The sequence below is a fragment of the Microbacterium sp. Beta genome, assembly GCF_005502545.1.
Lineage (GTDB): Bacteria > Actinomycetota > Actinomycetes > Actinomycetales > Microbacteriaceae > Microbacterium > Microbacterium oxydans.
Genome location: NZ_SCOG01000005.1, coordinates 1 through 112,497, shown reverse-complemented (window position 1 = coordinate 112,497; position 112,497 = coordinate 1). Strand labels below are relative to the sequence as shown.

At 67.7% G+C, this 112,497-nt stretch carries 108 protein-coding genes, 2 tRNA genes and 1 pseudogene (1 of these 111 only partly in view); 55 read left to right on the top strand and 56 right to left on the bottom strand.

What is annotated here, in order from left to right; translation table 11 throughout:
* A protein-coding gene (locus FFS56_RS07360; protein ID WP_046747984.1) for a rhomboid family intramembrane serine protease crosses the window boundary here: on the bottom strand, positions 1 to 106 show its start. Its footprint begins 791 nt before the window's first position; the window shows 106 of its 897 coding nt (coding positions 1-106); it begins with the start codon at positions 104 to 106; its stop codon lies beyond the left edge, outside the window.
* Positions 107 to 127: 21 nt separating this feature from the next.
* Positions 128 to 685, bottom strand: a complete 558-nt coding sequence (locus tag FFS56_RS07355) for a peptidylprolyl isomerase (protein WP_046747983.1) — start codon at positions 683 to 685, stop codon at positions 128 to 130.
* Positions 686 to 832: 147 nt separating this feature from the next.
* Between FFS56_RS07355 and FFS56_RS07350 the strand changes: the two genes are divergently transcribed.
* Entirely contained in the window at positions 833 to 1,339 is a 507-nt protein-coding gene (locus FFS56_RS07350) for a hypothetical protein (protein ID WP_046747982.1), read from the top strand.
* A 56-nt stretch (positions 1,340 to 1,395) separates the two neighbouring features.
* Positions 1,396 to 1,851, top strand: coding sequence for a YbaK/EbsC family protein (locus FFS56_RS07345; RefSeq protein ID WP_171011004.1), 456 nt, complete (start codon positions 1,396 to 1,398; stop codon positions 1,849 to 1,851).
* A gap of 22 nt (positions 1,852 to 1,873) precedes the next feature.
* Here FFS56_RS07345 and FFS56_RS07340 read toward each other — a convergent pair whose 3' ends face one another.
* Positions 1,874 to 2,296, bottom strand: coding sequence for an NUDIX hydrolase (locus FFS56_RS07340; protein WP_046747981.1), 423 nt, complete (start codon positions 2,294 to 2,296; stop codon positions 1,874 to 1,876).
* Positions 2,297 to 2,453: 157 nt separating this feature from the next.
* Here FFS56_RS07340 and FFS56_RS07335 point away from each other — a divergent pair, with 157 nt between their 5' ends.
* The 4 genes from FFS56_RS07335 to FFS56_RS07320 all read left to right on the top strand — a co-directional run bounded on the left by FFS56_RS07335 (position 2,454) and on the right by FFS56_RS07320 (position 4,936).
* Positions 2,454 to 2,900, top strand: coding sequence for a DUF1801 domain-containing protein (locus FFS56_RS07335; RefSeq protein ID WP_046747980.1), 447 nt, complete (start codon positions 2,454 to 2,456; stop codon positions 2,898 to 2,900).
* A gap of 45 nt (positions 2,901 to 2,945) precedes the next feature.
* On the top strand, positions 2,946 to 4,070 hold the full coding sequence (locus FFS56_RS07330; protein WP_127011445.1) for a Xaa-Pro peptidase family protein: 1,125 nt from the start codon (positions 2,946 to 2,948) through the stop codon (positions 4,068 to 4,070).
* A 103-nt stretch (positions 4,071 to 4,173) separates the two neighbouring features.
* Entirely contained in the window at positions 4,174 to 4,458 is a 285-nt protein-coding gene (locus tag FFS56_RS07325; RefSeq protein ID WP_307723489.1) for an HNH endonuclease signature motif containing protein, read from the top strand.
* A gap of 31 nt (positions 4,459 to 4,489) precedes the next feature.
* Positions 4,490 to 4,936, top strand: coding sequence for a GNAT family N-acetyltransferase (locus FFS56_RS07320; protein ID WP_046747977.1), 447 nt, complete (start codon positions 4,490 to 4,492; stop codon positions 4,934 to 4,936).
* Positions 4,937 to 4,991: 55 nt separating this feature from the next.
* On the opposite strand, the gene FFS56_RS07315 is transcribed toward FFS56_RS07320, so the two are convergent.
* The 5 genes from FFS56_RS07315 to FFS56_RS07295 all read right to left on the bottom strand — a co-directional run bounded on the left by FFS56_RS07315 (position 4,992) and on the right by FFS56_RS07295 (position 8,107).
* Positions 4,992 to 5,064: transfer RNA gene (locus tag FFS56_RS07315), tRNA-Ala, on the bottom strand.
* A gap of 25 nt (positions 5,065 to 5,089) precedes the next feature.
* Positions 5,090 to 5,163 (bottom strand) — tRNA-Ile (locus tag FFS56_RS07310).
* Between the two features lie 84 nt (positions 5,164 to 5,247).
* A complete protein-coding gene (locus tag FFS56_RS07305; RefSeq protein ID WP_127011444.1) occupies positions 5,248 to 6,165 on the bottom strand; it encodes a hypothetical protein in 918 nt (305 codons plus the stop codon).
* Complete coding sequence (locus FFS56_RS07300; RefSeq protein ID WP_046747975.1) at positions 6,162 to 6,851, bottom strand: response regulator transcription factor; 690 nt, start codon at positions 6,849 to 6,851, stop codon at positions 6,162 to 6,164. Before FFS56_RS07300 ends, FFS56_RS07305 begins: the two co-directional genes overlap by 4 nt.
* On the bottom strand, positions 6,839 to 8,107 hold the full coding sequence (locus FFS56_RS07295; protein ID WP_046747974.1) for a histidine kinase: 1,269 nt from the start codon (positions 8,105 to 8,107) through the stop codon (positions 6,839 to 6,841). The genes FFS56_RS07300 and FFS56_RS07295 overlap by 13 nt, the downstream gene beginning before the upstream one ends.
* Before the next feature lie 126 nt (positions 8,108 to 8,233).
* Here FFS56_RS07295 and FFS56_RS07290 point away from each other — a divergent pair, with 126 nt between their 5' ends.
* The gene (locus FFS56_RS07290; RefSeq protein ID WP_046747973.1) at positions 8,234 to 8,944 is read left to right on the top strand and encodes a VIT family protein; all 711 of its coding nucleotides are present in this window, start codon (positions 8,234 to 8,236) and stop codon (positions 8,942 to 8,944) included.
* 70 nt (positions 8,945 to 9,014) lie between these two features.
* Here FFS56_RS07290 and FFS56_RS07285 read toward each other — a convergent pair whose 3' ends face one another.
* The 7 genes from FFS56_RS07285 to dnaA form a co-directional block, all read right to left on the bottom strand.
* Entirely contained in the window at positions 9,015 to 9,419 is a 405-nt protein-coding gene (locus FFS56_RS07285; RefSeq protein ID WP_017829919.1) for a DUF3566 domain-containing protein, read from the bottom strand.
* A complete protein-coding gene (gene gyrA, locus FFS56_RS07280; protein ID WP_046747972.1) occupies positions 9,416 to 11,971 on the bottom strand; it encodes a DNA gyrase subunit A in 2,556 nt (851 codons plus the stop codon). The genes FFS56_RS07285 and gyrA overlap by 4 nt, the downstream gene beginning before the upstream one ends.
* A gap of 43 nt (positions 11,972 to 12,014) precedes the next feature.
* Positions 12,015 to 14,105 (bottom strand): DNA topoisomerase (ATP-hydrolyzing) subunit B, encoded by a 2,091-nt coding sequence (gyrB, locus tag FFS56_RS07275; protein ID WP_082108635.1) that lies wholly within the window; start codon positions 14,103 to 14,105, stop codon positions 12,015 to 12,017.
* Positions 14,106 to 14,223: 118 nt separating this feature from the next.
* Positions 14,224 to 14,742, bottom strand: a complete 519-nt coding sequence (locus FFS56_RS07270; protein WP_127011443.1) for a DciA family protein — start codon at positions 14,740 to 14,742, stop codon at positions 14,224 to 14,226.
* On the bottom strand, positions 14,735 to 15,925 hold the full coding sequence (recF, locus tag FFS56_RS07265; RefSeq protein ID WP_127011442.1) for a DNA replication/repair protein RecF: 1,191 nt from the start codon (positions 15,923 to 15,925) through the stop codon (positions 14,735 to 14,737). Before recF ends, FFS56_RS07270 begins: the two co-directional genes overlap by 8 nt.
* A gap of 95 nt (positions 15,926 to 16,020) precedes the next feature.
* Positions 16,021 to 17,163: a DNA polymerase III subunit beta gene (gene dnaN, locus FFS56_RS07260; protein ID WP_046747969.1), complete on the bottom strand. Its 1,143-nt coding sequence runs from the start codon at positions 17,161 to 17,163 to the stop codon at positions 16,021 to 16,023.
* Positions 17,164 to 17,658: 495 nt separating this feature from the next.
* Entirely contained in the window at positions 17,659 to 19,053 is a 1,395-nt protein-coding gene (gene dnaA, locus FFS56_RS07255) for a chromosomal replication initiator protein DnaA (RefSeq protein ID WP_046747968.1), read from the bottom strand.
* Positions 19,054 to 19,369: 316 nt separating this feature from the next.
* Between dnaA and rpmH the strand changes: the two genes are divergently transcribed.
* From rpmH to FFS56_RS07200, 11 genes and pseudogenes are all read left to right on the top strand, one after another.
* The gene (rpmH, locus tag FFS56_RS07250) at positions 19,370 to 19,507 is read left to right on the top strand and encodes a 50S ribosomal protein L34 (protein ID WP_013584598.1); all 138 of its coding nucleotides are present in this window, start codon (positions 19,370 to 19,372) and stop codon (positions 19,505 to 19,507) included.
* 6 nt (positions 19,508 to 19,513) lie between these two features.
* Positions 19,514 to 19,870: a ribonuclease P protein component gene (gene rnpA / locus FFS56_RS07245; RefSeq protein WP_082108634.1), complete on the top strand. Its 357-nt coding sequence runs from the start codon at positions 19,514 to 19,516 to the stop codon at positions 19,868 to 19,870.
* Positions 19,867 to 20,217 carry a membrane protein insertion efficiency factor YidD gene (gene yidD, locus FFS56_RS07240; RefSeq protein WP_046747966.1) on the top strand — a complete coding sequence of 117 codons (351 nt, stop codon included), beginning with the start codon at positions 19,867 to 19,869 and terminating at the stop codon, positions 20,215 to 20,217. The genes rnpA and yidD overlap by 4 nt, the downstream gene beginning before the upstream one ends.
* A 3-nt stretch (positions 20,218 to 20,220) precedes the next feature.
* Positions 20,221 to 21,291: a membrane protein insertase YidC gene (yidC, locus tag FFS56_RS07235; protein ID WP_058630955.1), complete on the top strand. Its 1,071-nt coding sequence runs from the start codon at positions 20,221 to 20,223 to the stop codon at positions 21,289 to 21,291.
* On the top strand, positions 21,288 to 21,779 hold the full coding sequence (locus tag FFS56_RS07230) for a R3H domain-containing nucleic acid-binding protein (protein ID WP_046747964.1): 492 nt from the start codon (positions 21,288 to 21,290) through the stop codon (positions 21,777 to 21,779). The genes yidC and FFS56_RS07230 overlap by 4 nt, the downstream gene beginning before the upstream one ends.
* A pseudogene (gene rsmG / locus FFS56_RS07225) lies at positions 21,745 to 22,439 on the top strand (16S rRNA (guanine(527)-N(7))-methyltransferase RsmG). The gene FFS56_RS07230 and the pseudogene rsmG overlap by 35 nt, the downstream one beginning before the upstream one ends.
* Positions 22,440 to 24,267: 1,828 nt before the next feature.
* Complete coding sequence (locus FFS56_RS07220) at positions 24,268 to 25,143, top strand: ParA family protein (RefSeq protein WP_227751222.1); 876 nt, start codon at positions 24,268 to 24,270, stop codon at positions 25,141 to 25,143.
* Positions 25,143 to 26,114: a ParB/RepB/Spo0J family partition protein gene (locus FFS56_RS07215; protein ID WP_127012901.1), complete on the top strand. Its 972-nt coding sequence runs from the start codon at positions 25,143 to 25,145 to the stop codon at positions 26,112 to 26,114. Before FFS56_RS07220 ends, FFS56_RS07215 begins: the two co-directional genes overlap by 1 nt.
* A gap of 60 nt (positions 26,115 to 26,174) precedes the next feature.
* Entirely contained in the window at positions 26,175 to 27,623 is a 1,449-nt protein-coding gene (locus FFS56_RS07210) for a sugar porter family MFS transporter (protein ID WP_208644284.1), read from the top strand.
* Between the two features lie 9 nt (positions 27,624 to 27,632).
* Entirely contained in the window at positions 27,633 to 27,968 is a 336-nt protein-coding gene (locus FFS56_RS07205) for a hypothetical protein (protein ID WP_046747959.1), read from the top strand.
* A 1-nt stretch (position 27,969) separates the two neighbouring features.
* A complete protein-coding gene (locus FFS56_RS07200) occupies positions 27,970 to 28,500 on the top strand; it encodes a GrpB family protein (protein ID WP_164734136.1) in 531 nt (176 codons plus the stop codon).
* 85 nt (positions 28,501 to 28,585) lie between these two features.
* Here the strand turns inward: FFS56_RS07200 and trxA are convergent, their stop codons facing one another.
* From trxA to FFS56_RS07180, 4 genes are all read right to left on the bottom strand, one after another.
* Positions 28,586 to 28,909, bottom strand: a complete 324-nt coding sequence (trxA, locus tag FFS56_RS07195) for a thioredoxin (protein ID WP_021201395.1) — start codon at positions 28,907 to 28,909, stop codon at positions 28,586 to 28,588.
* Positions 28,910 to 28,974: 65 nt separating this feature from the next.
* Entirely contained in the window at positions 28,975 to 29,955 is a 981-nt protein-coding gene (trxB, locus tag FFS56_RS07190; protein ID WP_046747958.1) for a thioredoxin-disulfide reductase, read from the bottom strand.
* Positions 29,956 to 30,074: 119 nt separating this feature from the next.
* On the bottom strand, positions 30,075 to 31,691 hold the full coding sequence (gene murJ, locus FFS56_RS07185; RefSeq protein WP_127012899.1) for a murein biosynthesis integral membrane protein MurJ: 1,617 nt from the start codon (positions 31,689 to 31,691) through the stop codon (positions 30,075 to 30,077).
* Positions 31,684 to 33,906, bottom strand: a complete 2,223-nt coding sequence (locus FFS56_RS07180; RefSeq protein WP_233437353.1) for a DUF6049 family protein — start codon at positions 33,904 to 33,906, stop codon at positions 31,684 to 31,686. The genes murJ and FFS56_RS07180 overlap by 8 nt, the downstream gene beginning before the upstream one ends.
* 97 nt (positions 33,907 to 34,003) lie before the next feature.
* On the opposite strand from FFS56_RS07180, the gene FFS56_RS07175 reads away from it, so the two are divergent.
* From FFS56_RS07175 to FFS56_RS07160, 4 genes are all read left to right on the top strand, one after another.
* Entirely contained in the window at positions 34,004 to 35,515 is a 1,512-nt protein-coding gene (locus FFS56_RS07175) for a methyltransferase (protein ID WP_171011002.1), read from the top strand.
* A gap of 28 nt (positions 35,516 to 35,543) precedes the next feature.
* Positions 35,544 to 36,599, top strand: a complete 1,056-nt coding sequence (locus FFS56_RS07170) for an LLM class flavin-dependent oxidoreductase (RefSeq protein WP_127012897.1) — start codon at positions 35,544 to 35,546, stop codon at positions 36,597 to 36,599.
* Between the two features lie 111 nt (positions 36,600 to 36,710).
* The gene (locus FFS56_RS07165; protein WP_127012896.1) at positions 36,711 to 37,361 is read left to right on the top strand and encodes a dihydrofolate reductase family protein; all 651 of its coding nucleotides are present in this window, start codon (positions 36,711 to 36,713) and stop codon (positions 37,359 to 37,361) included.
* A gap of 35 nt (positions 37,362 to 37,396) precedes the next feature.
* Complete coding sequence (locus FFS56_RS07160; RefSeq protein WP_127012895.1) at positions 37,397 to 37,819, top strand: GNAT family acetyltransferase; 423 nt, start codon at positions 37,397 to 37,399, stop codon at positions 37,817 to 37,819.
* A gap of 41 nt (positions 37,820 to 37,860) precedes the next feature.
* Here FFS56_RS07160 and FFS56_RS07155 read toward each other — a convergent pair whose 3' ends face one another.
* The 10 genes from FFS56_RS07155 to FFS56_RS07110 all read right to left on the bottom strand — a co-directional run bounded on the left by FFS56_RS07155 (position 37,861) and on the right by FFS56_RS07110 (position 50,140).
* Positions 37,861 to 39,627, bottom strand: coding sequence for an alkaline phosphatase family protein (locus FFS56_RS07155; RefSeq protein ID WP_127012894.1), 1,767 nt, complete (start codon positions 39,625 to 39,627; stop codon positions 37,861 to 37,863).
* Positions 39,628 to 39,668: 41 nt separating this feature from the next.
* On the bottom strand, positions 39,669 to 40,712 hold the full coding sequence (locus FFS56_RS07150; RefSeq protein WP_046748491.1) for an ABC transporter ATP-binding protein: 1,044 nt from the start codon (positions 40,710 to 40,712) through the stop codon (positions 39,669 to 39,671).
* A complete protein-coding gene (locus FFS56_RS07145) occupies positions 40,712 to 41,512 on the bottom strand; it encodes an ABC transporter permease (protein WP_233437352.1) in 801 nt (266 codons plus the stop codon). The genes FFS56_RS07150 and FFS56_RS07145 overlap by 1 nt, the downstream gene beginning before the upstream one ends.
* A gap of 2 nt (positions 41,513 to 41,514) precedes the next feature.
* Complete coding sequence (locus FFS56_RS07140; RefSeq protein ID WP_046748493.1) at positions 41,515 to 42,342, bottom strand: ABC transporter permease; 828 nt, start codon at positions 42,340 to 42,342, stop codon at positions 41,515 to 41,517.
* Positions 42,339 to 43,421, bottom strand: a complete 1,083-nt coding sequence (locus FFS56_RS07135) for an ABC transporter substrate-binding protein (protein WP_046748494.1) — start codon at positions 43,419 to 43,421, stop codon at positions 42,339 to 42,341. Before FFS56_RS07135 ends, FFS56_RS07140 begins: the two co-directional genes overlap by 4 nt.
* A 41-nt stretch (positions 43,422 to 43,462) precedes the next feature.
* Positions 43,463 to 43,933: a DUF3830 family protein gene (locus FFS56_RS07130; RefSeq protein ID WP_017829890.1), complete on the bottom strand. Its 471-nt coding sequence runs from the start codon at positions 43,931 to 43,933 to the stop codon at positions 43,463 to 43,465.
* The gene (locus FFS56_RS07125) at positions 43,930 to 44,688 is read right to left on the bottom strand and encodes a gamma-glutamyl-gamma-aminobutyrate hydrolase family protein (RefSeq protein ID WP_058630969.1); all 759 of its coding nucleotides are present in this window, start codon (positions 44,686 to 44,688) and stop codon (positions 43,930 to 43,932) included. Before FFS56_RS07125 ends, FFS56_RS07130 begins: the two co-directional genes overlap by 4 nt.
* Complete coding sequence (locus tag FFS56_RS07120; protein ID WP_127012892.1) at positions 44,685 to 46,175, bottom strand: aldehyde dehydrogenase family protein; 1,491 nt, start codon at positions 46,173 to 46,175, stop codon at positions 44,685 to 44,687. Before FFS56_RS07120 ends, FFS56_RS07125 begins: the two co-directional genes overlap by 4 nt.
* A gap of 115 nt (positions 46,176 to 46,290) precedes the next feature.
* Positions 46,291 to 47,316 (bottom strand): Lrp/AsnC family transcriptional regulator, encoded by a 1,026-nt coding sequence (locus tag FFS56_RS07115; RefSeq protein WP_046748496.1) that lies wholly within the window; start codon positions 47,314 to 47,316, stop codon positions 46,291 to 46,293.
* Between the two features lie 241 nt (positions 47,317 to 47,557).
* The gene (locus FFS56_RS07110; protein WP_127012891.1) at positions 47,558 to 50,140 is read right to left on the bottom strand and encodes a fibronectin type III domain-containing protein; all 2,583 of its coding nucleotides are present in this window, start codon (positions 50,138 to 50,140) and stop codon (positions 47,558 to 47,560) included.
* A 260-nt stretch (positions 50,141 to 50,400) separates the two neighbouring features.
* Between FFS56_RS07110 and FFS56_RS07105 the strand changes: the two genes are divergently transcribed.
* On the top strand, positions 50,401 to 51,828 hold the full coding sequence (locus tag FFS56_RS07105; RefSeq protein ID WP_127012890.1) for a CCA tRNA nucleotidyltransferase: 1,428 nt from the start codon (positions 50,401 to 50,403) through the stop codon (positions 51,826 to 51,828).
* 81 nt (positions 51,829 to 51,909) lie between these two features.
* On the opposite strand, the gene treZ is transcribed toward FFS56_RS07105, so the two are convergent.
* The 5 genes from treZ to FFS56_RS07080 form a co-directional block, all read right to left on the bottom strand.
* Positions 51,910 to 53,661: a malto-oligosyltrehalose trehalohydrolase gene (treZ, locus tag FFS56_RS07100; protein WP_127013035.1), complete on the bottom strand. Its 1,752-nt coding sequence runs from the start codon at positions 53,659 to 53,661 to the stop codon at positions 51,910 to 51,912.
* A gap of 61 nt (positions 53,662 to 53,722) precedes the next feature.
* A complete protein-coding gene (gene treY, locus FFS56_RS07095; protein WP_127012889.1) occupies positions 53,723 to 56,071 on the bottom strand; it encodes a malto-oligosyltrehalose synthase in 2,349 nt (782 codons plus the stop codon).
* Positions 56,068 to 58,242, bottom strand: coding sequence for a glycogen debranching protein GlgX (glgX, locus tag FFS56_RS07090; protein WP_127012888.1), 2,175 nt, complete (start codon positions 58,240 to 58,242; stop codon positions 56,068 to 56,070). The genes treY and glgX overlap by 4 nt, the downstream gene beginning before the upstream one ends.
* Positions 58,239 to 58,541 (bottom strand): hypothetical protein, encoded by a 303-nt coding sequence (locus FFS56_RS07085; protein ID WP_046748502.1) that lies wholly within the window; start codon positions 58,539 to 58,541, stop codon positions 58,239 to 58,241. The genes glgX and FFS56_RS07085 overlap by 4 nt, the downstream gene beginning before the upstream one ends.
* A gap of 135 nt (positions 58,542 to 58,676) precedes the next feature.
* Positions 58,677 to 59,249: a dihydrofolate reductase family protein gene (locus FFS56_RS07080; RefSeq protein ID WP_046748503.1), complete on the bottom strand. Its 573-nt coding sequence runs from the start codon at positions 59,247 to 59,249 to the stop codon at positions 58,677 to 58,679.
* Positions 59,250 to 59,319: 70 nt separating this feature from the next.
* Here FFS56_RS07080 and FFS56_RS07075 point away from each other — a divergent pair, with 70 nt between their 5' ends.
* From FFS56_RS07075 to FFS56_RS07060, 4 genes are all read left to right on the top strand, one after another.
* Positions 59,320 to 59,886 (top strand): TetR/AcrR family transcriptional regulator, encoded by a 567-nt coding sequence (locus FFS56_RS07075; RefSeq protein WP_046748504.1) that lies wholly within the window; start codon positions 59,320 to 59,322, stop codon positions 59,884 to 59,886.
* A 76-nt stretch (positions 59,887 to 59,962) separates the two neighbouring features.
* Entirely contained in the window at positions 59,963 to 61,291 is a 1,329-nt protein-coding gene (locus FFS56_RS07070; RefSeq protein ID WP_127012887.1) for a transcriptional regulator, read from the top strand.
* Between the two features lie 110 nt (positions 61,292 to 61,401).
* Entirely contained in the window at positions 61,402 to 62,967 is a 1,566-nt protein-coding gene (locus tag FFS56_RS07065; RefSeq protein ID WP_127012886.1) for an aldehyde dehydrogenase family protein, read from the top strand.
* A 62-nt stretch (positions 62,968 to 63,029) separates the two neighbouring features.
* Positions 63,030 to 63,386, top strand: coding sequence for a DUF779 domain-containing protein (locus tag FFS56_RS07060; RefSeq protein ID WP_249352957.1), 357 nt, complete (start codon positions 63,030 to 63,032; stop codon positions 63,384 to 63,386).
* A gap of 68 nt (positions 63,387 to 63,454) precedes the next feature.
* Here FFS56_RS07060 and FFS56_RS07055 read toward each other — a convergent pair whose 3' ends face one another.
* From FFS56_RS07055 to FFS56_RS07030, 6 genes are read right to left on the bottom strand one after another with little or no spacing between them, the layout of a single operon-like run.
* Entirely contained in the window at positions 63,455 to 64,210 is a 756-nt protein-coding gene (locus FFS56_RS07055; protein WP_046748507.1) for an ABC transporter ATP-binding protein, read from the bottom strand.
* Positions 64,207 to 65,004, bottom strand: a complete 798-nt coding sequence (locus FFS56_RS07050) for an ABC transporter ATP-binding protein (protein ID WP_127012885.1) — start codon at positions 65,002 to 65,004, stop codon at positions 64,207 to 64,209. Before FFS56_RS07050 ends, FFS56_RS07055 begins: the two co-directional genes overlap by 4 nt.
* A complete protein-coding gene (locus FFS56_RS07045) occupies positions 65,001 to 65,861 on the bottom strand; it encodes an ABC transporter permease (RefSeq protein ID WP_127012884.1) in 861 nt (286 codons plus the stop codon). The genes FFS56_RS07050 and FFS56_RS07045 overlap by 4 nt, the downstream gene beginning before the upstream one ends.
* Positions 65,858 to 66,820 (bottom strand): ABC transporter permease, encoded by a 963-nt coding sequence (locus FFS56_RS07040; protein ID WP_046748510.1) that lies wholly within the window; start codon positions 66,818 to 66,820, stop codon positions 65,858 to 65,860. Before FFS56_RS07040 ends, FFS56_RS07045 begins: the two co-directional genes overlap by 4 nt.
* 53 nt (positions 66,821 to 66,873) lie before the next feature.
* On the bottom strand, positions 66,874 to 68,370 hold the full coding sequence (locus FFS56_RS07035) for an ABC transporter substrate-binding protein (RefSeq protein ID WP_127012883.1): 1,497 nt from the start codon (positions 68,368 to 68,370) through the stop codon (positions 66,874 to 66,876).
* A gap of 28 nt (positions 68,371 to 68,398) precedes the next feature.
* A complete protein-coding gene (locus FFS56_RS07030) occupies positions 68,399 to 69,094 on the bottom strand; it encodes a DUF1684 domain-containing protein (RefSeq protein WP_046748512.1) in 696 nt (231 codons plus the stop codon).
* Between the two features lie 119 nt (positions 69,095 to 69,213).
* Between FFS56_RS07030 and FFS56_RS07025 the strand changes: the two genes are divergently transcribed.
* Positions 69,214 to 69,498 carry a DUF1778 domain-containing protein gene (locus FFS56_RS07025; RefSeq protein WP_046748734.1) on the top strand — a complete coding sequence of 95 codons (285 nt, stop codon included), beginning with the start codon at positions 69,214 to 69,216 and terminating at the stop codon, positions 69,496 to 69,498.
* A complete protein-coding gene (locus FFS56_RS07020) occupies positions 69,491 to 69,994 on the top strand; it encodes a GNAT family N-acetyltransferase (protein ID WP_052748758.1) in 504 nt (167 codons plus the stop codon). Before FFS56_RS07025 ends, FFS56_RS07020 begins: the two co-directional genes overlap by 8 nt.
* 16 nt (positions 69,995 to 70,010) lie before the next feature.
* Here the strand turns inward: FFS56_RS07020 and FFS56_RS07015 are convergent, their stop codons facing one another.
* Together FFS56_RS07015 and FFS56_RS20480 are read right to left on the bottom strand one after the other, a co-directional pair.
* Positions 70,011 to 70,292, bottom strand: a complete 282-nt coding sequence (locus tag FFS56_RS07015) for a DUF1905 domain-containing protein (RefSeq protein ID WP_046748514.1) — start codon at positions 70,290 to 70,292, stop codon at positions 70,011 to 70,013.
* 17 nt (positions 70,293 to 70,309) lie between these two features.
* On the bottom strand, positions 70,310 to 70,543 hold the full coding sequence (locus FFS56_RS20480; RefSeq protein WP_164734135.1) for a hypothetical protein: 234 nt from the start codon (positions 70,541 to 70,543) through the stop codon (positions 70,310 to 70,312).
* Between FFS56_RS20480 and FFS56_RS07010 the strand changes: the two genes are divergently transcribed.
* On the top strand, positions 70,527 to 71,063 hold the full coding sequence (locus FFS56_RS07010) for a TetR/AcrR family transcriptional regulator C-terminal domain-containing protein (RefSeq protein ID WP_164734154.1): 537 nt from the start codon (positions 70,527 to 70,529) through the stop codon (positions 71,061 to 71,063). The genes FFS56_RS20480 and FFS56_RS07010 overlap by 17 nt on opposite strands.
* 243 nt (positions 71,064 to 71,306) lie before the next feature.
* Here FFS56_RS07010 and FFS56_RS07005 read toward each other — a convergent pair whose 3' ends face one another.
* Together FFS56_RS07005 and FFS56_RS07000 are read right to left on the bottom strand one after the other, a co-directional pair.
* Positions 71,307 to 72,386, bottom strand: coding sequence for a hypothetical protein (locus FFS56_RS07005; RefSeq protein WP_127012881.1), 1,080 nt, complete (start codon positions 72,384 to 72,386; stop codon positions 71,307 to 71,309).
* A gap of 10 nt (positions 72,387 to 72,396) precedes the next feature.
* Positions 72,397 to 73,365, bottom strand: coding sequence for a hypothetical protein (locus FFS56_RS07000; protein WP_127012880.1), 969 nt, complete (start codon positions 73,363 to 73,365; stop codon positions 72,397 to 72,399).
* Between the two features lie 82 nt (positions 73,366 to 73,447).
* On the opposite strand from FFS56_RS07000, the gene FFS56_RS06995 reads away from it, so the two are divergent.
* Genes FFS56_RS06995 through FFS56_RS06985 form a run of 3 tightly spaced genes read left to right on the top strand, consistent with a single transcriptional unit; the run spans position 73,448 to position 75,440 of the window.
* Positions 73,448 to 74,458, top strand: coding sequence for a hypothetical protein (locus FFS56_RS06995; protein WP_127012879.1), 1,011 nt, complete (start codon positions 73,448 to 73,450; stop codon positions 74,456 to 74,458).
* A complete protein-coding gene (locus FFS56_RS06990; RefSeq protein ID WP_127012878.1) occupies positions 74,455 to 75,060 on the top strand; it encodes a GNAT family N-acetyltransferase in 606 nt (201 codons plus the stop codon). The genes FFS56_RS06995 and FFS56_RS06990 overlap by 4 nt, the downstream gene beginning before the upstream one ends.
* 23 nt (positions 75,061 to 75,083) lie before the next feature.
* Entirely contained in the window at positions 75,084 to 75,440 is a 357-nt protein-coding gene (locus tag FFS56_RS06985) for a hypothetical protein (protein ID WP_225855694.1), read from the top strand.
* Between the two features lie 6 nt (positions 75,441 to 75,446).
* Here the strand turns inward: FFS56_RS06985 and FFS56_RS06980 are convergent, their stop codons facing one another.
* The gene (locus tag FFS56_RS06980) at positions 75,447 to 76,037 is read right to left on the bottom strand and encodes an Lrp/AsnC family transcriptional regulator (protein WP_267901532.1); all 591 of its coding nucleotides are present in this window, start codon (positions 76,035 to 76,037) and stop codon (positions 75,447 to 75,449) included.
* A gap of 150 nt (positions 76,038 to 76,187) precedes the next feature.
* Here FFS56_RS06980 and FFS56_RS06975 point away from each other — a divergent pair, with 150 nt between their 5' ends.
* Genes FFS56_RS06975 through FFS56_RS06955 form a run of 5 tightly spaced genes read left to right on the top strand, consistent with a single transcriptional unit; the run spans position 76,188 to position 81,402 of the window.
* Positions 76,188 to 77,771, top strand: a complete 1,584-nt coding sequence (locus FFS56_RS06975; RefSeq protein WP_046748521.1) for an ABC transporter substrate-binding protein — start codon at positions 76,188 to 76,190, stop codon at positions 77,769 to 77,771.
* An 11-nt stretch (positions 77,772 to 77,782) separates the two neighbouring features.
* Positions 77,783 to 78,844, top strand: a complete 1,062-nt coding sequence (locus tag FFS56_RS06970) for an ABC transporter permease (protein WP_127012877.1) — start codon at positions 77,783 to 77,785, stop codon at positions 78,842 to 78,844.
* Positions 78,841 to 79,752, top strand: a complete 912-nt coding sequence (locus FFS56_RS06965) for an ABC transporter permease (protein ID WP_017203805.1) — start codon at positions 78,841 to 78,843, stop codon at positions 79,750 to 79,752. Before FFS56_RS06970 ends, FFS56_RS06965 begins: the two co-directional genes overlap by 4 nt.
* Entirely contained in the window at positions 79,749 to 80,570 is an 822-nt protein-coding gene (locus FFS56_RS06960) for an ABC transporter ATP-binding protein (RefSeq protein WP_046748523.1), read from the top strand. Before FFS56_RS06965 ends, FFS56_RS06960 begins: the two co-directional genes overlap by 4 nt.
* Complete coding sequence (locus FFS56_RS06955; protein WP_127012876.1) at positions 80,563 to 81,402, top strand: ATP-binding cassette domain-containing protein; 840 nt, start codon at positions 80,563 to 80,565, stop codon at positions 81,400 to 81,402. Before FFS56_RS06960 ends, FFS56_RS06955 begins: the two co-directional genes overlap by 8 nt.
* A gap of 145 nt (positions 81,403 to 81,547) precedes the next feature.
* On the opposite strand, the gene FFS56_RS06950 is transcribed toward FFS56_RS06955, so the two are convergent.
* Positions 81,548 to 82,252 carry a hypothetical protein gene (locus tag FFS56_RS06950; protein ID WP_227751218.1) on the bottom strand — a complete coding sequence of 235 codons (705 nt, stop codon included), beginning with the start codon at positions 82,250 to 82,252 and terminating at the stop codon, positions 81,548 to 81,550.
* A 255-nt stretch (positions 82,253 to 82,507) separates the two neighbouring features.
* On the opposite strand from FFS56_RS06950, the gene rpsF reads away from it, so the two are divergent.
* From rpsF to rplI, 4 genes are all read left to right on the top strand, one after another.
* Entirely contained in the window at positions 82,508 to 82,876 is a 369-nt protein-coding gene (gene rpsF / locus FFS56_RS06945; RefSeq protein ID WP_021201450.1) for a 30S ribosomal protein S6, read from the top strand.
* 5 nt (positions 82,877 to 82,881) lie between these two features.
* Positions 82,882 to 83,394 (top strand): single-stranded DNA-binding protein, encoded by a 513-nt coding sequence (locus FFS56_RS06940; protein ID WP_045262453.1) that lies wholly within the window; start codon positions 82,882 to 82,884, stop codon positions 83,392 to 83,394.
* A gap of 77 nt (positions 83,395 to 83,471) precedes the next feature.
* Positions 83,472 to 83,726: a 30S ribosomal protein S18 gene (rpsR, locus tag FFS56_RS06935; RefSeq protein WP_017829850.1), complete on the top strand. Its 255-nt coding sequence runs from the start codon at positions 83,472 to 83,474 to the stop codon at positions 83,724 to 83,726.
* 11 nt (positions 83,727 to 83,737) lie between these two features.
* Positions 83,738 to 84,190 carry a 50S ribosomal protein L9 gene (gene rplI, locus FFS56_RS06930; protein WP_045262454.1) on the top strand — a complete coding sequence of 151 codons (453 nt, stop codon included), beginning with the start codon at positions 83,738 to 83,740 and terminating at the stop codon, positions 84,188 to 84,190.
* Positions 84,191 to 84,261: 71 nt separating this feature from the next.
* Here the strand turns inward: rplI and FFS56_RS06925 are convergent, their stop codons facing one another.
* Positions 84,262 to 84,960 carry a WYL domain-containing protein gene (locus tag FFS56_RS06925; protein ID WP_046748527.1) on the bottom strand — a complete coding sequence of 233 codons (699 nt, stop codon included), beginning with the start codon at positions 84,958 to 84,960 and terminating at the stop codon, positions 84,262 to 84,264.
* Between the two features lie 73 nt (positions 84,961 to 85,033).
* On the opposite strand from FFS56_RS06925, the gene FFS56_RS06920 reads away from it, so the two are divergent.
* The gene (locus FFS56_RS06920) at positions 85,034 to 85,774 is read left to right on the top strand and encodes an alpha/beta hydrolase (protein ID WP_127012875.1); all 741 of its coding nucleotides are present in this window, start codon (positions 85,034 to 85,036) and stop codon (positions 85,772 to 85,774) included.
* A 13-nt stretch (positions 85,775 to 85,787) separates the two neighbouring features.
* On the opposite strand, the gene FFS56_RS06915 is transcribed toward FFS56_RS06920, so the two are convergent.
* Positions 85,788 to 89,471: an efflux RND transporter permease subunit gene (locus FFS56_RS06915; RefSeq protein ID WP_127012874.1), complete on the bottom strand. Its 3,684-nt coding sequence runs from the start codon at positions 89,469 to 89,471 to the stop codon at positions 85,788 to 85,790.
* Positions 89,472 to 89,841: 370 nt separating this feature from the next.
* Here FFS56_RS06915 and FFS56_RS06910 point away from each other — a divergent pair, with 370 nt between their 5' ends.
* Positions 89,842 to 91,977, top strand: coding sequence for a CapA family protein (locus tag FFS56_RS06910; protein WP_127012873.1), 2,136 nt, complete (start codon positions 89,842 to 89,844; stop codon positions 91,975 to 91,977).
* Between the two features lie 177 nt (positions 91,978 to 92,154).
* Entirely contained in the window at positions 92,155 to 92,562 is a 408-nt protein-coding gene (locus FFS56_RS06905; RefSeq protein ID WP_046748530.1) for a hypothetical protein, read from the top strand.
* A gap of 213 nt (positions 92,563 to 92,775) precedes the next feature.
* Here the strand turns inward: FFS56_RS06905 and FFS56_RS06900 are convergent, their stop codons facing one another.
* The gene (locus tag FFS56_RS06900; protein WP_127012872.1) at positions 92,776 to 94,305 is read right to left on the bottom strand and encodes a chaplin family protein; all 1,530 of its coding nucleotides are present in this window, start codon (positions 94,303 to 94,305) and stop codon (positions 92,776 to 92,778) included.
* A 104-nt stretch (positions 94,306 to 94,409) separates the two neighbouring features.
* A complete protein-coding gene (locus tag FFS56_RS06895; protein WP_127012871.1) occupies positions 94,410 to 95,426 on the bottom strand; it encodes a hypothetical protein in 1,017 nt (338 codons plus the stop codon).
* Between the two features lie 587 nt (positions 95,427 to 96,013).
* Here FFS56_RS06895 and dnaB point away from each other — a divergent pair.
* From dnaB to FFS56_RS06870, 5 genes are all read left to right on the top strand, one after another.
* Complete coding sequence (dnaB, locus tag FFS56_RS06890) at positions 96,014 to 97,360, top strand: replicative DNA helicase (RefSeq protein WP_171011024.1); 1,347 nt, start codon at positions 96,014 to 96,016, stop codon at positions 97,358 to 97,360.
* Positions 97,361 to 97,582: 222 nt separating this feature from the next.
* On the top strand, positions 97,583 to 99,340 hold the full coding sequence (locus FFS56_RS06885; protein ID WP_198553654.1) for a P-loop NTPase fold protein: 1,758 nt from the start codon (positions 97,583 to 97,585) through the stop codon (positions 99,338 to 99,340).
* A 338-nt stretch (positions 99,341 to 99,678) separates the two neighbouring features.
* Positions 99,679 to 100,107, top strand: a complete 429-nt coding sequence (locus tag FFS56_RS06880) for a hypothetical protein (protein WP_101305222.1) — start codon at positions 99,679 to 99,681, stop codon at positions 100,105 to 100,107.
* Positions 100,104 to 101,393: a 7-cyano-7-deazaguanine synthase gene (locus FFS56_RS06875; RefSeq protein WP_101305223.1), complete on the top strand. Its 1,290-nt coding sequence runs from the start codon at positions 100,104 to 100,106 to the stop codon at positions 101,391 to 101,393. Before FFS56_RS06880 ends, FFS56_RS06875 begins: the two co-directional genes overlap by 4 nt.
* The gene (locus tag FFS56_RS06870) at positions 101,390 to 102,160 is read left to right on the top strand and encodes a TatD family hydrolase (RefSeq protein ID WP_101305224.1); all 771 of its coding nucleotides are present in this window, start codon (positions 101,390 to 101,392) and stop codon (positions 102,158 to 102,160) included. The genes FFS56_RS06875 and FFS56_RS06870 overlap by 4 nt, the downstream gene beginning before the upstream one ends.
* 59 nt (positions 102,161 to 102,219) lie before the next feature.
* Here FFS56_RS06870 and FFS56_RS06865 read toward each other — a convergent pair whose 3' ends face one another.
* Entirely contained in the window at positions 102,220 to 102,540 is a 321-nt protein-coding gene (locus FFS56_RS06865) for a hypothetical protein (RefSeq protein ID WP_113681778.1), read from the bottom strand.
* A 264-nt stretch (positions 102,541 to 102,804) separates the two neighbouring features.
* Between FFS56_RS06865 and FFS56_RS06860 the strand changes: the two genes are divergently transcribed.
* Both FFS56_RS06860 and FFS56_RS06855 read left to right on the top strand, forming a co-directional pair.
* Complete coding sequence (locus FFS56_RS06860) at positions 102,805 to 103,563, top strand: TnsA-like heteromeric transposase endonuclease subunit (RefSeq protein ID WP_198553656.1); 759 nt, start codon at positions 102,805 to 102,807, stop codon at positions 103,561 to 103,563.
* Between the two features lie 34 nt (positions 103,564 to 103,597).
* The gene (locus tag FFS56_RS06855; RefSeq protein WP_127012869.1) at positions 103,598 to 104,437 is read left to right on the top strand and encodes a helix-turn-helix domain-containing protein; all 840 of its coding nucleotides are present in this window, start codon (positions 103,598 to 103,600) and stop codon (positions 104,435 to 104,437) included.
* On the opposite strand, the gene FFS56_RS06850 is transcribed toward FFS56_RS06855, so the two are convergent.
* The 5 genes from FFS56_RS06850 to FFS56_RS06830 all read right to left on the bottom strand — a co-directional run bounded on the left by FFS56_RS06850 (position 104,394) and on the right by FFS56_RS06830 (position 109,514).
* Positions 104,394 to 106,307 (bottom strand): cation-translocating P-type ATPase, encoded by a 1,914-nt coding sequence (locus tag FFS56_RS06850; protein WP_198553658.1) that lies wholly within the window; start codon positions 106,305 to 106,307, stop codon positions 104,394 to 104,396. The genes FFS56_RS06855 and FFS56_RS06850 overlap by 44 nt on opposite strands.
* Positions 106,304 to 106,663, bottom strand: a complete 360-nt coding sequence (locus FFS56_RS06845; protein WP_060960787.1) for a metalloregulator ArsR/SmtB family transcription factor — start codon at positions 106,661 to 106,663, stop codon at positions 106,304 to 106,306. The genes FFS56_RS06850 and FFS56_RS06845 overlap by 4 nt, the downstream gene beginning before the upstream one ends.
* Positions 106,664 to 106,689: 26 nt before the next feature.
* The gene (locus FFS56_RS06840) at positions 106,690 to 107,196 is read right to left on the bottom strand and encodes a hypothetical protein (RefSeq protein WP_233437348.1); all 507 of its coding nucleotides are present in this window, start codon (positions 107,194 to 107,196) and stop codon (positions 106,690 to 106,692) included.
* Positions 107,197 to 107,271: 75 nt separating this feature from the next.
* Positions 107,272 to 108,927, bottom strand: coding sequence for an AarF/ABC1/UbiB kinase family protein (locus tag FFS56_RS06835; protein ID WP_036286080.1), 1,656 nt, complete (start codon positions 108,925 to 108,927; stop codon positions 107,272 to 107,274).
* The gene (locus FFS56_RS06830; RefSeq protein ID WP_127012868.1) at positions 108,927 to 109,514 is read right to left on the bottom strand and encodes an ATP-binding protein; all 588 of its coding nucleotides are present in this window, start codon (positions 109,512 to 109,514) and stop codon (positions 108,927 to 108,929) included. Before FFS56_RS06830 ends, FFS56_RS06835 begins: the two co-directional genes overlap by 1 nt.
* A 60-nt stretch (positions 109,515 to 109,574) precedes the next feature.
* Here FFS56_RS06830 and FFS56_RS06825 point away from each other — a divergent pair, with 60 nt between their 5' ends.
* The 3 genes from FFS56_RS06825 to FFS56_RS06815 form a co-directional block, all read left to right on the top strand.
* Complete coding sequence (locus FFS56_RS06825; protein WP_005049572.1) at positions 109,575 to 109,859, top strand: metal-sensitive transcriptional regulator; 285 nt, start codon at positions 109,575 to 109,577, stop codon at positions 109,857 to 109,859.
* Between the two features lie 46 nt (positions 109,860 to 109,905).
* Positions 109,906 to 110,265 (top strand): heavy-metal-associated domain-containing protein, encoded by a 360-nt coding sequence (locus FFS56_RS06820; RefSeq protein ID WP_051498747.1) that lies wholly within the window; start codon positions 109,906 to 109,908, stop codon positions 110,263 to 110,265.
* The coding region (locus tag FFS56_RS06815) for a heavy metal translocating P-type ATPase (protein ID WP_137772325.1) at positions 110,262 to 112,497 on the top strand (2,236 nt) is incomplete at its 3' end. The genes FFS56_RS06820 and FFS56_RS06815, both read left to right, overlap by 4 nt.

Below are 112,497 nucleotides of genomic sequence, written 5' to 3'. Positions count from 1 at the left end.
CGGGGCAGATGGTGCGCATGCACCGCTGGCAGAGCACGAAGCTCTGCCGATCCGGATGGCGGTAACAGAAGTTGTCGCGATTGCTCGTGAACTCTGGCGTGGTCATCCGGATCGGCCGCAGCTGTCGTCAGGCCGCGACGATGTCGATCGACTGCAGCACGACAGGCTCGACCGGACGGTCGCCCGGGCCGGTCTGCACGGCGCCGATCGCGTCGACGACTGCGCGGGAAGCGTCATCGGCGACCTCGCCGAAGATCGTGTGCTTGCCCTGCAGCCACGGGGTGGGGTCCGTCGTGATGAAGAACTGCGAACCGTTGGTGCCCTCGGGCTTGCCGGTGATGGCGTTGCGACGCAGGCCGGCGTTGGCCATCGCGAGGATGTACGGCTTGTTGAAGTCGAGCTCCATGTTGATCTCGTCGTCGAAGTTGTAGCCGGGGCCGCCGACGCCCTGTCCGAGCGGGTCGCCGCCCTGGATCATGAAGTTCGGGATGATGCGGTGGAAGATGACGTCCTTGTAGAGGGGTCCGTCGCCGGGCTTGCCGGTGGCGGGGTCGGTCCACTCCTGGGTGCCGTCGGCGAGGCCGACGAAGTTCTTGACCGTCTTCGGTGCGTGATCGCCGAAGAGGTTGATGACGATGTCACCGTGGTTGGTGTGCAGGGTTGCGACATGAGAAGCGTGAGCCATGCCTTCATTCTCGCAGAGCTTCCGGTGAGTTGGCCGAGGCCTGTACCCCTGATCAGGCGAAGAAGCAAGGGTCGGGCGATTCCCTCCCGGCTTCCAGACTGTCGTGGCAAGATGGGGAACCCGTACTCCAATGGACAGGAGAGCATCGTGAGCCTCAGCCGCAAGCGGAAGAAGGAACTGCGTCGTCTTCAGAAGGAAGCGAACCAGCTCTGGGAGAACCAGCAGGTGCTCGTCGGTCACGCCGCCGATGTCGCCCGGGAGGCCGGACGTCAGCTCGGCAGCCTCAATCGTGAGCAGGTCGTCCCGGTCATCCAGGACACGTACAACCGTCGCGTCGCCCCGGTCGTCGACCGTGGCGTAAAGATCGGCAAGCACGTCGTCGACGACAAGGTCGTTCCGATCGTGGGCGGAGTCGTCGGTTCCGCCCTCACCGCGTGGGATGTCGCCAACGCGAAGCGTCACGGTGTGGCCGTCCCGGCACCCCGCGGTGCTTTCGGGAAGAAGCAGAAGTCGGGCCCGGGTCTCGGCTCCGTCATCGCTATCGTCCTCGGCGCGGCCGCGGCCGTCGGCGTTCTCTACGCCGCCTGGCAGGCACTGCGCGCCGACGACGAGCTCTGGGTCGCGGACGACCCGCTCGCCGCACCCGACGCGTGACCCCGTCCGATATCGCCTCCGTCGCCCCGGGTGACGGAGGCGATCGGCATGCGCGGGTGCGTGAAGCGGCCGCAGCCCGCGGTCTCGAGATCGAGATCCGTGAGCGCCCGGCGGCAGGCAGCCTGTTCGAGGCAGCCGAGCTCCTCGGCATCCCGCCGTCGGGCATCGTCAAGACACTCGTCGTGAAGCGCTCCGACGACACTTTCCTGTTCGCGCTGATACCGGGCGGACGCTCGATCTCCTGGCCGAAGCTCCGCGCCCTGGTCGGAGTGAACAAGCTTCGGCTTCCGGAAGCGGAGTTGGCTCTCGCGGCGACAGGCTACGAGCGCGGCACCATCGTCCCGATCGGCAGCACCACCGACTGGCCGATCTACGCCGACGAGTCCATCGTCGGTCAGCGCATCGCCATGGGTGCGGGGGCCCACGGATACAGTCTGTTCGTCGACGCAGACGACCTGATCGCCGCCTACGGGGCGACCGTCGCAGACATCTCCGTTCCCGAAGAGCGCTGACCCCGGCCGGGACTCGGTCGGTTCAGAGGATCCCGGCCATCCGCATGGCGATGTCGACCAGCCGCACCCGCTGCAGCTCGGCCACCGCCTTCAGCGGAAACCACTCGGCCATGTCGGTCGAACCGCCGGTCTCGAAGCGCAGCTTGCCACCGGTGACCTCGGCTCGGTAGACGATGCGCAGCGTGTGCAGCGGTTCTGCTGCCTTCTGCACTCGACGACCCGCGGGAATCACACGGGAATGGATGCCGAGGAGCTCGCCGACCTTGACCGTGTAGCCGGTCTCCTCGCGGAGCTCTCGACGTACGGCGTCTTCCGGAGATTCACCCGGCTCGAGCCCACCCCCGGGCATCGTCCACGCGACGCGACGACCCTCCGTCCAGCGCGCCAACAGCAGCCGTCCGTCGTCATCGGTGACGACCGCGTACGCCGCGACACGCAGGTCCATGGACACACACTATCCGTCAGCGAAGGCGGTCGATGACCGTGCGTCACGCTCCGGAAACCGACGGTCCGCTCCGATCGATCAGGAATCGAGAAGCGCTCGGTCCTCCGTCCTCCGTAATGTGATCTCCACAACGGACAGCACCCGGAGAGGACCGATCATGGCCGAGAAAGAGAAGAACTTCAGCGCCGAGGAACGCGAGGCCATGCAGGCTGCCGCGAAGGAAGCGCGCACGCGCCGTTCCAGGGCGAAGAAGTCCCCGGAGGAGCTCCGCGCCGCGGGGGAGGCCGACATCAAGGAGGCGATCGAGAAGCTCACACCCGAAGACCAGGCCCTGGCGAAGAAGCTGCATGACCTGGTCTCCGAGGTCGCCCCCGACCTGGTCCCCCGCACCTACTACGGGATGCCGGCGTGGGGTCGCGACGGCAAGGTGCTCTGCTTCTTCCAGCCGGCCAGCAAGTTCAAGGTCCGCTACGGAACGTTCGGGTTCGAACCGATCTCGAACCTCGACGACGGAACCGTGTGGCCGACCGCCTATGCCGTGACCGACCTCACGAAGGCCGACCTCGACTTCCTGGCCGAACGCATCAGACAGGCGATCAGCTGACGACACCCTGGTGCCCCGAGTCCGCTCGGGCAGTACCGTTGAGCCGTGAGCACACTGCCCTTCCCCGCATCCGTGTACGCCGCCCGCCTCGCCGACGCCGCAACGCTCGCGGCTGAAGCGGGAATCGATGCCGTCATCGTGGGCCCTGGACCCGACCTGCAGTACCTGCTGGGCGTGGAGGGCGACACCATCGAGCGGCTCACCGCACTCGTCATCGGTCCCGGAGTCACGCCCACGGTGGTGGTGCCGCGGATGGAACTCGCCAAGCTGCGAACCACGGCCGCCGGTGAGCTCGGCATCCGCGTCGCGGACTGGGTGGACGGAGAGGATCCCTACGCGCTGGTCGGCGAGGCAGCGGGTGCGGTGGCACGCGTCGGTGTGTCCGACGCCCTCACCGCCCTGCACGTCATCCCGATCGGTAAGCGCCTGGGTGTGCGCCTCGAGCTCGCCACACCGGTGCTGCGCGAGAGCCGCATGATCAAGGATGCCGAGGAGATCAGAGAGCTGCGCCGTGCCGGAGACGCCATCGACGCGGTGCACCGGCGCGTGCCTGAGTGGCTTCGTGCCGGACGCACCGAACGCGAGGTGGCTGCCGACATCGCCGAGGCGATCGTCGCCGAAGGGCACCGCACGGTGGAGTTCGTGATCGTCGGATCGGGCCCGAATGGTGCGGACCCTCACCACGAGGTCTCGGACCGCGTGATCGAAGAAGGCGACGTGGTCGTGGTCGACATCGGTGGGGCTGTCCCGAGCGGCTACAACTCCGACAGCACCAGGACGTACGTGGTCGGAACCCCCGACCCCGCCGCAGCTGAGCGCATCGGAGTGCTGGTGCGCGCGCAGCAGGCTGCGGTCGATGCCGTGCGCCCCGGAGCCACCGCCTCCGAAGTGGATGCCGCAGCGCGAACCGTTCTCGACGAAGCAGGCCTCGGGGAGGCGTTCCTGCACCGCACCGGCCACGGAATCGGAGTCTCGGTGCACGAAGAGCCGTACATCGCCCCTGGCAACGATCTGGTGCTCCGCGAGGGCATGGCCTTCAGCATCGAACCTGGTATCTACTTCGCCGGCGAATGGGGTGCCCGCATCGAGGACATCGTCGTCGTGACGGCCGAGGGTGGCCAGCGACTGAACGTCGCACCGCACGGCCTGACTTCGGTCGGCTCCGACTGAGACGCACCCGGATATGCAGCGCCGTCGCAAGGTATCGTCCGCCAATGCGTCGCCGGCGACCCGCGCGCGCTACGCCCGACGTCGACAGAATCGCCTCGCGCGCGTGGACAACGACCTCACCGATGAGCAGTGGTACGCCCTGATGGACGCCTGGGGCGGGTGTGCGTATTGCGGGGGAGACGGCGCCGCTCTGCAGCGCGACTGCATCCAACCGGTGTCCCGCGGCGGCCGCTACACGCTCGAGAACGTGGTTCCGGCGTGCGCCTCCTGCAATGCGAGCAAGCACAATGACGAGGTGACGGGCTGGCTGCGCCGCAAGAAGCTCGACGAACGGACATTCCTCGTGCGGCACGCCACGATCCTCCGGGGGCTTCGACCCGCCGAATGAAGCCGGTGCGCGCACTCGCTACTCTCGACTCATGACGACGATCGCTGCGATCACTGCCGAGGACCGCCCCGAATGGGAGGTGCTCTGGAAGGGGTACCTGTCCTTCTATGAGACCGACCTCGATGACGCGACCACGTCGGCGACCTTCAGGAGACTCGTCGACCGCGGATCGGGGATCCGTGGTGCGATCGCCCGCGATGACAACGGCGTCGCGGTCGGCATCGTCCACTGGCTGACGCACGCCGGCACCTGGACGATCACGGACTACTGCTATCTGGAAGATCTCTTCGTCGCGCCAGACGTGCGCGGCGGTGGTGTCGGCAGGGCGCTGATCACTCACGTGCGCGCATGGGCGGAGCAGCACGGGTCGTCCAAGCTCTACTGGCTCACGGCGGAGTCGAACACCACGGCGCGGGGCCTCTACGATCGTGTCGCGTCGCGGTCGGGCATGATCCACTACGAGATCGATCTCGACTGAGACGGTGACCGAAGGAAAGAAGCCCCCGGCAGGTGCCAGGGGCTTCTTCATCCTGTGGAGCCTAGGAGATTCGAACTCCTGACATCCTGCTTGCAAAGCAGGCGCTCTACCAACTGAGCTAAGGCCCCGTGAGGGATTTCTTGAGTTAAGGAGTGGGGCTACCAGGACTTGAACCTGGGACCTCTTCATTATCAGTGAAGCGCTCTAACCGCCTGAGCTATAGCCCCGTCAACCTCCAAGACTTTACCGGAGAACGACGGAAAATCCGAATCGAGGGGGAGCACCCGGGAGTGTCTCCCCCTCGATCGTCTTCAGCGACCCGGTCGGATGGTCGCGGTGCCGGCCGAGAGGGAGACGTCGATCGTCCTCCGCGAGCTCGACGCCTCATCCACTTCGGCGTTCAGCGTGCCCGCGCTGATCTCCTGAGAGATCGCGTACTCGACGTCGGGAACGGTCAGATCGAGGGTGCCGGCACTGACGTCGATGGATGTCAGCGCGGGAGGCGTTCCCGTCAGCTCCACGGTGAGATCGCCCGCGGAGACACCGAGGTCGGCCTGGGCGATGCCGTCGAGCAGGATGTCGGCACGACCGGCGCTCATCTGCACGTCGAGCTCTTTCGCGGCTCCTTGGATGTCGAGAGCACCCGCGTTCACACTGACATCGAGGATCCCGAAGTCTCCGGCCACATCGAGGCTGCCCGCATTGAGGTTCAGGTCGGCATCGAGTCCCGCGTCGCGAAGGCTCTCCGGGAGCGTGAGCACAGCGATCTCCTCCTCACCGAACCAGCCGCCGATCCACCATCCGAAGACCCCCTGCGGGCTCCGCACGACCAGCTCATCGCCGTCACGTTCGAATCTCCACGGGGTACCGCGTCCGTTCGTGATGGCGAGTGTGGCCTCGTCGACGTCGCCGAACTCGACCCGCATGCTGCTGGCGTCGGCGGAGAGGTCGATGCTCTCCAGCCCAGCGACACCCACGCTCTGCACGGAGTCGGCACGGTTCGAAGTGGCGATGGTGCCGACGGCTGCCGCGGCTGCTGTTCCGCCGGCGCCGAGAAGTGCGAGCCCACCGACCACCGCCGTCACGACCATGACCGCGGTCGCACCGGACGAGCGGCCGGCGGGAGGAGGGGTCGGAGCCGCGTGCGGAGCGTCAGGATGCGGAACGGAGGCGGGTGGCGGGGTGAGCGGGGTGTGCCCGCCCTGGTCCCCGTTGTTGTCGGTGGTCATCGTGCCACTCCTGTCTGGCCGGTCGGCGGCGTCGTGCCACCGGTGTTCTCGATGTGGGCGAGGGCGGCGAGCACACGGCGGTTGCCCGACTCGTCCTGTTCGAAGCCCAGTTTCTGGAAGATGGAGGTGATGTGCTTCTCGACGCTGGCTTCGGAGAGGAACAGCAGTCCGGCGATCGCCTGATTCGACTTGCCCTCGGCGATCAGTGCGAGCACGGTGCGCTCGCGCTCGGTGAGCCGCAGCATCCGATCATCACGGTTGCGCCGTGTCAGCAGCTGGGCGACGACCTCGGGGTCGAGCACGGTGGCTCCCTCGGAGATCCGCTGCACGGAGGCGAGGAACTCCGAGACGTCGGCGACCCGATCCTTCAACAGGTAGCCGAGAGGGCCACCCTGCGCCGCGATCAGGTCGGAGGCGTAACGCTCCTCGACGTACTGGGAGAGCACGAGGATCGCGAGCGACGGGTGGGTCGACCGCAGACCGAGAGCGGCCCGGATCCCCTCGTCTGTGAAGGTCGGAGGGAGACGCACATCCAGGATGCACAGATCGGGTTCCTCCGTGACGACGGCCTGGTCGAGACCCTCGATGTCGGGAAGAGCGGCGACCACCTGGTGACCGGCGTCTTCGAGCAGACGGACCAGGCCCTCGCGCAGCAGGACCGAGTCCTCGCAGATCAGGATGCGCACGGGACGCTCACCTCCAGGCTGGTCGGACCGCCCTGAGGACTGTCGAGGCGGAAGGTTCCGCCGGCGGCGAGGATGCGGTTCGCGATGCCGTCGAGACCACCGCCCGGCTGCACCTGCGCTCCTCCGATGCCGTTGTCCTCGACCCGCGCCCACAGCGTGTTGCCGTCACGCAGCCGCACGACCACACGGGCCTCGCTGGCTCGGGAGTGCTTCGCCGCGTTGGTCAGGGACTCGGCGATCGAGAAGTACACGGCGGCCTCGGCCTCGCGACTGCACCGACCGTCCATCCGCACGTCGAGGTGCACGGGGATGTGGGAGCGTCCCGCGAGTGCCGACAGCGCGGCGTCGAGCCCCCGGTCGTCCAGCACAGAGGCATGTATGCCGCGTGCGAGCTGACGCAGCTCGGTGATGGCCGCCTTCGTCGAGGTGTGAGCCTCGTTGATGAGTTCCTTCGCCGCACCGGGATCGCTGTCGATCTTCTGCTGAGCGAGCCCGAGCGTCATCCCCACGGAGACGAGACGGGGCTGGACGCCGTCGTGCAGATCGCGCTCGATGCGGGTGCGCTCGACATCGGCGGCGCGCACGGCCCCCTCGCGCTGGGCCGTCGAGGTGCGGACACGCTCGGTGAGCTCCGTCTCCCTGCTGCGGATGACGATCGCGAGCGACAGGGTGCGATGCAGCAGTGCGAGGCCGATGATCCCGACGACGCAGGCTGCGATGCCCAGGATCCCGATGAGCGGGGCCCACTCGGCAGGAATGCCCCCGCCGCCGAACGGTCCCATCACGGAGTCGACTCCGGTGAGCGGTGCGAACGAGACGACGATCGACCAGATCAGGCCCCAGAACAGCCGAAGCACGACCCACCCGAGCACGGCGGAGATGGCGAAGTTGGCGACAGCGCGCCACATGCGTCCATCGATCGCCTGCCGGCCCAATGCGCGCAGCCATCCGACGAAGCCGGGGCGGTCGCGTGGCTGCAGCCGCAGGGGGCCGACCGGAGTCCGGTACAGAGACCCGACCCGAGCGATCTCGAACCAGCCGAGACCGTAGAGGGCATAGACCAAGCCGACGAGCAGGACCAGACCGATACCGGCGACGAAGAGGAGTCCGAGTCCGGTACCGAGGAGGCCTCCGAGCGTGCCGAAGATGGCGCCGCCCAGGACGCCGACGCCTGCCAGATGCAGGATCGTGAGGAAGATGCGCAACGGCGGCTTCACCGCTGTTGCGGAAGCCGGGGTCGCAGTCTGAGTGGTCATGGTTCCAAGGTACGGCGGTGGGGGAGGCCACGACAGCGAGCCAACCGGACACTCCGATTCGGGTTTTCCGTAAGAGTTCCCGTGGTCGTCCCGGTTCGACCACGACGGTTCTGCTTCACTGGGGGCATGAGTACGCATGAGGGGGAACCGCACGGCACCGGTCTCGGTCAGCGGCTGAACTGGCTGCGCGCAGGAGTGCTCGGCGCGAACGACGGCATCGTCTCGGTCGCCTCACTCGTCGTCGGGGTGGCCGGCGCCACGACCGACAACGCCGCACTTCTCACAGCGGGAATCGCCGGCCTCGTCGGAGGCGCGATCTCGATGGCCCTCGGCGAGTACGTGTCGGTGAGCAGTCAGCGTGACAGTGAGAGGGCACTGATCGCGAAGGAGCGCGAAGAGCTCCGTACGATGCCGGCCGTGGAGCTCGACGAACTCACCCAGCTCTATCGCGACCGCGGGCTCTCGCCGGAGACAGCGCGCCAGGTGGCCGAGGAACTCACCGCGCACGACGCCCTCTCCGCCCATCTGGAAGTGGAACTGGGCATCGATCAGGATGACCTCGTGAACCCGTGGCACGCGGCCCTCTCCTCCGCGGTGGCGTTCACTCTCGGAGCACTGCTGCCGTTGCTGGCCATCCTCCTTCCCCCTCCGGAATGGCGCGTGCCCGTGACGTTCGTCGCAGTGCTTCTCGCGCTCGCGGTGACGGGAACCCTGTCGGCGAAGATCGGCGGCTCCGCTCCGATGCGCGCATCCATACGGCTGGTCGTCGGCGGCGGACTCGCGCTGGCGGCGACCTGGCTCATCGGCACCCTGCTCGGTACGACCGGCGTGGTCTAGCGATCCCGCGCCGAGCAACGACGAAGGGCGGGTGCCGCAGCACCCGCCCTTCGTGGATCCGTACCGAGGATCAGTTCGACATGAAGCCGACGAGCAGTCCGCCGGTCACCTTCACCGCGAGGTTGTAGATTCCGGCGACCACGGCGCCGAGCACCGTGAAGACGATCAGGTTCAGGATCGCCACCACGGCGGCGAAGGCCATCACCTGCGGCAGTCCCACGACCTCGGACAGCACGAACGTGTTGTCCGTGATGCCGAGCAGGAAGCTCTCCGCCGTCGTCATGATCCCCGTCGCCTGGAACACGAGGAAGATGAGGAAGAACGAGACCATCGTGACGACCGCGAGGGCCACGGCTCCGAGGAACGAGAGCTTCACGGCCGACCAGAAGTCCACGTAGACCAGTCGGAGGCGTACCTGCTTTCCGCTGGTCTTGCGGGTCGACTTCTTCGCCAGCTTGTCGGCCACTGTGCTCATGCGTCTGTATCCTCAGGGGTCTGGGTCGTCTCGGGGGCCTGGGTCTCTGCGTCCTCCGCATCGGCCTCTTCTTCGGCGAGGCCGCGCTCACCGTTACGGGCGATGGCGAGGATGCGGTCGGCCTCCGTCGTACGGGCGAACACCACTCCCATGGTGTCTCGACCCTTGGCGGGGACCTCGGCCACGGCAGAGCGTACCACCTTGCCGCTGGACAGAACCACCAAGACCTCGTCGTCCTCGGAGACGATCAGACCACCCGCGAGAGTGCCCCGATCATCGTTGAGTTTGGCGACCTTGATGCCCGTTCCGCCGCGACCCTGAACCCGGTACTCCTCCACCGCGGTGCGCTTCGCATAGCCGCCGTCGGTGACCACGAAGACGAACTTCCCCGGCGCGGCGACGGATGCCGAGAGCAGGCAGTCCTCATCGATCTTGAACTTCATCCCGCGGACACCGGCCGTCGCCCGGCCCATCGGGCGCAGGGCTTCATCTGTCGCCTCGAAGCGCACCGACATGCCTCGACGGCTGATGAGGAGGATGTCGTCCTCGGCGTTCACGAGCAGCGCGCTGACGAGCTCGTCCTCCTCGTTCAGACGGATCGCGATGACACCGCCCTGACGGTTGGTGTCGTAGTTGTCGAGACGGGTCTTCTTGACCAGTCCGTCACGCGTCGCGAGCACCAGATAGTCCGCCACCTGGTAGTCGCGGATGTCGAGCACCTGGGCGATGTTCTCGTCGGGCTGCAGGGCGAGCAGGTTCGCCACGTGCATGCCCTTGGCGTCGCGACCGGCCTCCGGCACCTCGTACGTCTTCGCGCGATAGACGCGACCCTTGTCGGTGAAGAACAGCAGCCAGTGGTGCGTGGTCGTCACGAAGAAGTGCTCGACGATGTCGTTCGCCCGCAGCTGGGCACCCTTGACGCCCTTGCCGCCGCGGTGCTGCGAACGGTAGTTGTCGCTGCGCGTGCGCTTGATGTAGCCCTCGCGCGTGACGGTGACCACCATCTCCTCTTCGGCGATGAGGTCCTCCATCGAGACGTCGCCGTCGAAGCCGTGCAGGATGTGGGTGCGGCGCTCGTCGCCGAAACGCTCGACGATGCCGGTCAGCTCTTCCCGGATGATGGTCCGCTGACGGCCCTCGTCGGCCAGGATCGCCTTGTAGTCGGTGATCTGCGCCTCGAGCTCGTTCGCCTGATCGATGATCTTCTGACGCTCGAGGGCTGCGAGCCGGCGCAGCTGCATCTGCAGGATCGCATCGGCCTGGATCTCGTCGATGTCGAGAAGCTTCTGCAGGCCCTCGTTGGCGTCGGCTGTTGTCTGCGAACGACGGATCAGCGCGATGACCTCGTCGAGCGCATCGAGCGCCTTCAGGTACCCGCGCAGGATGTGCATGCGCTTCTCGGCCTCGCGAAGGCGGAACTCGGTCCGTCGCACGATCACGTCGATCTGGTGGGAGATCCAGTTCGAGATGAACCCGTCGATCGCGAGCGTCCGGGGGACGCCGTCGACGATCGCGAGCATGTTCGCGCCGAAGTTCTCCTGCAGCTGCGTGTGCTTGTACAGGTTGTTCAGCACGACCTTGGCGACCGCGTCGCGCTTGAGCACCACGACCAGGCGCTGACCCGTGCGGTCCGACGACTCGTCACGGATGTCGGCGATGCCGGTGATCTTGCCGTCACGGGCGAGGTCGCCGATCTTCACCGCCACGTTGTCCGGGTTGACCTGGTACGGCAGCTCGGTGATGACGAGGCAGGTACGACCCTGGATCTCCTCCACATTGACGACCGCGCGCATGGTGATCGAGCCGCGGCCGGTGCGGTACGCCTCGTGGATGCCCTTGGTGCCGAGGATCTGCGCGCCGGTGGGGAAGTCCGGGCCCGGGATGCGTTGGATCAGGCCTTCGAGCAGTTCCTCGCGGGAGATGCCGGGGTTGTCGAGTGCCCAGAGCGCCGCGTCGGACACCTCGCGCAGGTTGTGCGGCGGGATGTTGGTGGCCATTCCGACCGCGATGCCGACCGAGCCGTTGACGAGCAGGTTCGGGAAACGGGCGGGCAGGACCGTCGGCTCCTGCGTCTGGCCGTCGTAGTTGTCGGTGAAGTCGACGGTGTCTTCTTCGATGTCGCGCACCATCTCGAGCGCGAGCGGAGCCATCTTGGTCTCGGTGTATCGCGGAGCCGCGGCACCCATGTTGCCGGGGGAGCCGAAGTTGCCCTGCCCGAGGGCCAGCGGATACCGCAGAGACCACGGCTGCACCAGTCGCACGAGGGCGTCGTAGATCGCCGAGTCACCGTGCGGGTGGTACTGACCCATGACCTCGCCGACCACACGGGCGCACTTCGAGAACGACTTGTCAGGACGGAATCCACCGTCGTACATGCCGTAGATGACACGGCGGTGCACCGGCTTGAGGCCGTCGCGCACATCGGGGAGCGCACGCCCCACGATGACGGCCATGGCGTAGTCGAGGTAGCTGCGCTGCATCTCCGACTGCAGGTCGACCTGATCGATCTTGCCGTGGTCGTGTTCCGGCTCGGTGCGTTCTTCGTCAGTCATCAATCAATCTCTCTGTCACACATCTGGTCTGAGCCCGCGGGCATCAGATGTCGAGGAAGCGGACGTCCTTGGCGTTGCGCTGGATGAAGCTGCGTCGGGACTCGACGTCTTCGCCCATCAGCACACTGAAGATCTCGTCGGCCGCGGCCGCGTCTTCGATGGTGATCTGCTGCAGGGTGCGCGTGGTGTGATCCATCGTCGTCTCCCACAGCTCCTTCGGGTTCATCTCACCGAGACCCTTGTAGCGCTGGATGCCGGCATCCTTCGGGATGCGCTTGCCGTTCTCGATGCCGTGCTTCAGCAGGGCGTCGCGCTCGGCGTCGCTGAACACGTACTCGTGAGCCGAGTTCGACCACTTGAGCCGGTAGAGCGGCGGCATGGCGAGGTACACGAAACCGGCCTCGATGAGCCCGCGCATGTAGCGGAAGAGGAGCGTCAGCAGCAGGGTGGTGATGTGCTGACCGTCCACGTCGGCATCGGCCATCAGCACGATCTTGTGATAGCGCGCCTTCTCGATGTCGAACTCTTCGCCGATGCCGGTGCCGAAGGCCTGGATCATCGCCTGGACTTCCTTGTTGCCGAGCGCCTTGTCGAGACGCGCGCGCTCCACGTTGAGGATCTTTCCTCGGAGGGCCAGGATCGCCTGGGTGTGAGGGTCTCGACCCTGCACGGCGGAACCACCTGCCGAGTCACCCTCGACGAGGAAGATCTCACTGATCGACGGATCCTTGCTCGTGCAGTCCTTGAGCTTGTCCGGCATGGCCGCCGACTCGAAGACGCTCTTGCGACGCGCCGTCTCACGGGCCTTCCGCGCGGCGAGACGAGCCGTGGCCGCATCGATCGCCTTGCGGATGATGTTCTTCGCCTGGTTCGGGTTGCGCTCCAACCAGTCGCCGAGCTGATCGCCGACCACTTTCTGCACGAACGCCTTCGCCTCGGTGTTGCCGAGCTTCGTCTTGGTCTGCCCCTCGAACTGCGGCTCGCCGAGCTTGATCGAGATGACTGCCGTCAGTCCCTCGCGCACGTCGTCGCCGGAGAGGTTGTCGTCCTTCTCCTTGAGGAGGTTGTTCGCTCGCGCGTACTTGTTGACCAGGGTCGTCAGTGCCGCACGGAAGCCTTCCTCGTGCGTTCCGCCCTCGTGGGTGTTGATGGTGTTGGCATAGGTGAACACGTTCTCGGTGTACGAGGTCGTCCACTGCATCGCGACCTCGAGCGAGATCTTGCGCTCGGTGTCCTCCGACTCGAAGGCGATGATCTCGTCGTTGACCACTTCGGCGTGGCGCACCTTGTTGAGGTACTCGACGTAATCCACCAGACCGCGCTCGTAGAAGAACACATCGCCGGGCTGCTTGGTGACGGTCGCGCCGTCCTCCTCGACCTCGTAGGCCGACGACTCGCGCTCGTCGCGCAGCTCGATGCGCAGCCCCTTGTTGAGGAACGCCATCTGCTGGAACCGCGTGCGGAGGGTGTCGTAGTCGAACTCGGTCGTCTCCTGGAAGATCTCCGCGTCGGGCCAGAACGTGATGCTCGTCCCGGTCTCGTCGGTCGCCTCGCCCTTCTCGAGCTTCTGCTGGGGGACACCGCCGTCGGCGAAGCTGTGCCGCCAGACGAAGCCCTTCTGCTTGACCTCCACGTCGAACCGCGTCGAAAGGGCGTTCACGACGGAGGAGCCGACGCCGTGCAGTCCACCGGAGACGGCGTACGCGCCGCCGCCGAACTTTCCGCCGGCGTGCAGGATCGTGAGGACGACCTCGACCGTCGACTTGTTCGGGTCCGACGAGTGCGGGTCGACCGGGATTCCTCGGCCGTTGTCGACGACGCGCACGCCGCCGTCGGCGAGCATCGTCACCAGGATCGTGTCGGCGTAGCCGGCCAGCGCCTCATCGACCGAGTTGTCGACGATCTCGTAGACCAGGTGGTGCAGGCCTCGGGGACCGGTCGACCCGATGTACATGCCAGGGCGCTTGCGCACAGCCTCGAGGCCCTCGAGGATCTGGATCGAATCCGCGCCGTACTCTCCGGGCTGCTTCGCCTTGGGTGCGGGCTGTGGAGTCTGGGTCCCTGAGCCAGTCGAAGGGGCGGGGGTTCCCCCGGTGTTCGATTCCGTCTCGTCAGCAGGGGATTCAGGCGTCATCAGAGGGCATTCTCCACATCGATATCACGAACTCCCATTCTAGCGGAGTTTCGTCGAGAAATGCCGCTCAACGGCCGTGTGTGGGCCTCTGAGCGTTTCGACCCCCTCGGATGGTGCCCTACCCGTAGGTATCGCGTGGGCCCCGTCCTGGAACGGCTCTGGGACCCCATTTCCACGAGGGGACGTCCGGTCCGATGAACCGGAGGTTCTCCACGCCCGCATCCGGATACCGTCGACCGATCTCTGTGAGGATCGTCGCCCGCATGAACTGCAGGTTCTTCGCCCACGCCGTCGAATCGCACTTGACGGTGAGCAGACCGCGCTCCAGAGACACCGGCTCCGAGTGCTTCGCGGTGTCGGCACCAGCGAGGTCGGCCCACTGCCGAACGAGGTCCTCCCGCGCGAGGGTGATCTGCCATCCCGAGTCCCGACTCAGCTTGTCGAGCACGGCGCCGAGCGCGCCGGGATCGCGCCCCGGCGTGAACGGAGCGTTGTCGTCGTCCGTGGTGATGCGCCGCTTGCGCTTCCAGCTCTTCGAGCTCGGCTGCAGGCCGCGCAGTCGCAGGTACGTGCCGATCGTCTCCGGGACGTCAGCCGGCGGAGTGGAGATCGGGGGGTTCGATGCCGCGTCAGTCATTCGTCCCCCTCTCGTCGCTGATCGTTCCAGCGCTGATCCGCACCACGTGCGCGTGCAGCACCTCGGGGATATCCTCCTCCACCGCTGCCGTCACCACCACCTGTTCGTATCCTGCCGTCAGGGCGGCGAGGCGCTGTCGACGATCGGCATCGAGTTCCGCGAAGACGTCGTCGAGGATGAGGACGGGATCTCCGGCCGGGGACTCGCTGCGCAACAGCTCGGCCGAGGCCAGCCTCAGCGCGAGGGCCACAGACCACGACTCGCCATGCGATGCATAGCCCTTCACAGGGAGGTCGCGAACACGCAGCACGAGGTCATCGCGATGCGGACCGGTGAGGGTGAGTCCGCGGTCGAGTTCGTTCGACCGCTTCGCCGCGAGCGAGGCGCGGAACAACTCGGCGATGTGCCCGGGATCTCCGAGCCGGTCGACCGATGATCCGGCGTTTCCTCCGTCCGCGGCATCTTCGCCCTCTTCGGGATCTCCTCCGCCGACCGAGAGGGCCCATTCCAGCTGCGGGCGGTGGTCGGCCCCGGCGATCGCCTCGTACGCATCGGCGACCGGCTGCTGCAGATCCACGGCCAGGCGCTGTCGAGCGGTGATGATCTCCGAACCGAGGGAGACGAGCTTGTCGTCCCATACATCGAGAGTGCTCAGCGCCTCGCCGCGGATTCCCCTGGCCCTGGCCGACTTCAGGAGGGCGTTCCGTTGCTTGAGCACACGGTCGTAGTCGGCGAGGACGGCGGCGAGTCTCGGGGTGCGCTGGATGAGGAGCTGATCGGTGAACCGACGACGAGCCGAGGGATCGCCTCTCACGATCTGCAGATCCTCCGGAGCGAACAGCACGACGTGTGCATACCGGGGGAGCTCGTTCGGCCTCGACGGCGACCCGTTGATGCGCGCCTTGTTCGATCCCTGCCGGTTCACCTGCACCTCGGCGAGGACACGGCGCTCCCCGTGAGAGAGGCGAGCCCTGATGACGGCGAACTCCTGTCCGTCGCGGACCATCGGAGCGTCCGAGGAGACACGATGCGACCCCAGAGTCGCCAGGAACACGACCGCTTCGGCGAGGTTCGTCTTGCCCTGGCCGTTCCTGCCCACGAGGACGTTCGGACCGCGGTGCAGAACGAGTTCGGCGGTCGCGTAATTGCGGAAATCGACCAGACTCAGGTGCTCCACAATCACGGAGTCAGCCTACCTTCGGTGTCCGACACCTGATTCAGTGTCGGTGAATCTCGGGGATGGGGAGGCGTTAAGCTCCCTGCTCTCGCCGAGCGGGGTCAGCGCAGGAGGAGGTTGGGCTGCAGCAGGTACTTGAACGAGTCGAGGCCGGCCTGATCGACCGAGGTCTGACTCGTGATGAGGACCGGGCTGAGCTTGTTGGCGTTGTCGCTCGATGTGAAGGTGACGCGCACGAACTCGCTCTTCACGGCGCCGAGAGCCTCGATCAGGTACTGCGGATTCAGTCCGAGCGTGACCTCGTCACCGCCGGAGAGGATCGCGTCGACCGACTCGGAAGCGCGCGCGTGGTCTCCGCCGGAGGCGTCCATGGTGACGCTGTCGTTCGAGAACGTGAAACGCAGCGGAGCGGCGCGATCGAGGACGAGCGATACGCGGCGGACCGCTTCGACCAGGTCGGCGGTGTTCACGACCGCGTAGTGGTCCGTCTGCTCGGGGAACAGACGACGCACCGGCGGGAAGTTGCCCTTGATCAGGAGCGAGGTGACGGTCTTGTTTCCTGCGGTGAACGCGATGATCTCGCGGTCGCCGGCTCCGGAGAACGCGACCTGGATCGTTCCGGCGTGTCCGAAGGTCTTCCCGACCTCCAGCAGCGTGCGCGCGGGAACCAGCGCGGTGGCCTCGACCGCTTCACCGTCCCACGGCACGTCTCGGAGCGAGACGCGGTAGCGGTCGGTGGCGACAAGACTCAGGGTCTGACCGGAGACCTCGAGCTGCACACCCGTGAGGACCGGCGTGACGTCATCGCGTGAAGCCGCGAATCCGACCTGCGCGATGGCGGTGCCGAAGTCGTCGGCGGGAACGACTCCCGACGAGCCGGTGACCTCGGGGATGGAGGGGTATTCCTCGACCGGCATGGCTGCGAGGGTGAACCGCGCGGAGCCACAGGTCACCGCGATGCCGCCGTCTTCCTCGACCGCGATCTCGATCGGAGCGTTCGGGAGGCGGCTGGCGATGTCCGAGAGAAGTCGACCGTGGACCAGGATCGTGCCCGGGGTCTCCACCGTGGCTTCGATGGTGGTTCGAGCGGAGGCCTCGTAGTCGAATGCCGAGAGCGTGAGGCCGGAACCGTCCGCCTCGATCAGCACTCCCGCGAGGATCGGCTGTGGGTTGCGCTGCGGCAGGAGCTTGACGACGAACGAGACAGCCTCGCTGAAGACATCGCGGTTGACCTGAAACCTCACGGGTGCTCCCTTGTCGTCGAACTGTGACGCGTTGTCGTCGGCCCTGCCGGTGCAGGGCTTCCCATGCTAGCCCCACAGTCCGGCGTATCCCTACGCCGAGGTTCCTGTCATTCGACGGTCGGCTCTCCACACCGTCTGGTGATCGGATCGCGCCCTGAATGACTTAACTCCTTAACGGTGTTAACAGCTGTGGATACTGTGGATAAGTCGGTGGATAGCAAGAGCCAGTAGGGAACTACACAGTTGTCAGTTGTGGAAACCCTGAGGAATCCGCGGGTTGGCGGGGGTGAGGTGCTCGAAGCCCCTCCCGGAGTTATCCACAGGTTTGGGTGATCGACCCACATTCGTCCCGATCGAATCCACGGTCATCCACAAGTTATCCACATGTGCATAGAGGCATCAATCGAGAGATCAGAACCCCAGTCCGCGTGACAAAAAAGGGGAGGTCCACACCCGATCAGGTGCGGACCTCCCCTTTTTCCGAGACGCGGCGTGTCAGCGCCGTCCCAGCTGGGTCGTGATCTCGGTGACCTGGTTGTAGATGGAGCGACGCTCCTTCATGAGCTCGCTGATCTTCTTGTACGCGTACATGACGGTCGTATGGTCGCGGTTGCCGAACAGCTGCCCGATCTTGGGGAGGGAGAGGTTCGTCCGTTCCCGGCACAGGTACATGGCGATCTGTCGAGCGGTGGCGATCTGCTGCGAGCGGCTGGACCCGTACAGGTCGTCGACGGTGAGCTTGAAGTACTGCGCGGTCGCCGTGATGATGTCGGTCGGCGAGATGATGTTGTCCTCTGCCGTGTCGATGATGTCGCGCAGCACGGTCTGGGCGAGCGCGATGTCGAGAGGCGATCGATTGAGGCTCGCGAACGCGGAGACTCGGATCAGTGCACCCTCCAGCTCGCGGATGTTGGATGACACCACCGTGGCGATGTACTCGAGCACCTCGTCGGGGATGTGCAGAGACTCGCTCTGGGCCTTCTTGCGGAGGATGGCGATGCGGGTCTCCAGGTCGGGCGCCTGGACGTCGGTGATGAGACCCCACTCGAAGCGGCTGCGCATCCTGTCCTCGAAGCCGGTGAGGAGCTTGGGAGCCACGTCGCTGGTGATGACCACCTGCTTGTTGTGGTCGTGCAGGGTGTTGAACGTGTGGAAGAAGGCTTCCTGGGTCTCGGCCCGCCCCTGCAGGAACTGGATGTCGTCGATGAGGAGGATGTCGACTTCCCGGTATCGCGCCTGGAAGGCAGCACCCCGGTTGTTGGCGATGGAGTTGATGAAGTCGTTCGTGAACTCCTCGCTGGAGACGTATCTGACCTTCACCCCCGCGTAGAGGGACTGCGCGTAATCGCCGATGGCGTGGAGGAGGTGGGTCTTGCCCAGTCCGGAGTCGCCGTAGATGAAGAGGGGGTTGTACGCCTTGGCCGGTGCTTCGGCAACCGCGACGGCGGCTGCATGGGCGAAGCGGTTGGATTGTCCGATCACGAAGTTGTCGAAGGTGTACTTCGGGTTGAGGCGCGACTCGTGGCGCATCGGGGTGGGCGCAGGCTCCATGGGGGATTCGCTGCGCGTCTGCTCCTGACGACCGAAGTCGCCGACGGCGATCGGCGCGGTCTGCTGCTCGGCGAGCTCGTGGTTGACCACGACGCGGTAGGAGGTGACCTCCTCGCCGATGTGCGAGAGGGCCTCCATGATCGGGAGACGCAGACGCTTGTTGATCTGCGCGGCAGTGAGATCGTTCGGAACCTCGAGATAGAGCGTGGCCGACATCACTCCGGCCGGAACAGCCAGGCTGAGGAAGCCCTGCAGTTGGGGTGTCACCCGGTCGTCGTCGACCAGAAGCTCCTGCACCGTGGTCCAGATGGGGACATCGGGCTGGGCAGGTGAGGACATGACGCTCCGGACGGGTGATCGAGGCGGGGTCTACGTGCCGTGTCCCCTGTGGATAACTTAGGATGCCACGGTAGTCATCCCGGCTGTGAACGGCAACCTGCCCTTGGAATCACGCGGGCGTGTTGCGTCGACGCGAGGTCCGGAGGTTGTGGATAATGGCTGTGCACCCGGTACCGCGCGACGGCTCCGTGAGAGCCCAGATTTGCTCTGTGCGCCGGTAAGACGTACCCTTACTTGGTTGACTTATGCCATTTTTGGCAGTACCCCATGTCTCCGGTCGAAGTGAACCCGGTGGCAGCATTCCCGGAGTGATTCCATGAGCAAGCGCACCTTCCAGCCCAACAACCGTCGTCGCGCCAAGAAGCACGGCTTCCGCGCCCGCATGCGTACGCGTGCCGGCCGTGGCATCCTCGCCGCCCGCCGCGCGAAGGGCCGCACCGAGCTCTCTGCGTAGTCCGCTGTGCTCGCCCGCCCGTATCGGCTGACTCGCGGGAGCGACTATCGTCTGGTCGTTCGTCGCGGATCCCGTTGTGGCGGGGCGCGTGTCATCACCTCGGTGTTGACCACGGGCGAGAACAGAGCCGCGAGGTTCGGATTCATCATCAGCAAGCAGGTGGGCACCGCAGTGGTGCGCAATTCCGTGCGTCGTCGGCTCAAGGCGGTGTGCGCGGAGGCGCTTCCACGGGTTCCTGAGGGCACGGATGTCGTCATCCGTGCCCTTCCTGCGTCTGCGACCGCCTCTTACGCGGAGCTTCGAGCCGATGTCGATCGGTGCCTCCGCCGCCTGGAGCCGGCGGCTTCCGCGGTGTCGGCATGACCGCCCTTCCTGCTTCGTCCGTCGGGACCGCACATCTGCATGCGCAGGACCTGGTGCGGAGCATTCCGGTGATCCCGCGGAATCTCGTGCTGGGGTTCCTCACCGCCTACCGCAAGGTCATCTCGCCGATGTATGGAGATGTCTGTGCGTACTACCCCAGCTGTTCCGCCTACGCTGTAGGTGCGGTGCAGCAGCACGGCGCAGTGAAGGGGGCGGCGCTCTCCGCATGGCGCATCCTCCGCTGCAACCCCTGGACCACCGGCGGCGTCGATGACGTCCGTCCGCACGAACACTTCCGTTACGACCTGACCGCACACGGTTTCGTCGTCCCTTCCCGAAAGGACTGATCGGTGGGTCTTGACCTTCTGCTCGCCAGCGCGACTCCCAGCCCTCAACCGGCGGGGGGTGGCTTCGATCTGATCGGCACCATCCTGTGGCCGCTCAAGTGGGTGGTCGAGCTGATCCTCGTCGCCTGGCACTGGCTGCTGACGGCTGTCGGTCTGCCCGCGGCCTCCGGCATCACCTGGGTGCTGTCGATCGTCGGACTCGTGATCGTCGTCCGTGCTGCTCTCATTCCGCTGTTCGTCAAGCAGATCAAGAGCCAGCGCAAGATGATGGAAATCGCTCCTGAACTGCGAAAAGTTCAGGAGAAGTATCGCGGCAAGAAGGATCAGCTCTCGCGTGAGGCCATGAGCCGCGAGACCATGGCGCTGTACAAGAAGCACGGTACGACACCGATGTCGAGCTGTCTGCCGCTTCTGGTGCAGATGCCGATCTTCTTCTCGCTCTACAGCGTGCTGAGCGATGTCAGCAAGCACGCTCGAGACAACATCGGTGGTGTCGGTCTCCTCAGCCCGGAGCTGACGAAGGAGTTCTACGACGCGAAGCTGTTCGGTGTGGCGTCGCTGCACGAGACGCTGGGTAACGCGATCGATGCGCAGAACACGACGGCCATCATCATCCTGGTCACGCTCGTGGTGCTCATGATCGGGTCGCAGTTCTTCACGCAGCTGCAGATCATCTCCAAGAACCTGTCGCCCGAGGCCAAGACCGGCCAGGCGTACCAGATGCAGAAGATCATGCTGTACGTGTTGCCGCTGGGCTTCATCTTCTCGGGTGTCTTCTTCCCGCTCGGCGTCGTCGTGTACTGGTTCATCTCGAACCTCTGGACCATGGGTCAGCAGTTCCTCGTCATCCGCGAGATGCCCACTCCCGGTTCCGAAGCTGCCAAGGCACGTGAGGAGCGTCTTGCACGCAAGGGCAAGGCGATCGATTCCTCCGGCAAGGTCGTTCCGATGGCTGCCTACGAGGCTGAGCAGCAGCGTCTGCTCGAAGAGGCCGAGAAGGCGAAGGCAGAAGCACCGAAGCGTCAGCAGCCGGTCGGCAAGAAGCGTGCGAAGAAGAAGGGGAGCGGTTCATGAGCGAGACCATGACCGACAACACCGAGCCGACTGTGGCCCAGCTCGAGAACGAGGGAGACGTCGCGGCGGACTACCTCGAGGAGCTTCTCGACATCGCGGACATCGACGGTGATCTGAACCTGGATGTGCGGCAGGGTCGGGCATACGTCTCCGTCGAGGCTGAAGGCGATGCGCTGGCGTTGCTCTCCGCTCCGGAGACCGTGCAGGCTCTGCAGGAGCTGACTCGTCTCGCGGTGCAGAGCAAGACCGGTTCCTTCTCACGACTGATCCTCGACATCGCAGGCTCGCGCGACACGCGTCGTCGCCAGCTGGAGACCCTGGTCGACGCCGCGGCCGCCAAACTCGACGAGGGTTCCTCCCAGGCATCTCTGCCCTCGATGTCGAGCTATGAGCGCAAGCTCGTCCATGACATCGCCGCCGACCGGGGCCTGGTCTCCGAGTCCTACGGCGAGGGTGCTGACCGTCACACGGTCCTGCGCCGACGCTGACGTTTCACGTGAAACATCGGTCGAACGGGGACGCTCATGAGTGATCTCGAGCAGGAGCCCTCCTCCGCTGCCGGTCTCTTCGGGGATCGTATCGACGCGGCGCGTGCCTTCACGGCTGCTCTTTCGCGCGAGGGGGAGGAGCGCGGCCTCATCGGTCCTCTCGAGCTCCCGCGTCTGTGGACGAGACATATCCTCAACAGTGCGATCGCCGCTCCGCTGTTCTACGGTTCGGTGGCGGATATCGGTTCGGGGGCCGGCCTACCGGGGCTCGTGCTCGCAATCGCGCGTCCTGATGTGCAGTGGACGCTGATCGAGCCGATGGAACGACGGGTCACCTGGCTCAACGAGCAGGTGGAGGCGCTGGATCTGCCCAACGTCGTGGTGCTGCGAGCTCGCGCGGAGGACGTACGTCCTCCGGAGGGCTTCGATGTGGTCACCGCTCGTGCGGTGAGTGCGCTCCGTACCTTGATTCCGCTGACCGCTCCGCTGGTTCGCGATGGTGGTGAGCTCGCCCTGCTCAAAGGCATGAATGCAGCGAACGAGATCGATGCCGCACAGAAGCAGATCAAGAAGTTCCGCCTCTCGGACGTTCGCGTCGAGGTTCTGGGTGAGGGAGTCATCCCCGAGACGACTCGGGTGATTCGCGCGCGCGTCCGCTAGTCACGTCTTCATCGAAGGGGGATGTTTCACGTGAAACATCCCCCTTCGTGTTCATCGGCAGGGCGTCATCGCTCGGGCATCACCGTCTCCGCGCTTTGGCGCCCGTAATGCCTCGCTCCGCGCGCGACCAACCAGGGCTCTCACGACCTCGACGAGACCGACTGCCCACCTGAAGGCGCGCGCCGCACGCAGCGCGATGTTCGCCGGGAGGGGAAGCCCTATCGCCGCAGCTCCCCAGTTAGGACACCTCACCATCGCCATCGCCATCGGCATCATGTCGCTCGAATGGTTCTGCATCGCTGGGAGAAGCTCGGAATCGTTGTGCACTACGTCTCGTGAGCACCAGGAGCCAGGCATCCTCGTGCGCTGCGTCGTGATGGCTCTGGTGCCGTCCGCGTACGCGGTGTTTCACGTGAAACGGGTACGCCAAAGAGGGGGAGTTCCGGGCGCGCGGCGTCCTGGGAGGAGAGTTGTCGACTCGGACATCTGGCGTGTAACCACGAGACATCCGTGGCGCGACATTCGAGGCACAACACCCCTGACGTGAAGCCCTGGCATAGACCCGGGGTGTTCGTGTTGCGCTAGCCCCGCATGATGGGGCGGTCCACTGTGAGAGATCGGTGGCCGGGAATCGTCCGGCCTAGGTTCAAGCGAATCCCGACATCGAAGGGTGGCGGCTTCATAATGTTGCTCTTCTACCGTGTTTCACGTGAAACATGCAGATCGGACCGTTGATGAAGCCCTCTGCGTCGAGGAGGGGGCTTGCTCTGCGCGGTAGAGAACAGATCTGTCGCGCGCCCAAGTCCTTGAGACTAGACGGAGTGTCGCAGACAGCCGGCGGTGAGAAGCTCCTGGTTACTGCCCGGCGGATGGCCTACGCCAGCCTCATGGTCTTGCCTCTCGAAGGTGTTTCACGTGAAACATGCAGACCGGACCACCTATGCCGGCCCCCTGGTCGAGGAGAGTTGGCCGAGTCATCCTCTGTCGCGCGTCCGGTCCCTGACAACAGACGGAGTGTCGCAGGCAGCCGGCGGTGAGAAGCTCCTGGTGGCTGCGCGGCGGATGGCATACGACGGCTTCATGGTTTCGCCGCTCGAAGGTGTTTCACGTGAAACATGCAGACCAGACCGCCTGTGACGGCCCTTTGGTCGAAGAGAGTGGGCTGAGTCATCCTCTGTGCGGTATAAAACAGATCTCGACGTGCGCCGGAAGCGCCTGAGGATAGACGGAGTGTCGCAGGCACCCGGGGGATAGAAGTTGTTGGTGGCTGAGAGTCGGACGGCGCCCGCCTGCTCTGCCGACACAGGGACGTCTGAAACCGCACGCGTGGCGCAGCGCAGGGGCGGAGTTCCTCGCCGTGGCCGGCCAGAGGCGTGAGAACCACTCCCGTCTGAGTCAGCGGGTGGTGACACCGAAACATGACCGGCGTGGCGGTGCCGAGCGCATCGAAGCTCGTCACTCTGTCGGTGATACCATCAGGCGGCCCCGGCACACTCCGTCTACTGTTGAGACTCCTGCAAGTGGGGTGCGCTGTGCCCGCAAGCACCGGGAGAGGGCAGCCCGGCACGCTAGCTGATGTCATCATCGCCACAGTGCGCACTGTTTCACGTGAAACACCCGCCATCCGTCGCAGGAAGCGGAGCAGGAGAAACCAGCATCGCGGAGACTGGCCGCGGGAACGAGGACCCCGACGTGCTTCGCTCGAGCTGCGACAGTGCTCTCGTCATCGAACGTCTCTGCTTGCGATTAGAGTGGAACGCGGCCCCGAAAGGAGTGGATGTTTCACGTGAAACCATCCGAGAAGACATCCTCGAGCGAATCGTTCGGGATGGACACGCCGCTTGCGCGGGAACTCGCTGACCTCTCCGCCCGCAGGCGCGCACTCGAAGGGGTCGCCGTGGAGTTCACCGGAGAAACCCGCGTTCTCACGGTGTCGAACCAGAAGGGTGGAGTGGGAAAGACCACCACCGCCGTGAACATCGCTTCCGCACTGGCAGGGATGGGCGGGAAGGTGCTGGTCATCGACCTCGACCCGCAGGGAAACGCATCCACAGCCCTGGGAGTACCCCACAGTGCTGAGGTCTCCAGTGTCTACGACGTGCTGATCGACGAGCTTCCGCTGGCAGACATCGTGCAGCAGAGCCCGGAGGATCCCAACCTCTTCTGCGCACCGAGCACGATCCACCTCGCGGGGGCGGAGATCGAGCTGGTCGCGCAGGTCGCTCGAGAGCATCGTCTTCGTCGCGCGCTCGACGTGTACCTCGCAGAGCACCCGATGGACTTCGTCATCATCGACTGCCCACCCTCCCTGGGCCTGCTCACGATCAATGCCTTCACCGCCGCGACAGAAGTGTTCATCCCCATCCAGTGCGAGTACTACGCACTGGAAGGATTGAGCCAACTGCTCGGCAGTATCCAAATGATCCAGAAGCACCTGAACCCGGTGCTCCACCTCTCGACGATCCTGCTGACGATGTTCGATGGGCGTACCCGTCTGGCACAGCAGGTCGCGGAGGAAGTGCGAACACATTTCCCCGAGCAGGTGCTGGAGACCGTTATCCCTCGATCCGTGCGGGTATCCGAGGCCCCGAGTTTCGGCCAGACCGTGATCGCCTACGACGCCCAATCCGCCGGCGCGATCGCATACCGTGAGGCCGCTGTTGAGATCGCGTCGCGCAGAGCGACGCAGAGCAAGGAGAAATGATGGCGAAGCGCACTGGACTGGGCCGGGGCATCGGTGCCCTCATCCCCACGGCGGATCAGTCGGAACGTCCCGTCGATGTCTTCTTCCCGGGCGCGAGCCTGCGACAGACGAGCGCCGAGGAGGCTCCCGCGGCCGATACCGAGGCGCCGGAGCTCGAGAATGTACCCGGCATTCATCTGGTCCAGGTCGACCCGAACAGCATCGTCGCGAATCCGCGTCAGCCTCGGACGCACTTCGACCCCGAGGATCTCGCAGAGCTGGTGCACAGCGTCCGAGAGTTCGGGGTGCTGCAGCCCGTCGTGGTTCGTAAGAACGCCGATGGCGAGTACGAGCTCATCATGGGGGAGCGCCGCACGCGTGCTGCGCGCGAGGCCGGCCTCGACGTCATCCCCGCGATCGTCCGTGACACTGCAGACGAGGATCTGCTGCGCGACGCCCTGCTGGAGAACCTCCACCGTTCGGAGCTGAACCCGCTCGAAGAGGCCTCTGCATACCAGCAGCTGCTCGACGACTTCGGAATCACCCAGGAGGAACTGGCCACGCGCATCGGCCGTTCCCGCCCGCAGATTAGCAACACGATTCGACTGCTGAAGCTCCCCGTCCCGGTGCAGCAGCGGGTGGCTGCCGGAGTGCTCACTGCCGGGCACGCGCGAGCGATCCTGAGTCTCGAGACACCGGAGTCGATGCAGCGCCTTGCGGACAAGGTCGTGAATGAAGACCTCTCGGTGCGCGCGACGGAGGAAGCGGCGAAGGCACAGCCCCGTGCCGGGTCGTCCGCGAAGCCGACCCCGGGTGCGCGACGCGCGTATCTGGATGAGGTGGCCGGCAAGCTCGGCGACCGTCTCAACACGCGTGTGAAGATCGCATTGGGAGCGCGAAAAGGGCAGGTCACTATCGATTTCGCTTCCATCCAGGATCTCAATCGGATTCTCGAGGAGCTCGGAGAAGGCGGTTACGGCTCGTCGAAGTGAGGTCCCGCCAGCGGCAGCGCTAGCCTAGACTCGCGTCATCGTGACGACGAGGGGGATGTCATGTCGAGAACAGCCGGTCCAGCAGCCATCAAACGCCGCGTGATCGCGGTCAGTATCGCCGCAGCGTTAGGTGGATTCCTCTTCGGATTCGACACGGCTGTGATCAACGGCGCGGTCGACGCGCTCGCGGGCGACGTGTCCGGATTCGACCTCGGTACTGCGCTCAAGGGCTTCGCCGTGTCGTCAGCCCTCATCGGATGTGCCGTGGGCGCCTGGTTCGCCGGCCCCGTCTCCAACAAGTACGGGCGCATCCCCGTGATGGTGGTCGCAGCCACCATGTTCTTCATCTCCGCGATCGGATCCGGTCTCGCCTTCAGCGTCGTCGACCTCATCATCTGGCGGGTGATCGGAGGACTGGGGGTCGGTGCCGCCTCCGTGATCGCGCCGGCGTACATCGCCGAGGTGTCACCCGCAGCGATCAGAGGACGCTTGGGCTCGCTGCAGCAGCTGGCGATCGTCACCGGCATCTTCGCCGCGCTGCTCTCCGATGCGCTGCTCGCAGGCATCGCCGGTGCGGCAGACCAGCCGCTGTGGGGACTCACCGCCTGGCGCTGGATGTTCATGGTCGCCGCGATCCCTGCGCTGGTCTACGGCCTCGTCTCGCTGCGGCTCCCGGAGTCTCCGCGCTATCTGGTGCGCAAGGGCGAGCTGAAACGGGCGGCAGACGTGCTGGAGACCGTCACCGGCACGGTCGATGTCCAGGGCAAGATCGAGGAGATCACCGGCACGATCAACACGGAGCGCTCGGAATCGTTGCGTGATCTGCGTGGCAATCGACTGGGGCTGAAGCCCATCGTCTGGATCGGCATCCTGCTGTCCGTGTTCCAGCAGTTCGTCGGTATCAACGTCATCTTCTACTACTCGACGACGCTCTGGCAGTCGGTGGGCTTCGATGAGTCCAGTGCTCTCCTGACCTCCGTCATCACCTCGGTCACGAACATCGTGGTCACGATCGTGGCGATCCTGCTCGTCGACAAGGTCGGTCGCCGGATCATGCTGCTGGTGGGCTCGGTCGGCATGACCGTGACGCTCGGCCTCATGGCAGTGGCCTTCTCGTTCGGCACGCTCGATGCGCAGGGGACCGCGACGCTCCCCGACCCGTGGGCCACGATCGCCCTGGTCTGCGCGAACGGATTCGTGGTGTTCTTCGGTGCGAGCTGGGGGCCGCTGGTCTGGGTTCTGCTCGGCGAGATCTTCCCGAACTCCATCAGAGCCGGAGCCCTCGCGGTGGCCGCAGCGGCACAGTGGGTCGCCAACTTCTTCATCTCCACCACCTTCCCGGCCTTCGCCGAGATCGGCCTCACGTTCGCCTACGGGTTCTACGCGTTCTTCGCGCTCCTGTCGTTCTTCTTCGTGTTCTTCAAGGTGCCGGAGACCAAGGGCAAGGAGCTCGAGGACATGACGGAGAACATGAAGGTGGAGCGCCGGCGGGGTCCGCAGCCGACGTAGGCTGGGAGTATGACCGAGTCCGTACAGCGCCGCGCCAGCCTGGAAGTGTTGCGCGCCGAAGCATCGGACGAACTCGCGGTCCTCATCCAGGAGCGGCTTCTCGGGGGAGAGGATCCGTGGGAGTTCATGGAGGAGCTCCCGAGCGTCGACGAACTCGTCGTCTACCTGCTGCGCGCGGACAACATCAATGCGAACGACGGTGTGCGCCCGAACGCAGCGAGACACTACCGGGTGCTGCGGCAGATCGCTCTGGAATACCCGGAGCTGACCTCGGCGGTCTGGGGCCTCCTGGACGAGAAGCAGCGCCACCGCCGCTGGGATCCGACCGTCGCCGACGCCTCCTGACGTGGAGGCCGTGCTCGTTCCGCACGACCCGACGTGGTCGGAGACCTTCGCACGTGTCGCGGCGGAACTGCGCAGCCACGGGAATCCGGACTGGCTCGTCGAACACGTCGGATCCACGGCGATCCCCGGGATGAGCGCCAAGCCGATCATCGACGTCGCGGTGCGCATCGCCGACGACGAGGATCTCGAGCTGCATCGACCTGGGCTCGAGGCCGCAGGATGGGCGGTCGGGAGCAGTATCCGAAGCCATCGGGTGATGATCATCGAGGAGAACGGTGTACGCACGCGAATCGCCCACTTCTTCGAAGCCGCCGATTGGGATCAGGTGAACCAGCGCATCCTTCGCGACTGGCTATTGCAGAACCCGGAGGATGCCCGGCTCTACGAGCGGGCGAAGCACGCTGCGGTCGACGCCTCGCGCAGGGGAGACGAGTCGTACAACGCGGGGAAGACCGCGGTGGTTCAGCTCCTCGTCGACCGTGCACGTGCTGCTCGCGGGCTGCCGTCGGTCTCCGCGTACGACAAGGACTGACCAGAGCGGTCCGCGGGACGACTCGGGGCGGATACGAGAAAGGGCCGCACCTCCCCGGGAGGTGCGGCCCTTCGTCTCGGGGGACTCAGCCGATGAACGCGGCCAGGTCCTTCTCCAGCGCGAACTTGGGCTTCGCGCCGATGATGGTCGTCTTGACCTCACCGCCGTGGAAGACCTTCATCGCCGGGATCGACGTGATCTGGTACTTCATCGCCAGCTCAGGGTTCTCGTCGACGTTGAGCTTGAGGATGGTGATCTTGTCGGGGTTGTCCGCCTGGATCTCGTCCAGGACCGGCGCGACCATACGACACGGACCGCACCACTCGGCCCAGAAGTCCACCAGCACGGGACCGTCGGCCTGCAGAACGTCCTGCTCCCAGGTCGCCTGGCTCGTAGCCTTTGCACTCATCAGAGTTCTCCTTGATTCGAGGTTCGCCTGCTACAACAGCGGGCGAGGGAAAAGTGTTCCCGCCCCTACGCGGTGGCGGTGAGGATCTCCGCGGCCTCGGCGGCCGGAACCTCCACGGAAGGGTCTTCGAGGTCGGCCAGGAAGTGCTCCGCGTCGAGAGCAGCGACCGTGCCGGAGCCGGCCGCCGTGATGGCCTGACGGTAGGTGGGGTCGATCACGTCACCGGCAGCGAAGACTCCCGGAACCGACGTCTTCGAGGAGCGGCCGTCGACCCAGATGGTGCCTTCCGGCGTGAGCTCGAGCTTGTCGTGCACGAGGTGCGTGCGCGGGTCGTTGCCGATCGCGATGAAGAGCCCGTCGAGCGGGAGGTCGCTGAGCGTGCCGTCGACCGTGGAACGCAGCTGCACACCGGTCACGGAGTCGCCTCCGAGGACCTCGGCGACCTCGCTGTTCCACACGAACTCGATCTTCTCGTTCGCGAAGGCGCGCTCCTGCATGATCTTCGAGGCCCGCAGGGTGTCCTTGCGGTGGATCACGTAGACCTTGTCGGCGAAGCGGGTGAGGAACGTGGCCTCTTCCATGGCGGAGTCGCCACCGCCGACGACGGCGATCGTCTTCTCGCGGAAGAAGAATCCGTCGCACGTGGCACACCAGGAGACGCCGTAGCCGGAGAGTCGTTCTTCGCCCGCGATGTCGAGCTTGCGGTACGCCGAGCCGGTCGCGTAGATGAGGGACTGCGTCTCGTGCTCCGCACCGCTGCCGAGGATGACCTTCTTGACGGGCCCCTCGAGCTGGAGTTCGGTGACGTCGTCGTAGACGACCTCGGTGCCGAACTTCTCCGCCTGCTCCTGGAACTTGGCCATGAGCTCAGGTCCCTGGATCCCTTCGGGGAAGCCGGGGTAGTTCTCGACCTCGGTGGTGTTCATCAGCTCTCCGCCGACCTCGACGGAGCTCGCGATGAGCAGCGGCTTGAGGTTCGCCCTGGCCGCGTAGATGGCAGCCGTGAATCCGGCGGGGCCGGAGCCGATGATGATGACCTGACGCATGTGATCTCCGTCTTAGAAACTGCAGTCGAATGACCTTCGAATGCTTCAACCCATGGTAACCGCGAGGCATTCCCTGCGCAGGGTGGGGCGCAGGCCGCGGAGCGGGCTGGGTGGGTGGATCAGCGCCCGGGGAGGAACCGGCGGACGAGAGCAGCGCCGGCCTTGAGCTCGGGGGCGCGCATCACGGCGAGGATCGCGACATAGACGACCACCACGACGAGGCCGATGATCGCGGTACCTACGGCGCCCTGGATCTTGTCGACCATCATCCATCCTGAAGTACCGCCGAGCAGGACGAATGCTCCCCAGCCGGCCAGCCCCGCCGGGATGCCGGCGATCGCGAACCGGCCGATGGCCGACATCCAGGCAGCCACCTGCAGGCCACCGATCTTTCGATGCAGCAACCAGGTGGCGAGGATCGTCTGCAGGATGCTCGCGATCGACTGTCCGAGCGCGACCGCAGCGGCGAGCGACGTCAGAGGGATGATCCCCGCCTCCCGCATGCCGAGGGCGACGAGAGCGGTGACGACGATGAGGACGCACTGGATGATCGTGAACCAGAACGGGGTACGGGTGTCGTCGTAGGCGTAGAAGGTTCGCTGCACGATGAAGAGGATCGTGAGGGGGATGAGTCCGACGAGGTAGGCGATGAGCACCAGAGCAGCCGCCTGAGCGTCGTCGGCGGAGTCGGTGAATACACGGGATGCGGGGATGGCGGCAGCGGCGACGGCGGCGGCTGCTGCCACGATGAAGAACAACAGGGTTCGAATGCTTCGTGCGATGTCGGCCCGGACCTCATCGTCGCGTCCGGCGGCGGCGTGGCCGCTGATCTGGGTGAAGTACGGAGTCCCGATCGAGAGCACGATCACCGAGTACGGCAGCATGAAGATCAGCCAGGCGTTCGCTGTCACCGTGGCGGACGCGCCGAGACCGGCCACCTCACTGACGATGTACCCCTGAAGAACCCCGGCGGAGAGGCTCGCGAAGGCCATGAGGAACGTCCAGCCCGCCAGGCGACCGACGTTGCCGAGCCCCACCCCCCGCCAGTGGAAGTCGGGTTTCAGTGCGAGGCCGGTGCGACGCCAGAAGACGAGGAGGACGACCGCCTGGAGCGCGATGCCGAGGGTGGCAGTGGCACCGAGCAGCGTGATCATCTCCGGCGTCCAGTCGGAGGCCTTCGTGGACACGGGACCGAACAGTGCTCCGAGCGCGAGGAAGCCTGCGATGGACACGATGTTGTTGACGACAGGAGCCCAGGTGAACGGACCGAAGATCTTTCGTGCGTTGAGTGCCTCGCCCAACATGGCGTAGAGGCCGTAGAGGAGGATCTGCGGCAGGCACCAGTAGGCGAGTGCCGTGGCGAGGGCGAGAGTGGACTCGTTCGCCTTGCCGGCGACCAGATGCACCAGCCATGGAGCTGCTGCCGTCGCGAGTCCCGTCACCACGACCAGAACGACCGTGCCCAGGGTGAACAACTTGGAGATGAAGGCGTTGCCGCCGTCGGCGTCCGCCGTCGCCTTGACGATCTGCGGGACGATCACGGCCGTGAGGATCCCCACGGAGATCAGGGAGAACACGCTGTTCGGAAGCTGGTTCGCGTAGGTGAACGCGTCGGCCGCTTCGGATGCGACAGATCCGAGCACACCGACGAGGACGATGCTGCGCAGGAGCCCGGTGACGCGTGAGACGAGGGTGCCGGCGCCGATGATGGCGCTCGCCCGGCCGAGGTTACTCATTCGTATCCGGGGTCGAGGATGTGTCGTGGGCCGATGACGTGCCGTTGCTCGGTGTCCCATCCGGTCGGGCGTTCACGGCGTCCTCTTCCAATGACTCGATCTCCGCTTCCACGGCTGCCTCTTCGGCGGCCTCTCGGCGCTTGCGGCGGACGGTGCGGATCACGCCGAGCGCGATGAGGAGTGCGGCGAGACCCCCGAAGACGACGAGGCCGATGGTCTCCCACTCCGCCCGCACAGCCACCCGGATCTTCTGCTGATCCTGGATCTGCACGCCGGTGGGGCTGTAGAGGCTGAGGCGCAGGTCGACCTCGCCGCTGCCGACCCGTGCGGACACCGGGACCTTGACGCGCTTCGTGGAGTTCGCCTCGACGACCGTCTCCGTCATCGGCTTCACCTCGAGCCGAGGGTCGGTGGGGGAGACGAACAATTGCACCGTCACCGGCCACGGCAGATCGTTGCGCACAGCGATCGGCAGATCAGCGTTGGCGGTGAGCAGTTGGATCGTGCTCGACGGGGGGATGCTCACGGCGGCGAGCGTCTCCGAGGTGCGCTTCTGGTGCTCCTCGACCTTCTTCGCGAAAGCCTTCGCCGACGATCCGACGGACAGCGTCCGGAGGATCCTGATGCGTTCAGGGCTCAGCAGTACCTGCGGGTCAGCGAGGATCGACGAGAAGGCGGTGAGCGTTCCCTCGTCGGCCAGGAGGGTCGTCACCGCTGCCGCACGCGCGGGGTCGGCTTCCGATGTGAGCGCGGCCGATGCGGGCGGGGTGGCGCGCAGTGCCGAGAGTTCGAATCCGATCGAATCGGCCGTCGAGATCGCGTCGCGCAGCGCGTCCGCATTGCGGTTCTCGTCGCGGTCGAGCCCGATCAGCAACGGGGCACCCGCGACGCGGCTCTCAGCCAGTGTCAGGAGCGCGGCGGCTTCGGCCAGGAGCCGTTGACGATCGACGGAGTCGGCCTCCGCGGCGACCTGGGAAAGAGTCTGCGACAGGCCGCTGTCGGTGACCAGGAGGTCGTGCCCGCCGACGGTGGCGTGCGCGGCGCTCTGTCCGCCCAGCGCTGCGGAGGAGACGATGGTGCTCGTCCCCTCACCCAGGTAGCTCGCGAAGGTGTCGAGATCCTCTTCTCGCAGCTCGTCGTCCGGCCACAGGATCTGAGGGAGCGCGCCATCGATCGCCGTGAGCTCCGCGTCGTCGGGCAGCTGAGGAGTGCCGGTCGGGCTGGGCGTCGGGCCCGGTGTCGCGGTCGAGTCCGCCGTCGGCGACGACGTGGCAGACGTCTGCGGAAAGTCGGCGGGGTTCAGGAACGTCGCCAACGTCGTCGGCTGCAGCAGAGCGGGTAGACCCGCCTGCGCTTGCGCCGTCGCATCCGCATCGCCGAACTGCAGCGCGAACCGCGTGTTCGGCAGAGCTTCGAGTCGGTCGAGCCACTCCCGGGCGGTCTCCGGAGCCGCGGAACCGAGAGCGCGGATCGCGGCGAGAATGGCGGGATCGACGGCGAGCACCGCAGTGGTGCCGGCCACACCGTCGAGCTGAGCGGTCAGGGCCCCCTCGGGTCCAGTGAGAGTACTGAGTTCCTCCGCGCTCAACAGCACGCCGTTGTCGGGAGTCGCCGTGAGCGGGACCATCACGCCGACCTGAGCGGTCTGGGAATCGGCGACGACGAGCACGCTGGTCGCCGTGGCCTCGACCGTCGCCGAACGATCCTCAGGTGTGTTCACCGTCTTGGCACCCGTGAGCTCCGCCCGCAGCGGGTAGACACCGGGGGCGAGGGCGCCGAGGGTCTCGGCAGGGACGAAGACCGTGGTCATGCCGGAGGCACCGGCATCGAGCGCGGCCGTCGTGTCTGAGCCGATCGTGTCGAAATCGCCCGGTGCCTCGCCCTCATCGAGCCAGTTCGTGACGGAGGCTTCGTCTGTCAGGGGAGTCCTGCTGAGCTCCACCTGCACCTGACCGCTCGACAGCTTCGATTCCGTCTCGTTCTGCACCGTGAGCATCGCCGTGGTGGAGGAGCCGGGGGCGACGAGGCCGCGCAGACCTGCGGAGACATGGAAGGCGACGCTCGGTTCCTCGTCGGAAGCGGACCCGCCGGCGGCGACGGCCGTGCTCGGTGCGACGGCCGCGCAGGCGCCCAGCACGATAGCGAGGACGGCGGTCCTGCCTGCGAGCCTTCGCAGGCGCGCACGGAGGCCGTGCTCGGGGGTGATGGCGGTCATGAGGGTCTTCCTCGAACGCCCGGAACGGGGCTGCTCGTGAGTACTGACCTCCTGATTCTAGGAGGCACAGGGAAGGAGAACCCTGAAGACGCGTAGAGTGACGGCCGTGTCCGACACCCCCACACCTCACCCAGACCCTCTTCGCACCTCCGCGCTGGCCGCTGATCTCGATGCCGCCGACTTCCGGTCCGCACCTCTCCGTCGCCTGTGGGGCGAGGAGGCGGACGACGCCCTCGCCAGGGGGATGCGCGAGCCGATCCTGCGGGCCATCGCCGAGGACTCCGGAGTCCTGGCCACCCTCGGCCGTCTACTGGTACTCGGCATGAGTCAGCCGCGTGCGGCGGTCGCCGCCGCGCTGCCGAACCTCGGAGTGGACGGACTCCAGGCGCTCGGACTCGCCACCGCGGATGCCGAGACGGTGACCCCGACGGCCCTGTTGCGTCCGCAGTCCTTCGTGGATGCCGAGGGTGTCGGCGAGTGGTGGATCGCCAGCGACCTCGACGAGGTCGCCCTCGACGGCCCTCTCCCCGCCGATCATGTGCTCGGCGTCGGCGGAGCCTCGCGCACCCTCGCCGAGACGATCGTGCCCATCCAGGTCGATCGCGCTCTCGACCTCGGCACCGGGTGCGGGATCCAGGCGCTCCTCGTCGCCCGTCGTGCCGGCACGGTGGTCGCAACCGACATCTCGGTCAGGGCACTGGCGTTCGCCGAGCTCAACGCGCGGGTCAACGGGGTGACCAACATCGAGTTCCGTCACGGCAGCATGTTCGACCCCGTCGCGGGCGAAGCGTTCGATCTGATCGTCTCCAATCCGCCGTTCGTCATCACACCGCGGGTGGAGGGCGTCCCCGCGTATGAGTACCGCGACGGCGGACTGGTGGGCGATGCCCTCGTCGAGCAGTTCGTGCGGAGCGCTCCGGCGCATCTGACGCAGAACGGAATCGCGCAGCTGCTCGGCAACTGGGAGTCGCGGGCAGGGGTCACCGGTCTCGCCCGTCTGGAGGCCTGGGTGCCGAGCGAGCTCGACCTCTGGGTCGTCGAACGGGAGGAGCTGTCGCCGTTGGGGTATGCCGAGCTGTGGATCCGCGACGGGGGCACCACCCCGCGTGACCCGGCATTCACTCCGTTGCTGACCGCCTGGCTCGATGATTTCGCCGCCCGCGGCGTGACCTCGATCGGCTTCGGCTACGTGCTGATGCGTCGAGGTCTGTCGTCCCCTCCACTCCGGCGCACGGAGCGGCTCTCCCACCAGGTGTCGAACGTCGGTGCCGCGCTCGGAACCGGGCTTGCCGCGCATGACGCGCTCGCCGAGGGGATCCCCTCGACACTGCTGACGGCGCCCGATGTCACCGAGGCCCGCCACCTGCTGCCGGGCAACGACGACCCCAGCGTCATCGAACTGCGACAGGGTGGCGGTTTCGCGCGCACCGTGAACGTGGACCCTGCGCTCGCCGGGTTCGTCGGGGCCTGCGACGGCGACCTCACCGTGGTGCAGATCGTCTCGGCCCTGGCCGACCTCTTCGAGGTTCCCCTCGCAGACCTGTGGGCCGAACTCGAGCCCCGCATCAGATCGCTCGTGCTGGACGGCATCCTCGTACCGGGGGAATAGCTGAGGGATACATGCGTTGGAATAGATCATGAAGGCTTTCGGATTCCTCTCCTTCGGGCACTATGCAGACGTGCCCGGCTCAGCCACCCGCACCGCGGGCGACATGCTGAAGCAGACCATCGAGATCGCCGAGGGCGCAGACGAGATCGGTGTGAACGGCGCCTACGTGCGCGTGCACCACTGGGCGCGTCAGGCCGCCTCGCCGATGCCCCTGCTGAGCGCCATGGCCGCGCGCACGAAGCGCATCGAGGTCGGGACGGGCGTGATCGACATGCGCTACGAGAACCCGTTCCAGTTCGCCGAGGAGGCCGCCGCCCTCGACCTGATCTCCGACGGCCGCATCGCCCTGGGCGTGAGCCGCGGTTCACCCGAGACGGCTCTGCGCGGCTATGAGACCTTCGGATACGTCGACGAGGAGGACACCGAGCGGGGCAGCGTGATCGCTCGGGAGAAGTTCGACCTGTTCCTCCGTGCGATCGACGGCGAAGGCATCGCCCCCGGAGATCCCCGCATGGTGGGTGCCGGCCGCTACCTCGCGATCGAGCCGCAATCCCCGACCCTGCGCGACCACATCTGGTGGGGATCAGGTTCACGCCCGACGGCGATCGAGACCGGCCGCAAGGGACTCAACATGATGAGTTCGACCCTGGTGACCGAGGCCACAGGGCAGCCTTTCCACGAGTTGCAGCGCGAGCAGATCGACCTCTTCCGCTCGGCCTACAAGGAAGCAGGGCACACGGGCACGCCGCGCGTCTCCGTCAGCCGCAGCGTGTTCCCCCTGGTGTCCGACATGGACCGCGCCTACTTCGGACTTCGCAGCGAGGAGAACGCCGACCAGATCGGCATCATCGACGGATTCCGTTCCACGTTCGGCAAGACCTACGCGGCAGAACCCGACGTGCTGATCGAGCAGCTCCGACAGGACGAGGCGGTGATGGCGGCCGACACGCTGATGCTGACCATCCCGAACCAGCTCGGGCCCGAGTACAACCTGCACGTGCTGGAGTCGTTCGCGAAGCATGTGGCTCCGGCGCTCGGGTGGAAGCCGAACGCGGAGGGTCCCGTCCAGGGCGATCCGGTCTGAGCGGGATCGCCGCTCTTGACACGACTTGCTTGACACGGAGCGCTGGAGCACTGACGCTGGGGAGGCTGCGCCGATCGACGCAGCCTCCCTTCATGCCTTCGGAGGCAGACCATGACCCGTGTTCGCGTCGATCTCAACATCTCGCTCGACGGCTTCGCCACGACGACGGACCAGACCCCCGAGAACCCCTTCGGTGAGGACTGGGGCCGGCTGACGGCGGCGTACACGGCCACGCGCACGTTCCACGAGCGTGTCTTCCTCGACACCAGCGGGACGGGAACGACAGGCGTCGACGAGAAGTACGCCGCGCACTACTTCGAGAACATCGGCGCCGAGATCATGGGCGCCGGGATGTTCGGGCTCCACGCCAACCCGGACGACCCGGACTGGCGCGGCTGGTGGGGCGAGGAGCCGCCGTTCCACGCCCCGGTGTTCGTGCTGACCCACACCCCGCGGCCTTCGATCGAGTTCGCCAACGGCACGAGCTTCCACTTCCTCTCTGCTTCTCCCGAGGAGGCGCTGCAGAAAGCGGTCGAGGCGGCCGCCGGAGCGGACGTGCGGATCGGTGGAGGACCCACGACCGTGCGCGAGTATCTGCGCGCGGGGCTGGTCGACGACCTGCACGTCGGCATCACCCCGATCCTCATCGGCGACGGGATCCGACTCTGGGACGACCTGCGCGGACTCGAGTCCGGTTACCGCGTCACCTCGGAGGTCGCGGAGTCGGGCGTCACGCACATCACCTTCTCCCGAGAGGATTGACGCCCGCGGCAGGGCGGATCTGGGAGGCTGGACCGGTGCGCATCCGACCCTTCCACCCTGAAGACACCGATGCCGTCGTCGCCCTGTGGGAGGCGGCGGGGCTCACGCGGCCGTGGAACGATCCTCGGAAGGACATCGCCCGGAAGCTGACGGTGCAGCCCGAGCTGTTCGTCGTGGCGGAGGACGAGACGGGGCGCATCCTCGGCTCGGTCATGGCGGGCTACGACGGGCATCGCGGGTGGATGAACTACCTCGCCACGCAGCTCGACGCGCGAGGACTCGGAGTGGGCAGGGAGCTTGTGGCCCACGTTGAGGCCCGTCTGCGCGACCTGGGCTGCCCGAAGGTGAACCTGCAGGTGCGTTCCGGCAACGCGCAGGTGGTCGACTTCTACCGCAGGCTCGGCTACGAGATCGATGACACCGTCGATCTGGGCAAGAGGCTCATCCCCGATTCATAGCTCCGACGCCTAGCTCGGACGTATAGTCCCGACGTGGCGCGTCAACTGCCCTTGGGCGGTCCGAACAGCTCTTCGCCGTGCTCGTGGAGGAGCTTGTAGGCGTCGGCGAAGGTCTCCGGTTCCGGCTCACCAGGTTTCCCGTAGCGCGCGAGGAGCAGGCCGAGCAGTCCGCGTGCGGGCGGAGTGAGCGGCTTCAGCTGATCCTTCTCACCGGGCTGGGGTGCCGTGTCCTCCGGATTCGGAGGCGTGTAGGCGGGCGTGGTCACCGGCCAGTCGGACGGGTGCCGGGGTTTGTCGAGATTCACCACGTTCAGGAGCGTGTTCGCCGACGCGTCGCGGTCGTTGAGCGGCTTGAGTCCGTGCAGGCGCGAGAGGGTGGCGGTCACCGAGCCGTGATGCATCTCGTCGTGGATGATGCTGCCGCGCTTCGTGTAGGCCGACACGGCGATGGCCGGGACACGGCAGCCCAGTCGATCGAACGTGAACCCCATCTCGCCCGGCCCGGTGTCGGGGGTGGGCTTCGTCACGGCGGGCGGCGGCACGTGGTCGTAGCAGCCGCCGTGCTCGTCGAACGTGATGAGCAGCAGAGTGTTGACGGCGTTCGACCCCTTCGGGGAGGCACTCGTGCGCACCGCCTCGTAGATGTCGTGGATGAGCCTGTCGCCCGCCCGCACATCCGAGATCGCGCTGTCGAACACGGGCTCGCCGTCGACCTCGCTCTCACGCGGCGACCCGAAGGGCGGATGGAAGTCGTTGTGGTCGTAGACCATCCGCGGCTCGATGAAGGCGTAGGCGGGGAGGGTGCCGGCCTTCGCCTCGGCGTAGAAGTCCTCCATCGTGCCGAAATGGTCGGTACGCCAGTACTTCTCCAGCACCGCGGCATGCAGCATCCCCGTGAACGAGACGAGCTGGAGCTTGTCGATGTAGATCTTCCAGCTCACCTTCTCGTCCTCGAGCCGATTGAACACCGTCGGCGCGGCCGGCGCATCCAGCCATTTCCGGTAGCCGCCGCCGGCCTGATTGGTCACGAAGCCGTGAGACGTGGAGGCGTGGAAGAACGAGCGGTTGCAGAACGTCTGCGATGGCACTCCGGCATACCAGTGGTCGAACACCGCGAACTCCGCGGCAAGCGTGGACAGGACGGGCAGCATCTCGGGCGAGAACGAGCCCATGATGTGCGCCGCCTCTTCGGGCTTCGGGTCGACGCCCTTGCGTAGTCGCCGGAAGTTGATGATGTAGTCCTCGAGAAACCCCGACATCGTCGCCTTCTCGCCGTGGGTTGGGGCGTTGAAGGGGGCGGTCATCTCGTCGACGAAGAGGTCGGCGTTGGTCTTCGGGTCGACCGTGCCGAAGATCTGCGTGTTGACGTGCGGATACTCCTCGCCCGGATCCGGGTCGGGGAGGCTCATGATCCGGTCGGTGTCACCGGTGTACACGTGTGCATCGACGACCGTGCCATCGGACGAGGTGTTGCTGTACGAGCCGAAGTCGAGCCCCTCGAACGTCTCACCCTGCGGCAGGGTCTGCTTCGAGTAGAGGTAGCCGAGCAGGTTGTCGAACGAGCGGTTCTCGCCCATCACGACCACGAGATGGTCGAACCCCGGCTCGCTGCGCGGAGTGAGGGCGGCGAAGGGGTCGGCGTCGGCCGCGAAGCCGTCACGTGCATTGCCGGCGATCGACGCGCCGATCGCTGCCCCACCCGCGCCGCCGACGACCGCGCCCGCGAGAGCGGCTCCGCCGACCTTGAAGAATCCCCGGCGGGAGGCATCGCGGGGAGCATCGGGGGAGGGGGACTCTTCTTCGGCCATGTCGCGATCCTACGACCGCGGGACGGTTGCCGTAGGTAGGACTAGGCGGCGGCGATCCAGAGCACGGCGCCGTCGCGCCAGCCCAGACCGGCCCTACCCTCAGGGATCGGCTCCTCGTGCCGCGGGCGGACGACGCGCATCCGCTTACCCGCAAGCTCCACGATGTAGACGATGTCGGCGCCGCGGTAGACGTGCGCGACGACCTCGACGCTCACCGGGGCATCCGCACCCACGACGGGGGAGAGGCGCAGGTCCTCCTGGCGGAGCACCACTTCTCCCGCTCCATCGGGACCGGCGCCGGTCATCGGCACCCGGATCGTGGTGCCGTCGAGGGTGGCCACCGCTCCGGAACGGGTCGCCGGAAGCAGGTTCGCCGCGCCGATGAAGTCGGCGGCGAAGGGGGTGCGGGGAGCGCCGTAGAGCTCGGCGGGTGCGCCCTCCTGCTCGATCACGCCGGCGTTCATGAGCACGATGCGGTCGGAGAGGCTCATCGCCTCCTCCTGGTCGTGCGTGACGAACACGGTCGTGAGCCCGAGCGTGCGGTGCAGTTCCTTCAGCTCGACCTGCATGTCCTCACGCAGACGGGCGTCGAGGTTCGACAACGGCTCGTCGAGCAGCAGTACGCGGGGCTCGAACGCGATGGCACGGGCCAGAGCGACGCGCTGCTGCTGTCCGCCCGAGAGCTGCGCAGGCATCCGATCGGCGAGGTGGCCCATCTGCACGCGCTCCAGCGCCCGCACGGCGAGCTCCTTCTGCTCGGCCTTCGACTTCTCGCCGGACATCCGCAGGCCGAAGCGCACGTTCTCGGCGACGCTCATGTGCGGGAAGAGCGCATAGCTCTGGAACATCATGCCGAGGTGCCGCTTCTCGGGCGGGAGCTTGGTCACATCTTGCCCCGCGATCTCGATCGTGCCGCTCGTCGGCGACTCGAGGCCCGCGATGCAACGCAGCAGCGTCGTCTTCCCGCACCCCGAGGGGCCGAGCAGGGAAACGAACTCTCCGGACTGCATGGAGAGATCGATGCCCTTGAGCACCGAGGTCCCCTTGAAGTCCTTGGTGAGTGAGGTGATGGTGAGTGTTGTCATCAGACGAACAACCTTCCCAGGCCGATGATGCGTTCGAGCACGATCATGAGGACGACGGTGAGCAGGACCATCAGGGTCGAGACGGCCGCCACGGTGGGCGACGTGCTGAACTCCAGCTGGCCGTAGATGGCGATGGGCAGCGTCTCCAGCTGCGGGGTGCGCAGGAAGAGGGCGATGACCGCATCGTCGAACGAGATGTTGAAGGCGAAGAAGGCGCCGGCCGCGATACCGGGACGGGCGATGGGGAGCACGACCAGGCGATAGCGATTCCAGGTGCTGGCGCCGAGGGTGCGCGCCGCCTCTTCCGTGAAGTGGTCGGCGCGGGTCATCACCCCGGTCACGGTGCGCATGACGTAGGGGATGGCGATCACCACATGGATCGCGATCAGCACACCCACGTTCGGCGCCCCGATCGTGAGGGACGAGATGGACAGCGCCCCGATCGCGAGGATGATCGTGGGGATCGTCAGCGGCGACATCAGCAGACCCTGGATGGCGGCACCGCCGGGAACATTGAAGCGCGTGAGCGCGAGCGCAGCCGCGGTGCCGATGGAGGCGGCGACGATCGCGACCGTGACGCCGACCAGCAGGCTCAATCGGAACGGCTCGAGGTAGGTGTCGGAGGTGAGCGCCTCGACGTACCAGTCGAGGGTGAAGCCCTGACCGGGGAACGTCAGGAAGCGGTTCTCTCCGATGGAGGCACCGGCGACCACCATGAGCGGCACGAGCATGTAGAGCGTCACGACGACGCCGAGGATGATGGCGAGGACCCTGCCGAGGATCGGAACGGAACGGACCATGGTCACACCTTCTGCTTCCCGAGTCGGGACGTGGCCGCGAGCACGAGCATGACCCCGGCGAACAGCAGCACGGCCTGCGCGGCCGCGAACGACCAGTCGAGGTTGGTGGTCGCATCGATGTAGATCGTCTGGGCGAACACCGGGATCTGCGCTCCGCCGATGAAGCGCGGGGTGATGAACGAGCTCACCGAGAGGACGAACACGAGCGAGGCGCCGGCCACGATGCCGGGGATCGCGAGGGGGAGGACGACGTGCCACAGCGTGCGCCAGAACCCGGCACCGAGGGTGCGTGCGGCTTCTTCGAGCTGCGGGCGGATACCCGAGATCACGCCGAGGATGCTGAGCACCGCGAACGGCAGGAGCACCTGGACCATCGCGATCACGACGCCGGTCTCGGTGCCGAGGAAGCCCTGTGTGCCCCCCACGAGGAACTCGGCCCCGGGGATCTTCATCAGCAGCCCTGACGGGCCCATCAGGACCACCCAGCCGAACGTGCGGACCACGACGCTGGTCATGAGGGGCAGGATGACGACGATCAGCAGGAAGGAGCGCACCTTCGAGCCGGCGCGTGCCATGACGTAGGACAGCGGGATGGCGATGATCAGCGTGATCACCGTCTGGATCACCCCCAGGCGGAGCGAACGGAGCGCCGCCTGGAGGTGATATTCACTCGTGAACAACCGGGTGAAGTTGTCGAGGGTGAACCCGCCTGCCGACGACTGCACGCTCATGAGGAGCATGCCGGCCACCGGGGTGACGAAGGCGAGCGCGAGCAGCACGATCGCCGGCAGGAGCAGGAGCCAGGGCTCCCTACGGGTTCGCACACTCATTTGGTGATCAGCGCATTCCACTCATCGGTCCAGGCCGGTCGCGAAGCCGCGACGTCGCCGGGAGCGTAGACGACCACCGTCTCGAGCTCGTCGCCCGTCAGCACGTTGTCAGCGGCTTCGTCGGAGAGCTCGGTCTTGGTGTTGACCGGCGAGTACCGCATGTTCTCCGCGAAGACGGCCTGCGCTTCGGGGCGCAGTTCGAAATCGATGAAGAGCTTCGCGAGGTCGGGGTTGTCCCGGCCTTCGACCACGTTCGCCGTGATGAGAGAGGCGGTGACGCCCTCTTCCGGGACGATGAACTCCACCGGAAGGCCCGCGTCCTGCAGCGTGCCGGCGTAGTCCATCGCGTACGGTGCGAGCCACGTGTCGCGCTGTGCGAACGCGGTCTGCAGATCGGGCGAGGTCGGGACGACGATCGCGTCACCCGACGACGCCAGCGCACCCAGGTCGGTGATCGCCTGCGAGGTGTCGTCGATCCCGCCGCCGAGGGCGTCCGCGACACGGAGCATCGAGAGCACGCCGTACGTGTTCGAGAAGTCCGTGAGTGCGACGTGACCGGCGTAGGCCTCGTCGAACAGGTCGAGCCACGAGGTGGGCGCAGGAGCGTCGGCCTCGGTGTTGTAGACGAGTCCGATCGGTGCGAGCTGGATGACCGGGCCTTCACCGCGCTCGAGCCCGGCGGTCGCCAGGTCGATCAGGTCGCCGGTCTCGGAGAGGTCATCCGCGGCGATCGGGGCGATGAGCCCCTGCTCCGCAGCGGTGAATTCCTGCCCGCCGGAGAAGTGCACGACATCGATCTGCGGGCTCGCCTTCTGGGCGGTGACCTGCGCGAGGGCGTCGGCGCTGTACAGCGTGATCAGCTCGACCTTGGCGCCGGTCTCCTCCTCGAAGGGATCGACGACGGCCTCGATGAAGGCCTTCTCCCAGTCGCCGCCGAACGACGTGACCACGATGGTCTCGCCGGCGAACTCCTTGTCGCCGCCCGACGCTGCGGTGTCGTCACCGGTCGAGCATCCGGCGAGGACGAGGGCACCGGTGGCGACGAGCGCTCCGGCGGTGAGGATTCTTCGGGTATTCATGCACTGCTCCTTCGGGATGGGTCCAGCACTGAGTGAACGCCTTAGACCAGGCGTCCGATGGTGAGCTGCTTCGCTCCGTCGATGCGGATGGCCGCGCTCTCCTTGGCGAACTCGGCGAGTCCTTCGGTGATGCCGCCCCAGATGTTGACGGGTGTCCATCCGAGCGGGCCGAGAGTACGGGCACCACGATCGTAGAAGACGCCGATCTCGTACCACTCGAACGGCAGGCCGCCCATCTGCATGGGACGCTGCCAGTACCACTGCAGGTCACCCGGCGCCGGCACGACCTGCTGGTTCTCGAACGGTACCTTCTCGGGGTCGAAGTTCTGCGCCTCCTCGGGAAGGCCGACCATGACCTCGGGGCCCGCGTACATGGCGTGCATCGCCTGCATGGTGACCGGCTTCTCCAGCGCACCCCACATGGCCTCGCACGTGCGAGGGGCGAGGTCCTCGAACAGGGTGGCGACGGCGCGGACGCCGTTCTCGTACTCGAGGAAGACCTGCTTGGTCATCGTGTTCCTTTCTCTGCCGCGGGGTGTTCCGCTGCTCTTTCACGGGCGGCCGAGACGAACGCCGCGAACAGCGGCATCTCCTCTGCGGCCTCATCGGGGGCGATCATCTTCTCGGGGTGCCACTGCACAGCCCAGAACGGCCAGTCGCCGTCGGCCTCCACTGCTTCGACGATCCCGTCCGGTGCCCAGGCGACCGGGCGGAGGCCGGGTGCGGGGGCGTCGATCGACTGGTGGTGGATGGTGTTCACGGTCCGCTGTCGGGTGCCGTAGAGCGAGGCGAGGCGACTGTCCTCGGCGAGGAGGACCGGGTGCCGCGCCGCGAGCTGCTGGTCGGCGCCGCGCACCGGCTCGTGGTGCTCGGTGGCCGGGATGTCGACGAGGAGTGTGCCCCCGAAGGCGATGTTGCTCACCTGGAGCCCGCGGCAGATCGCCAGGACGGGGATCCCCCGGCGCCGAGCACCGAGTGCGAGCGCGATCTCATAGCCGTCGCGGGAGGGGTCGTAGTTCTTCCCCTCCTGCGGCTCGGCACCGTAGCGGGAGGGGTGCACGTCCTCGCCACCGGAGAGCACGAGCCCGTCGAGGCGGTCGAGCACCTCGTCGACCCCCGCCGTGGGAGGCAGCAGCACGACCGCACCGCCGGCCGCCTCGACGGGAGAGGCGTACTCGGTGCCGAGGGTGTGCGCCGGGCGACCGCTGCCCAGGTCGGTGTCGATGGAACGGCGCCAGGTGGTGATGCCGATGAACGGGCGGGTCACGAGAGCTCGATCCACGTGGTCTTCAGGTCGGTGAACTTCTCGAGGGCGTGCAGGCTCTTGTCCCGTCCGAAGCCCGACCCCTTGACGCCGCCGAAGGGGATCGTCATGTCGCCCTCCTCGAAGCAGTTGACCCAGACCACGCCAGCCCGGAGCCGCCGAGAGAGGGTGTGGACGGCGTTCAGATCGTTGCTCCAGAGCGCCGCGGCGAGGCCGTACTCGGTGCCGTTGGCGATGGCGAGCGCGTCTTCCACGTCGTCGTAGGCGATGACCGAGAGCACGGGTCCGAAGACCTCGCGCCGGGCCACCTCGTGCGCGGGCGTGACGCCGAGCACGACGGGGGCGAAGTAGCTGCCGCCGTCGACGGCCTGGAATCGCTCGGCCCTGCCGGCGGCCAGCTCCGCGCCCTCGGCCTGGGCGCGCTCGACGAAGCCCGCGATGCCCGCGAGCTGCTTCTCGCTCACGATCGCCCCCATCGAGGTGGACACGTCGAACGGGTCGGCGGGAAGGCTCGTGCGGGCGACCTCGGCGGCGATCTCCAGGGCGCGGTCGCGCTGGGAACGCGGTACGAGCAGCCGAGAGGATGCCGTGCACATCTGGCCCTGGTTGTAGAAGCAGCCGTCCGCGGTGGCGCGGACAGCACGCTCGAGATCGGCGTCCGGCAGCACCAGGCTCGCGGTCTTGCCGCCGAGCTCGGGCCAGACGCGCTTGCCGTTCGACGCGGCCGAGTAGCCGAGGAACATGCGGCCGACCTCGGGTGAGCCGGTGAAGGTGACGACGTCGACGTCGTGGTGCTCGCCGAGTGCGCGACCGGCGACCTGCCCGGTGCCCGGTGTGACGTTGAGCACACCGGCGGGGATGCCGGCCGCGTGGGCGAGCTCGGCCAACCGGAGTGCGGAGAAGGTCGTGTGCTCCGCAGGCTTGAGCACCACGCTGTTGCCGACCGCGAGTGCCGGGGCGAGCTTCCAGGCGGTCATGGTCAGGGGGAAGTTCCACGGCACGACGGCCGCGACGACGCCGGCCGGTTCGCGGGTGACGAGCGCGAGGCTGTTCGGGGCGGTGACGGGCATCTCGTCGAGCACCTTGTCTGCCGCCTCGCCGTACCAGCGGAAGCAGTTGACGACGGCGCGGAGCTCGGTCTGCAGCGCCTCGCGCACGGGCTTGCCCATCTCGAGGGAGATCGTGAGGGCGAGTTCTTCGGCGTTGTCGTGGATCTTCTGCGCGAAGGCGATCAGCAGCTGGCCACGCTCCCTGGGGGCGATGCGCGACCAGGCGCCCGAGTCGAAGGCCGTGCGAGCCGACCGGACGGCGCGGTCGACGTCGGCGACGGATGCGGTGCTGATCGGCGGAAGGGCACGACCGTCACGGGGGCTCACCGGGATGAGGGGTGCAGCCGAGCCCTCCTCCCACACGCCGTCGATGAACATGCGCGTGCGCAGGGGCAGGGTCGCGACGCGATCCGCCCAATCGTCTCCAGTAGCCGTGAACACGGTGATCCTCTCCAGGGGTGATGGCCCTGGAGAGGATACTTGCTCTATTTCGCCACTAGGTCAAGCTGCTAAGAACGATCTCGCCATTTCGTTACATGTCAGTAACAGAATCAGACTACAAGCGGATCGCGCCGGTCGGCATATCGTTGGCCAGCGCTTCGGGTGCCTCATCGACGATCAGCGATCCGCGCAGCACCGGAGTGATGACCACCAGCGACTCCACGACTTCGAGGCCCTCGTGACCGGCCACCGCCGGGCCCGTGAGGAAGTCGTAGAACTCATCGGCGTCCTTCACGAGCACGTTCGCGAGCAGCTGTGAGGTGCCCGTGGTGGCGGCGATGAACTTGACCTCGGGCGCGGCCGCCAGAGCCGTGCCGACCTTCTCGAGGCGCGCCATCGGCACCCGAAGCCACACGAGCGCCTCGAGGCCCAGTCCGAACAGACTCGGCACGACCTCGGTGCGCGGATGCATGAGGCCTCGACGGCTCAAGGACTCCATGCGACGCCGCGTGGTCGTCACGTTCAGACCCAGGGAGCGGGCGAGCTGAGCCACCGGCATCCGCCCGTCCTTGAGCAGCAGTCGGATGAGGGCCTCCTCGTCCTCACTCAGGGAGTCGGCGGGATCGACCTCGGAGCCGGAGGACTCGTCGAGCATGCGGGCCTGCTCGTCGCTGAGAACCCCTGCACGCCAGTCGTGCCCCGACCGGAAGAACTTCAGCACCGTCGTGACATTGATCGAGTCGATGCCCTCGAGCTCGGGGAAGTCGGTGAACAGCAGCTCGCGGATCGAGGCGTCATCGTGAGGGAGCAGCATCCCGGCGATGTCGCTGCTGCCCTCGAGCACCGAGACCGAGGAGGCATCCGCACGCCGGGCCAGGGTGCGCGCGACCTGCCACAGCGCGTGGGGTTCCGTCGTGATGCGGAAGAGCACTGCGCGGGCATGGAGAACGCGGGCGGGATCGACGTATGTGGAGACCCGCACCAGTCCGCGGTCGAGCAGCCGTTGCCCTCGCCGGGCGACCGTGCGCTCGGGCAGGTCGACCACGCGGGCGATCTCACCCCACGACGCGCGGCCGTTCACCTGCAGAGCCGCGGCGACGATCCGATCGGTCTCGTCGGCCATCACATCGTTCGCGGGCACGTGCTCTCCTTCACCGGGGACTCGGTGGAAGGTTATCTCAGTCGGCGGTGCCGTCGCGTGGCGGGGAGGGCTGGGTGGCTGGGGGGGGCTGGGGCGGAAACGGAGACGATCCGAGCAGCGCAGGGCGTGTCGCGGAGCGAGGCGCCGGGTGCAAGCCCATGGATCTGGGTTTTCGCCGGCTTCAGCGGCTGGGAGAGGGGCGCCGCCCAGGGTCGAGGCCCGGGCGACGCCCCCTCTCGGACTACTCCGCCTCGGTCGTGTCCACCGTGGCGTGCCGGCGACGGCGGCGCATCGCGAACAGGCCGAGGCCCGCGGCGAGGAGCACGACGGCAGCGGCGATGTAGGGAAGGCTGTCGGCTCCCGTGGTGGCGAGGTCGCCGCCGGTGGAGCCGCCGTTACCTGCGGATCCGCCGTTACCCGCGGAACCGCCGTTACCCGGTGTTGTCGCTCCGCCACCGGACGCGGCCGTGACGCTCAGAGCTGCAGTGGCCTCGGTGCCGTCGGGCTGGATCACGGCGAGCGTGTGCGCACCGGCCGGAGTGTTCGCCGGGATGGTCACCGTGCGCTGGAACGAGCCGTCCGCACCGGCGGTCGCCGTGCCCAGCTGCACCGGGTCGGAACGCAGCTCGAGCCGCAGCTGAGCGCCCTCTGCGAAGCCGCTGCCCGTCACCGTGACCGTGCCACCGGCCTGCACGGATGCCGCGCCGAGTTCGACCTTCGCCGGAGCCTCGGGCTCGGGGGTGACCGGAGGTGTGACGCCGGCCTCGGTCACCCACTTCTCGCCCGCATCCGACTTGGTCACCGTGAACGTGTCGTAGACGGCACCGACGGGGAGGTCCGTCGTGGCGTCCGGCTGCTTCTCGGCCAGGTACGACCGGTAGACCAGCTGATTCTTCGAGACGTCGATCACCTGGTAGGTCGTCACGCCCTGACCGCGCAGCACCTGGGTGGCGCCGTTGTTGGTCCAGACGTTCTTCTCCGGCGTCTCCAGGTCGTAGTGCTTCGCGCCCGAGTTCGAGACGACGTAGACCGGGCCCGTGGTGAGGCCGGGGGTCTCGGTCGCGTCGGTGTTCACGTATCCGCGGGCGTACGTGTGGTCGTGTCCCATGAGAACCAGGTCGATGTCGTTGCGCTGGAAGACCGGCAGCCACTCGGCGCGGAGGATGGGCTCATCGCGCCCGGCCGAGGCCGAGAACACGGGCTGGTGGAACGTGACGACGTTCCACTTCGACGGGCTGTTCTGCAGCAGCAGGTCGAGCCATGCACCCTGGAAGCGCGTCCACAGGGTGCCGATCTGCGACGAGGGGCACTCCGCCCCCGTGCACGACGGGAGGCCGGCCGGGGTGAGGAACGTCGTGTCGCGAGTGGCGTTCAGGGTGATGAAACGCACGCCCTGGTAGTCGGTGTAGTACGCGGTCTCTGCGGCGAACGAGCTCCAGTGGTCGAAGAACGCGCGGTACTGCTGCGCGACCTCGGAGTCGCCCTTCGCCAGGTTCGCGAGTTCGCCGATGGAGCTGGTCGACGGGTTGTTGCGCGGGTACTCGAACGCCGCCTTCCACGCCGTGAGCAGCTTGTCGCCGGAGTACTCGTGGTTGCCGGGGGCGGCCATCACGTTCGTACGGACGGCCGAATCCTTCATGCCCTTGAACCAGTTGACCCACTCGTTCTCGTTGCTCGACGTGTTGATCAGGTCACCCGCGTGCACGGAGCCGATCGAGCGGGGAGCCTGCGCCTCGGCCTGCTTCACGACGCTCGGCCACGTGGTGTCCAGACCGATCTGGGCGTCGCCGTAGTAGATGAACTGGAAGTCGGTCGCGGACGGATCCGCGGTGCGGAAGGTGAACCAGTCGCTCCAGCTTCCGGGCAGGCCGACGCGGTAGCGGTACTCGGTGGCAGCGGTGAGACCCGTCACCGTCGCCGAGAAGTGCTTGTTCGGGTTGCCGTTCACGACACCCGCGTCGTACGCGTCGACCGTGCGGGTCTCTCCGCCGGCGGACGGGGCGATCTCGACCTGTCCGACCGTGTGCGAGGCGTCGCCTGCGAGCCAGGAGAACGACTGCGAGACGGCCGGCTGTTCGGTCGGGGTGAGGATGACGCGCGTCGGCGGCGCGACGACGGGGGTACCCGGTGCGGAGGCCTTCACGAGGGTCAACGCGGACATGTCGAAGAAGATGTCGGAGCTGGTCGCGCGGTCCTGGAAAAGCGACACCGCGATCGTGTTGGTGCCGTCGTGCAGGAGGGTTCCCTCGGCGCTGAACGTGCTCGTGAGCGGGTCGCCGTTGCCATCGCCCGCGTACTCGACGTTGGTGGTGTCGGTGATCCTGCCGTCGACGTAGCGGGCCACCTCCTGGCCGTTGATCCACACGATGATGGCGTCGTCGTAGGTGATGGTGCTCTGCAGGGCGGCGACCTGCTCGGCGACGCCTGCCTCGAGCTCGAACGTCGTGCGGAAGAAGTAGGTCGGCACGGTCGGGGCCGCCGTGCCGTCGAGGTAGTGGTTGAGCAGGGTCTTGGGCGTCTGCGGGCCGACCGGTGCGAGCTTCCCGCCCTTGGCGCCGAACGAGCCCGGAGCCGTCTTCCACGCGCTGTCGTCGTAGGCAGGCAAGGTCCAGTCGCGGAGGGCTGCGGGTGCGGGAGACGGGTCGGATCCGTCGTCGAGGTAGTGCCAGGCGGTGTCGCCGGTGATCAGTGAGCCCGTCGGCACTTCGGGGTCGGGGGCGGCAAGAGCCGCGGGGGCGACGACGGCGCCGCCGAGCAGGGCGAGGAGCGCGACGGACGTCAGTCCGCGACGCCGCCACCGCACCGCAGGGGTGGGGGAGGTCATGTCAGTCCTTCGAGGTGGGGTTCCGTGCTCAGCCGCACGGGGCCCCTCCACCCCATCGAAGCGGGATGACCGGGCGCTGACCTCCTGGCGACAGGAAGGTGAACTCCGTTCACGATGTCGCCCGGCCGAAACGGAGACCGACTGCGCGGGGAGCGGCGTGTCGAGGGATGGCGCGCCGGCGCGCGGACGGATGGTCTGGGTTTTCGCCGGGGCGGGAGACGGCCCCGGCGCGGACGGCTCGCCCCGGTACGCTGGAACCCATGCTCAACATGGCTGACGGCCTCGCTCGTCTCGGTGCGCTCGCCGAGAACCCGGTCGTCCGCACCCTGGCGACTGCCTTCGACGAAGCGGGCTTCGACCTCGCGGTCGTCGGCGGTCCGGTGCGTGATGCCCTGCTCGGCCGTGACACGCACGATCTCGATTTCACGACGAACGCGTCCCCCGACGACATCCTGGCCATCGTCACGCCCATCTCCACCGCGCAGTGGGACATCGGTCGCGCGTTCGGCACGATCGGCGCACGCGTGCAGCGTGAACAGGTCGAGATCACGACCTATCGCGCGGACAGCTACGACGGTGTGACCCGCAAGCCCACCGTGGAGTTCGGCGACACCATCGATGGCGACCTCGTGCGCCGCGACTTCACCGTGAACGCCATGGCGCTGCAGGTGCCGTCCGTGAAGCTCGTCGACCCGACCGGCGGGGTGGAAGACCTCATCGCCGGCGTCCTGCGCACGCCGGCGGATCCTCGGGTGTCGTTCGGCGACGACCCGCTCCGGATGCTGCGCGCCGCTCGCTTCAGCGCCCAGCTCGGCTTCCAGGTCGAGGAGGCGACGGCCGCGGCGATCACCGAGCTGCGCGAGACGCTGAAGATCGTCAGCCCCGAGCGCGTCCAGTCCGAGCTGGTGCGCCTCATGCAGACCGACGACCCGGTGCGCGGCATCCGCGTGCTGGTGGACACCGGGCTGATCGACGAGTTCCTCCCCGAGGTCACCGAGCTGCGCCTCGAAGTCGACGAGCACCACCACCACAAGGATGTCTACGAGCACTCGCTGACCGTGCTCGCCCAGGCCATCGAGCTCGAGCACTCCCGTCATCCCGGAGCCGTACCGGATGTGCCGCTGCGCATCGCCGCGCTGCTGCACGACATCGGCAAGCCGCGCACGCGCAAGCTCGAGGCCGGGGGCGTCGTCACGTTCCACCACCACGACGTCGTGGGTGCGCGGATGGCGCGCAAGCGGCTGCAGGCGCTGCGTTTCGACACCGAGACCACGAACGCCGTGGCCACGCTCATCGAGCTGCACCTGCGCTTCTTCGGCTACGCCGAGGGGGCGTGGACGGACGCAGCCGTGCGCCGCTACGTGCGCGACGCCGGCGACCTGCTGGAACGCCTGCACATCCTCACCCGTGCCGACGTGACCACACGGAACAAGCGCAAGGCCGGCCGTCTCGCGAGCGCGTATGACGACATCGAGTCGCGCATCGCCGCGCTCCGCGAGCAGGAGGAGCTCGACGCGATCCGCCCGGAGCTCGATGGCAACCGCATCCAGCAGGTGCTCGGGATCGGACCAGGCCGCGAGGTCGGCGAGGCCTATCGGTTCCTGCTCGACCTGCGCCTGGACGAGGGCGTGCTCGGGGCGGATGTCGCCGAACAGCGCCTGCGCGAGTGGTGGGCTGCGCGCGACTGATCGCGCGCGGTGGCCGCGCTCGGTGGCCGCGCTCGGTGGCCGCGCTCGGTGGCCGCACTGTGGTGGCCGAACTGTGGCGGCTCAGACCAGGGGCGAGGTCACGATCGCTGCACTGTCGGGCGGCAGCGTCACGAGCGAGTCCTCCCGACGGAACCCCGACGTGGAAAGCAGCACCCTGGTGCGGGCTCCCACGTCGAACGCCTGCGACGTCGATGCGAGGTTGACCACCACGGAGAGGTCTCCGCGGTCGATGCGGTAGACCCGCCGTTCGGGCGTGCCGTCGGTCTCTCGGACCTCCACCGCGGTGTGCGTGGAGTCGGGGTCGGTGAGGCCGGGCCACTCTCTTCGCAGCGTCACGAGGTCGCGGTACAGGTCGAGCATCCGCGCGTGCTCCGGATCGTCGAGCTCGCTCCAGTCGAGGTGGGAGCGGGCGAACGTGTCGGGGTCCTGTGGGTCGGGCACCGCATCCGGATCCCACCCCATGCGGGCGAACTCGGCGGTCCGCCCCTCGGCGACGGCGCGGCCGAGCTCGGGTTCGGGGTGCGAGGTGAAGAACTGCCAGGGGGTGGACGCACCCCACTCCTCGCCCATGAAGAGCATCGGAGTGCCGGGGGCGGTGAGGGTCAGGACCGCAGCGACGGCCAGGCGATCCGGAGAGAGGGTGGCGGAGAGGCGGTCGCCTGCCGCGCGGTTGCCCACCTGATCGTGGTCCTGCGCGAAGGTCACGAGTCGCCACGTCGGCACTTCGGGTGGGATCGGCGCGCCGTGGGGACGTCCGCGGAAGGACGAGAACGTGCCGTCATGGAAGAACCCGTGCTCGGTCACCTTCGCCAGGGCATTCTCCGCGGCGAAGTCGGCGTAGTAGCCGCCGGTCTCCCCCGTGAGGGCCACATGGACGGCGTGGTGCCAGTCGTCTGACCACTGCGCGGTCAGGCCGTAGCCACCGGCCTCACGGGGCAGGATGAGCGTCGGATCGTTGAGGTCGGACTCGGCGATCAGGGCGAGCGGACGATCGAGCTGCACCGACAGCGCGTCGACGCGTTCGGCGAGTTCGCGGAGGATGTGCACAGGGCTCTGATCGTGCAGAGCATGCACCGCATCGAGACGCAGCCCGTCGACATGGAAGTCCTGCAACCACATCAGGGCGTTGTCGATGATGTAGTCGCGCACGGCCGGTTCGTCGAGGTTGACCGAGTCGCCCCACGCCGTGCTCTCGCCCTCGCGCAGGTAGGGGCCGAACAGGGGCAGGTAGTTGCCGCTCGGACCGAGGTGGTTGTAGACCACGTCCTGCACCACGGCGAGCCCGTGCGCGTGCGCGGCATCCACGAACCGCTGGTACGCGGCAGGGCCCCCGTACGCCTCGTGCACCGCGTACCAGAGCACTCCGTCGTAGCCCCAGTTCCAGCGCCCGTTGAAGGCGTTGACCGGAAGCAGCTCGACGTGTGTCACCCCCAGGTCCGCCAGGTGAGGCAGGCGCGTGATCGCGGCGTCGAGCGTCCCCTCCGGCGTGAACGTGCCGAGGTGCAGTTCGTAGACCAGGCCTCCGGCGAGCTGCCGTCCCGCCCATCCCGCATCGCTCCAGGCGAAGTCGCCGACGTCGAGCGCCGCGGATGCCGCGTGCACACCGTCGGGCTGTCGGCGAGAGCGCGGATCCGGCCGCAGCTCGGGATCGTCGTCGAGGAGGAACCCGTAGCGTTCGCCGGTTTCGAGCTCGTCGCCGGCTCGCCACCATCCGCCTGACGTCGGATCGAGATCGGTCTGCGTCGTGCTGCCGTGTCGAGAGGTTCGTCTCAGCCGCACCCTGCTCGCCTTCGGTGCCCAGACCTCGATCATCGATACCCCGCCGTCATCGATACCCGCCGTCACCGTCGTGCCGTCATCGAGCACACGGATTTCATCGGGCGAGCTCGAGCAGAGCCACCGGATACGTGTTCAGCAGCTCGGCCAGCCGGACCGGCCCCGGTCCGATGCGTCGGCCGGTCAGCAGGTCGGTGGCGGGGAGGTCGGGGCGCATCATGACAGTGTCGCCCCATCCTCCGCGGCGCGCCAGCCCCATCGGAAGACGGGTGGCCACGACGGTGATCCCTCCGCGATGAGCCGCGACAGCGTGGTCGGCTGCCGCGCCCTCGACGACAGCGGGACGGTAGAACCGGAACAGCTCGGGGTTGTCTCGACGGGCGCGCAGTGCTCGCGACGTGACGAGCAGCTTCGCCCGCGCAGAGTCGTCGACGGCGGGGAGGATGCCCCGCGCGACCTCCGCGTCGAGCTCCGCGAGCATCCGCCTCCGCAGCTCGAAGTCGACCGGTCGACGGTTGTCGGGGTCGACGAGGGAGAGGTCCCACAGCTCCGTGCCCTGATACACGTCGGGGACGCCGGGCGCGGTGAGCTGCAGCAGCTTCGCGGAGAGCGAGTTGGAGCGGCCGGACACCAGGATCTCGCCCACGAAGCGTTCCAGGATCGGGGCGGCTTTGCCCTCGAGCGCCTGCGCGATCGTCGCGAGGCCCTCCTCGAACCGCGCATCCGGATGCTGCCAGGTCGTGGCCTCCGCGGCCTCGCGTGCCGCCTTGGTCGCATAGGCGAGGAAACGCTCGGAGGAGAGGGGCCACGCACCGACCGCCGCCTGCCAGAGGAGGGCATCCAGCGGACCGTGGCCGGTGGTCGCGATGGTGCGGAGTTCACCCAGCACCTCGGCCCAGCGCTCGGGGATCTCGGAGAGGACCGACAGTCGGGCGCGCACATCCTCCGAGCGCTTCGTGTCGTGCGTCGACAGCGTGGTCATCGAGTGCGGCCAGGCGCCGAGCCTGGCGTTCTGCCGCCGATGGAAGTCGTCGACCGTCACGGCGGGGATCGCGGGGTCGGCGCCCACCTCGGTGAGCGTTCCCAGTCGGGTCAAGCGGTAGAACGCGGTGTCCTCGACGCCCTTCGCCATCACCGCTCCGGTTACCTGAGGGAAGCGCTGCGCGACCTCGAGTCGGGGGTCGGACAGCAGCGGCTCGAGCTCGGCGAAGGCCGCCGAGAGGTCGGGGCGGCGTCGACGGGCCTCGGTGAACGCGACGCGCAGATGCTCGCGCCCCTCGGGGAGGTACGAGCGATAGACCGGGAAGCACGCCACGAGTTCAGCCAGGGCGTCATCGGCGTGCACGATCCCGTGGGGCAGAGTGCGCACGAGCCGGCGCACCTCCGCCTGCAGCAGCCCGTCGGCGATCATGCGCTTGGTGTCGTGGATCAGGTCAGGCCAGGCGGGGGCGGCCGGGAGCCCGGTCTCCGCACGCAGCCTCTCGTCGAGACTGTCGAGAGCGTCGACTCCCGCACGGTCGACGAAGAGCCGATCGATGTCGGCGAGAGCGTCGTATCCGGTCGTTCCCTCGGTGCGCCACCACGCGGGCAGGGCTTCGCCCGGTTCGAGGATCTTCTCGACCAGCGTGTACGCCCGCCCCGTCGCGTCAGCCAGGCGCTCCAGATATCCGGTCGGATCGACGAGCCCGTCGGGGTGATCGACACGCAATCCGTCCGCGAGCCCGCTGCGGATCCATCGGATGATCTCGCGATGCGACTCCGCGAAGACGTCCGGCAGCTCGACTCGGAGGCCGGCGAGCTCGGAGACGGCGAAGAACCGTCTGTAGTTGAGATCGGTGTTCTGCTCCTCCCAGTAGCGGAGGTCGTAATGCTGGGCGGCGAGCAGTGCGGGAAGGTCGTCGGCCAGCTGCGCCGTGCCGGGGGCGAGCGGCAGCACGTGCTCGAAGTACGTCAGTACCCCGTCGGGCGCGTCGGGTGCCGGGGTCGTGTCGACGGCGAAGAGGCGCTCGGTGATCGCCTGTTCCGGTGATGAGCCCAGGATCGGCAGGATCAGACGCCCACCGCCGGCCGCCCAGTCGATGTCGAAGGCCGCCGCGACACGGGTCTCCCTCCCCAGACGCAGCACCTCCCACCACCAGGCGTTCTGGCGTGGGGCACCGACTCCCATGTGGTTGGGCACGATGTCGGCGAGGATCCCGAGCCCTGCGGCCCGAGCGGCGGCGGCGAAGCGCTCGAGTCCTTCCTCGCCTCCACGCTCGGGGTCGACGCGTCCGTGGTCGACCACGTCGTAACCGTGGTTCGAGCCGCTGACCGCCGCGAGCACGGGGGAGAGGTACGCCCAGGAGACGCCGAGGTCGGCGAGGTAATCGGTCACCCCTGCCGCGGAGTCGAGGGGGAAATCGGCGGTGATCTGCAATCGGTAGGTGGAGAGCGGACGCAGGGTCACGACGCCGCCTGCCCGCTCTGGGCGCGGAGGGAGGCGTCGACCGAGTCGTCGGCGGCTTCCGGCACTCCGTCGATCTCCTGCAGCACGAGGGTCGCCTTGCCGTCGAGCGGGATGCCGTCCCCGGGCTCCAGCGCGCGATCCGCGGCCAGTTCGCCTGCGGTGTCGACGACGATCCGCCATTGCGCACCGTGGCGCTCGTCGGGGATGACGAGGTCGATCGGCTCGTCGCCGCTGTTGAAGTAGACGAGGAAGTTCACGTCGGTGACGGGGCGCCCTCGCGAATCGTTCTCGCGGATGCCCTGTCCGTTGAGGAACATCCCCACGGAGCGCCCGAATCCGGAATCCCAGTCCTCCGGTGCCATCGGTCGGCCATCGGGGCGCAGCCAGACGACGTCGGGGATGCGGTCGTCGTCGGAGCGGCCGGGGCGACCGTCGAAGAAGCGGCTGCGGCGGAAGGTGGGATGCTCACGGCGGAGTCGGGCCACGGCGGCGGTGAACTCGACGAGGGGCAGGTCGGCCGCCTCCCAGTCGATCCAAGTGAGCTCGTTGTCCTGCGCGTAGCCGTTGTTGTTGCCGTGCTGCGTGCGGCCGAGCTCGTCGCCGTGGGAGATCATCGGCACGCCCTGCGAGAGCAGCAGCGTGGCGAGGAAGTTCCGCTGCTGACGCGCGCGGCGCCGGTTGATGTCGATGTCGTCGGTCGGTCCCTCCGCGCCCATGTTGTCGGAGCGGTTGTGGGATTCGCCGTCGTTGTTGTCCTCGCCGTTCGCCTCGTTGTGCTTCTCGTTGTACGAGACGAGGTCGCGCAGGGTGAAGCCGTCGTGCGCAGTGACGAAGTTGATCGAGGCGACGGGTCGTCGGCCGGAGTGCTCGTACAGGTCGGCGGACCCGGTGAGGCGGGAGGCGAACTCGCCGAGTGCCTGCGGCTCACCGCGCCAGAAGTCGCGCACGGTGTCTCGGTACTTGCCGTTCCACTCTGTCCACTGCGGCGGGAAGTTGCCCACCTGGTAGCCCCCGGGGCCGATGTCCCACGGCTCGGCGATGAGCTTCACCTGGGAGACGATCGGATCCTGCTGCACGAGCTCGAAGAACGCCGCGAGGCGGTCGACGTCGTAGAACTCGCGGGCGAGGGTCGCCGCGAGGTCGAAGCGGAACCCGTCGACGTGCATCTCGGTCACCCAATAGCGCAGCGAGTCCATCAGCAGCTGCAGGGCATGCGGGTTGCCCGCGTTCAGACTGTTGCCCGTGCCGGTGTAGTCCGTGTAGTAGCGCTTGTCCTCTTCGAGTCGGTAGTACGCCTCGTTGTCGATACCGCGCATCGAGAGCGTCGGGCCGAGGTGGTTGCCCTCCGCGGTGTGGTTGTAGACCACGTCGAGGATGACCTCGATCCCGGCCTCGTGCAGGGTGCGCACCATCGCCCGGAACTCCTGCACCTGCTGGCCGTGCTCGCCCGTCGCGGAGTAGGTGTTGTGCGGGGCGAAGAACCCCAGGGTGTTGTAGCCCCAGTAATTCGACAGCCCCTTCTCCTCGAGCACGGAGTCGTCGACGAACTGGTGCACGGGCATGAGCTCCAGCGCCGTGATGCCGAGGCGCTGGAGGTGCTCGACGACGGCGGGGTGGGCGATGCCGGCGTAGGTGCCTCGGAGCTCTTCGGGGATGTCGGGATGCCGCTGGGTGAGCCCCTTCACGTGCGCCTCGTAGATCACGGTCTCGGCATAGGGGGTCTTCAGCGGTCGATCACCCGCCCATTCGAAGAAGGGATTGACCACGACGCTCTTGACCATCGCGGCCGCGGAGTCGTCGTCGTTGCGCGAGTCGGGGTCTCCGAAGTCGTAGCCGAAGAGGGGCTGGCCCCAGTCCATCCGCCCGGCCACGGCCCTGGCGTACGGGTCGAGCAGCAGCTTGTTCGCGTTGAATCGCTGCCCCTGGGCGGGGTCGTACGGTCCGTGCACGCGGTAGCCGTAGAGCTGCCCCGGCTGCACCGTGGGAAGGTAGCCGTGCCAGACGAACGCGTCCACCTCGGTGAGGGGCACGCGGGTCTCCGTGCCGTCCTCATCGAACAGGCACAGCTCGACGCGCTCGGCGCCTTCGCTGAAGAGGGCGAAGTTCGTCCCCTGACCGTCGAAGGTCGCCCCGAGCGGATATGCGGTTCCGGGCCAGATCTCGCCGCTCATCCGGCGACGGTGTGGTTGCGGGTGCCGGCTGCCATGGCATCGACGATACTCACTGCACGCTCGAAATCGTAGACCTGCGCGACCTCCACCGAGCGGGGATACGGGTGGCCCAGATAGCAGACGAAAAGCGGTGGCACGACGTCGATGTAGCCGACGGGACGATCGTGGCTGACGACGTAGCGGTCGAAGCCGACGCGCTCGCACACGGCTTCGACCGCGGGCCGGTGAGCCGGGCTGTCGGCGGGGTGCGCGGAGGCGTGGCGGGCAGAGCCAGTGGGGGTGGGGGTTCGGACGTTCATGGCGCCTCCTGACTCGTGGGGTGCTCCCACGCTAGGAACCAGACCGCCCTTCGGGAACACCGTTGCCAGGGCGGCGAGGAGGAGGTATGGCGCGTCCTTCTCCTCGCCGTCCGGGCGTCAGGTCTCGGCGGGATATCAGCTCTCGTGGGGGCGGCGTTGCAGTTCCGTGACGACGACGCCCGAGTCGTAGGCGACCGTCTGCACCGCATCGAACCGCTCGGGACGGTAAGAGCGCTCACGGAAGAGCGGGATGCCCGCCCCGAAGAGCAGCGGCTGCCGCTTCAGCACGAGTCGATCGATCTCGTCTGCGAGGGTTGCCGCGAGTGCGCCGCCGCCGCACAGCCAGATCGCTGCTCCCTCCTCCTGCTTCAGGCGTCGCACCACCGACACGGGGTTCTCCGCTGTCACTTCGAGGTTCTCGCCGTCCGCTGTCCTCGTACTGCTGAACACGATCTGGCGGAGGTGTCGATAGGGACTCGACAGCCCGCCCACGGCGTAGGTGTTCCACCCCATGAGGACGGTGTCGAACATCTCGCGCCGCTGCGGAACCCCGAGGGCTTCGGCGGCGACGGTCGGCAGCGTGTCGGCGAAGCGGGCATTGATGCCGTCCATGTGGTCGCCCTCGATGAGGAACGCGTCGAATTCACCGTTCGGACCGGCGATGTACCCGTCGAGGCTGACGGCGGCGTAGTACACGAGCTCTCGCATGGTTCTCCAATCACTACATCTGTAGCGGTTACAGTACAACAGGCGTAGTGATTGCGCTAGGGTTCCTTCCATGGTGAAGAACGACTCGCGACGACGGACCATCGCGGATGCGGGACTCGCCGTGCTCGCACGCGAAGGATCACGGGGGCTCACGCACCGAGCCGTCGACGTCGCCGCTCAGGTCCCGATCGGCACGACGTCGAACTACTTCCGCAGCAGGGACGCCCTGATCGAAGGACTGGTCGAGCGGATCGGGGAGCGTCTCGCACCGAGCGCCGATGATCTCGAACGCCGCGCGAAGGCCGAGCCGGGACCCGCGCTCTTCGCCGACTACCTCCGCGACATCGTGCGACGCCTGACCGACGATCGGGACGTGACGCTCGCGCTGTTCGAGCTGCGGCTCGAGGGCGGTCGGCGGCCCGAGGTCGCAGCCGTCCTCGGTGCGTGGCAGCGCGCCGGGTTCGACGCCGACGTGGCTTTCAACACCGCGGCGGGACTCCCGGGAGGACGCCGCGAGATCGCCCTGTTCCACTATGCGATCGATGGACTCCTGCTCGACAGGCTCACGACGCCCATCGATCAGGAGACCTCCACCGACGACGTCATCGACGACCTGGTCGCCGGGCTCCTCCGCTGACCCGACGGGGTGTTCCCTCGGGGGCGCGCTGCTCGTACACTGAGGCAACGCACGCTCTCGACGATCGGAGACCGCTGTGTCTGCGCCGTGGCAGGTATCCCGCGAGTCGCTTCCCCCGACATCGCGACTTCTCATCGAGCGTGCGCACGAGGAGCTGCTCGCCGGGAACCTCGAAGACCGGCGTCTGCAGGAGGTGCGGCCACTCGTCCGGGAGTCGTGGGAGCGGGCATGGCGCAGTCGCGTCGGCCCCGAGGACGCTCCTCCTCTCGATCTCGTGAGCGACGAGCTGGACGCCTATCGGCTGGCGCATCCGCTCGCCTCCGTCATGGACATGATCCGTGCCCTCCTGCTGCCCGGCGAGGCTCAGGATGCCGGTGTCGTCATCGCCGTCGGCGACCAGGCGGGCCGTCTGCTGTGGATCGAGGGCGACAGGCAGCTGCGGTCGCTCACCGACGACATGGGCTTCGTCGCGGGAGCGAACTGGTCGGAGGATGCCGTCGGCACCAGCGCACCCGGAACCGCTCTGGTGCTCGGACAGTCCGTGCAGATCCGCGGCGCGGAGCACTACAACCGTCTCGTGCACCCCTGGTCCTGTACCGCGGCTCCCGTCCGCGACCCGGAGACGCACCGCGTGCTCGGGGTCATCGACATCACCGGGGGAGCGGAGGTCGTCTCGCTGCAGGCACGGCTGCTCGTGGATGCGACAGCCCGCGCCGTGGAGTCGGAGCTGATGGTGGCGCGTCTGCGGGCGCGCAGTGAGGCGCACCGGCCTCGCGCGTCGGCTGCGAAGTCCCGGGTGCTGGCAACGGCGCGGGCGACACTCCACGTGCTCGGACGCGATCGGGCCCGGTTGGAGACGGAGTCGGACCACGAAGAGTCCGTGATCGAGCTCAGCGCCCGTCATGCCGCGATCCTGCTGATGCTCGGCGTGCACCGACAGGGACTCTCGGCCGAGCGCCTGTGCGAGCTCGTGTACGGACCGGGCGTCTCGCCCGACACGCTCCGCCCCGAGATGGTCCGGCTGCGGAAGGTGCTCGAGCGCACGGCTCCCGACCTCGTGCCGGAGTCGCGACCGTACCGCCTTCCCGTCACCCTCGACACCGATGCGCACGACGTTCTGTCGCTGCTGGACCGAGGTGCCCACAGGGTGGCGCTCACCGCCTACCGAGGACCGGTGCTGCCCGAGTCGACGTCGCCGGGTGTGGAGGAATTCCGCGAGGCGGTGCGCGCGGCGCTGCGGGAGGCGATGCTGTCCGAGGCGAGTCTCGACGTGCTGCTCTCCTATGCGGAGATCCCCGAGGGCCAGGGTGACGCCGAAGCCCTCCGCCTCGCGCTGGAGATGCTCCCCGCCCGGTCGCCGAAGCGCGCGGGACTGGTCGCGCGGATCGAGCGTCTCGAGGCCTGAGGCTCTGCAACCGGTCGCAACGTTGCGCATCGGGTCGCAACGTCGGTCGACCTAGCTTCGGGGAAGAGCCGCAGCACCGAAGCGCGGCGCACCCGTCGAAGGAGACCCCCATGACCATCGTCGAAGAAGACGTGTCCGTCGCCCCGTCGTCCACCGCATACGCCGCCCCCGGGCAGCCCGGAGCCGTCGCGAACTATCGGGCGCGCTACGGCCACTACATCGGTGGCGAGTTCGTGGAACCCGTCAAGGGCCAGTACTTCGAGAACGTCAGCCCCGTCAACGGCAAGCCCTTCACCGAGGTCGGGCGCGGCACCAGCGAAGACATCGACCGGGCGGTCGAGGTCGCCTGGCAGGCATTCGCCGGCTGGGGCAAGACGAGCCCAGCCGAGCGGTCGGTGATCCTCAACCGCATCGCCGACCGCATCGAGCAGCACCTGGAGGAGATCGCGGTCGCCGAGACGTGGGAGAACGGCAAGCCCGTGCGGGAGACGCTCGCGGCCGACATCCCTCTCGCGGTCGATCACTTCCGCTACTTCGCCGGAGTGCTTCGGGCTCAGGAGGGCGGCATCAGCCAGCTCGACGAGAACACCGTGGCGTACCACTTCCACGAGCCGCTCGGCGTGGTCGGGCAGATCATCCCGTGGAACTTCCCGATCCTGATGGCGGTGTGGAAGCTGGCGCCCGCGCTCGCCGCAGGCAACTGCGTGGTGATCAAGCCGGCCGAGCAGACCCCGGCCTCACTGCTGTTCCTGTTCGACATCATCGGCGACCTTCTGCCCGACGGCGTCGTCAACATCGTCAACGGGTTCGGCATCGAGGCGGGCGCTCCGCTCGCGCAGCACAAGCGCATCCGCAAGGTCGCCTTCACCGGGGAGACCACGACCGGGCGACTGATCATGCAGTACGCATCGCAGAACCTCATCCCGGTGACGCTCGAGCTCGGAGGCAAGAGCCCGAACGTGTTCTTCGAAGATGTCGCCCGCTCGACGAACGACCCCTTCTACGACAAAGCGCTCGAGGGGTTCACGATGTTCGCGCTCAATCAGGGCGAGGTCTGCACCTGCCCGTCTCGCGCCCTCATCCAGCGCTCGATCTATGACGGCTTCCTCGCCGACGGCCTGGAGCGGGTGGGCAAGGTCGTGCAGGGCAACCCGCTCGACCCCGCCACCATGATCGGAGCTCAGGCGTCGAACGATCAGCTGGAGAAGATCCTCAGCTACATCGACATCGGCAAGCAGGGCGGTGCGCGGCTGCTGACCGGTGGCGAGCGCGTCGACCTCGGCGGCGATCTCAGCGAGGGCTACTACGTGGCTCCGACCGTGTTCGAGGGCACGAACGACATGCGCATCTTCCAGGAGGAGATTTTCGGCCCGGTGCTGTCGGTCACCTCGTTCGACGGCTTCGACGACGCGATCTCGATCGCCAACGACACCCTGTACGGACTGGGCGCCGGGGTGTGGAGCCGCAGCGGCGACACGGCCTACCGCGCGGGACGGGCGATCGAGGCCGGACGGGTGTGGACCAACACGTATCACCAGTACCCGGCGCATGCGGCATTCGGCGGATACAAGCAGTCCGGCGTCGGACGGGAGAACCACAAGATGATGCTCGACCACTACCAGCAGACGAAGAACCTCCTCGTCTCGTACGCAGAGGGGCCGATGGGCTTCTTCTGAGTCACCTCTCCGGGCGGGCGCACGAGCGTCCGCCCGGAGATATTCTCTGAAGGGAACGAACCGTGATCGGCGAAGAGACCGTGGAACGCGTGGCCGTGACGGAAGCAGCGGCATCGCTCGTGCGCGACCTCACGGCCCAGCACGGACCCCTCATGTTCCACCAGTCCGGCGGCTGCTGCGACGGCTCATCACCCATGTGCTACCCGACCGGCATGTTCATCACCGGGCAAGGCGACGTGCTTCTCGGGGCGCTCGACGTCGGCCTGGAGCGGCCCGTCGAGGTGTACATGTCGGAATCGCAGTTCGAGTACTGGAAGTACACGCACCTGACGATCGACGTCGTGCCCGGCCGCGGTGCGGGTTTCAGCGTCGAGGGCCCCACCGGCATGCGGTTCCTGATCCGCTCCCGGATGCTCTGACCTACTCCGGTCGCGATATGACAACCGAATCGGCGAATCCAGCTGTCATATCGCGACGGGAGCCGCACTCAGCGCGGCAGCCGAGGAACAGCGTCGACGAGTGCCCGCGTGTAGGGGTCCTGTGGAGCGTGCAGCACGTCGGACGTGGCGCCCTGCTCCACCACGCGGCCGTCCTTCAGCACCACCGTCCGGTCGCAGGCCGAGGCGATCGCGGTGAGGTCGTGCGACACCATCACGAGCGAGAGGCCGTTCTCGCGGCGCAGTCGATCGAGCAGTTCGAGCACCTGCACGCGAGTGGTCACATCGAGCGCGCTGACCGGTTCGTCGGCGAGCAGTGCCCGGGGGCGGGAGACCACGGCTCGGGCGATCGCGATGCGCTGACGCTGTCCACCGGAGAACTCATGCGGGTAGCGGCGTGCGGTGTCGGCAGGAAGCCCGACCGCGTCGAGGGCCTCAGAGATGCGGCGCTGGGCATCCGCACCGGACGCCAGCCCCAGCGACCGCAGCGGTTCGCCGACGATGCGGTCGATGCGCTGTCGGGGGTCGAGCGAGGAGTACGGGTCCTGGAAGATCGGTTGCACGCTCGCGCGGAAGCGACGCATCTGGGCGCGGTCGCGCGGGCTCAGGGCGGTGCCCTCGAACAGCACCTGCCCGCCGAGCGGGGTGGCGAGCCCGAGCAGCAGTCGTAGGATCGTGGACTTTCCCGCACCCGACTCGCCGACCAGGCCGAGCGAATCGCCTTCATCGATGCTCAGAGAGACGTCGTCGAGCACGCGACGGGATCCGTAGGCGAAGCCGGCGCCGTGCAGTTCGAGGAGCGTCATCGTCCGCCCTCCTCGGCGTCGAGGAATGCGTCCAGAGCCCGGGCGCTGTCGACCAGCATCCTCGTGTACGGCTCGGCCGGCTCGTGCAGCACCTGCGCGACCGTACCCGATTCGACCACGAGGCCGTCGCGCAGCACGACGATGCGTTCGACCATGCGCGACACCACGGCCAGATCGTGGCTGATGAACAGCAGCGCCATGCCGCGCTCGTCGACGAGGCGTTCCAGCAGCGCGAGCACGCCGTCCTGCACCGTCACATCCAGCGCGGTGGTCGGCTCGTCGGCGATGAGCAGCTGCGGGCGCGCGGCCAGGGCGATGGCGATGGCCACACGCTGACGCTGACCGCCGGAGAGCTCGTGCGGGTAGGAGCGGGCGATGCGGGTGTCGGTCAGGGCGACCTCGTCGAGCGCGGTGGCGACGGCCCTCGCGAGCTCACCGCCACGCAGCCCGAGATGGCGTCGCAGGGGCTCCGCGATCTGACGCCCCACCCGCATCAGCGGATCGAGCGCGGTGAGGGGCTCCTGGAACACGATCTGAGCGACGGGACCGCGCAGCGGACGCAGCTCCGCATCCCGCGCGCCGACGACCTGGTGCCCGCCGAGCAGCACCGAGCCCGATGCGCTGAGGGCGTCAGGGAGCAGGCCGGTCGCCGCGAGCGAGGTCAGCGACTTGCCCGAGCCGGACTCGCCGATCAGCCCCAGGCGCTCACCCGCCGCGAGGGAGAACGAGATATCGCGCACCAGCGGCCCGGAAGCAGAGCGGACTGTGAGGCCCGTGACGTCGAGAATACTCATCGACTCCTCCGGCGGGTCGGGTCGGCGAGGTCGCGCAGACCGTCGGCGAGGAAGTTCACACCGAGCACCAACGCGATGATCGCGATACCGGGAGCGATGGCACCCACCGGGGCGACGAGGACGGTGCCCTGCGCTTCTTGCAGCGTCCGTCCCCACGATGCGTTGGGCGGCGGGGCACCGAGGCCCAGGTACGACAGGCTCGCCTCGGCGAGCACCGCGGCGCCGAACTGCAGCGCAAGACTCACGGCGAGGGTGGGGGCGATGTTCGGCAGCACGTGCTGGAACACGATGCCGAGCACCCCGGTACCGCTCGTGCGCGCGGCGGTGATGTACTGCTCCTGCAGCACGCGGCGCGCCAGGATGCGGGTGAGGCGGGCCACGACCGCCGACATCGCGAGTCCGATCGCGAGCACCGCCGACCACAGCGACGCGCCCTGCACGGCGACGACCAGCATCGCGAGCAGCAGCACGGGGAAGGCGATCACGACGTCGAGTCCCGCCGAGAGCGTGTCGTCGACCCAGGGGCGGGCGAAGGCGGCGATCAGCCCGATGATCGTGCCGAGGAGTGCGGCGATCGCGACGGCACAGGTGCCGACGATGAGGGCGATGCGTGCGCCCCACATCAGCTGCGAGAACAGGTCGCGTCCGAGCCGGTCGGTGCCGAGCAGGTGCAGCGCGCTGGGCCCTTCGAGGCGGCCGCCACTGGTGTCGGCGAGCGGATAGGGCAGCCAGAACAGCGACACCAGAGCGATCAGCACGATGAGACTCGTGAGCACGATGCCGATCAGCAGCGTCGCCTTCGGACGTCGCCGCACGGGTACGGATGCGGTGACCAGCTGTTCGGCGACGCGGCTCATCGGTTCCCCGAGACGCTCGTGCGCAGGCGCGGGTCGATCAGGCGCTGCAGGATGTCGGCGGCGAACCCGACCAGCAGCACGAAGAGGGTGCTGACGACGAGGACCCCCTGGATCACCTGGAAGTCATGCTGCTCGATGGCCGACAGCAGCAGGCTTCCGAGTCCGGGCAGGGTGAAGACGCTCTCGACGACCACCGCGCCCAGCAGGGTGGTGGACAGCTCGATGCCGAGCACCGCGACGACCGGCACCGCGCCGTTGCGCACGCCGTGACGCAGCAGCGCCTCGCCCATGCCGGAACCTCCGGCTCGGGCGGTGCGCAGGTAGTCGCTGCCGAGCACATCGAGGGTGGCCGAGCGCACGTAGCGGCTGAGGGAGGCGCTCATGACGATCACGATCGTGATCACCGGCAGCGCGAGTGAGCGCAACGCGTCGGCCGGATCCTCCCAGTCCTTGCGGGGAAAGCCGCCGGAGGGCAGCACGCCCAGTCCGAGCGCGAACACCCAGACCAGCACCACGCCGACCCAGAACACCGGAACCGCGACGCCGAGCTGTGCGAACCCCGACAGCACGATGCCGTACCAGCGGTCGGACTTCACCGCGGCGGTGATGCCGATCACGAGCGAGACGAGCAGCGCGATCGCGAAGGCGATGAGCGTGAGCGGAAGGGTCACGGCAAGGCGATCGGCGATGTCCGGTCCGACCGGACGCGAGCTGAGGAAGGACTCGCCGAGATCGAAGCGCAGCAGTTGGCCCGCCCACGTCGTGAACTGCTGGAGCAGCGGCTGGTCGGAGCCGACCTGGGCTCGCGCGGCCGCGATCTGTTCGGGGGTCGCATTGACCGAGAGCAGGGCATTCGCAGGGTCACCGGGGAGCAGGCGCAGCAACACGAAGATCGCGATCATCGCGACGACGAGCGAGATCGCGAGGAACGCGAGGCGGCGCAGCAGATAGGCGAGCATGGCTTCTCAGGATGACGTGGGGGGATGCCGACGCGCGGCATCCCCCACGCACGTCAGGACTTGACGATGTCGTAGGCGAAGAACTGCGAGTTCAGGCCGTTGACGGGGTAGCCGCTGAGGTCGCTGGAGGCGACCACGATCTGCGGGTACAGGTACAACCATACGCTCGCGGCATCAGCGGCGATCTTCTCGTTGACCTGCTTGAGCAGGGCGGTCTGCTCATCCGTCGTGGCTGCCTGCTCGGCGTCGGCGACCCACTTCTGCACGTCGGCGTCGTTGTAGCCCCAGTAGAAGTCGGGGTTGCCGTACCAGACCACATCGCGGTCGTTCACGTGCTCCTGCAGCGTCGCCTGGAAGTCCTGCTCCTTGAAGACCTTCGTGTACCACTCGTCGGCGCTGATCGTGTTGATCTCGACCGTGATGCCGACCTCGGCGAGCTGCGACTGCAGGAACTCCGCGACGGCGGGGTGCGGGTCGTAGCTCGGGGTGTCGAGGGTGAAGGTGAACCCGTCGGCGTAGCCCGCCTCCGCGAGGAGCTTCTTCGAGAGGTCGACGTCGTACGGGTTGACCTGCGTGAGGTCCTCGTACCAGGGGTCGGTGGGCGGCACCATCGATCCGATCAACGTGCCGTAGTCGCCCCAGATCGACTCGAGCAGCTTCTTCGTGTCGATCGCGGAGTAGATGGCCTTGCGCACGAGGGTGTTGTCGAAGGGAGCGACGCGGTCGTTGAAGGCGAGCAGCTCCTTCGTCGTGGACGTGCCCTCGCTGACGACGTAGTCGTCGGAGTCGAACTGCGTGAGCGAATCGGGGCTCTGCACGCTGGTGATGACGTCGATCTCGCCGGTGACGAGGGCGTTGTTCTCGGCCGTCGCGTCGGTGAAGTACGTGTAGACGACCTCCGCGTTCTTGGCCGGGTCGCCCCAGTAGTCGTCCCAGCGCTCGAGGGTGAGGGTCGAGCCCTTCTTCCACTCGTCGAGCGTGTAGGGGCCGGTGCCGTCTTCGGTGGTCGTGATGTCGCCGGCCTCGTCGTTCACGATCCAGACGTAGCTGAGGTTGTACAGGAACGAGATCGATCGCTGCGAGAGCGTGAACACGACCGTCTTGTCATCGGGGGTCGCGATGTCGGAGATCGTCTTGAAGCTCGACTTGCGGGCGGAGACCGAGTCCTCGGCGGTGACGGCCTCGATGCTCGACTTCACGTCGGCGGAGGTGAGCGGGTCGCCGGAGTGGAAGGTCACGTCGTCGCGCAGGGTGATCGTGTACGTCAGGCCGTCGTCGGACACCTGGGCATCTTCGGCGAGGAGCGGCTCGACCTCGCCGTCGTCGGTCAGCCGGTACAGGCCTTCGTAGACGTTTCCGGTCAGCGCTTCGGTCACACCCTGGCCGCCGCCCTGGGTGTTGCTGAGGTTGGTGGGCTCGTACAGCGAACCGATGAAGATCGTGGCGTCTTCGCTCGCGGTGCCGTCGTCGTTCGCGCCGGACGCGCAGCCGGCCACGAGGGCGAGCGTGGCGACGGCGCCGAGCGCGCCGAGGATGCGGGTTCTTCTCATGAGTACTCCAGGGTGAGCGGGTGCGGCGTCACGCCGCGTAGATGTCGAAGCCGTCGCGGAAAACGACGTTCTTCTCGCCTGCTCGGATAGGCAGGGGGAAGCGGTTGGATGCCGGCGGGAGCGGGCAGTTGTACTGGGCGCTGAAGCCGCAGGGAGGCACGAAAGCGCGGTTGAAGTCGAGGACGACGGAGCCTTCGTCGTCACGCAGCTCGACGAACAGGAAGCGCCCGGATCCGTAGGTCTCCGATCCGTTCGTCTGGTCGCCGAACACGAGCAGCAGCGTGCCGCCGTCGTCGAAGGCGGCGAGGGTGTACTCGTGGCCGTCGAGCTCGAGGCGGATGTCGCCGGGGACGACCAGGTCGCGCGTGCCGCCGTTGTCGCGGATGTGCTCGAACGACACCCTGCGGTCGCCGGAGACCGGGGTGAAGTGTCCTTCGAGCACCCATGCCGGGTCGTACTCGTAGGTGTCGATGCGGTCGAAGGCGCGGATGGCGGGGGAGTCGGCGTCCCAGACGCGCAGTCCGTGCTCGGCCGCGCCGGTCTCGATGTTCGTGCGCTCGATCGGCGTCACGGTGACCGTGTCGGCCGCGGCGCGCTGTTCGGCGTCGAGGTCGGGGCGCTCCCCGGTCCAACGGGTCTCGACCAGGGCGAGGTTGCCGGTCGCGGACGTGACGGCGGTGCGGCGCGCGGCCTGCCAGTGGGTGTGATCTTCGCGTTCAGACATCACTTTCAATTCTCTTGCATGCAGAACGCGGTGGGGTCGGGCGCGTCACTCGGGGTAACGCGCGTTGAACGGGAGAGATCCCACTTCGCGTACGGAGATCTGCCGTACACTTGGGTTCCATGACCGTATCTGCATCTCCGCTCAAGAGCGCCCGGCTGGAATTCCGCGTCACGGCGGATCAGAAAGCGGCGATCGAGGAAGCGGCCGCGATCGAGGGTCGCACGGTGACGGACTTCTCCGCGTCTGCGCTCGTGGAGCGCGCGCAGGAGGTCATCGAGCGCGAACGCCGATCGCAGGTCGACGCTGTACGGTTCGAGGCCTTCATCGAAGTCATGGAGCGTCCTGCGCGTTCCATCGATGGTCTGCGCGAACTGTTGCGACGCGAAACCGTCTTCGTTGACTGACTTCCTGACTCCGCGACCGCTCGCTGCCGGTGACCGGCTGTCGGAATTCCGTTGCGGCGAGGAGAGCCTCGATATCTGGCTGCGGGGCCGGGCGCGCTCGAACGAGAAGCGCGGGGCATCGCGCACAATGGTCTCCGCCACGCGGGAAGGGAGAGTGGCTGGCTACTACTGCCTGTCTTCCAGTGCCATCGACCGCGCAGACGGACCGCCGCCACTCGCCGCAGGTATGCCCGCGTCGATCCCCATCGTGCTGCTCGGGCGTCTGGCGGTAGACCTCGAGTATGCGGGCCGCGGGCTCGGCTCCTCGCTTCTGCAACACGCGACCATGCGGGCGCTCGAGGCCGCGGAGGCGATCGGCGTCCGGGCGATCCTCGTGCACGCGATCAACGACGAGATCGTGCCGTTCTACGAGAGATTCGGCTTCACGACATTCCCGGAGGCCCGGCGCACGCTCTTCCTCCTTGTCAAGGACGCGCGCGCGACCCTCGCCATCTGAGGCGAGTGGAGAGACCTCACCCGTTGAGGCGCTCGGTGAGATGCACCGTCACCTCGTCGCCGTCGCTCTTGCCGATGCGCTTGCGGATCGCGGCCGCGATCGGGAGCTTGTGCGTCCCGTCGCCGAGCGCCATGAAAGCTCCCCGGAAAGGCTCGCCGTCGACGGTACCGGCGACCTTCACGAGTCCGCGCGTGCCGAAGATCGTCGCGGAGTCGCCGAGTTGCACGCAGGTCCAGGTGTCGCCTTCGCGCACCTTTCCGAGGGTGGCGGTGAACGTGATGTCGAGTGGCGTGGGCATGGCGGTCTCCTTCTGGATCAGAGGAACGATCCGACGATCGCCCCGATGATGACGAGTTTGAGGGTCCAATCGAGCAGGTGGATGCCCGCCGCGGAGGGTGCGGTGCCCTCGTGTACGACACCGCCCATGAGCAGGGTGAGGGGGAGCGCGCTCAAAGCCAGCCCGAGGAGGGCCCCGGTGCCGATGCCGTGCCACCCGGCCGCGAGCATCAGACCGGCCACGAGGCACGAGGCGATGAGGCTGCGAAGCACGACGGCGTCCATGGACGAGGTGGCGAGGCGAGCGCGCATCTCGAAGGCGTCGCTGTACCGGGAGCACGACTCGAAGTCCGCTCTGTACGCGGCTGTCGTACGACACTGGGCGCTCGCGGGGCGAGACGCCATGCGACCCGCTCTCGAAGCGCTGAAGGCGAACCCCGACATCCGGGCGGGGCTCGTGACGCTCGGTGAGACCATGCGCGCCGGAATGCTGAGCGCTCCGGTCATGGCGATGCGTCGCCTCGTGGTCGCTGAGGCCCCCGCTCATCCCGAGGTCGCGCGAGATTACCTGGCGCAGAGCTGGGACACCAACATCCGCAATCTCGCTGAGGCGATGACCGGACTCTCCGATACGCACGGACTGGTCGTCGACGATGCGGAAGCCCTCGCGAGCGAGTTCACCTGGCTGGTCGTCGGTGCGCCGCTGAACGCCGGGCTTCTCGGTGGGGAGGGCGCTGCGCAGCCGGTGACCAGGGCCGTCGACCTGGTCTTGACCGCCTACGATCGTCGCTAGCTCGAAGCCAGGTACGTCGAGTCTCAGTCGCAACATATTGCAACCTCTGCCGGTATACCATTTGGGCATACGCCCAGCAGCGTCAGTCCCCAGCTGACCGTGGGCGGGGCGGCTCAGCCGTCATGCGGAGGGAGAGCGGATCTCTTTTCGATCCCGAGGGGGGATGGGGTGGGAGCTCGGTCCCCAGCCGGCACCCACCCCCACACTCGGGCTCTCCGCCACCGCCGCTCCGGCGCCATCAGCTCAGTTCAGTCTGCTCAGGATCCAGAACCCGACGATCGCGAACAGGACGATGACGGGTATCCACGTCCCTCCCCGCTTCAGGCGACGACCCTGCGGTGCGACGCCCGGTGGTGGGATGAGCATGCCCGCGGGTGGGGCGAACGGGAGGGCGGGCGTCGACGGCAGCGCCGTGGCCGCTGTCTCGGCCGCGAGGCGTTCGTCGCGCCACCGCGCCCACTGATCGAACTTCGTCAGCAGTGCTCCGACGGTGCCGAACAACCAGGCCCAGGTGGCGGGGTCGAGGGTCGCGACCTTGCGCTGCGTGTACAGGAACAGCCAGTCGTCGACGATCTCCACGTCGAGCTCTGCGGCGTTGTCGATGAACCGCGCCATGATGTCGGGCGTGAACAGGTACAGCGCATCGCGTTCGTATCCGCGGGGGCAGTAGAGCGTGAAGTGCTCGTCGAAGTCGCCTTCGAGCGACAGCCGTTGGCTCTTCTGGAACGACGCCGGCAGATTCGATCCGAATCCGTTGTTGCCCTTGGCGTCGAGCACGATGTTGGGCAGCGGCACATCGAGCTTCACGGCCACGTACCCCCAGCGATAGGTCGTGGAGTTCTTCCCCGACTGCACCGTGTACTGGTAGTTGCCGAACTCGACGAATCGCGGCCTGGCGCCCCTGATCAGATCAGTCGCCTGCCGTGCGCGCCCCAGGTGGAAGATCATGCCGGGCAGGGGCGGGTCGGCGACCTTCGGCTCATAGGTCATGCCGTTCGCCTCGGCGAAGCCGTGCAGCCGGTACCGCCGCATCCGCGCGTTGCGGACGCTCATCCAGATCATCACCCCGACCGCGGCCAGGAGCAGCGCGATCAGCACGAGGGGGATCGCCGCGGCGGCGGGAGACTCGCCGAACGACGCCAGGCTCAGCACCACGCCGACGAGGGTCGGGATCAGGACGACCGCGGCGGTCGCGATGGCGACGATCCCGATGATCGTGGAGGCCGAAGGTCCCCCGGTGGGTCGGGAACGGAGCTCGGCCGCGAAGGCACGCACCTTCGCGGGCTCGACGGGGTCGGTGAGGGGGCGGGCGTCGAAGCTCATCGGCGGGCGCTCAGCTGTTCACCGTGTCGGCGCCCCAGGTGAGGTCGGCGCCTTCCGGGATGGGGAGGGCTTCCAGCCGCTCGTCTGCGCAGAGCGCCTCGACCAGTGCGGGGGAGCCGGCCACGATCGTGGAGTCGAAGTCGACCTCGCTGACCATGACCCAGGAGCGGTCCTCCGGCCACAGCAGGCTCGGGCTCTGCGCCGAGGGCGGGAACCCGTGCTCCTCGGCAGGGCGATCACGCCACGGCGCCTGCAGCACCCACTCCGGATCGGCGAAAGCGCGAGGGGGTGCGGAGAACAGCACGTGGTCGCGGCCGGGCAGTGCGAGCCTCGGGCCTTCGGAGATCTCCCTCGACAGGATGCCCTCCTGCCAGGTGGGCCTGCGGAAGACGTTGTTGAACGGGTCGCGCGCGCTGCGGTCGAGCATCGCCTGATGGTTCGGGTCGTCCGAGAACGCCAGGAAGGATCGTGAGGGGGTGATCCCGAAGAAACCGAGCAGTCCCCCTCGTCCCTCCCACAGCGCGGCGAACCCGGAGTCGGGGGTCTGCGTATGGTCCACGAGGTGCGCGGCGATGGCTGCCAGGTGCGCGGGGTCCAGCTCGCCCTCCATCGGGGCGGAGAAATCGCGACCGTCGGGGGCCATCCTCGTGCGCCAGTCGCTCTCGGGCGGGGTGCGCACCAGTCGCTGCCACTGTGCGAGCGGGTGCAGAGCCGTGCCGAACGCCGCTGCCGTCTCTGCCCACGAGACCTGCTCGTCGACGAACTCGGCCATGAGCGCGTGCTGCTCCGACTCGGGCAGGCGCACCAGTTCTTCGGCCGTCGGGAGCGGTCGTCCGGGCAGCGATCTGACGATGGCGGGATGGAAGATGCGCGCGTACGCCGGATACCCGCGAGGCACGACGCCGTGCATGGTCTCGTAACCCGCGTCGAGCCGCTCACGCAGCCATGCCCCCGCCGAGGGATCGGTTATCCACTCCATGCCACCACGCTACCCGGCGTACTGCTGCCCACTACGGTAGGAGTCGCGTCACGCGGGGTGACCGCCGTGGGGGAGGGTTCGCATGCTGAATCAGGCTGAAGCTGTGTCCGGTGAACGGGTGTTCCGCCGGAACCCGCTGCGCTCAGCCGTCGGGGCGATCCTGCTCTCCGCTGCACTGTCGGCGGCGACACTCTTCGTGCTGCCGAAGTTCCTGCCGGGCACCATGAACATCTCCACCCGTGGCGTGGTGGTGCTCGTCGTCGCGATCGCCCTCACCGTGGCGGTGTTCGCAGGCTTCTTCTGGTTCCGCAACATCCGGATCGTGGTGCGTCCCGATGCGGTCGAGATCGGGAAAGCCGGCAGCCGTGAGACGTTCGCGCGCGCGTCGACGCAGTTCCGCTCCAAGATCACCGAGCATCGGACCAACGGACTCCCGAGCGGCACGACGCGCGCCCTGATCGTGCAGACGGGCGGCCGTGAGATCACGATCGAGTTGCCGGGGTACTCGCGGACGATGTTCAACGAGCTCATGGCGACACTGAATCCGATCGCGTTGCCCGTCTTCGACGATCCGGTCGCTGCGGCGCGGGCGGTGTCGCAGCTGCCGACGCAGTTCACCGTCGACGGCACCGGTGAGCGGCGTCTCGCCGCTCGGATCACGATCGCCGCGGTCGTCTTCCTCGTGATCGCGGTCGGTGTGGGCCTGCTCGCCGCCGTTCCCGGATTCCTCGACGGCGAGCTCTCCGCCCTCATCCTGCTCGCGCCGTTCGCCGCGCTCGCCGCCGTCGGGTTCGGCATCGCAGCGCTGCAGCGCCGACGCGTGGTGCGTTCGATCCCCACGCAGGTCGCGGTCGGTGTCCAGGGCATCCGGATCGACGACGTCGACACCTCGTACGCCCAACTCGATCGCATCTGGCTCACTCCGCCCGCTTACCCGGTCAGAAGGCTCCGACTGCAGCGAACGGGCGGCACCAGCACCCACCTACTGGCGTCCTCTCGCGTGGAGATCGTGCCGGAGTACGACGACCTGCTGTTCGTGGTGCGTGCCAGGACCGCCCACGTGCCCGGTCTGCTCTCCTTGGACCTCGAATGACGACCGGATCGACCGTGCCGCCGGTGGGACACGACCCCGAGTACCCGATCGTCACGGAGCGCTTGCTCCTCCGCCCGATCGCACCCTCGGATGCGATCGCGATGCACGCGTACAAGTCGGATCCGGACGCCGTGCGCTACGTGCCCTACCCACCGCTGCAGCTCGCCGACGTCGAGGAGCGCATCGCCACCACCTGGGCGAACACACGATTCGCGGCCGAGGGCGATGCCGTGTGTCTCGCGGTCGAGGACCGTGAGACGGGATCGCTCATCGGAGACGTGGTGCTGTTCTGGCGCAGCGAGACCGACCGATCCGGCGAGGTCGGGTACATCTTCGACCCGCGCGCCGCCGGGCGAGGCTACGCGACCGAAGCGGTCCACGCCCTGCTCGCCCTCGGCTTCGACGGGCTCGGCCTGCATCGCATCGTCGCACGGATGGACGAGCGCAACATCTCGTCCGCCCGCGTGGCCGAAAGGCTCGGATTCCGCCACGAGGCACGGCTGGTGGAGAGCGAGTGGTTCAAGGGCGAATGGACCACACTGCTCATCTACGCGCTGCTCGAGCACGAGTGGCGCGAGCGCTCCGCGGCGGCAGACGCCTGACGGCATCCTCCATAATCGAGGATGTGACTGCGACTGCAACCCTTCCCTCCCTCGACGGCCGCCGATTCCGGATGGTGTCGTCCACGACCTCGGCGGTCGACCCGGAATCCCCGAGCATCTTCGAGTACTTCGAACGCGACGGCGCGATCTGGGGCGGGTACGAGGGCGACACGGTCACCTTCGGCAAGTTCGTCGGCACCCGCACGGGCGACACGATCTGGGTGTCGTTCGTCCATGTGCTCAAGAGCGACGGCACGGTCGTGACCGGCGACGGCGAGAGCGAACTGGAGCTGACCGACGACGGAGGCATCCGTCTCGTCGAGCACTACGAGATGCACGGTCTGCCGCAGCTGAGCGTGTGCGAGGAGATCTCGGCCTGACGCGGGTCAGCGCGGCGGAAGCGTGTCGCGCCCCGGCGAGGCGGGCGTCCACCGCGTCATGCCCAGTGGCGCGGTGACGCTGCTCCGTTCCGGAAGGTCGCCCGGCAGCAGGTAGGGGCGACGGATCACCTCGTCGAGCACGACGACGCTGACCACCGTACGCACCTCGGGCAGCTGGGCGATCACCCCGGTGGAGAACTCGTGCACGCCGCTGACATCGACGGCCCGGATGAGGAGCATCGCATCGTGCTCGCCCGTCGTGATGGCGCACCATTCGACGTCCGGCATCTCCGTCACGCGTTCGCGGAACGACGCCCACGCCTGCGGCATCACCGTGACGAACACGAGCGCCCCGATCGACAGCCCGGCCCTCGCCTGATCCACGCGGGCACTGAAGCCGGTGATCACCCCCTCGTGCACGAGCGACTCGACGCGGGTGTAGGCGTTCGCGCGAGAGATGCCGACCTTGTCGGCGAGGGCGGCGATCGAGACACGACCGTTATCACGGAGCACTTCGAGGATTCTGTACGCCGTCTCGTCCAAGGGTGCGGCACTTCGTCCAGAATGCTTCGACTCTTCCGCATTCTTGCTGGACATATTGTTACCCACAATCGAGGTTCTGGACAGAGCGTGCCGAGGTGACCCGCTCTTGCTGGACACATCGTCGCATATGATGCGAATCTGATCCACGGTCGTCCACATCGGTGGCGGCTCACCCGAATGTACTCCTCGCCCTTGGAGGCCCTCATGTCGTCACGCCGTATCACCCCGGTCATCGCGCTCGGAGCCGTCGCGCTCCTCGCGCTCGCAGGTTGCTCGGGAGGGAACTCGGCGAACAACGGCGGGTCTTCCGGGAGCTCCGACTCCCTCGTCATCGACACCGCGTTCTCGATCGAGACCACCGACCCGGGTCACACCTACGACCCGACCGGCAACATGATCGCCAAGGCGCTCTACGAGACCCTCGTCGACTTCGAGGGCTCCGACGTCTCCACCCCGGTTCCGGGCCTCGCGTCGTGGGAGCAGAACGACGAGGCGACCGAGTTCACCTTCACCCTCGAGGGTGACCGCGTCTTCTCCGACGGCTCGCCCATCGAGGCGAAGGACGTCGTGTTCTCGCTGCAGCGCATCCAGGGCATGGAAGACGCCAAGCCCAACTTCCTCCTCGGCGGCCTGACCATCACCGAGGTCGACGACAAGACGATCCAGTTCACGTCTGAGACCCCGCTGCTGCAGCTGCCCGCGATCCTCGCGAACCCGGCACTCGGCATCGTCAACTCCGATGTCGTGATCGAGAACGGCGGCGCGACCGACGGCACCGACTCGGCGCAGAAGTTCCTCGACGGCGCATCCGCCGGCTCCGGACCGTTCGTGCTCGACACCCTCGACCTCAGCTCGCAGGTCGTGCTCACCAAGAACGACGAGTACAACGGCGACGAGGCGACGGACTACAAGCGCGTCGTCGTGCGCAACGTCTCCGAGAGCGCGACGCAGCTCGCCAACCTCAAGGGCGGCGACTCGATGGTTGCGATGGACCTGAACGGCGACCAGGTCGCCGGTCTCGGCGACGACATCACCGTCGACTCCGTTCCTTCCGGTCAGACCATCTTCCTGCTGCTGAATCAGGGTGCCGCCGGCGGCGACCTGGCGAACGTCAAGATCGCCGAGGCGATCCGCTACGCACTCGACTACGACGCACTGCTGGAGCTGGCCGGTGCCGGCTCCGTCCAGGCGACCGGCGTCATCCCTCCCGGGTTCGAGGGCGCGCTCGACAGCGGTGTGAAGCAGGACCTCACCAAGGCCAAGGCCGCACTCGCCGAGGCCGGATACACGGGGCAGACGCTCAAGCTGCAGTTCCCGAACGACTACCCGGTCGGCGGCGTGGAGTTCACCCCCCTCGCCGAGCGCGTGCAGGCCCAGCTCGAAGACGCCGGCATCACGGTCGACCTCGCCCCCGCGCCGTTCGCGACCGAGCTCGACGCCTACGTCAACGGCACCGAGGGCTTCGGCCTGTGGTTCTGGGGCCCGGACTACGCCGACTCGGCGAACTTCCTGCCCTTCGCTCCGGGTCTGAAGGTCGGCCTCCGTGCCGGCTGGGCCGCCGAGGCCAACCCGGAGATCGCGGGCATCGCCGCCGGTGCTGCCGCAGCGACCGACTCCGAGCAGCGCACGTCCGCGTTCACCGCGTTCGCCGAGGCGATGCAGGCCGAGGGTCCCTTCGTCCCGCTCATCGTCCCCGGTCGCAACATCTCGTCTGCCGACAGCGTGAAGGGCGCCGTGTACAACTCCGTGTGGGAGATGGACATCGCCGAGATCACGCCCGCCGGCTGATCGGACGACTCATGACGACAGTGGCCGTGCAGAGGCAGGCGCAGCGGCGCCGCTCGCCTCTCGTCGGGTACCTGCTGCGGCGGGCCGGCACCTCCCTGCTCCTGCTGGTGGGCGTGACGATCGTCACCTTCGCGCTCACCAACCTGGTGCCGGGAGACCCGGTCTCGGCAGCGCTCGGTGAGGGCGCGTCGCAGAACCCCGCGACGCGCGAGGCGTTCATCAAGGCGAACGGACTCGACCAGCCACTGTTCGTGCAGTACTTCATCTATATGGGGAACCTCCTGCGCGGAGACCTCGGCACGTCGCTGGTGACCGGACGCCCGGTCACCAGCGACCTCGCCACCGCCGTTCCCGCGACGATCGAGATCGCGATCGGGGCGATCATCGTCAGCCTCGCGGTCAGCATCGTGCTCGGCACGCTTGCGGCCTACCGCCGCGGACTCGTCACCGACCAGGTCATCCGCGTGGTCACCCTGGTCGGCCTGAGCGTGCCGACCTTCTGGCTGGCGCTCGTCAGCTTCTATGTCTTCTTCCTCGAGCTGCGCATCGCGCCGGGCTCCGGCCGTATCTCGCCCTCGATCACGCCGCCGCCGCGGGTGACCGGGCTCTACACGGTCGACTACCTCGTGAACGGCGACGCGGTCGGGTTCTTCGACGCGCTCGCTCACCTGGCTCTTCCGGTCATGGTGCTCTCACTCGTGACCATCGGACTGCTGACCCGCTTCATCCGCACCTCGGTGCTCGAGGTGCTCGGCAGCGACTACGTGCGAGCCGCCCGCGCCAAGGGGCTCCCGGCCATGCGCGTCATCCTCGACTACGTGCTGCGCGGAGCCTCGCTACCGATCCTCACGGTGGTGGGCGTCGCGTTCGGTGCCCTGCTCTCCGGCACGGTGCTCGTCGAGTCGGTGTTCGCGTGGCCGGGTCTGGGAACCTACGCCTACAACTCCGCCGCGAACCTCGACCTGCCCGGCATCATGGGCGTCGGTCTCGTAGTCGGCGTCATCTACCTCCTCATCAACTTCATCGTCGACCTGCTCTACGGCGTGCTCGACCCGAGAGTGAGGATCGCATGAGCCGCATCGCCGCAGCGACCCCTGCCGGACGCTTCCGTTTCCGCTGGCCGCGTGCCTGGCGCACCCCGCTCGGCATCATCGGCACCGTGATCGCCGGTGCGTGGATCATCGTCGCCTTCACCGCGCAGTGGTGGGTGCCGTACCCGCCGAACGCGCAGGTGCTCCCTCGACTGCAGGCGCCGGGCATCGACACGCTTCTCGGCACCGACGGCAACGGCCGCGACATCTTCTCGCGTCTGATGACCGGCGCCACCGTGAGCCTTCCGCTCGCGCTCATGCTCGTGATCGCCGCCATGATCATCGGCACGCTCATCGGCGCGCTCGCCGGATACTTCGGCGGCTGGGTCGACGAGACCCTCATGCGCATCACCGATCTGTTCATGGCGTTCCCGACCGTGATCCTCGCGATGGTGGTGGCCGCCTCCCTCGGGCCATCGCTGTTCAACGCCGTGATCGCGGCGATCGTGGTGTCGTGGCCGCAGTACTCCCGCGTCACCCGCAGCATCGTGCTGGGCCTGCGCGGGCAGAACTACGTGATCGCCGGTCGCCTGCTCGGCCACTCGCCGGCTCGCACGCTGTTCGTCGACATCCTCCCGAACATCGCCGGTCCGGTTCTGGTGCTCGCGACGCTCGACATCGGTGCGGCGATCCTGCTCCTCTCGGGACTCTCCTTCCTGGGCCTCGGCGCCCAGCCGCCGACTGCGGAATGGGGCTCGATGATCTCCGGTGCGATGCAGAACTTCGACGCCTGGTGGCTGGGCGTCTTCCCGGGCCTCGCGATCCTCACGGTCGTGCTGGCGTTCAACTTCCTCGGAGATGCGATGCGCGATGTGCTCGACCCGACGGCCGAGATCACGCATGAGAAGGCCGCGGAGCACAAGGCGTCAGCGACGGGGGTGGCGGCATGACCTCGGCGCAGGGAAACTCGTCCCTCAGCATCCGTGATCTGACCATCGACATCGGACGCCCGCTCGTGAAGGGCGTCTCGCTCGAGCTCGAGGCCGGCCGTATCCACGGTCTCGCCGGCGAGTCGGGGTCGGGCAAGACGCTCACCTCGCTCGCCGTGCTCGGGCTGCTGCCGCGTCAGGCGCGCGTCGGGGGATCGATCCTGCTCGCGGGGGAGGAGCTGGTGGGCCTGAAGCGCCGCTCCCTCAACACGGTGCGTGGCAAGCGGATCGCCATGGTGTTTCAGGACCCGTCGGCGTCGCTGCACCCGCAGCTGCCCGTCGGTCGTCAACTCACCGACCACATGCGCGTGCATCTCGGGCTCAAGGGTGCGGCGGCGCGGGCACGCGCCGTCGAACTGCTCGAGACCGTGCAGGTGCCCAATCCGACGGAGGCGCTGAAACGGTATCCGCACCAGTTCTCCGGCGGCCAGCGTCAGCGCATCGCGATCGCCTGCGCCCTCGCCTGTGACCCCGAGGTGCTGCTGGCGGATGAGCCCACCACCGCGCTCGACGTGACCGTGCAGGCGGGGATCCTCCAGCTGCTGCGAGACCTCGCCGTGGAGCGGAACCTGGCAGTGCTCCTCGTGACGCACGACCTCGGCGTGATGAGCGCGATCGCCGACACGGTGGCCGTGATGAAGGACGGCCGGATCGTGGAGCTCGCCGATCGCGAGACCCTGTTCCGCGATCCGCAGCACGAGTACACGCGCATGCTGCTCGCGGCCCTCCCGGGTTCGCGCATCGATGAGGCACCGGAAGGGCAGGCCGCAGATGAGTGAGGTCGCTGTCCTCGACGCGCAGGACGTGGTCGTGCGCTACCCGGGCAACCCGCCGGTGATCGCCGTGAACGGTGTGTCGATCAGTGTCGCAGCGGGCGAGACCGTCGCTCTGGTCGGTGAGTCCGGCAGCGGCAAGTCCAGCCTCGCCCGAGCCGTGGTCGGCATCGAGAAGATCGCCGCGGGGACCGTGCTCTTCCGGGATGCTCCGGTCGCCCCGCTCGGCATCCGGCGGCGGGGGCTCGCGCTCACCGGCATCCAGATGGTGTTCCAGGACCCGGCGACCTCGCTGAACCCCCGGCGCCGGGTCGGTGACCAGATCGCCGACGGGATCGCCACCGCCAAGGCGCGGGGTGCCGAAGGGTCCACGGTCGAGGAGTGGCTCGAGCGCGTCGGCCTGCCGACGAATGTGAGCACCCGCTTCCCGCACCAGTTCTCGGGCGGGCAGAAGCAGCGCATCGCGATCGCGAGGGCGCTGGCGGCTCGGCCTTCGCTGCTCGTGGCCGATGAGCCGATCTCGGCGCTCGACGCCTCGACCCAGACGAGTGTCGCCGGCCTGATGCGCGACCTGGTGGCCGAGTCCGGCGCGGGCATGCTGTTCATCTCGCACGACCTCGCCGTGGTGCGCCGCATCGCCGACCGCACGTTCGTGATGTTCGGCGGTCGCGTGCTCGAGTCGGGTCCGACGGATCAGCTCTGGGCCGCGCCGAGGCATCCTTATACGCAGGCGCTCCTGGCGGCGATCCCCGAGCCCGACGGCGCCGGGCGCATCCCTGCCGCCCCCACGGTCGACGACCGCACCGTGTGGGCGGAGGTTCCCCCGGTCGCGTACTGACCCGCGGTGCCTCCTGCGAAAACGGAGACGACCCCTCCCTTGGGCGGAGTGTCGAGGTGCGACACTCCGCGCTGTGAAGGGATCGTCTCCGTTTTCGCCTTCGGCCCTGCGGATGCAGCTCCTGCGGATGCAGAGCGCGCGGATGTCAGAGTGGTGCGACGATGTCCTGCTTCACGTCCCACTCGGTGACTTCCTGGATGCTCTCGATCTTCTGGCCCTCGACCTCGGTGGAGGCGTTGGCGGCGAGCACCGCGTAATCGCTCGTGACCTCGAAGACCATCGCGACGCTGGTGCCCTGCGCCTCCGAGGTGCCGGTGAGGAGGAACACGTCCTGGCCCAGACGCGTGCCTTTACCGGTGACGGTGTACTCGCCGGACAGCGTGTCGGCCACGCCCATCGGGTCGGACGCGTCGACGGCCTTCGCGGCCGTGCTGAGCGTGCTGATCTCCTGGTCGGTCGAGTTCTCGTCGGCGACCTGCCACTCGCCCGTCGCGGACTTGACCCACGCGTCATCGCCGATCACGATGACCGACCCGAACGTGGTGGTGGTCTCGACCGCGTCGTCGGCCGGGTTGTAGCGCGTGGTCGACTCCATGCCCAGGGTCGTCATCTTCGCGGAGAACCCGGCGGTGTCGGTCATGGCGGCCGTGACGCACTCCGCGAGAGTGGCACCGTCGATGGTCGTGCCCTCCTTCAACTCGGGGCAGTCCGCCTGCGGTGCTTCCGCCTCCTGCGAGGCTCCGGCACTGGGCTTCTTCTCGGCGGTCGAGTCCGATCCGCTTCCGGTGCATCCGGTGAGCAGCACGGCGGCGGCGAGCACGACGCCGACCCCCCATTTGTTGACGCGCATCGCGTCCCCCCTCTGGTCGAACGCCCGATGACCGTCATCGGGCACTCTTTCCAGCATGCCAAACACCCCAGGAGTTCCCGTCACCACCGACCGCTGTGTCGGGGTCTTGTTCGCGCCCGCACCGCTCTTCCGCTAGACTGTCGAGGTTGTCTGCCTTGCGGCGTCCATTCGGGATTCCAGAGGCGGGCACGTGCACACACCCTCCTGCTCCCGGGAAATTCCCGAGAGCCGTTCTAGTCCGAAGGAGGTGGGTAAGTGACGCACCAGTACGAACTCATGGTCATTCTGACCCCCGAGATCGACGAGCGCCAGGTCGCACCTACGCTCGACAAGTTCCTGAAGGTCATCACCAACGATGGTGGCTCTATCGAGAACGTCGACATCTGGGGCAAGCGCCGTCTCGCCTACGAGATCCAGAAGAAGACCGAGGGCATCTACGCCGTCGTCAACTTCACCGCGACCAGTGCCGCCACGCAGGAGCTCGACCGTCAGCTGAAGCTGAACGAGCAGATCATGCGCACCAAGGTGCTCCGCGCTGAAGAGGCTCAGGCGATGATCGCTTCCGAGGCCAAGCGCTCCGAAGAGAAGGCTGCCCGCAAGGCCGCCAAGGCTGCGAAGGCCTAAGTCTCATGGCCGGCGAAACCGTCATCACCGTGGTGGGAAACCTCACGGCCGACCCCGAGCTGCGCTACACGCAGAACGGGCTGCCGGTGGCGAACTTCACCATCGCATCGACGCCTCGGAACTTCGACCGTGCCGCGAATGAGTGGAAGGACGGCGACGCGCTGTTCCTCCGTGCATCCGTCTGGCGCGAGTTCGCCGAGCATGTGGCAGGTTCGCTGACGAAGGGCATGCGCGTCATCGCGCAGGGCCGTCTGCGTCAGCGCTCCTACCAGGACCGCGAGGGCAACCAGCGCACCGCGATCGAGCTGGAGGTCGACGAGATCGGCCCCTCGCTCCGGTACGCGACCGCGCAGGTCACCCGTGCGGCCTCGACCGGCGGTGCCGGCGGCGGTGGCGGTGGACAGTCTCGCCCCGCGCAGCAGCAGGTGTCGGAGGAGCCGTGGTCCACGCCCGGCTCGTCGACCAGTGCCGATGCCTGGAGCACTCCGGGCAGCTTCGGCGACGACACCCCGTTCTGAAAACACTTCTCTGGCCCTGAGCTGGACCCCTGGGTCCCTGAGCTCGTCGAAGGGCCGCTCATCACTAAGGAAAAACTATGGCTGGAAAGTCGAGCGGCGACCGCCGCAAGCCGCGGAAGGGTGGCAAGCCCACCGCTCCCGCGAAGTCCATCCGGGTCGGTGTCATCGATTACAAGGATGTCGCCACCCTTCGCAAGTTCGTCTCGGAGCGCGGCAAGATCCGCGCCCGTCGTATCACCGGTGTCTCGGTGCAGGAGCAGCGTCTGATCGCCACGGCGATCAAGAACGCGCGCGAAATGGCGCTCCTGCCCTACGCTGGCGCCGGCCGGTAAGGGGTATCGAGATGGCAAAGCTGATTCTCACGAACGAGGTCGCCGGGCTCGGTAGCGCCGGTGACGTGGTCGAGGTCAAGAACGGGTACGCCCGTAACTTCCTCATCCCGCAGGGCTTCGCTACGGCGTGGACCCGCGGTGGCGAAAAGCAGGTCGCTTCGATCCAGGCCGCGCGTCAGGCACGCGCGATCCACGATCGTGACGACGCTGTCGCACTGAAGAACGCTCTCGAGGGCACCAAGGTGCGCCTCACGGTCAAGGCCGGCAAGGAGGGTCGTCTCTTCGGCTCCGTCAAGACCGACCACGTCGCGGATGCTGTCGCAGCCGCGGGCCTGGGTTCGATCGACAAGCGCAAGGTGCACATCCCGTCGCCGATCAAGGTGACCGGTGAGCACGAGGCGACCGTGCGTCTGCACGACGATGTCACCGCAGTCATCACGCTGCAGGTCATCGCCGCCAAGTAAGCACACGCGGCAAAGCCCCCTGTTCTTCGGGACGGGGGGCTTTCTGCGTCCTCGGATGAGGGAACGCCGCCTCAGAGGTCGCGGCCGTGCACGGGTCTGGCGTTCGCCGGGGGATCTCCGACCTCGTCGACGGTGTGGCCGGTGCAGGCCGCCGCTGTCACGCTCGCTCGTTCGACGCGCGAGACGGCGAACCACCGGATGGCATCGCGCAGTCGACACCAGCCGACCAGGTACCACCGCCCACCTGTGGAGGCGAACAACACGGGTTCGACGTCTCGGGTGGTCGCGACGCCGTCTCCCGAGGTGTAGCGGATGCGCACGACGCGCTGCTCCGACATCGCCTCCTCCAGCGCCGACCGGACCGCGCGCGACGGCGACGGGGGTGCGTCGACCCAGACGCGGTGGGCGAGCTCGTCCGCACCGGCGCGGGTGCGCGGGTCGAGGACGTCGATGATCTTGCTCACGGCGGCTGCGGCCAGATCGCCGTACGGGGCATCCGGGCTCGCCGACACGGCCGCCATCAGGGCCACGGCCTGCGCGGGGGAGAGCGTTACGGGTGGCAGGGACGCGCCCGCCGCCAGCCCGTAGCCCCCACCCGGGCCGGGGCGTGACCACAGCGGCGCGCCGCTGCGCCCGAGAGCGGCCAGGTCGCGCTTGACGGTGCGCACGGAGACCTCGAACTCGCGCGCCAGACGCTCGGCCGACACGCCCCGCGAACCGCTGCGGCGCAGCATCTCCGACAGGGCATGCAGTCGCTCCGCACGTTTCACGGGCGGACCATCACAGAATTCATGACATAGATAGTGACACACACCTGTCTGCCGTGCAGCGCAGGCTGGTGGCATGACACACACGAAGAGCAGCCCGACCATCCTTCTCATCGCCGGACATTGGCTGGGGGCTTGGGCGTGGGACGAGGTCCTCCCACACCTGGACGATGACGGCACTCGCGCGTCCGCGATGACGCTGCCCGGCCTCGACGCGGACGACCCCGACCGCGCCGCGAGGACTCTCGACGACCAGACGGAGGCGATACGCGAGGAGCTCGCCCGACTCGGGGCTTCGGCGGAACGGCGCGCAGTGATCGTCGCGCACAGCGGTGCGAATGCTCCGGTCAGCCTGATCCTCGATCGGCACCCTGAGCTGGTCGCACGCGTCGTCTGGGTCGATTCGGGACCGCTCGCATCCGGGAGTGTGTTCGCGCCCGACCTGCCGCACGACGTGGACGAGCTTCCCCTTCCGCCCTTCGACGTGCTCGGGCAGCAGGCGAGCCTGGAAGGCCTGAGCCCAGAGATGCTCGCCCGCTTCCGTGAACAGGCCGTCCCCGAGCCGGGCCCCGTGCTGCGCCAGTCCGTCGAGCTCGTGAACGACGACCGTCGTGCCGTACCCACCACCCTGGTGTGCTGCTCGATCCGGAGCGGGCAGGTGCGGGAGCTGGCGCAAGCGGGTCATCCGATGTTCGCGGAGGTCGCGCATCTGAAGGACGTCGACATGATCGACCTCCCCACGGGGCACTGGCCCATGTGGAGCCGGCCGGGCGACCTCGCCGAGCTGGTCCGGGCGGCGGCCGCCCGGACCAGCTGATCGAGTCGGAGCGCTACTCGCGCTCGCCTGCGACCTCGAAGATGTCGGTCGGGGTCTCCGCTGCCGCGGCACGCCGTTCCTCGCGCCGTGCGCGTCGCTCCGCGCGCTTCGCGATCCGGCGGTCCCGGCGGCGCTCCACCAGTGTGTAAAGGATCGGCACGAGCACGAGCGTGAGCAGCGTCGAGGACACGAGCCCGCCGATCACCACGATCGCGAGGGGCTTCGAGATGAACACGCCGCCACCGGTCAGCCCGAGTGACATCGGGATCAGGGCGAACACCGTGGCGGCCGCCGTCATCAGGATCGGACGGAGTCGCAGACGCGTGCCGTGCTCCACGGCGTCGTCGAGACTCGCGCCCGCCTCGCGGAGGCGGTTCACCAGGTCCATGAGCACGATCGCGTTCGTCACGACGATGCCGATCAGCATCAGCAGTCCGATCAGCGCGGGCAGGCCCATCGGAGTGCCAGTGAGGAGCAGCCCGAGGATCGCCCCGGTCGCCGCGAACGGGATCGAGATGAGCAGCACGAGCGGACCACGGAAGTTGCGGAACGTCGCCACCATCACCAGCAGCACGAGCACGATGGCGCCGAGCATTGCCAGACCGAGCTGGCTGAACGCCTCGTCCTGCTGCGCCGAGGCGCCGCCCTGTTCGAAGGTGACCCCTGCCGGCAGGTCGGTCTCGGCGATGGCCTTGTCGATGGCCAGTCCGGCGGCGGACAGTCCGCCCTTCTCCGGCGTCACCGTGAGCGTGACCTGGCGCTCACCATCGGCGCGTGTGATGGTCGGAGCAGTGAGCTCCTCCTCGACCGTGGCGATCGCGGCGAGCGGGATCGGGGTGCCGGTGACCTCGGCGGCCGCCTTCTGCTCGGCCTCGGCTGCCTCGGCCTCGGCCTGCTGGGCGGCGGCGTCGGAGCGGCTCTGACGCAGGGCCTTGATCTGCTCGTCGGCGGCCGTGATCCCGGACTGCGCGCCCTCGATCGCACTCTGGAGTGCGGCGAGCTGTTCTGCACGCTCCGTCTGGGCCTTGAGCATGGCCTCGTCGTCGGGGCTCAGTGGATCCGCCGGAACGATGGGTGCTGCCGACAGCTCGTCCAGTTGACGGTTGAGGGCACCGATCTGACCGGCCATCTCCGCTCGCTGCTTCGTGGCCGTGTTGATCTGCGAGTTGAGTTCGTTCTCCGCCTTGACCTTGGCCTCGTTCGCCTTCGCATCGGCCTTGGCCTGGAGGGCGTCCGCTGCCGCCTTCTGCGCTTCGGCGGTCTGCTGGGGCGTGACCGGAAGCATGATCTCACCGAGCTTGTCGGCCGTGCGTGCCGATCCCGGCGTGCGCACGACGATGTCCCGCTCCTGGCCCTCGTACATGAGGGTGCCGACCGTGGTTCCGGACAGCGCCTCCTGAACGGCCTTGGCGATCATGGAGCGGTCGAATCCGAGGCGCGTGGCCAGCGGCTCGTCGACCTTCACGCGCAGCACCGGCTGTTCACCGGAGAGCTCGCTCTTCACGGAGCGCACTCCGTCGGCGTCGGCCAGCTGCTTCTCGAGCAGGTCGCTCGCCGTCCGCAGCGCGGTGGGGTCGTTGCCCTGGATCTGGAGGTCGATGCCGTCGCTCGCCCCTGCGAGGGACGCGTCCTGCGCGGCGAGCTCGATTTCTCCGCTGTCGGGCAGCCCGTCGAGGGCCTTCTGCACCTGTGCTTCGACATCCGCGACCTCGGCGCCGTCCTCCACGCGGAGGTCGTACGTGATCGAGGTGGGTGTGCCGGGGGTCGGCACCGGGATCGACGTGGTGATGTCGGCGATGCCGTCGATCTTCCCGAGCGTCTTCTCCACCGGTTCCGCCGCGGCGACCAGATCGGCCGTGGCCTCCTTCGGCGGGGTCTGCACGACCTGGAGGCTCGCCTGGCCGGACGACCCCAGGAAGTCCGTCTGGATGAACGGGGTCATGCCGAGGGTCACGACCAGCAGCAGCGCGGAGGCCACGAGTGTGATCACCGGGTGCCGACGGGTCGCGTTGAGGGCCGGCATGAACGTGCGCTGCAGGCGGTCCGGAGCGGAGTGGATCTCGTCGAGCTCCGACGGGATGTCGCTCTCGCGGGCGGGTTCGGCGAAGGAGGAGGCCGTCCCGAGCGCTGCCGTCACCGCTGTCGTCGTCGCCGCGGCGGCAGTACTCCCGTCCTCGACCGACTCCGCCGACGAGGGCTGCGCCTCCTCGGGGGTCGACGTCCGGTGTCGGGGTGCCTTGTTCAAGAACCACGAGGCGAGCACGGGCACGATGGTGAGCGACACCACGAGCGACGCGAGCAGGGCGATCGAGACGGTCACAGCGAACGGGCGGAACAGCTGACCGGCGATACCCGAGACGAACGCGATCGGAAGGAACACCGCGACGGTGGTGAGCGTCGATGCGGTGATGGCGCCGGCGACCTGCCGCACGGATGCGACGATGCCGTCGATCGTGAGCGGACCATCGCCGCGTCGCCGCGAGATGTTCTCGATCACGACGATCGAGTCGTCGACCACGCGTCCGATCGCGATCGTGAGCGCGCCGAGGGTCAGGATGTTGAGAGTGTTGCCGCTCCACCACAGGCCCACGAGAGTGATGAGCAGCGACAGCGGGATCGAGACCGCCGCGATGATCGTCGAGCGCCATGAGCGCAGGAAGGCGAGGATCACGAGCACCGCGAAGAGCAGGCCGAGACCGCCTTCCACGGAGAGGTCGTGGATCGACTGCTCGATGTAGGGCGCCTGGTCGAAGATGGTGACGAACTCGGCGTCCAGGATCGGTGCGAGCCGGTCGAGCTCGGCGTTCACGCCGTGCGAGATGTCGACGACGTTGGCGCCCTGAGAGGGGATGACCTGGAGAGTGAGGGAGGGCTTGCCGTTGACGCGCGAGATGGTCTGCGCTGGAACCGTCTCGATCGAGACGTCGGCGAAGTCGGCCACCGCGACCGCGCCGTCGGGGGTGGGGACGGAGAGGGTCTGGATGTCCTCCAGGGTCGCCAGCCGGGATCCGACCGTGATCGAGAGCGGGCCCTCGGCCGAATCCGCCTGGCCGGCGGGGAGCGCCGCTCCGTGGGCCTCCAGGAGCGGTCCGAGTGTGGAGGGCTCGACCTTGAGGCGCGTGACGTCTGCGGAGCGGAGGTCGATCGTGATGCGCTGCGTCTCCTGACCGGCGAGCGTGACGTCGCGAACACCTGAGACGGTCTTCAGCGCCGGGACGACCGTCTGCTGCAGGGCGTCCCCGAAGGCCTCCTGGTCGCCGGTGGTCCCCGCGCTCAGCACCATCGCGGGCAGGTCTCCCGCGCCCCCCGAGGCCACATTGACCTCGGTGCCGGAGGGGAAGCCGGGCTTCAGGGACTCCGCCGCGCTGCGGATGGTGCGCAACGTCTCCTCGTCGTCTTCGCCGAAGGTCCACTCGACGAGGACCTGCGCGTCGCCGGTCGCCGTCGTCGAGGTGACGCTGGTCACGCCGGGTACGGCGCGGACCGCCTGCTCCAGCGGCTCGGTGATGGTGCTCGCCATCTCCTCGGGGGCAAGACCCTGCGACTGCGCCGAGATGAAAGCCATGGGCGCCTGCAGCGACGGCATCAGCTCCTGCTTGAGCGAGTTCATCGATATCAGCCCGAGGGCGACGATCGCGAGCGTCGCGAGCGAGAGGATGAGGCGGTTCTTGAGACTGCTGCGGGTGAGGAACGACATGGCGCGTTGGCGTGCTTTCGTGTGAGGCGCGACGGACGGACAGGCGGACGCGCGGCGGGTGCGGCCGGCGGGCAGCTGCCAGTCGTCGGGCCGTACCGGTTCCCGCCCGGTTCCTGCACAGATCGATGAGAGGCGACTGCGCAGCGGCGACACGGTCGATGCTTCGAGCCTGCCGGGTCGGCCGCACCGGGACATCCCCCCGAGGGCTGATACCGGTCATCCCGCGGGACGATGATCGGCCGGGAAGAGCACGGTTGCGGGAGCGTATGCGGTTCTGCATACACTCCCGCAACATCGGCTGCGCTTGGCTCGAAGGCATGAGTGCTCTCCTGGTGAACCCCACGTCTCGTCGCCGAACCGGCCTCCGCGCGTGACCGTGGTCTCGTCGCCACCGCGGGCGGCGTGGGGAGATGCCGCGAAGGGGCTGCTGATCGTCCTGGTGGTCTTCTGGCACGTCGTGCTGAAGACGTACCTGCAGGTCGATTGGCGCATCGGCATCCCGATCCCCGGTGTCTGGGGACTCGCCAGCGATCTCATCTGGCCGTTCCTGATGCCGTTGTTCCTGCTCGTCTCCGGCTACTTCGCCGCCGGTGCACTGGCGCGGCCATGGGCTGCCGTGTGGCGACCTCGGGTCGTGCGCTTCCTCTACCTCTATGTGGTGTGGACCCTCATCCACATGCTCGCGATGTGGGCGTTCCCCGACTTCCCCACGTTCGTTCCCCGCAGCGTGTCCGAGTTCGTCGAAGGGGTGACGATCAGCCCGCCGAACACCTGGTACCTCTACGCGCTCGCGCTGTACTTCCTCGTGGCCAAGGGGCTGCAGCGTCTTCCGCGCTGGACGCTCCTGGTCGCCGCATCGGCGCTGTCTGTCACAGTCGCCGCCGGCGTGGTCGACGTGGTGAGCAATCGAGGCTCGCTCCTCTACAACCTGCTGTTCTTCCTGGTCGGGGCCTATCTCGCGCCGCGGATCGGTCGTTTCACGGCACGGCCGCGGCGTCTCGCGGCAGGGGTGCTCCTGCTCGCCTACCTTGCCGCCTACGCCGTGATGCGAGTGACGGGCGCGGAGCAGGTGCCCGGCGTCTGGCCGATCGTGTCGTTCGTCGGAGTGACGATGGGTCTCGCCGTCGCGACCCTGCTCCCGGGGGTGCCGTTGCTGGGGAGAGGGCTGACATGGCTGGGGGCACGCACCCTGCCGGTCTACCTCCTCCACATGCCGCTCCTGGTGCTCGCGGATGCCGCACTGGTGGGTCCCCTGTCCGACGCAGGGAACGCCGCACAGCTCGTGGGCGCGCTGGTGCTCCCGCCGTTGCTGACGGGTGCACTCGTGGCGGCCTGCGTCTTCCTCGCGCGGCTCACGGAGCGCGATGGGCTGTCCTGGCTCTGGGGTCTTCCCCGGTTGCGGGCCGACCGGAGGAGTGGTGCCGCTCGCCCGCGCATCCCCTGGCGCAGTCCGGTGGCGGTGCTGGTGCTGGTCGCCATCGCCGTCGGGCTGAGCGCGGCGGCGGCGTTCCCGGCGCGCACGTCAGAGGCGCGCGCTTCGTCTGCGACGCGCTCGGGGGAGGTGAGCATCGGAGCGGTCGGGGACGTCCTCCTCTACGACGTGCAGCACGCCGTGCCGGATGATCGCGGCCGGGCATACTTCGACGATGTCCGTCCGTGGTTCACGGAGGACATCGTCACGGGGAACCTCGAACAGGCGATCAGTGCGGAGACCGGGTACGACAAGTGCGGCCGCAGCGCGAGCTGCCTGGCGTTCCGGAGCGATCCCGATGCCGCCGCCCACCTGCAGGGCTTCGACCTGCTCAACCAGGCCAACAACCACAGCCACGACTACGGGAGGACGGGTTTCGACGAGACGAGGACGCTCCTGCGTGCGGTGGGGATCTACGCCGTGGGGGAGCGCGACGAGATCGTCGTCACCCGCGTCGGGAGCACCTCGGTGGCGATGGTCGGATTCGCGCCCTACAGCGGCTTCAACCGCATCACCGACCTGCGGCACGTGCGGCAGCTGGTGCGCGCTGCTGCGGCGCAGGCCGACATCGTGGTCGTGCATGCGCACATGGGGGCGGAGGGCCCCGGAGCCGACGCGGTGACACCGGGCACCGAGTTCATGTACGGCGAGAACAGGGGAGACCCGATCGCGTTCGCGCACGCAGCGGTCGACGCGGGCGCCGATCTGGTGATCGGACATGGCCCGCATGTGCTCCGCGGGGCGGAGTTCTACCGCGGGCGTCTGATCGCCTACAGCCTGGGCAACTTCGGGGGCGGGGGAGTGTTCGGCGCCGAGGAGGAGACACGCTACGGCGCCTATCTCTCCGTCCGGCTGCGAGCGGACGGCAGCCTCGTGGCCGGGCGGGTGCGACCCGTGCGGTTCGAGTTCGACGGTGGCGCGCCGCATCCCGACTCGACCGGTCGGGTGACCGACCTGATGAACGAGCGGAGTCGGCGTGACTTCCCCGACACGGCGGCGCTCATCGACGAGGGCGGTGTGCTCCGGGTGCCATAGCGCGCGTCGGGGCTGGTCGAAGGTCGTCGAAGACTGGACGAAAGTCTCCCCGGTTCGGCGTAATGATCCGACCTCCCGTTCCATCTCTCAGGTGTGAGGGTTGCTCGGTCGAAAGGGGGCCGGGCATTGCGAGGGGTGAGGGAAATCGTGAGTGGTCGAAGCCCAGCGGATCGGCTTATGGATGAGTTGGAGGTCGAGTGCGGGGCGAGCGTGCAATGCGTCACGGATCGGGTCTCCGCCATGATGGGGATCGATATCGAAGTGCAGGTTCTCGGTGAGGCGGAATGGCAGGCGACGCCCAGGCACGTGTTGGTGGAGGGTGATCGCGCCAGGATCCCCGTCCGGGCTTCCGACCCGCGCTGGTATCGGTTGCATGTGGTCGTCCACGAACTCGCGCATCTGCTGAGCGGAGACTCCCGCTGCACCGCCCTTCCGATGTCGTTCGATCAGCTCCGGCGCCCCGCCCAGGCGCGAGTGCTCATGCATGCGGGTATCAGCGGCTTCGAGCCGGACGAACCGGGTGCAGGCGAGATCGCCGAGCAGCAGGCCGATGTCATCGCTCGTCGCCTGGGCGCCTTGCTCTGAACCATCGCGCGGGAGCGCATGAACCGCCCGGGCATCCGGGCGCGACGGATGCCCCGTGGGTGGGATTCCACGGGGCATCCGCCCTTCTGCGCCGGCGTCGAACGACGGTGTGAGCTGGGGGCTACGACTCCGTCGACGTATGGGGTGGACGCAGCGGCGCACCGGCGGTGCGGGTCTCCTCCCCCGAGGACGAGCGCACCGCCGGCGTCATCGCTACGCCGTCAGCCGGCGGCGTCGCAGCAGTCCAGCGCCTCCGAGGAGAAGCAGGATCGCGGCGAGGGCGATCAGTCCTTCAGTAGGCGCTCCACCCGTCATCGCGAGCCCGTGGGCCTGGCCGGTGGTCGCTGCGCCCGAGGCGAAAGCGGCTCCGGACGTGCCGGGGGTCGAGCTGGCGGGGTTCGTGCCCGGGATGGTGCCGGGGTCGGTGCCCGGGTTGGTGCCGGGATCCGTTCCGGGGTCCGTTCCGGGATCCGTGCCTGGGTCCGTTCCTGGGTCCGTACCGGGGTTGGTTCCCGTGCCGGGATCGGTCACCGTGGCCTCGCCGATCACGGAGATGGCGTTGCCGCCGAGCGTGATCGGCACGTTGACCGGCAGCGCCACCTGGGTGCCGCCGAGGATGCCGTCGGTTCCGGTGGTGGTGTTGCCTCCGGTGGCCGGGGCGGGAGTGGTGGTCCCGCCGGTTCCGGTGCGGGTGACGGTGGCGTCATCGAGGACGGAGATCGCGTTGCCGGTCACGCCGATCGGGGCGGTGACGGGTGCGGTGATCTGGGTGCCGCCGAGGACGCTGTCGGTTCCGGTGGTGGTGTTGCCTCCGGTCGCGGGAGCGGGGGATGCGGTCGCAGCCGCTCCGCTGCCCGCGGCCGAGGTGTCGCCGAGCAGGGAGATCGCGTTGCCCGACACCGTGACGGGTGCCGTGACGGGCGCGGTCGCCTGCGTGCCGCCGAGGATCGCGTCGTCGCCCGAGGTGCCCGCCGACGTGGCCGGAGCGGACGAGCCAGACGGACCGGCGGTGCCGGCGCCCGTCGAGCTCGTGTCGCCGAGCAGGGAGATCGCGTTGCCCGACACCGTGACGGGTGCCGTGACGGGCGCGATGACCTGTGTGCCACTGCCGACGCCGTCCTCACCGGACGTCGTCGATCCGGTCGGGGTGGAGGGCGCCGGTGCTGCGGCTCCCTGCCCGGTCGGAGCCGTGCTCTCGGTGTCGCCGAGAACCGACACGGCGTTGCCCGTCACGGTGATCGGCGCGTTGACCGCGAGCAGTGCCTGGGTGCCCGAGAGCACTCCGTCCAGGCCGTTCGTGGTCACGAGAGGCGCCCCGGCCGAAGGGTCGGTCTGGGGAGCCGAGCTCTGGGGAGTCCCGGCCGGGGCGCTGGTCGTCGACGTGTCGGTCACGCTCACGGCGTTGTTCGACACGGTCACGGGAAGATTGACGGTGACGGCGGCCTGAGTACCGGACGCCGTCCCCGACTCGCCGCTCGTCTCGGCAGGTGCCGGAGCGGGCGCAGGTGCCGGGGCGGGCGCCGGCGCGGGGGTTGGCGAGCTCGACACGACGGCGTCGCTCACCACGGAGATGGCGTTGTTCACGACGGAGACCGGGGCGGTGATCGCCGTCTCCGCCTGGGTTCCGGAGAGCAGTCCGTCGTCTCCGGTCGTCTCGGCCGCGTTCGCGACCGTCGCGCCGAAGAGCGTGATGCCCCCGGCGATGAGCGTGCCCCAGAGGGCCCGCTTCAAGGAAGTACGCATGATGGTTCTCCTGACTGGGTGGATCGTCTGATGGGTGCACGCGAGCGGAGTGCGCGTGCAGCACGGCATCTGTCGTTCCTCGGAAGGAACGACGTGACGATCCGTCAGTCAGGAGAGACGTCGGTGTCGGCGACCGGCGAGGAGGGTACCTCGTCGTCGGAAGCGCCGGAGGTCCGCTCGCCAGCACGGAGCGGAGAAGCGTTCGCGTCGCTGAGACGCGCGGGGGACGTGCCGCTTCCGCCGCCGGAACCGGCAGAGGAAGACGCGGGAACCGCGGTGCCGAGCGCGCCTCCGGGCGGAGACCCCGCGGGCACAGGAGTGGTGTGGTCGTGGGCAGCGGTGGTGCTCTCGCTCGCTGAGCGCAGGGTCGATGGAGGTGCCACGGGGGCGGACCCCGAGGTCGGTGTCCCCGATGGTGTCGCGGCGGCAGGCTGCGTCGCGAGGACGGCGGCCGCCACGACCGCGGGTTCGGCGATGACGCCGGAGACCTCGCCTGGTTCCTGGATCGGTTCCTGGGTCGTCGGAGGATTCGTCGGGTCGATGGCTTCCAGTACGGGAGGGACGGTCTCGTTCGTCACGTTCCCGAGGAGGGCCGTGGTGTCGTCGACGACATCGACCACGTCGCCGACCGCCGAGATCAGGCCGAGGTCGGAGGCGAGTCCGCCGACGACGGGGATGCCGGACACGGCCTCGAGAACCGGGTCGGTGATCTGCGAGACCGGCGCTCCGGTGAGGGTATCGGTGACCGGGGCGACGACGGTGGCCGCCGTCTCGGTCACGGCGTTCACGACGGGTGCCACTGTCGGCCCGACGACCGGTGCACTCGTGACCGGCTGCGTGACGGCGGCGACCACGGCGGGGGCGGCCTGCTGCACGGGGGCGACCACATGAGTGACCACGGGAGCGACCACCTGCGTGACCACCGGAGCCACGGGGGTCGTGACGGTGGACACCGTCTCGCTGACCAGTGTGGTGAGTCCGTCGAGGGGGCCGTCTTCCTGTTCGTCCGCGTGCGCGGACCCGCCCGCGAAGAGCACGGCGAGCGTCGTCAACGCGAGCACGCCGATGCCACCCCAGAAGACGCCGGCAGATATGCCGCGTCGGGTGGCTCGAGCGTCCACGTCAACCTCCCCCTCAGAAGGCCAAGCACGTGTGCCTCCCCCTCAGAAGGCAACGCCTGTCGACGCAGGTGCGTCGATTGCGGGTGACGATACTCGCGCAAAGGCGATCTGTCTAGGGGGTTATCCGCGGGTTTCTGCGGATGTCAGCGCGTGACGCGCCCGAGGAAATCTCGGCTTGACTTTCCCCAGGTTCTACACATCCCGAACGCGCAGAGGGCAACCTTCAACGCCCGATTTAAACTGATTTTCATCCACAGCCTGGGGAATCGATAAAAGCCTGTTCAAAGGCGATAAAAAAGTTTGGATACGCGCTCCTCCACGGGGTTATCCACACCCGTTGTGCACAGACACTCCAGGCTTGTTCGCACGCTCTCCACAGAGTTATCCACAGCCCGTCTTGCATGGGGAAACAGTCGCTCGTAGCGTGGGCGAGCGACCGAATGTCGGAAGCCTCTGTTCTGCTGTTCAGGACGGCGTGAGCGCCGAGACCCGAGGGGCCCGCCCCCGGCCGTCGCACCACGACATCGCATCGGAAACGTCGCATCGAAGGGAAGACTGTGTCGATCGCCGACATCTCAGAGGAGCGCATGGGCGCGAAGCGCGCGCCGGAGCGCACGCCTCCCCACGATCTCCTCGCCGAGCAGAGCGCCCTGGGCGGAATGCTCCTGTCGAAGGACGCGGTCGCGGATGTCATCGAGACCCTCAAGGGCGCCGACTTCTACATCCCGAAGCACGAGCTGATCTTCGAAGCGATCCTGTCGCTGTATTCGCACGGCGAGCCCACCGACGTCGTCGCCGTCACCGATGAGCTCATCAAGACCGGCGAGCTCGGTCGCGCCGGCGGCGCCGACTACCTGCACACGCTGACGTCGATCGTCCCCACGGCCGCGAATGCCGGCTACTACGCCGGTATCGTCTCGGAGCGCGCCATCCTGCGCCGCCTCGTCGACGCCGGCACCCGCATCGTGCAGCTCGGCTACGCCGGTGAGGGCGATGCGACCGACATCGTCAACAACGCGCAGGCCGAGATCTACTCGATCACCGGATCCGAGACGGCCGAAGACTACGTGCCGCTGCAGATCGCCGTCGATGCCGCGCTCGAAGAGATCGAGGCTGCCAGCGGTCGCGACGGGTCGATGACCGGGGTGCCGACCGGCTTCAAAGAGCTCGACGAGCTCACCAACGGCCTGCACGGTGGTCAGATGATCGTCGTCGCCGCTCGACCCGCCATGGGTAAGTCCACGCTCGCGCTCGACTTCGCGCGGGCGGCGTCCATCGGTCACAACCTCCCCTCCGTCTTCTTCTCGCTCGAGATGGGCAAGAGCGAGATCGCCATGCGTCTGCTCAGCGCCGAAGGTGCCATCCCCTTGCAGAACATGCGAAAGGGAAACCTCGACCCGCGCGACTGGACCACGGTCGCCGCGACGCGAGGGCGCATCAACGACGCTCCGCTCTACATCGACGACAGCCCCAACATGACGCTCGTCGAGATCCGCGCGAAGTGCCGTCGCCTGAAGCAGCGCGAGGGTCTGCGCATGGTCATCATCGACTATCTGCAGCTCATGACCTCGGGCAAGCGCGTCGAGTCGCGTCAGCAGGAGGTCTCGGAGTTCTCGCGAAGCCTCAAGCTCATCGCCAAGGAGCTGCAGGTTCCGGTCATCGCCCTGTCGCAACTGAACCGTGGTCCGGAGCAGCGCACCGACAAGAAGCCCGCCATCAGCGACCTGCGAGAGTCCGGCTCGATCGAGCAGGACGCCGACATGGTCATCCTGCTGCACCGCGACTCGGTCTACGACAAGGACGTGCGTCCCGGTGAGGCCGACCTGATCGTCGCCAAGCACCGTAACGGTCCGACCGCGACGATCACGGTCGCGTTCCAGGGGCACTACTCGCGCTTCGCCGACATGGCTCCCGGCGGCGACTTCAACTTGTAGGTTCCACGCCGAAATGACATATTCCACGGGTAGTTGGCAGGCACTTGGCATCTCTGCCAAGTGCCGTGGACACGCGCTTGTGGCTGAGGCGTGTGGTTCTGGGGAGGGAGTCGGTTCCAGTCCGTAGGGTCGGAACGCTGGCCTGGGTTGAGTTGCGAAGCACTGGGGGTTGTTGTGGGGTCAGATTTTCGGTTGTGGTCGGATGAGCCATCGGCGACAGACTTGCTGTCGTTCGATGCGATCGCGGACACCGTGGTCGATGCGCTATTCGACGGTGAGCTGGATCCAGTTGCTCTCGGTCTTGAGGGCGCTTGGGGTAGCGGCAAGACGACGGTGCTGCATCTGATTGAAAATCGGATCGCCACGGAGAACGTGGATGGTCAAGTGGTTGTCGTGGTTCGGTCGAACCCTTGGCAGTACGACCCGGCAGTGGGCGCCAAAGAGAGTTTGATAGCCGAGATCCTCGGTGCGTTGAGTGCTGAGTTTGACGCGTCCGACCCTGTGGGATCGGCGGGTCTGACTGCACTGAAGGCGCTGGTGAAGCGTGTCAACTGGTCCAAGGCTGTGAAGATGGCGGCCCGAACGGCTTTGACCTTGCAGCTTCCGTCGTTGGACGACGTCTTTGACTTGGTCAGCGACGACCCTGAGTCACTCGATTCGCCCAAGGGCATGGCGTCTTTCAAGGAGGAGTTCCAGAAGCTGCTGGCCGACCCGGCGTTGGCGCATGTGTCGCGAGTCGTCGTGTTGGTCGACGACCTCGATCGATGTCTACCGCCGACTGTGGTCGAGACTCTCGAGACGATCCGCTTGTTCCTGTCGGTCCCGGGGATGTGCTTCGTCGTGGCTGCGGATGAGGCGCGGGTCGCGGAGGCGATTCGGATGCATCTTGGAACACCGCTTGTCGGGGACGGGCGAGAGAGTGTTGCGAGCTTGTATCTCCACAAGATCGTGCAGACGACGGTGCCAGTTCCGGCATTGAGCGCGTTCGACACGCGGGCATACTTGTTCCTACTTCTGGCGAAGCAGGAGTGCGGCAGTGATGATGCGTTCGCAGAGCTGGTGCGGGCGTGTGGTGAGCTGCGCGTCGCTGCCGGGAGCCTCGATGACCTGGAGCTGCCGGCGGATGGTTCGTTGCGGTCTGCGATGCAGAGCGCGGCGAGGTTGACCCCGATTCTGTATGAGAAGTTGCAGGCGAACCCGCGTCGAATCAAGCGGTTCATGAATGACTTGAACGTCCGGCAGTCGATCGCGGATCGGCGAGGGATTGCATTGTCGCCGGATGCGGTCGCGAAACTCATGGTGCTGGAGCGCACGTTGCCGACCGACTTCGACACTCTGCTCGGTTGGCTGAGCGCGGGGGTGCTGCGTCCCCGGCTGGAGCGTTTGTCCGAGGTCGCAGAGTCCGGCGCCGCCGCCGATCGCGGGGACGCAGATGATGGGGAAGGTGTCGACGAAGAGTCGTTCTCGGCAACCATGATCCGGTGGGCCAAGCTTCCGCCTGCCCTCGACGCGGCTGCGGCTGGCGGGTACTTGACGCTTGCGGCGGCGTTCCATGGTCGGCTGCTCGTCGACGAGGGGCTTCCGGAACAGTTGCGGGATATCGCTGCGGCATTGGCGTCAAGGTCGCAGATCGAACGTGAGGCGGTATCTCAGGACGAGCTACAGGCCTTGCCTCTGGGAGATGTGTCGGTGCTGCTCGATCATCTCGGCCGACGCCTCCAGGACGAGCCGGGCGTGCAGTTCGCGGCGGTGAACGCGATCATCACACTGGCGCGACTGCATCCGGCGGTACAGCAGGAGGCGCTCGTCGCCCTGGCTCGGCTGCGCGCGACCGATGTGAATGCCTCGACGGTGATGCTGTTCCGTTCCATCGAAGCTCAGTACGTCGATGTCCTTGAGGGGTGGCGCGTGGTGGGTGCCGACGATACCGACACCTCGAAGGCGCTGACATCGCTGCTCGGGCCGGTGGTGGCGTCCTGATGGGAACTAGTGGTGTGTACAAGGGAGGCGGCGGTGCAGCGGCTGCCGGACTGAGGGATGCGCTGAGCGACTGGCTTGACAGCGCATCCGCGCCATCGGCTCCCGCAGCTGGCGGCCCGACGATCGACGGGCGCCTGGATCCGAAGCGTGTGGGCGGGGCGTTGCGGTTGTGGTCCGGCCCGTCGGGTGGTGGCCGATCGGGTCGCGCTGGAGGATCCGGGAGCTCCGGTGGCGGCCGTTCTAGCGGCGGCGCGCAGCGCTCGGCCGCACGCGTAGCCGGCCCAGCCGGCAGCGCTGCGACTCTGTCGACCGCGTACTTGCGGGGTGAGCGCGCACCGTTGGAGGCGGCCGGGCTCGACCTCGATGAGCTTCGCGCCCTTGATGATCCGCTCGAGGTGCGCCGGCGCATCGTCGAGGCCGCGTTCGAGTCGGAACCTGACAGTACAATCGCCGATGGCGAGGCGCGACTGATCGTCGCAGACCTCGTGACGTGGACGCTGGAGACTCCGCGGGATCCGGCGCAGATCGTGCGCCACACGGTCGAGTTGATGATCGCTCGTTCCATCCTGACGGAGGTCGGCGACCGGATTCGACAAGAACCGAGGGCTGCGCTTCGGCGTTCCGCAGAGGATGAGATCCGACTCGCCGCGAAGGCATGGGCGATGCGATTCGATGTCGCCGCGGTGACTCTGGATGGCCCGTCCATTAGCGCGGCGGTCCAAACAGGCGTGACGGATCTTCTTGCTATCTATGGGGATGAGTCATGACGAGCATCGCTCTGTGTCTGTCCCGGGAGGATGCTGCCAAGAGCGGGGCGGACGAGGTGTTTTTGTGGGATGGCACGCCGGGCGATTCCTTCAATACGGGGTTACGACCGGACCTGCGCCAGCTCGGGACAGTTCCTTCGATCAATGCCGACTTCGTTCGTGTGGCCCTCACCGTCTATGTCGCAGACCATTCGGTGAGACGTGAACGGGGTGGATCGAACTGGAATCAGCGCGACCTAGTCTTGACCGTGCCGGTGATCCACGCGGAGAAGTGGCAGGCCGTCGCGGCGGAGTTGGAACGCACGCTCGCGTTCCTCACCGGCGACCGGTGGACTCTGCAGTTCGCCCGACTCGCCGCCTCCGAGACGAGTGGTGTGCTGGTGCCCGACACGGCCGCTCGGACGGTTCTGGTCAGCGGCGGCGCGGACTCCGCATCCGGCGCGCTGGTGTCCGCGGCATCGCTCCGGTCCGGGGAAGGGCAGCGGCTTGTCTCCCACTCAAGCTCGGGTGCGGGAGCGAGCGCCCCGCAGCAGCGTGTCGCCGCCGCCCTGGAGGCGCTGTTCAGCGGGACGACCATCCACCATTACCAGGTGCATTTGCAACGCAGAACACATCGCCTCAACGGCACACGATTTCGACGGGAACCGTCGAGCCGCTCGCGATCGTTGCTGTTCCTCGCGCTCGGGCTGGCAGTGGCAAGCCAGAGTGGCCGCGGCCTGTGGATCGCCGAGAACGGCTTCGCCTCCATCAACCCCCCACTTGGCCCAGAGCGGGTGGGAGCATTGTCGACCCGCACGACGCAGCCTTGGTTCCTCTGGCGCGTGGGCTCACTGTTGACAGATCTGGGCGGGTACGGCGAAATTGAGAATCCCTTCCAAGCCTTGACGAAGGGCGATGAGTACCGACGCGTCGTCGAGCTGGTCGGCGCGGATCGTGCCGCGGCATTCCTCAGCGCAACGAACTCCTGCTCGCACAGCGACCAGCAGTACTTGGGTCAGGTCGCCAGTGGTTCGCACTGCGGAAAGTGCTTCGGCTGTGTCCTTCGTCGCGCCGCGTTTGCCGCGGCAGATCTTTCCGATGCCACCCCGTACCTCGCCGACCGCGGAGGACGCTTCGCGAAGTATGCGGAGCAGCGGTCGATCGAAAACGCGGTCCGAGACTTCGTCGATGCGGGCGTGGACGAGAGCTTCCTCATGACAACCCCACTGCCCCCAGCCCTCACCGTCGCCGACGCGCGGACCCTATACGCACGGGGCTTGGCCGAGTTGGAAAACTATCTGGGATGAGACGCCTACCTCCCCTGGACACGCACGCGCACGTCGCGTTGGACATCGCGCCGTTCGAGCTTGAAAAGCTGGGCGCGGTTGTCCTGATCGCTACCCGGTCACTCGACGAATACGCGCAAGTGGAGTCGCGTTCGGATCGCGCCAGCGTATGGGGGGTGGGGTGTCACCCGGGTCTCGTCGGCGCCGATCGTGGATTCGATCCGGATCGCTTTGCGACCATGCTCCAGTCGACCTCATATGTTGCGGAGGTGGGACTCGATGGCGCGTCCCGCGTTCCACGCGACACCCAGCGGGCGACGTTCGAACGCATCGTTAAGGCGGTCGAGACCTCCCCTCGGATCGCTTCAATTCATAGCTACCGGGCGACCAGCGCTGTACTTGAGGTGTTGCGTGCATCTCACCTGCGTGCGGGGGCCGTTCTGCACTGGTGGTTGGGCACGCCTGAAGAGACTCGGGAGGCTGTCGCGTTGGGCTGCTACTTCTCGGTCAACTATTCGATGACCCGCTCGCCCGACGTGCTCCGAGCTATCCCGCGAGAACGTCTACTTGTCGAGACCGATCATCCCAGCGGTGATCGTTTCTCCCAAAGCCCACGCCGACCAGGCCGGGTGGAACCGGTCGAGGCCGGGATAGCGCGGGCGCTCGGCCTCGCGCCCGCGGTTGTCCGTACTGTCGTCTGGTCGAACTTCGCCGCGCTGGTCGACGACACAGGAGTCGATTCCCTGCTCCCCGCCGCGCTTCGACAAATGATCCAGTCCGCGAGGTGAGACGCGTGGTTCCGCGCGCAGACGGTCGGGCGGGCCTAGCCCGTAGGTGACCGTCGCCGTCAGGACGCGGAACGCTCCTCGGCTGTGCTCTGCTCCTCCACGTACTGGCTCGCCGCATTCCACCAGGGATTCCCGCGGACCCGGTACAGGATGGTCCGCTCTCCGGGCACGCGCTCGACGAACTCGATGAAGTTCGCTCGGCGGAGCTTCTGGATCAGTGGGTGCACGATGCCAGGGGAGAGCCGCGTGGCGTCGGTGATCGTCTTCGATGAGAACTTCTCGCCGCGTAGCCCGGCGATCTCGACCATGACGCTGTACATGTAGCTGTTGCCGAAGACGAGCCGGGATTCCTCCGGCGCGATGGGCTCCAACATGGTCATGTCCTTGAGTGTCGCACACGCGGCCGACGTGGGCTTCAGGCCGGCCTGTGGGCGTTGATTTTGTGGTCCCTATATTTGTATCCCTGACGGTGACTTGTTATCTATGTGACGTCCACTACAGTGAATGTCACATTCACTAGTATTCGTGACTCGCATATACCGAATTAACCCGTGATAGCAAGAGTGAGATCCTGAATCGTATTTCGCGAATCTATGGCGGCAGCGTGCATTCTCCCGGACCGATTCGACCCTCACGCTGGCTTCATGACGGAGCGCGAGCAACTCGGGACGCGGGGCGGAGCGTTCCCGGCGGATGTCGGGCTGATGGTTCGCAAAGCGGGTGGCGAGGTGGACGTTGTTCCGCTGCAGTCAGCTCGATTGAGCGTCTTCGACGCCGCCGTCCCGTGGCGTGATTTCCGCTGGTACCGGGGGCAGCGGCATTTCTCGGGCAGCTACTGGTCGGCAACCATGCAATCGCATGTCGGATACGAGTCGCGGCTCGAGTACGCGAACCTGCTGTTGGCCGACTTCGACCCTCGCGTCGACTGGATCCTGTCTCAGCCGTTCCTCCTCGAGGGGGAGGACAAGGGCACACGCCGTCGCCACATTCCCGACTATCTGATCGTCCACGCGGACCAAACCGTCTGCGTGGTGGATGTGAAGCCCGCCGCGAAGCTCACCATCCCGAAGGTGCGTGACTCGCTGAGCTGGTCGCGGCGCGTGATCGAACCCCACGGGTGGGAGTACCGCGTCCAATCCGAGCCGGATGAGGTGTTGCTGCGCAACGTCGAGTTCCTTGCCGGCTACCGCCGACCCTTCCAGTTCGCCGACGGCGACGTCACCGGCGCGCTCGGCGAGCTGAGATCGCCCATGGCGTTCGGCGAGGCGGTGCGCGCGATTCCGGCCGTCGCCGGCGGGCTTCTCGCAGCACGCGCGCTTGTCCTGCACCTGCTGTGGGCTCGCCGGCTGAGCACCGACCTGACTCGACTTCTGAGCGCCACGAGCATCGTGACGCGGGCCTGAGATACCACCCCCTCAACACCTGAAGGAGATAGCGATGAGCAGCACGTGGACCCTGAAACCCGGCGTGGACATCGTCTACGACGGCGATGCCTGCACCGTTGCGGAGATCTGCGAGGGCGCGGTCATCGTCCGTACCCGAACTGGGCAGGTTCGGCGCCTGCGGATGATCGACCTCCTGCGCCCCCGCGCTGAGGGAGGTACGACACGCATCCCCGGAAACAGTCGCGATGAGGACGCGGCTCCACTGGGTGTCGTCTGGGCCGATGCCAGCGACGCGGCCCGCGCGGTGTCCGCCGAGCGCGCTGATCATGTGCGAGAGGTCCTCACCGGCTACCGGTCGGGGGCGGCCGAGATCGCACGTGAGGGCGAACCGAAGCTCGCCTACCATCCGGAGCGTCGCATCGAGGAGCGGATCGCGGCGAAGGCGCTCGAGCTCGGTAAGGGTCGCCGGACCGTCGCGAGGTGGGTGGCGCGGTATAAGGATGCCGGCGAGATCGGACTGATCGATCACCGCAAGGCGCAGCCGGGCAATCTGCTCGTCAACTTCGACGACCGCTGGGTCACGGCGGCACGTGAGGTCATCGATGAGCAGACGCCGGAGTCGAAGGTCGCGAAAAGCATCATCATCGCGAGAGTCAACGCCCGAGCCGACCGCACCCACGGGCCAGGTATCGTCGCCGCCCCTTCTCGAAGCGCCGCATACAAGATCCTCGACGAGCTCTCCCGTGGCCGCGCGACCTTCTCCGGGCGCGCGAACTCTGATGTGAAATCTAAAGGTCATCCGCATGGTCCCGGATCAAGCCGTCACGCGGCGGCGACGTCCTGCGCGGTCACGTGCTTGCCTTCCGCGTCGACGCGGCGCGCAGGCCGTTGAGGATCACGATCACCTCGGCGATCTCGTGCACCAGCACCACCGCCGCAAGCCCCAGGACGCCAAAGAGGGCGAGCGGGAGCAGGGCGGTGATGATCAGCAGCGACAGGATGATGTTCTGGTTGATGATGTGCCGCCCCCGACGGGCATGGGCGAACGCGCGCGGGAGAAGCCGCAGATCGTGACCGGTGAAGGCCACGTCGGCCGACTCGATCGCGGCGTCGGAGCCCGTCGCGCCCATCGCGATCCCGATGTCCGCGGCGGCCAGCGCAGGGGCGTCGTTGATGCCGTCGCCGATCATCGCGACCGGCCCCTTCGCACCGAGCTCTGCGATCGCGGCGGCCTTGTCTTCGGGGCGCAGCTCGGCGCGGACGTCATCGATCCCTGCATGCGCAGCGAGGGCGCGGGCGGTGCGGGCGTTGTCGCCGGTGAGCATGGTCACCCCGATGCCCTGGGTCGCGAGGGTGCGGACCACTTCAGGGACCTCGGGGCGCAGCTCGTCGCGGACGCCGATCGCGGCGACCGGGACGCCGCCGCGGTGGACGATCACGACTGTCATGCCCTGCTCCTCCAGCCCCGCGACCCGGTCGCCGAGGGTCCCGGCGTCGAGCCAGCGCGGGCTGCCGACGGTGATCCGCGCGCCGGCGAGCTCGCCCTCGATGCCGTGCCCGGCCTGCTCGGTCACGCCCTCCGCCGCAGGGGCATCCGGCGCTGCGGCGGTGATCGCGGCGGCGAGGGGGTGGGTGCTGTGCTGCTCCAGAGCGGCCGCCCACGCCAGCGCCTCCGCCTCGCTCACACCGTCCACGGTGAGGACGGCGGTGACGGCGGGCTCGTTGCGGGTGAGGGTGCCGGTCTTGTCGACGGCGACGTGGCGGATCACGCCGAACCGCTCGAACGCGGCACCGGACTTGATGATCACGCCGAACTTGCTCGCCGAGCCGATCGCCGCGACCACGGTCAGCGGCACGGAGATCGCCAGTGCGCAGGGCGATGCCGCGACCAGCACGACCAGGGCGCGGGTGATCCACAGCTCCGGGTCGCCGAGCAGCGAGCCGATGATCGCGACCAGGGCGGCGAGGATCAGCACGCCCGGGACGAGAGGGCGGGCGATGCGGTCGGCGAGGCGGGCGCGGTCGCCCTTCTCCGCCTGAGCCTTCTCCACGAGGTCGACGATCGTGGTCAGTGAGTTGTCGGTGCCTGCCGCGGTCGTTTCGACCTCCAGTGCCCCGGCGGTGTTGATTGCGCCGGCGGAGACGGCATCGCCGGGTTCGACCTCGACCGGGATCGACTCCCCGGTGATCGCGGACGTGTCCAGGCTGGAACGTCCCGTGCGGACGACGCCGTCGGTCGCGATCCGCTCACCCGGCCGCACCAACATCAGCTGCCCGACAGCCAGATCCTTCGCGGCGACCTCGACCGAGACGCCGTCGCGGCGGATGGTGGCGGTCTCCGGGACGAGCTTGAGCAGTGCCCGCAGCCCGCCGCGGGCACGGTCCATCGCCTTGTCCTCCAGCGCCTCGGCGATCGAGTACAGGAATGCCAGCGCTGCGGCCTCCTCGACGTAGCCGAGGATCACCGCGCCGACCGCGCTGATGGTCATCAGCAGCCCGATGCCGAGCTTGCCCTTGAAGAGGTTCCGGATCGCGCCCGGCGTGAACGTCGACGCGCCCAGCAGCAGGCCGATCCAGAACAGCACCAGCGCAGGGATCTCCATCCCGGACCACTCCAGCGCCAGACCGGTGAGGAACGCCACACCGGAGAAGACCGGGACCATGATCCCGCGGTCCCGCCACCAGCGGCGCTCCGCCTCCTCGGCCTCTTCGCCGACTGCGGTCTCAGGCTCGTCGTGCTCGCAGCCGCACGCCGCGCTCACGCGCCCGCTCCCGTCCCGCAGCAGCCCGGCACCGTGCACGAAGCGTCCATGCAGGGCGCGTGCTCGTCCACCGCGAGCGTCACGTCCACCAGCGCGGTCAGCGCCGCCGCGAGGTGCGGGTCCGCGATCTCGTAGCGCGTCTGCCGCCCTTCCGGCTCGGCGACCACGATGCCGCAGTCGCGCAGGCAGGTCAGGTGGTTCGAGACGTTCGAGCGGGTCAGCTCCAGCTCACGCGAGAGCACCGCCGGGTAGCTGGGGCCGTCGAGCAGGGTCATCAGTATCCGGGAGCGCGTCGGGTCCGCCATGGCCCGGCCGAGCCGGTTCATGACGTCGAGACGTGGAGCAATGGTCAGCATGCACTGATCATACAGTGTTGACTGAATTAATCCCAGGATGAATAGTGCACCCTGCGACATTCGGCCCTACCAGTAACCCCGCGGGCGCGCAGCAGCAGCCCGGCGTTTTCGAGCGCGCCGAGGACGCGGACGATGCTGGTGGTGTTGCAGGACACCACCCGGGTCAGGTCCCGGCCGAGCGCGGTGGCGTAGTTGGCCTGGGCGACGAAGGAGTGCCCGGTGGTCGAGTGCGCTTCCCCGCCCTGCACGATCACCTTTACTCCCGCCGCCTGGTAGCGGGGCAGGTTTCCGGCGGCGACGTGCTTGGGGGTCGTATCGACGATCACGTCGCTCTGCGCGAGGAGATCGTCGAGGGTTCCCTCGGGGCGGATGTCGGTGTCCACCATGCCGCTGTGCGCGTCGGGGGTGGCGGCGAATACGGGCAGCCGCGGGACGGCGGATTGTATTCGCCAGTCGGTGACGATGTCCGCGACGCCCACCAGGTGCATGTCGGGTTGGGCGTGGACGGCGTCGGCGACCCTCTTGCCGATCACTCAATACCCGTTGACGCCGACTCTGATCCTGTCCATCTTCGTCTCCTTTCGTGGTGTTCTTGAGCCGTGCGCGGGTCAGGGGCGGGGTCGGCGGCGCCGCAGCGTCCACAGCAGATAGCTGCCGAGGGCGCCGATCGTGCCGGTCCCGGCGCCGATCAGGACGCCTTCCCGGGAGCGCCATTTCGTGTTCCCGCCGACGAGGGTGCCGATCCCGCTGATCAGCGCGGCGGCGATCATTCCCGCGACGACACGGTTGCCGACGCGTTCGGCGCGCCCGACGAGAGGTTCCAGCTCCGTCGCGCGCAGGTGCACCTCGAACCCGCCGTCTTCGAGGAGATGCCGGAGCCGGCTCAGGGTGGCGGGCAGCTCGGTGAGCAGTGCCCCGGTGTCGGCTCCCGCGCGCGCCCATCGCCGGGCCAGAGCCGGCAGGGACAGCTGGGCGCGGGTGAGCTGCTCAGCGTAGGGCTGCAGGGCGTCGAGCATCTGGAAGTCCGGATCCAGCCGCGCCGCGGTCCCTTCGGCCATCATCAGCACTTTGAACAGCAGCGCCGTCTCCTGCGGAAGGTGCAGCTGGTGCTGCTGCAGGATGCCGAGCAGCTGCTGGAGCATGATTGCGAGGCTGATCTCCGACAGCGAACGGCCCCGGTAGCGGGCCGTGAACGCGGTGATCGCCTGCCGCAGCCCTGCCCGGTCGACGACGTCGGCGGTCCGGGAGAGTTCTATCAGGGCGGTGGTGAGGGTGTCCGGGTCGTCGCGGGTGAAGGCGAGCACGATGCCGGCGAGGCCGTCCGTGGTCTGTTCGGTGAGCTCCCCGACCATCCCGAAGTCGATCAGCGCGAGCGCGCCGTCGGGCTGCACGAACATGTTCCCGGGATGGGGGTCGGCATGGAAGAACCGGTTGTCGAACACCATCGTGAGCACGATGTCGGCACCCAGCCGCGCGAGTGCGACCCGGTCGATGCCGGCGGCGTCCAGGCCCTCCAGGTCGTCGATCCGCACCCCGCTCATCCGCTCCAGGGTCAGCACGCGCGAGGTCGTGGTCTCCCCGTGCACGCGGGGAATCCGCACCCGCGCCGCGTGGGCGAACTCCTGCGCGAACCGTTCGGCGTTGCGGGCCTCCTGCAGGTAGTCCAGCTCGGCACGCAGCGTGCGGGAGAACTCCTCCACCAGCCCGGGCAGGTCGTACTGCCGGATGGCATCCCAGCGCCGGTCGGCGCGGTCGGCGAGGTTGCGGAGAATGTCCAGGTCTTCATGCACCTGCGCGACCACGCCGGGCCGGCGCACCTTCACGACGACCTCGGTGCCGTCGTGAAGAGTTGCCGCGTACGCCTGCCCGATGGACGCCGCCGCCAGCGGCACCGGGTCGAACTGGGCGAACACGTGCTCTGGGTCGGCGCCGAGCTCTTCACGGAGCACGTCCCGAATGCCCTCCCACGGTGCCGCGGCGACGTCGTCCTGCAGTTTGGCGAACTCGGCGACCCATGCCGCGGGGAGCAGATCGTGCCGGGTGGAGAGGATCTGGCCCAGTTTCACGAACGTCGGCCCGAGCTCCTCCAACGCGACCCGCACATGCTCGGGGTTCGTGTAGGGGTCCTCCTGCCGGGCGTGTCCGAGGGCGCCGCGGTGGAACGGCACCAAGCCGCCCAGGCCCAGCACGCCGGCCAGGACGCCGAGTCCGTGCCGGCGCAGCACGGCCCCGATCTGCCGGTACCGGCTACTCCCCGCGCCCATCAGCTCACGCCCCTCTCGGCTGGAGTGCCGGCCGATGCTCGTTCGAGGATGAAGTCGACGCGCGCGTCGGGGGCGAGTGCGGGGACGGTGACGACGGGAAAGCCCAGCTCCTGGTACACCAGCCCGAGCAGGTCGTGGATGCGCCGCTGCGCGGCGGGGTCCTCGGTGCGCGCGTAGTCGGACGCCAGCGGGAGCAGGTCAAGCAGGACCACCGTCGCGTACCGGGCGCCGGCCAGCGCGCCCAGCAGGGCGGTGCCGGGGGCGAGGCCGAGGAAGCGGTAGTAGGCGAGCGAGTCCGGCAGAGCACGGTCCAGGAACACGGTCTGTTGCGGGTCGAGGGAGCGTTCCTGCTCGATCTGCATGTCGACGACGGCGCGCTGGAACTCGCTCTGCCGTGCCCGCACCTCCGCGGTGCTGCGCCCGGTGATCCGTTGCAGGTCGATGTAGTGGCGGGCGTGCTCGATTGTGGTCGTGTACCCGCGGCCCCGCAGCAGGTTGACCGTGGTGGTCTTGCCCGAGCTGGGACCGCCCGTCACGACGTGCCAACGGGTGGTCTGTGCGGGCCGCGGCTCCTGGATGCCGGTCATGACCTCACCCTACACCCTGTACCCCTACAGGGTATGGTAGATTGTGGGTGGAGGTGCGAGATGGCACACGGGTATGTGGACAACAAGCCGGCGCTGCTGGCGCGGCTGAGCCGCGCGGAGGGTCAGGTGCGCGGGATCGCGCGGATGATCGACGAGGACGTGTACTGCATCGACGTGCTGACCCAGGTGTCGGCGGCGACGAAGGCGCTGGAGTCCGTCGCGCTGTCGCTGCTGGAAGACCACCTCGCGCATTGCGTCGCGCAGGCGACCGCCGAAGGCGGCCCGCTCGCGGAGGAGAAGCTCCGCGAGGCGAACGCCGCGATCGCGCGCCTCGTGCGCTCCTAACGTCGTCCCCACTCACATCGTTCAACGCTCTTGAAGGGAGCACATCATGACCGGACAGGGATTCCAGGACCTCGGCCTGCAGGCGACCAGCACCGGCGGTGGCTGCGCCTGTTGCAGCCCCACCTCCCACGCCACGGCAGCCACCGACACCGGCGCGCCGGCGCAGCAGACGGCGGCGGGTGAGACCGTGTCGGCGCAGTTCCTGGTGGAGGGGATGACCTGCGCGCACTGCGTGCGTAGCGTCACCGAGGAGGTCTCCGCGATCGACGGTGTCTCCGACGTCGCGGTCGATCTGCACGCCGGTGGCGTGTCCACGGTGACGGTGTCCAGCGCGACGCCGGTGGATGCGGAGCGGGTGCGGGCGGCGGTGGAGGAGGCCGGGTACAGCCTCGCCGCAGCCTCATGAGCACGCTGGACGTCGATCTCGACATCACCGGGATGACCTGCGCGTCGTGCGCGACGCGGGTCGAGCGGAAGCTGAACAAGCTGCCCGGGGTGGAGGCGACGGTCAACTTCGCCACCGAGAAGGCCCGCGTGCACTCGGAGGCCCCGGTGCCGGTGGAGGAGCTGATCGCGGCGGTCAAGCAGGCGGGGTACGGAGCGAGCCTCCCAGCCCCGCCTGTGCCCGACACGGCTGAGCAGACCATCCCGCGGGACGATGAGCTGGCGTCGCTGCGGCAGCGGCTGATCGTCTCGGCGGTGCTGGCGGTGCCGGTCGCGGTGCTGTCGATGATCCCCGCCCTGCAGTTCACCTACTGGCAGTGGCTCACGCTCACCCTGGCGGCACCGGTAGTGGTGTGGGGGGCGTGGCCGTTCCACCGTGCCGCGGCGATCAACGCCCGCCACGGGGCGGCGACGATGGACACCCTGATCAGCCTCGGCGTGCTGGCCGCGTTCGGCTGGTCCCTCTACGCCCTGTTCTTCGGCGGTGCCGGGATGCCGGGGATGCGGATGAGCGTCACGTTCGTCGGTACCCCGCAGGCCGGCGGCCACGAGGTGTATCTGGAGGTCGCCGCCCTGGTGACGGTGTTCATCCTCCTCGGCCGCTACCTGGAGACCCGCGCGAAGCGGCAATCCGGGGAGGCTCTGCGCTCCCTGCTGGAGCTGGGTGCGAAAGACGCCGTCGTCCTCCGCACAGGTAGCGAACAGCGCGTCCCCGTCGCCCAGCTGGTGCCCGGCGACATCGTGGTGGTGCGGCCCGGGGAGAAGATCCCCGCCGACGGTGTCGTCACCGAGGGTGTCTCCGCGGTGGACGAGTCGATGCTGACCGGCGAGTCTGTCCCCGTCGAAGTCGCCCCCGGCTCGAAGGTGGTCGGAGCGACCGTGAACACCGGCGGCCGACTGCTGGTAGAGCTCACCCGGGTCGGCGCGGACACGGAGCTGGCCCGGATGGCCAGGCTGGTGGAGGAGGCGCAGACCGGGAAGGCGCAGGTGCAGCGCCTCGCCGACCGGGTCTCCGCGATCTTCGTCCCCATCGTCATCGCCCTCGCCATCGTCGCGTTCACGGTGTGGCTGCTGGTCGGCGCCTCCCCGGAGGTCGCGTTCACCGCCGCGGTGACGACGCTGATCATCGCGTGCCCCTGCGCGCTCGGGCTCGCGACCCCGACCGCGCTGCTGGTCGGCACCGGGCGAGGCGCGCAGCTGGGCATCCTCATCCGCGGACCGCAGGTGCTGGAGCAGACCCGCCGCATCGACACCGTGGTGCTGGACAAGACCGGCACCATCACCGCCGGCACCATGACCGTGACCGCCACCCACCCCGCCGCAGGGACCGACGAGACGGAGCTGGTGCAGGTCGCCGGGGCGCTCGAGCACGGCTCCGAACACCCCATCGGCCGCGCCATCACCAACGCGGCCAGCGGCCCGCTCGCGGCAGTGGAATCGTTCGCCGCGGTGGCCGGGCAGGGCGTGCAGGGCATCGTCGACGGCCGCCTGGTCGCCGCCGGCCGCGCCTCCTGGATCACCACCCAATGGGCGCTCCCCATCCCCGCCGAGCTCGCCGACACCATCGCGGCGGACGAGGCGGCGGGAGCGACGGTCACGGTGGTGGCGTGGGACGGGCAGGTGCGCGGGGCGATCAGCGTCGCCGACACCATCAAACCCACCAGCCGTGAGGCGGTCACCCGGCTCCGAGAGCTCGGGTTGACCCCGATCCTGCTCACCGGCGACAACCCCGGCGCCGCCCGCGCGATCGCCAACCAGGCCGGGATCGAGGACGTCCGCGCCGGGGTCACCCCACAGGGCAAGCTCGACACCATCCGCGACCTGCAGGCCGCGGGCCGGGTGGTCGCGATGGTCGGCGACGGCGTCAACGACGCCGCAGCCCTCGCCGCCGCCGACCTCGGGATCGCGATGGGCACCGGCACCGACGCGGCCATCACCGCCGCGGACCTGACCATCGTCTCCGGCGACCTGATGCTGGTCCCGGACGCGATCCGGCTGGCCCGCCGCACCTTGGGCACGATCAAGGGGAACCTGTTCTGGGCGTTCGCGTACAACGTCGCCGCGATCCCGGTCGCGATGCTCGCCCTGCTCAACCCCATCCTCGCCGCCGCGGCAATGGCGTTCAGTAGCGTGTTCGTCGTTACCAACAGCCTCCGCCTGCGCCGCTTCCGCCCCCTGCCCACCCCAACCCGTG

Excerpts from the sequence above, each read along its gene's own strand:
- FFS56_RS06900 (WP_127012872.1), bottom strand. The coding sequence starts at position 94,305 with ATGCGTACTTCCTTGAAGCGGGCCCTCTGGGGCACGCTCATCGCCGGG.
- FFS56_RS06865 (WP_113681778.1), bottom strand. The coding sequence starts at position 102,540 with ATGACCATGTTGGAGCCCATCGCGCCGGAGGAATCCCGGCTCGTCTTC.
- FFS56_RS07355 (WP_046747983.1), bottom strand. The coding sequence starts at position 685 with ATGGCTCACGCTTCTCATGTCGCAACCCTGCACACCAACCACGGTGAC.
- dnaA (WP_046747968.1), bottom strand. The coding sequence starts at position 19,053 with ATGTCCTCACCTGCCCAGCCCGATGTCCCCATCTGGACCACGGTGCAG.
- FFS56_RS06970 (WP_127012877.1), top strand. The coding sequence starts at position 77,783 with ATGACGACAGTGGCCGTGCAGAGGCAGGCGCAGCGGCGCCGCTCGCCT.
- FFS56_RS06825 (WP_005049572.1), top strand. The coding sequence starts at position 109,575 with ATGGCACACGGGTATGTGGACAACAAGCCGGCGCTGCTGGCGCGGCTG.
- glgX (WP_127012888.1), bottom strand. The coding sequence starts at position 58,242 with ATGAGCGGCGAGATCTGGCCCGGAACCGCATATCCGCTCGGGGCGACC.
- FFS56_RS06990 (WP_127012878.1), top strand. The coding sequence starts at position 74,455 with ATGACGACCGGATCGACCGTGCCGCCGGTGGGACACGACCCCGAGTAC.
- FFS56_RS07085 (WP_046748502.1), bottom strand. The coding sequence starts at position 58,541 with ATGAACGTCCGAACCCCCACCCCCACTGGCTCTGCCCGCCACGCCTCC.
- FFS56_RS07305 (WP_127011444.1), bottom strand. The coding sequence starts at position 6,165 with ATGACCACCGACAACAACGGGGACCAGGGCGGGCACACCCCGCTCACC.
- FFS56_RS07170 (WP_127012897.1), top strand. The coding sequence starts at position 35,544 with ATGAAGGCTTTCGGATTCCTCTCCTTCGGGCACTATGCAGACGTGCCC.
- FFS56_RS06940 (WP_045262453.1), top strand. The coding sequence starts at position 82,882 with ATGGCCGGCGAAACCGTCATCACCGTGGTGGGAAACCTCACGGCCGAC.
- FFS56_RS07230 (WP_046747964.1), top strand. The coding sequence starts at position 21,288 with ATGAGCGAGACCATGACCGACAACACCGAGCCGACTGTGGCCCAGCTC.
- trxA (WP_021201395.1), bottom strand. The coding sequence starts at position 28,909 with ATGAGTGCAAAGGCTACGAGCCAGGCGACCTGGGAGCAGGACGTTCTG.
- FFS56_RS07220 (WP_227751222.1), top strand. The coding sequence starts at position 24,268 with ATGGACACGCCGCTTGCGCGGGAACTCGCTGACCTCTCCGCCCGCAGG.
- gyrB (WP_082108635.1), bottom strand. The coding sequence starts at position 14,105 with ATGACGCCTGAATCCCCTGCTGACGAGACGGAATCGAACACCGGGGGA.
- FFS56_RS07215 (WP_127012901.1), top strand. The coding sequence starts at position 25,143 with ATGGCGAAGCGCACTGGACTGGGCCGGGGCATCGGTGCCCTCATCCCC.
- FFS56_RS07285 (WP_017829919.1), bottom strand. The coding sequence starts at position 9,419 with ATGAGCACAGTGGCCGACAAGCTGGCGAAGAAGTCGACCCGCAAGACC.
- FFS56_RS07055 (WP_046748507.1), bottom strand. The coding sequence starts at position 64,210 with ATGACGCTCCTCGAACTGCACGGCGCCGGCTTCGCCTACGGATCCCGT.
- FFS56_RS07080 (WP_046748503.1), bottom strand. The coding sequence starts at position 59,249 with ATGCGAGAGCTCGTGTACTACGCCGCCGTCAGCCTCGACGGGTACATC.
- FFS56_RS07015 (WP_046748514.1), bottom strand. The coding sequence starts at position 70,292 with ATGCCCACGCCACTCGACATCACGTTCACCGCCACCCTCGGAAAGGTG.
- FFS56_RS07205 (WP_046747959.1), top strand. The coding sequence starts at position 27,633 with ATGACCGAGTCCGTACAGCGCCGCGCCAGCCTGGAAGTGTTGCGCGCC.
- FFS56_RS06875 (WP_101305223.1), top strand. The coding sequence starts at position 100,104 with ATGACGAGCATCGCTCTGTGTCTGTCCCGGGAGGATGCTGCCAAGAGC.
- gyrA (WP_046747972.1), bottom strand. The coding sequence starts at position 11,971 with ATGACTGACGAAGAACGCACCGAGCCGGAACACGACCACGGCAAGATC.
- rpsR (WP_017829850.1), top strand. The coding sequence starts at position 83,472 with ATGGCTGGAAAGTCGAGCGGCGACCGCCGCAAGCCGCGGAAGGGTGGC.
- FFS56_RS06870 (WP_101305224.1), top strand. The coding sequence starts at position 101,390 with ATGAGACGCCTACCTCCCCTGGACACGCACGCGCACGTCGCGTTGGAC.
- FFS56_RS06950 (WP_227751218.1), bottom strand. The coding sequence starts at position 82,252 with ATGCGCGTCAACAAATGGGGGGTCGGCGTCGTGCTCGCCGCCGCCGTG.
- FFS56_RS07145 (WP_233437352.1), bottom strand. The coding sequence starts at position 41,512 with ATGGTCCGTTCCGTTCCGATCCTCGGCAGGGTCCTCGCCATCATCCTC.
- FFS56_RS07035 (WP_127012883.1), bottom strand. The coding sequence starts at position 68,370 with ATGAGAAGAACCCGCATCCTCGGCGCGCTCGGCGCCGTCGCCACGCTC.
- FFS56_RS06905 (WP_046748530.1), top strand. The coding sequence starts at position 92,155 with ATGGATGAGTTGGAGGTCGAGTGCGGGGCGAGCGTGCAATGCGTCACG.
- FFS56_RS06955 (WP_127012876.1), top strand. The coding sequence starts at position 80,563 with ATGAGTGAGGTCGCTGTCCTCGACGCGCAGGACGTGGTCGTGCGCTAC.
- FFS56_RS07075 (WP_046748504.1), top strand. The coding sequence starts at position 59,320 with ATGGTGAAGAACGACTCGCGACGACGGACCATCGCGGATGCGGGACTC.
- FFS56_RS06915 (WP_127012874.1), bottom strand. The coding sequence starts at position 89,471 with ATGTCGTTCCTCACCCGCAGCAGTCTCAAGAACCGCCTCATCCTCTCG.
- FFS56_RS07030 (WP_046748512.1), bottom strand. The coding sequence starts at position 69,094 with ATGTCTGAACGCGAAGATCACACCCACTGGCAGGCCGCGCGCCGCACC.
- FFS56_RS07000 (WP_127012880.1), bottom strand. The coding sequence starts at position 73,365 with ATGGAGTGGATAACCGATCCCTCGGCGGGGGCATGGCTGCGTGAGCGG.
- dnaB (WP_171011024.1), top strand. The coding sequence starts at position 96,014 with ATGGGCGCGAAGCGCGCGCCGGAGCGCACGCCTCCCCACGATCTCCTC.
- FFS56_RS06820 (WP_051498747.1), top strand. The coding sequence starts at position 109,906 with ATGACCGGACAGGGATTCCAGGACCTCGGCCTGCAGGCGACCAGCACC.
- FFS56_RS06860 (WP_198553656.1), top strand. The coding sequence starts at position 102,805 with ATGACGGAGCGCGAGCAACTCGGGACGCGGGGCGGAGCGTTCCCGGCG.
- FFS56_RS06995 (WP_127012879.1), top strand. The coding sequence starts at position 73,448 with ATGCTGAATCAGGCTGAAGCTGTGTCCGGTGAACGGGTGTTCCGCCGG.
- FFS56_RS07155 (WP_127012894.1), bottom strand. The coding sequence starts at position 39,627 with ATGGCCGAAGAAGAGTCCCCCTCCCCCGATGCTCCCCGCGATGCCTCC.
- FFS56_RS07040 (WP_046748510.1), bottom strand. The coding sequence starts at position 66,820 with ATGCTCGCCTATCTGCTGCGCCGCCTCGCGTTCCTCGCGATCTCGCTC.
- trxB (WP_046747958.1), bottom strand. The coding sequence starts at position 29,955 with ATGCGTCAGGTCATCATCATCGGCTCCGGCCCCGCCGGATTCACGGCT.
- FFS56_RS07335 (WP_046747980.1), top strand. The coding sequence starts at position 2,454 with ATGGCCGAGAAAGAGAAGAACTTCAGCGCCGAGGAACGCGAGGCCATG.
- FFS56_RS07050 (WP_127012885.1), bottom strand. The coding sequence starts at position 65,004 with ATGAGTATTCTCGACGTCACGGGCCTCACAGTCCGCTCTGCTTCCGGG.
- murJ (WP_127012899.1), bottom strand. The coding sequence starts at position 31,691 with ATGAGTAACCTCGGCCGGGCGAGCGCCATCATCGGCGCCGGCACCCTC.
- FFS56_RS07150 (WP_046748491.1), bottom strand. The coding sequence starts at position 40,712 with ATGACAACACTCACCATCACCTCACTCACCAAGGACTTCAAGGGGACC.
- FFS56_RS07180 (WP_233437353.1), bottom strand. The coding sequence starts at position 33,906 with ATGACCGCCATCACCCCCGAGCACGGCCTCCGTGCGCGCCTGCGAAGG.
- FFS56_RS07165 (WP_127012896.1), top strand. The coding sequence starts at position 36,711 with ATGACCCGTGTTCGCGTCGATCTCAACATCTCGCTCGACGGCTTCGCC.
- FFS56_RS07140 (WP_046748493.1), bottom strand. The coding sequence starts at position 42,342 with ATGAGTGTGCGAACCCGTAGGGAGCCCTGGCTCCTGCTCCTGCCGGCG.
- FFS56_RS07320 (WP_046747977.1), top strand. The coding sequence starts at position 4,490 with ATGACGACGATCGCTGCGATCACTGCCGAGGACCGCCCCGAATGGGAG.
- FFS56_RS06965 (WP_017203805.1), top strand. The coding sequence starts at position 78,841 with ATGAGCCGCATCGCCGCAGCGACCCCTGCCGGACGCTTCCGTTTCCGC.
- FFS56_RS07135 (WP_046748494.1), bottom strand. The coding sequence starts at position 43,421 with ATGAATACCCGAAGAATCCTCACCGCCGGAGCGCTCGTCGCCACCGGT.
- FFS56_RS07295 (WP_046747974.1), bottom strand. The coding sequence starts at position 8,107 with ATGACCACTCAGACTGCGACCCCGGCTTCCGCAACAGCGGTGAAGCCG.
- FFS56_RS07270 (WP_127011443.1), bottom strand. The coding sequence starts at position 14,742 with ATGACTGACGCGGCATCGAACCCCCCGATCTCCACTCCGCCGGCTGAC.
- FFS56_RS06980 (WP_267901532.1), bottom strand. The coding sequence starts at position 76,037 with ATGTCCAGCAAGAATGCGGAAGAGTCGAAGCATTCTGGACGAAGTGCC.
- FFS56_RS07210 (WP_208644284.1), top strand. The coding sequence starts at position 26,175 with ATGTCGAGAACAGCCGGTCCAGCAGCCATCAAACGCCGCGTGATCGCG.
- FFS56_RS06855 (WP_127012869.1), top strand. The coding sequence starts at position 103,598 with ATGAGCAGCACGTGGACCCTGAAACCCGGCGTGGACATCGTCTACGAC.
- FFS56_RS06845 (WP_060960787.1), bottom strand. The coding sequence starts at position 106,663 with ATGCTGACCATTGCTCCACGTCTCGACGTCATGAACCGGCTCGGCCGG.
- FFS56_RS07105 (WP_127012890.1), top strand. The coding sequence starts at position 50,401 with ATGCTCAACATGGCTGACGGCCTCGCTCGTCTCGGTGCGCTCGCCGAG.
- FFS56_RS07025 (WP_046748734.1), top strand. The coding sequence starts at position 69,214 with ATGACCGTATCTGCATCTCCGCTCAAGAGCGCCCGGCTGGAATTCCGC.
- FFS56_RS06830 (WP_127012868.1), bottom strand. The coding sequence starts at position 109,514 with ATGACCGGCATCCAGGAGCCGCGGCCCGCACAGACCACCCGTTGGCAC.
- FFS56_RS07045 (WP_127012884.1), bottom strand. The coding sequence starts at position 65,861 with ATGAGCCGCGTCGCCGAACAGCTGGTCACCGCATCCGTACCCGTGCGG.
- FFS56_RS06975 (WP_046748521.1), top strand. The coding sequence starts at position 76,188 with ATGTCGTCACGCCGTATCACCCCGGTCATCGCGCTCGGAGCCGTCGCG.
- FFS56_RS06920 (WP_127012875.1), top strand. The coding sequence starts at position 85,034 with ATGACACACACGAAGAGCAGCCCGACCATCCTTCTCATCGCCGGACAT.
- rpmH (WP_013584598.1), top strand. The coding sequence starts at position 19,370 with ATGAGCAAGCGCACCTTCCAGCCCAACAACCGTCGTCGCGCCAAGAAG.
- treZ (WP_127013035.1), bottom strand. The coding sequence starts at position 53,661 with ATGATCGAGGTCTGGGCACCGAAGGCGAGCAGGGTGCGGCTGAGACGA.
- FFS56_RS07290 (WP_046747973.1), top strand. The coding sequence starts at position 8,234 with ATGAGTACGCATGAGGGGGAACCGCACGGCACCGGTCTCGGTCAGCGG.
- FFS56_RS07130 (WP_017829890.1), bottom strand. The coding sequence starts at position 43,933 with ATGACCAAGCAGGTCTTCCTCGAGTACGAGAACGGCGTCCGCGCCGTC.
- rplI (WP_045262454.1), top strand. The coding sequence starts at position 83,738 with ATGGCAAAGCTGATTCTCACGAACGAGGTCGCCGGGCTCGGTAGCGCC.
- FFS56_RS06835 (WP_036286080.1), bottom strand. The coding sequence starts at position 108,927 with ATGGGCGCGGGGAGTAGCCGGTACCGGCAGATCGGGGCCGTGCTGCGC.
- FFS56_RS07005 (WP_127012881.1), bottom strand. The coding sequence starts at position 72,386 with ATGAGCTTCGACGCCCGCCCCCTCACCGACCCCGTCGAGCCCGCGAAG.
- FFS56_RS07110 (WP_127012891.1), bottom strand. The coding sequence starts at position 50,140 with ATGACCTCCCCCACCCCTGCGGTGCGGTGGCGGCGTCGCGGACTGACG.
- yidD (WP_046747966.1), top strand. The coding sequence starts at position 19,867 with ATGACCGCCCTTCCTGCTTCGTCCGTCGGGACCGCACATCTGCATGCG.
- FFS56_RS07065 (WP_127012886.1), top strand. The coding sequence starts at position 61,402 with ATGACCATCGTCGAAGAAGACGTGTCCGTCGCCCCGTCGTCCACCGCA.
- FFS56_RS06960 (WP_046748523.1), top strand. The coding sequence starts at position 79,749 with ATGACCTCGGCGCAGGGAAACTCGTCCCTCAGCATCCGTGATCTGACC.
- FFS56_RS07010 (WP_164734154.1), top strand. The coding sequence starts at position 70,527 with ATGAGGCTGCGAAGCACGACGGCGTCCATGGACGAGGTGGCGAGGCGA.
- FFS56_RS07340 (WP_046747981.1), bottom strand. The coding sequence starts at position 2,296 with ATGGACCTGCGTGTCGCGGCGTACGCGGTCGTCACCGATGACGACGGA.